Below are 115,343 nucleotides of genomic sequence, written 5' to 3'. Positions count from 1 at the left end.
GCGACGCGACGACGGCCCGCCGCACGGTCCAGCTCGGATCCGCGAGCATCTCGATGAGCTCAGGCGCCCCCGGAGGCCCCGAGGCGGCGAGCCGCTCGACCTGCTCGACGCGCTGCCGCTCCGCGTCCGAGACGGCGAGCGAGGGCGCGTGTCGACGAGCGATCATGCCGTCTCCGGCGTGGGGTGCGGCGTCCCGTTCGTCTTGATGTGGGCGACGGCGTGGGCGACCGTCGCGACGACGCCCGCGACCGCGTCCGCGTGCTCCGCGCTCGCCTGCCGGATCCTGCCGAGCTGCTCGAGCACCTGGCCTGCGTCGCTCGCGATCGCGCCGGTGTCCCTCGCGTGCCTGGACGTGGAGGCGAGCAGCTCCCGGACCGGGTCGCGCAGCCGCGAGAGCGAGGCGGCGTGCTGCTCGCTCCGGGTCGAGAGCTCACCGATCCCCTTCTCGGCGGCCTGGAGCGACGACGTGTGCCGGCTCGCGCCCGACGCGAGGGCCGCGATCGTCTCCGCCTGATCGGCCACGGCCCGCGCCGTCTGCCTGGCGATCCGGCGCACGGACTCCCCCTCCTTCGCGAGGGACGCCGTCGCCTTGCCCTGGTCCGCCGTGGCGGCGGTCACCGCCGCCGCGAGCCGCGCGACCTGGCGGGCGGACGCCTCCAGCTGCTTCGCCGCCCGCGCCTGCTCGCCGATGTTCCGCGCCGACTGGACCGACAGCCGCCGGATGTCGTCCATGGCGCGCGAGATCTCGGTCGCGCCGCCCGCCTGCTCCGCGAGGCCGGCGACCATGCGCTGCGACGCGCCCGAGACCTCCTGCGTGAGCGCGGTGATCCCGGCCAGGGCGCGGGTCTGCTCGACCACCGCGGCGCTGGTCTGCTGGGTCAGCGCGCGCATCTGCGCGGCGACCTTGGCGAGCTGCGACGCCGCTGTCGCCTGCTCGTCCATCGCCCGCGACACCCGCTCGGCGCTGGACGTGAGCAGGGCGTTGGCCTTCACGGCGTCCCGCAGCGCGCGCGCCTGCTCGGCGGTCGCGTCCTTCGTCTGCCGGGCCATGCGCCGCATCTCCGCGCTGCCCTGCGCGAGCGACTGGATCGCCTTGGTCTGCTCGGCCGCCGAGCGCGCGACCGCCTTGCCCTCCTCGCTCATGCGCGACGCCGTCTGGGTCAGGGAGGCCACCGCCTGCACCTGATCCGCGTTCGCCCGGTCGATGTCGCGGATCGAGCGGCCGAGCTCCTCGACCCCCTGAAGGATGGACGTGAGCGCCCGATCGGCGTCGCTCGCGAGCCGGGTCCCCTCGTCCGCGACCTTCACGCCCTCGCTCGAGGCGGCCACCGCCTCGCGGGCGCTCGCCTGGAGCGCGCGGACGATCTTGGCGATCTCGGCGCTCGAGACGGCGGCCCGATCGGCGAGGTTGCGGATCTCCTCGGCGACGACGGCGAAGCCGCGGCCGTGCTCCCCCGCGCGCGCGGCCTCGATGCTGGCGTTGAGCGAGAGGAGGTTCGTGCGGTCGGCGATCAGGTTGATCGTCTGGACGATGTCGCCGATCTCCTCCGCCCGCTTGCCCATCTCCTTCATGACCGACGCGGAGTCGGCCATCGCCTGCCGGATGCTCCCGAGCCCGGCGATGGACCTGCCGACCGTCGCGGCGCCCTGGCGCGCGGTCGCGACCCCCTGCTCGGCGGTCGCGCGCGCGGTCTCGACGATGGCGACGATCCGCCGCGTCGAGGCCTCGACCTGCGACGACGCGGTGGCGTTGCCGGCCGCGAGCCCGCTGATCTGCTCGGCGCTCTGCGCGACCTGCTGCGCGGTCCGCGCCAGCTCCTCGGCGGCGACGGCGTTCGCCTCGATGGTCGCGGCGTTCTTCTCGGCGGTGGCCGCGACCTCCTCGACCGAGCTCGCGATCTCCGTGATCGTGCTCGCCGTCGTCGACGCGCTCGTGTCGAGCGCCTTCGCGCCCTCGGCCACCCCGCGGATCGACCGCGCCATCTGCTCGGCGGTCGCCGCGGTCTCCTCGACCGCGCTCGCCATCTCGATCGCGTCCTTCGCGACGCGATCGAGGGAGCCGCTCACGCCCACGACGGTCCCCGTCATGGTCGAGATCTGCGCCCCGACCCCCTTGGCGTCGGTCGAGAGGCGCGCGACGCCCTTCGACATCTCCTCGATGGTGGCCCCGATCTCCTCGATGGCCGCGGCGTTGCTCTCGCCGCGGGCCGCCGCCTCGTCGGCGGATCCGCTCGTCACGGAGACCGACCCGAGGAGCTCCTCGCTGGAGGACGCGAGCTCCTCGGCGCTGGCGCTCACCGCCTTCACCGATCGGGCGATCTCCTCGAGCGCCGCCGCGGTCGTCTCTGCCGACGCGGCGAGCATCTCGGCGTCGCCCTTCACGCTGGCGAGCGCGGGGGCGAGCGCGCCGATGCCGCTCGCCATGCCCTCGGTCCCCCTCACGACCTCGATGACGGCGTCGCCCACCCGCTGCCCGGAGCGGGCGAGCGCCTGGGCGGCCGACCCGGCCTCCTCGAGCTCGCCCGCGAGCGCCCCCGCCATGGCCCCCTGCTCCCTGCCGGCCGCGGCCTGCTCGGCGCCGAGGGCGGCGAGCCGCGCGGCCGCCTGCTCGACGCCGGCGACGGTCGCGACCGCCTGACGGAGCGCGCGCTCGGTCTGCTCCGCCCGCGCGAGCGCGCCGTCGATGTCCGCGATTGCATCAGATGCCATGATCCTGCTCCTCACCGATGATCCTGCCGACGTCGACGAGCATGACGAGGCGCTCCCCGAGCTTCGCGACGGCCCTGACGAACCCGGCGCTCTCCTCCGCCATGACCTCGGGGGGCGGCCTCAGCTCGCCCTCGGCGATGTTGACGACCTCGCGCGCGCTGTCCACCAGGAGGCCCACGGTGCGGCCGCCGCGCTGAACGACGATGACGCGCGAGTCCAGCGTCGGCTCCGCGCTCGGGAGCCCGAAGCGGGCGCGCAGATCCACGACCGGGACCACGCGGCCCCGGATCTGCACCAGGCCGCCGACGTACGATCGCGCCCCCGGCACCCGGGTCGCCCCGGCGAACGACTCCATGTGGAGCACGTCCGCCGCCGAGATGACGTACTCGGTGTCCGCCACCTTCAGGACCACGTGCAGATCGCTCACGAGGCCACCCGGGCGAGCGCGCCGCGGCCGCCGCGGCCAGCGGAGAGCCTGCCGCTGAGGGTCACGAGGTCGAGGACGAGCGTGGGGCGCCCGTCGCCGAGATCCGTCGAGCCAGACACGCCCGGCACCCGGACGAGCGGGTCCTCGAGCGGCCGCACGACCACCTCCTGCTGGCCGATCACGCGGGTCACGCCGAACGCGAAGGGCGCGCCGTGGCGACGGACGACGAGCGCCCTGCGCGCCGGCGAGGCCCCGAGCTCGAAGAGGGCGCCGAGATCGACGAGGGGCACGACCTCGCCGCGGCGCTCGATCAACATGGTCCCGCCCCGGGCTTCGCCCGGCGCTGGCAGCTTGGTCCCGCCCCGCGCTTCGCCCGGCGCTGGCAACATGGTCCCGCCCCGCGCTTCGCCCGGCGCCGGGCCGCGAATGATGCGCGCGGCGTCGATCTCCACGACCTCCTCGACGCCCGCGACGGGCGTCACGAACAGCTGGTCACCACACAGGAAGGAGAAGGCGTCCACGATGGTCAACGTGAGCGGGATCCGGAGGGTGAAGGTGGTGCCGGCGCGGGGCGACGTGCTCACCGAGAGCTCCCCGCTGAGCTGCTCCACGGCGATGCGGCGCACGATGTCCATCCCGAGCCCGCGGCCGCTGGTCTTCGTCGCCTGGTCGAGCGTCGACAGCCCGGGGAGCGTGATGAGGTCGAGCAGCGCCGCGTCGCTCTCGGGCGCGGGGCGGCCGGCCCGCCTCGCGACCAGCGCGCGATCGATGCCGCGGCCGTCGTCGGCGACGCTGAGCTCGAGCTGGTTGCTGGAGCGCTCGAAGCAGGAGACCCGGACGACGCCCTCCTCGGGCTTGCCGAGGCGCCGCCGCTCGGCGGGCGGCTCGATCGCGTGATCGACGGCGTTGCGGAGCAGGTGCACGATCGCAGGGAAGACGCGCTCCGCGACCGCCTTGTCGAGCTCGGCCTTGCCGGCGTCGATCTCGAGCCGGACCTGCTTGCCGGTCGCGCGGCCGAGGCCGCGGACGACGAGCGGCACGCGCTCGAGGAGCTCCGTCACGGAGATCATGCGCGCGCGCATGATGGCGCCGCGGAGGTCGCGCAGCGTCCGGTCGTGCTCGCGCAGGATCTCCGACAGATCGCGCGTGTCGACCCCGCGGGCGCGCAGCTCGGCGGCCGCCCGAGCGAGCCGGAACCGCGTCACGACCAGCGCCGACAGCTTGTCGAGCGCGTCGTCGAGGCGCGCCACCTCGACGCGGACGACGCCTCGGAGCTGGGGCTCCCGGTCCGCCGGCTCGTCCGGCTCGCGCTCCGCCAGCGCCGCGACGGCCGCCGGGACGGGGGGCTCCACGGTGAGCGCGCGGACGCCATCCGCCGCCGCCGCGCGCGCGACCTCCTCGTCGGTCGCGCTCGTGAGGACGAGGAGCGCGAAGGCGATGCCGCCCGGCGCGCCCTCGCTGGCCGGCACCGAGAGCGGGATGACCTTGACGATCTCGGCGAGCTTGCCGACGCGCTCGCGGACGGTCGTGATGTTCACCCCCTCGGCGGTGCGCGCCGGCGAGGGGACGAAGTCGACCCGCAGCGCGCGCCGCCCGCCGGCCACGCCCTGCGCGAGCTGCACCCGCTCGCCGGGCCCGAGCTTCGCGAGGATCTCGGGATCGGCGCCGATGATCGGCACGGGCGGCGACGGCGCGGCGGCGAGATCGAGCGCGTTGAGCGCGGCGAGGAGCTCTGGCGCCGCCGGCAGCACCGGCTTGCCCTCGGCGAGGGCCCGCGCCCGCTCCTCGATGGACCGGAGCCCGCGGAGCAGCACCTCGATCGACGCGGCGGAGAGGCTCCCGGCCGCCCGGTCCGCCGCCCGGAGCACGGTCTCCATCGCGTGGGCGAGATCCACAATCGGCTCCACGCCGACCATGGCGGAGAGGCCCTTGATGGTGTGAAGAGCGCGGAAGAGCTCCCGGATCGCCTTGGGGCTCGACTCGCCGCCGCGGAGGGCCGCCTCGGCGGCGAGGAGGTTGGCCGTCGACGCCGAGAGGTGCTCTTCCACCTCGACGAGGTAGCCGGCCACGAACTCGTTTACATCGAGCGCGCCGCCCATCCGGTCATCCGGCGCTGGCGACGCTGTCCTGCAGGAGCGCGCGCACGCTGGCCAGGATGGCGTCGGGAGTGAAGGGCTTCGTCATGAACTCGGACGCCCCCGCGGCGAGCGCGCGGGCGCGGGACTCCTCATCACCCCGGGTCGTCACCACCAGGATCGGCAGGCTCCGCAGCCTGTCTTGACCCCGGATGAACTCGATCACCTCGAGTCCCCCGATGTCGGGCATATTCAGGTCGAGCACCACGAGATCGAACGGCCTGAGCGAGAGCGTCTCAATCGCCTCGAGCCCGCTCGCCGCGTGCGCGAACCCGTGCTGCTCTGCCCGGAGGCAGGCCACCACCATCTCGCGCATCACCCGGCTGTCATCGACGACGAGGATCTCTGCCACAGCGGTGCTCGGTCGAGGGAATAGCCTTTCCGAATGCGGGGTGTCAATCGCGCTTGTGCGTCCGTGCCAGAATCAGGGAAATCCCGTCGGACACGTCCCGAGCTTCGGATGCCACGCTCGGGCGGCCAGGCGCCGCCCGCGCGTCGAGGAACGCCAGTGTGCCAGCGAACGTCGGCGCACGCGAACGCCATCGCCATGACAGACGTCGATGGAACCCGGCGAGCGCTGGGCGATGCGTGGCGCGATGACCAGAAGCAACCTGACGCGACCAGACGCGACCGGCTGCAACCGGAAGCAACCGACGCAGACAGGCAGAAGAGGCAACAGGGCGCCTTTCATCGTATTAGGCTTGCATCGTCGGGGGCTCTCCCTCAGATGAGACTGGGCGGTAAAGATGCTTGCGGAACCAACACGTCTCCGCGCCCCGTCCCGCCCCGAGAGGCGCCGCACTGTGGCGATATGCCTCACGGCCCCTGCTGCTCCTGGAGAACCATGAATCGGCCAATGACGATGGACTTCGTGCTCGCCGACGGCGCGCGCGATGCGAACGGCCCGCCCCGGCGCCCGGCGCCGGCCGCGGGGCGAGGCGTCCGGGAGGGGGGCATGGAGCCTCCGCCGAGCGAGCACGCGCAGCGCGGGGTGGTGTGGATCCTCGACGATTCGTTGCTGGAGGCCGAGATGGCCTCGCGCGCCCTCGCGCCAGGGTACGAGGTTCATGTCTTCACGGACGCCGCCGCGATGCTCGAGCGCGTGGCGGGGGGCGATGGGCCGGATGTCCTCGTGCTCGACCAGGTGATGCCGGGCATGTCCGGCACCGAGATCTGTAGTCTCTTGCGGTCGCGCGCCGCCACGGTCGGGCTCCCGATCCTCATCCTGACCGTGGCCGGGCAGGAGGAGGACCTCGTCGAGGGGCTCACCGCGGGCGCCGACGACTACGTGGTCAAGCCCTGCCCGGCGGCCGCGCTGTCGGCGCGCGTCGGTGCGCTCCTTCGCTCGAAGCGGCTCCGCGAGCGGGCCGAGCGGGCCGAGCGGATCGCGGCGGTGGAGCGCGATCTGCTGCAGGCGCTCATCGAGCAGAGCGGCGACGGCATCATGGCCGCGGACGCGCGCGGGGCGCTCCGCATCTGCAACGGCGAGGCCCAGCGGCAGCACGGGGTGTACGCGAGCGACGCGCGCGACGCGCGCGACGCGCTCCGGACCCGCGGGCTGCTCGCGCTGGACGGCCGGCCGCTGCGCCCCGACGAGGACCCGCTCCACCGCGCGCTCCGGGGCGAGAAGGTCGAGAACGCGCGCTGGCTCGTCACGCGCCCGGACGGCTCGATCCGCGCCCTCGCCGGGACGGCGTCGCCGCTCAGGCACGCCGACGGCTCGCCCGCGGGCGCCGTGCTGATCACCCGCGACGAGACCGACGCGATCGAGGCGGAGCGGGCGCTCCGGGACAGCGAGGAGCGCTATCGCGTGATCATCAGCGCGCTCGAGGAGGGCATCACGCTCCAGGACGAGCGCGGCGTCATCCGCACCGCGAACGCGAGCGCCGAGCGAATCCTGGGCCTGCCCATGGCCCAGCTCGTCGGGTCCACGATGCTGGGCCCGTCGTGCCGGCTCGTCCGCGAGGACGGCTCGACGTTCCCTTTCGAGATGGTCCCCTCGCAGATCGCGCTGCGGACCGGCGCGCCCCAGTCGGGCGTCCTCCTCGGGCTGGAGCGGCAGGGCGGCTCGGTCGTGTGGCTCTCGGTGAACGCGCAGCCGCTCCGCGGCGCGGACGGCTCGGTCGCCGGCGTCGTCTCCTCGTTCTTCGACATCACGGCGCGAAAGCGCGCGGAGGAGGAGCGGCAAGACCTGCTCGCCGCGGCGCAGTCCGCCCGGCGGGAGGCCGAGGCCGCGAGCCACCTGAAGGACGAGTTCCTGGCGACGATGAGCCACGAGCTCCGCACGCCGCTCACGGCGGTCCTCGGCTGGGTCCGGATGCTGCGCACCGGCAAGCTCCCGGAGGAGCGCCGCGACAAGGCGCTGGAGACGGTGGAGCGCAACGCCCAGGCGCAGGCGCAGCTCATCGACGATCTGCTCGACATCTCGCGCATCATGGCCGGCAAGCTCCGGCTGGACGTCCATCCGATCGAGCTCGCGCCGGTGATCGACGCCGCCCTCGAGGTCGTGCGGCCGGCCGCCGACGCCAAGGGGGTGCGGCTCCAGTCGCACCTCGAGCCCGGCGTGGGCGCCGTCGCGGGCGACGCGGGCCGGCTGCAGCAGGTCGTCTGGAACCTGCTCAACAACGCGGTGAAGTTCACGCCGCGGGGCGGCGTGGTGCGCATCCGGCTCGATCGCGCCGACGGGTCCGCCGAGATCACCGTGTCCGACACCGGCCAGGGCATCGAGCCCGCGTTCTTGCCTTACGTGTTCGAGCAGTTCCGGCAGGCCGAGAGCGGCACGACCCGCAAGCACGGCGGCCTGGGCCTCGGGCTCACGATCGTGAAGAGCCTCGTGGAGATGCACGGCGGCACGGCCCACGCGCTGAGCGACGGGGAGGGTCGGGGCGCCACGTTCGTCGTCCAGCTGCCGCTCGCGGCGCCGCCGAGCCACGACCGGGGGCGCCGGCTGGCGCCGCTGCCGTCCGTCTCCTCCGGGAGCGACCGCCCGCCGGAGCTCGCGGCGCTGAACGTGCTCGTTGTCGAGGACGAGGACGACACGCGCGAGCTCCTCGTCACGATGCTCGAGCAGTGCGGCGCGCGCGTGACGGCCGTGTCGTCCGCGGCCGAGGCGCTGCTCGCGGTGAAGGCGCTGCAGCCCGACGTGCTCGTGTCCGACGTCGCGATGCCCGGCGAGGACGGCTACGTGCTGATCCGCAAGATCCGCGCGCTCCCGGCGGCGAGCGGGGGACGGACCCCGGCGATCGCGCTCACCGCCTATGCGCGCACGGAAGATCGCATGCGCGCATTGCGGGCAGGGTTCAACACCCATGTCCCGAAGCCCATCGAGCCGGCGGAGCTGCTCGCGGTGCTCACGACCATGTGTGGCACGAGGGCGGGCTCCTAGGCCGCCTGCGGCGCGCGATCGCGCCATCGCGCCGCTCGCACGATCGGCTCGGCGCGCCGCCGGCTCACCCCCTCCGGCAGCTCCGCTCGATGGTGTCCATCAGTTTCAGCACGTCGAACGGCTTGCTGAGGATCGCGTCCGCGTCGATGCCGGCGCGCTCCGTCGCGCCGCGCGCGGTCATCACCACGGTGGGCGTGGCGGCGAGCGTCGGGTCGCGCTTCTGCTCGGCGCGAAACTGGAACCCATCCATGACCGGCATCATCAGGTCGAGCAGGACGAGCGCGATGGACGAGGGGTCGTCCCGCAGGCATGCGAGGGCCTCGCGCCCGTTCGCGGCGCAGGCGACCGCATACCCCTCCTCTTCCAGGAGCTCGCTCAACGTCCGGCGGATCGCGGCGTCGTCATCGACGATCAGGATGCGCTTGCTGGGACGGCTCGTCGTCATGCGCACTCGCTCCCTTCGCAGGGTGACAGCGACCAGGGCGCCACGACCTCGGGCCGGCCCGCGGGGCCCCCTCGCGCCGGGCGCCTCAGGCGCCCTCGAATCCCGGCAGACCCTGCCGGCCCGAGGCCCGAGGGCCGGCGAGCGGCAGGGTCACCTTGAAGGTCGAGCCCTCTCCCAGGACCGAGCTCACCTCGATCGAACCCTCCAGCGCTTCGACCACCTGCATCGTGATGTAGAGCCCCATGCCCAGGCCGCCATAGTGCCGCGCCGACACGGCGCGCTCGAACCGCCCGAAGATCCGGCCGATGTGCTCCTGCGCGATCCCGATGCCGTGGTCCGCGATCGTCAGCGTGGCCATCGAGCCCGTCGAGGCGACGGTGATCTCTATCGGGTTTCCCTGACCATACTTGAGCGCGTTCGAGACGAGGTTCTCGACGACCTGCTCGAGCCGCACACGATCCCAGCTCCCTGCGGCGTCGTCCGCCGCGCTCACGGTGACCCGCGAGCCCGCCTCCGCGATCTCGCCGCCCTCCTGGAAGCGAGACACCACCTGCCGGACGATGTCCGACAGCCGGACCTGATCGAGCTCCAGGGCGAGGCGCCCCGCGGAGATGCGGGAGATGTCGAGGAGGTTCTCGACGAGCCGCCTGAGCCGCTCGCTCTGCCGGCGAACGAGCCCGAGCCTGTCCATGAGCCACGGGAGGCGCTCCCTGTCGGGGCACAGCTCGGGCGCGCGGCGCATCAGGGTCTGGATCTGCAGCGCGAGCGGGGTGAGCGGCGTCTTCAGCTCGTGGGAGGCGATCGAGAGGAACTCGTCCCGCAGCGCGATCGCGCTCTGCGCGTCCCTGTACAGGCGCGCGTTGTCCACCGCGAGCGCGCAGCGGCGCCCGAGCTCCTCCGCCGCCGCGAGGTCCGCCTGGCTGTACCGGCGCTCGGATCGCACGACCATGAAGGTCAGCGTCCCGAAGAGCCGCCCGCGCCGCGCCAGCGGGACGCACATGAACGAGTGCGCCCCGATGGCCCGTATCACCCGGAGGTGCTCCTCGTTCTGCGCGATGGCGCGCATCTGCTCGTCCGTGAAGTGCTCGACGAGCACCGACCTCTGCTCGAGGAGCACCTTGGTCGGCGGGTGCTCCGGGTTGCCGTCGAGCTTGGGCGCGAAGCGCTTCGCCTCCTCGGCCACGGAGGCGAGCGAAGGGTCCGAGTGCGCCACGCCGACCCGCCGGAAGGCGCCGTCCTCCTCGTCGAGCGCGTCGACGACGCAGAAGTCGGCGAGGACAGGCACCGCGAGCTGCGCCACCCGCGCGAGCGTCGTGGAATAGTCGAGAGACTCGGCCAGCACCACGCTCGCCGCGTCCAGGAAGCGGGGCAGCTCCTGCGCGCGCTCCCGCTCCGCGGCCTCGACCGCGCGCCGCCGCATCCGCGCCATCTCGATCTGCGTCCGGACGCGGGCGAGGAGCTCGCGCGGCGAGAACGGCTTCACCAGGTAATCGTCCGCCCCCGTGTCGAGGCCCTCGACGACGGCGTCCTCCCCCGCCCGGGCGGACACGAGCACCACGGGGACGCTGCTCGTCCTCGGATCCGCGCGGAGCTCCCGGAGGAGCGCGACGCCGTCGAGCTCGGGCATCATCACGTCGCTCACAACGAGGTCGGGCGGGCGCGCGAGCGCGGCCTCGAGGGCCGCCCGCCCGTCCGAGGCCGCCTCCACGCTCCACCTCGGCGTGAGCAGGTGGACGAGGTACTCGCGCATGTCCGCGTTGTCGTCGGCGACGAGGATCCGGCCCTCTCCGCCGCCCGGGGCGACCTGCGCGGGCGCGGCGTCGGCGCGCGGCTCCGGGCCCGAGGGCGCCGCTCCTTCGCGCCCGGGTGACTGGGGTGAAGACCACTGGGACGCCTCGAGCACGTGGAGGCTCGCGCTCGCCGCCGAGGGCGCCGGCTCCCCGGCGGCGACCACGCGCTCCGGCGAGAGGTGCGCGCGGCCCCTCGGGATCGCCACGGTGAACGCGCTCCCCTGCCCCACCGCGCTCGAGGCGCGCAGCGAGCCCCCGTGCGCCTTGACGAGCTCCTGGACGAGGGAGAGCCCGATCCCGGTGCCCTCGATGCTCCGGCTGCGCGCGCCGTGCACGCGGTGGAACCGCTCGAAGATGCGCGGGAGCTCCTCCGAGGGGATCCCGGTGCCTGTGTCGCGCACCGTCAGCTCGACGTGGTCCGGGTGAGCGCGCAGCGAGACCGCGATCTCCCCCTCGAACGTGAACTTGAAGGCGTTCGAGAGGAGGTTCATGACGACCTTCTCCCATTGCGCCGCGTCGACGTAGACGGGCTCGGGCAGCGGCGGGCAGTCCACGACGAGCGACAGCCCCGCGCCCTCGATCAGCGAGCGGAAGGAGCTCGCGAGCTCCGCCGTGAGCCGCGCGAGATCGGTGGGCGCGAACGACGTCTGGAGCCTCCCCGCCTCGATGCGGGAGAAATCGAGCAGCGTGTTCACGAGCCGGAGGAGCCGGAGCGTGCTCCGGTGGGCCGCGGCGAGGCCGTCGCCCCCGAGAGACCCCGCCGGGCTCGACAGCGCGTCCTCGACGCGCCCGAGGATAAGGGTGAGCGGGGTGCGGAACTCGTGGCTCACGTTGGCCACGAACTCCGTCTTGAGGCGGTCGAGCGTCGCGAGCTCGTCCCGGTGCTGCGCGACCTCGCGCTCGAGCCGCCGCTGCTCGGTGACGTCCCGCCCCTCGGCGATCATGAAGACGACCTTGCCCTGCCGATCCTTCACGGGGTTCAGGTTGAAATCGATCGTGATGCGCTTCTCACCTTCGTTCCCCCCGAGGACCTCCACGTCGTACCTGACGAACTCGCCGCGCGCCGCGCGCCGAACAGCGTCCTTCAGGCGCTCCTGGATCTCCGGCGAGCCCTGCCACCAGCGGCACTCCCAGAAGGGCACGCCGTGCACCTCCCTCCGCTCCACGCCGGCGCCGCTGGTCGAGGTGTGGTTCGACTCCCAGCTCGTGCCGTGGGCGTCGAGGAGGCCGAAGAACTGGAAAGAGCTGTTCATCGCGACCCGCGCCGCGAGGAGCCGCATCAGCCCCGACTCGCGGCCAGGGCTCGCGCGGGCGAGCTCCTGCTTCAGGAGCTCGGTGTCCCAGAGGAGATGTTCTTCGGAGTCGTCCACAGGTCGCACGATCGCGAGGTCTTCCAGGCATTCGATGAAGTCGCGCCCTTCTGCGCGCTCCTCGCTCGACCGCTGTTTCATCCCTTCTCGCATCACGCTCGCGGCTGCTCGAGGCAGAGAACAGCTCATCCTGAAGCGCTTAGTGGAGATCGCCGACCACGCAAGGGCCGAGCGGCAACCCCCCTTGAACTTCCACGGGGGGCCCGCGCGTGGATCCGGATCGCTCGAGCACACGACCCCCCTGCGTGCGCCGCAGCAGCCGATCACCACCCAGGGGGTGACGCAGGCGTCGGGCGCTGGCCGCGCCGCGCTGAGCGGGCGGCTGCGCGACGCGCTGGCGCTGTTCGTCGCGCTCATCGCCGGCGAGTTCCTGTTCAGCCGGATCGCCGGCCTCTGCCAGATCCTCGTCGGGCCGTGGCAGCGCCAGAACGTGACCCGCAATCTGTACGCGTACCTCCAGCACCACTCCCATCGTTACTTCAGCAACAACTTCGCCGGGGCGCTCGCCCACCGGATCAGCGAGACGTCGATGGGGGTCTCGCAGACCCTGTGGGCCATCCTCTTCGACTTCTGGCCCATCGCCATCGTCTTCTCGGTCTCGATCGGGCTGCTCTACAGCGCTCACCCGGCGCTCGCCGCGGTCGTCTCGGCCTGGGCGGCGCTGTTCGTCGGCGTCTCCTACTGGCTCGCGACCCGGTGTCAGCCCCACGCGGTGCGCGCCGCGTCCGCGCGGAGCGAGACAACAGGCAAGCTCGTCGACTCCGTCACGAACCTCACGAGCGCGCGGCTCTTCGCCCGGTTCGGCTTCGAGCGCGCGTACCTGGACGAGCAGCTCAAGCACGAGCTCCGCGCGGCGCGCAGATCGAACTGGTACTCCGAGCGGGTGCGCTGGTTCCAGTTCGCGTCCGCCGCGCTGCTCAAGGTGGGGACGCTCTACCAGTCGCTCAGGCTCTGGGAGCGCGGCGACATCGGCGTCGCCGAGTTCGTCATGGCGACGAGCCTGTCGCTCCTCATCATCAACGAGGCGCGCAACCTCAGCCGCCGCTTCCTCGAGTTCTTCGAGTTCGTCGGCAACGTCGCGAACGGGGTGAACACCATCGTCCGCTCCCACGAGCTCGTCGACCGCCCCGAGGCCGTCGCCCCGACGCTCGAGCGCGGCCGGATCGAGCTCCGGAGCGTGACCTTCGGGTACACGCCCGGTCACCCGATCTTCGGCGGCTCCAGCCGGCGGCTGACCGCGCCGACGAGCTCCCGCGGGGTGCTCCGCTGAAAGCGTGGGAGGCACCGCTCGCCTGAGCGGCCGCCAGGATCGAGCAGGCCGCGGGCGCTCGTGCCGAGCTCAGGCCCAGGCCGGCTCCTTGAGATGAGCTTCCCCCGACGCCGAGGCGCGCGGGACTGGAGCGCGCCGGCGCCGGAGAGGCGCGCTTACCGGAAGCTCCACGGCTGCGGCTGACCCATGCGGGCGCGGAGGCCCTCCTCCCAGCGGACGAGCCGCGGCGTGAGCCACGCCGTGCCCACGGCCAGGACGGCGCCGGCGACGACGTCGACCGCGTAGTGCCAGCGGAGGAGCATGGTCGAGACGATGATGTTCATGGAGAAGAACGCGGCCACCACGGCGAGCCAGAAGAGGCGCCGGTCGGTGCGGGCGCGGTGGAACGTGTACAGGGCGAACCAGAGCGGCGCGGCCGTGTGCAGGGAGGGAAAGACGTCCTTCATCGCGCCGCCGGCCTGCACGACGCTGCTCACGCAGCCCCAGAAGAAGCCGCCGTCCAGCGGCCCCTGATAGAGGTGGCTCAGCGCCTGGATGGGGCCGTACGCAGGGACGGCCATGTAACCGAGCTGGCCAACACAGTAGACGATCGTGGTGCCGACCGCGTACTCCGTCGTCCCCCGGCCTGGTCGGGCGACCCATACCGCCAGCACCATCGAGAGGAAACAGATCAAGAAGTAGCTGAAATAGAAGAAGGAGAACCACTCCACGATCGGGCGCGTGTTGAAGCGCTCCATCCAGAGCGCCGGCTCGACGCGGAAGAGGAGGAGATCGAGGTGGAGGAGCTCCGCGTCGACGCTATCGCTCCGGACCGCCGGCAAGAGGGTCCGGAGCGACAGGTAGTTGAGGAGGAAGGCGCCGACGAGCGAGAGTCGGTAAAGGACGCTCCGCAGCAAGGGCGCCAGAAACGTCGCGCGGCGCACGAGCACGCAGACGGACACCAGGGCGGCGATGCCCGCCAGATTGCGGTTCATGCACTGCGCTCGCAGCTCCGTCGGCGGCGCGCCAAGCAGGAAGATCGTCGTCAAGGCGAGATAGCCGATGAGGATCGCGTCGTGGAGAGCGAACACGCCGACCAGGCCGCGCAGAGCGTCCTTTAACAGCGCGCCTTCGGGCTCGACGTCGACCAGCCCGCCGGAGCCGGCGACCTCATCGCAGTCCGTTGTGAGCCTCTCTTGCATTCGGGGACGTTCCAGGGATGGGATGGTGCGCATGGGCTGATGACGCCGGGCCGCTCTGTATCACGTGTTCGCGCGTGGCGTCACCGTGACATCGGTGACGCTCCAGCGACCGGGAGGCAACAGGCGCAGCAACTCGGGGGCCACACGGACGTCGAGTTTTTGACGGGCCGGTTCGCGCCGCTTGACAGCGGTAGGGGGCCTCCACGCCCCCGGCATGGCGGCCCCGCGACAGCCCAACCGCCGCCTCGGCGGACCGCACGCGTGCGAACGCAGCGACGCAGCGGCGCAGGGTCTACGCGTCACGACGACACTATCGCGTCCCAGGTTGGGCTGCCGGGCTCCCGGAGGCGCAGAATCTGCGCGACGGCATCGCCCCTGGATCTGCGGGACGGATGCGCCCACAACGCCGGTCGGGGGATCCGCGATGGCGATCGACAACGCGCGCCGTCAAGCACGCTGGGCACTGGAGCACGATCGTCGCGGCGTCCCGGCGGCGGTGACGTCGGCGACGTCGCGAGCGCTGGAGTCGTCCACACGAGAGGACGCCGTGGATTTCGACCGCGCGGCGCGGACGAGGCGCGATGGCCCGCGCGCTCACGACCGGTGGGGCAGTCTGCCGCGCGGCGGGGCGTCCGCTGGAACGCCGCGCTCGCCGGGCTGAGCGGCGCTGGACGCAACGCGACACCATCGGCGCTGCGCACGTCGGCGCAGAAACCGCGCCTTCCCCGGGCGCGCCCGGAGGATCGCGCTCACCTCACCCTGCTGGAGCGCACCCTGGACGCTCCCGAGCGCTCACGAGAATCCACGGAAGTCCCGCTGGATCCGCGCCGGCGACGTCGCGTGTCCATGGATCCCTCTTCATGGCACTCACGTTGCAGTCCCCCGGAGGAGCCGACATCGTTCAGCGACGATCCCACAGGGCACCACGCCTGGGTCACCCCGTGAGGGCGCTGGAGCGATGCGCCCAGACACCAAGGAGACGACTCATGGCACAGCAACACGGTCAGAGCAGCAGTCGTGGGTTCGCCGCGATGGACCAGAAGCAGCAACGCGCGATCGCGAGCATGGGCGGCAAGGCCGCGCACGAGAAGGGCACGGCCCACGAGTTCAGCTCCGAGGAGGCCCGCGCGGCCGGCCGCAAGGGCGGCGCGAGCGTGAGCCAGAATCGCGAGCACATGGCCGCGATCGGCCGCAAGGGCGGCGCGGCCGTGAGCCAGAACCGCGGACACATGGCGCAGATCGGCCGCAAGGGCGGCGAGTCGCGCGGCGACGGACAGAGCGACGCGCCGGGGGAGAGCGCGCGCGAGGGCGAGCAGGGCGGCAGCGCCGCACGTGCCGACGCCGCCCAGCCGCGCCACGAGACGAACTGAGCAGCGCCGCGGCACATCGCCGCCGGTGATCGGGCGCGCGGGGGTGTCCGCGCGCCCGATCGTCCGTCACGGCGACAGGGTGACGAGGAAGACGTCGCCGTTGCTGCGATCGCCCACAGACGCGCTGTGCTCGATGGCGGGGAGGCCGCCGCCGAGCTCGAGCCGCTCGCCGTGGAAGAGGCCAGCGGCGACGGTGTTCCCGCTTCCGGTGACGGCCTGGGCCGTCGAGAAGCAGAAGACCCCATCGCGGTAGACGTCGGACCAGAGCTCCTCGGAGAAGTCCGGACTGAGCTTCGCGACGAACGCATCGCCCGACTCGGGCGGCACGGTCTCCACGGGCGCCCCGCCGAGCTCGAGCGCCTCCGTGAAGTAACCGCTCAGAACGTGGTTGCCCCAGGGGTCCTGCGAGAAGCCCCAGACGAACTCGTCGCCCGCGGACGGGAGCCCACGGGCGGCGAGCAGCTCACCGGTCTCTGCGTCGAGCCGGGCCAGGTAGAGGTCGTAATCCCCGACCGCGGCGCGCTCGATGGCCGTGGGCCCGACGCGGAACGGAGCGCTGTAGTTGCCGAGGACGACCGGGTGGCCATCGAGCCCGAGGCCGATGAACTTGGCGAACTGCTCGCCGGCGGCGCCCAGCGACCGGCCCCAGACGAGGCTGCCCGACGCGAGATCGAACCGCAGGACGAGCCCATCGATGCTGTAGATCGGCTCGTCGTCGCGCGAGCCGTCGACGGCGCTCTCCACGACGTGGCCGTCGATCTCGAGCCTTCCGCCGAACGCGCCGGCCGCGTAGAGGGCCGACTCGCCGACCGCGATGCTGCGGAAGCGCTGCCAGCTCTCCGCGGAGCCGAACCGCCGGCTCCAGAGGTGGCCGCCGCCGGCGTCGAGCTTCGCCACGACGACGTTGGGACCCCCGCTCCCCTCGAGCGCGGTCCCGGGCGCCTCGCTGAAATTGATGCTGCCGTCGACCATGCCGAGGACGACGATCTCGCCCGCCTCGGTGACGGCCACGGCCGTGGCGCCCTGATCGAGCTCGCCGCCAAAGCGCTTGCTGAAGAGGTGGTTGCCGCCGGCGTCGAGCTTGGCGACGAAGAGGTCCTTCCCGCCGGCGCTCACGAGCTCCGTGCTCGCGTCCGCGCCGAAGTTGAGGGTCCCCTCGAACTCCCCGGCGACGACGACGTTGCCGCTCGGATCCGTGGCCACCGCAAACGCGACCTGATCGGACTTGCCCCCGAAACGCCTGCTCCAGACGTGGCCTCCCGCCGCGTCGAGCTTCACGACGAAGAGGTCGAGACCACCGTCGCTCACGAGGGCGTCCGCCTCGCCACCGAAGTTGATCGCCGTCTCGAAGCCGCCGACCAGGACGACGTTATCGTGCAGATCTGCCGCGATCGCCTCGATTCGCTCGTTCTTCGCCTCGCCGGCGCCGAGCCCCCACAGGGCATCTCCGAGGAACGCCGGAGGCTCGCCGCCGCCGCTGCCGCCCGCGCCGCCGTCGCCGCCTGCGCCCCCCACTCCACCTGATGCACCGGCGCCCGTTTCGCCACCTTGCCCCCCGGCGCCTCCGACTCCATCGCTACCGCCGGCGCCTCCGACTCCACCGCTGCCGCCGGCGCCTCCGACCCCGCCTTGTCCCCCAGCCCCCCCTTCACCGCCTTGCCCGCCGCCGCCTCCGGCCCCGCCCTGCCCGGCGACGCCGCCGGCGCCGCCTTCGCCGCCATGCCCGCCGGCGCCTCCGACGCCGCTCGTAGACGAGGTGACGCCGTCCTCAGGCTCCGAGTCGCAGCCGTTGCAGCCCAGGGGGAGCCCCATGCTCGTCAGAAGAGCAATCCGAGCCACGTTCGTCACCAGGTGCGCTTTCATCCATCCTCCATGTCTCGACGAAGAGCCCGAGCCGCGGGCGCTCGGTGGAGCCAAGGCCGATCCGGCACCCCTCGCTGTGGGCTGTCGAACGTCCTCAATCTGCTGTGTCGTGGACGTCAAGTACGCGTGCGCGCGGATTGAATCAAGCAGCTGTCGCGGCGAATTCGTGGCAACGATCGGCTACCCCTGGATCCGCCGGAACGGCGTGTCCCGCCTGGACGGCGCGCCTCGCCTGAACGGCGCTCCCCGCTGACCAACCGTTCTCTTGCATGCGGCCCGCGATCGCCTCGGACGCGCGCCGCGCGCGTCGCAGGTTTGCCTCATCGTGGCAGAATGCCTCACCGTGAGCCCCGCGGCACGTCCAACATACAAGCCGCGCCGGGCGGCGGTGGGCGCGGTACGCGATCTGCATCGTCCCGCGAGTGATGTGGGTGGCTTGGCTCAGGAGCGCCACGACTCTCTCTACGCTCGTCACGCTCGCTCCCTTCGCGTGCAGCGGCGACAAGCGCCGCGCGGGCAAGCGTCGGGACGGCGCTCGGCCGCTCCCCCGCCTGTCGCCCGCTCGCTTCAACGACCTCTCCGCCAACCCGCGGGAGGGGTCTGACGACCTCGCCCGAGCGCGCATTCGCGCGCGAACGAAGAGCGCCGCCGGCGCGCGTCCCCCCGCGCGCGCCGGCGGCGCGGCGGCCATGGAGGCCGCATCCGGGGCGTCTGGCGCGGCGGATCATCACGCCTCCCGGGCGGCAGACCCCATGACCCATCACCGAGACGAAGCGCCGAGCCAAAGCGCTCGGCGCCCAGACGCGGAGCGCCTATGACGGAGCGAGCCTACGATAAGAACACCGCCTGGACCCACGCCGTCATCCCTCCGATGACCCCCCTCGCGACCGACCACGAGGCGGACGTGTGCGTCGTTGGCGCGGGGATCGCCGGCCTGACGACGGCGTATCTCCTCGCGAAGGCCGGAAAGCGCGTCGTCGTCCTCGACAACGGCGCCATCGGCGGAGGCGAGTCAGGGCTCACCACCGCGCACATCACGCACGCGCTCGACCGGCGCTGGGCCTCGCTCGCGAAGCTCCACAGCAAGAGCCGCCTGCGCCTCGCCGCAAGGAGCCACACGGCGGCCATCGAGACGATCGAGCGGATCGTCGCGGAAGAGAAGATCGACTGCGACTTCCGGCGCGTCCATGGCTATCTCTTCACAGCCCCGGGGTCGCCCCCGGCCACCCTCCGGGACGAGATCGAGGCCGCGCACCGCGCCGGGCTCGGCTCGACCCATTACGTCGACCGCGCGCCGCTGCTCGATTTCGATACGGGGCCCGCGGTCCGTTTCCCCGATCAGGCGCAGTTTCATATCCGCAGGTACCTCGCGGGGCTGGCGCGGGCGATCGAGCGCGACGGCGGCAGGCTCTACACGCTCGCGCACGTGGTCGACGTCGACGAGGACGCCGTGCCTCACGGGGTGGTCGTCAAGACGGCGCGCGGGCACCGGGTGATCGCCGGCGAGGCCGTGCTCGCCACGAACTCCCCGTTCATTCCGCGCTTCTCCGTGCACCTGAAGCAAGCCGGCTACCGGACCTACGTCGTCGGCCTGCGCATCCCGCGGGGCGCCATCCCACCGGGGCTCTACTGGGACACGGCCGAACCGTTCCATTACGTCCGCCTCGCCAACATCAACGGCGCAGACGGCCCGGACGAGGTGCTCCTCGTGGGAGGAGAGGACCACAAGACCGGACAGGCCAGCGACGCGGACCAGCGCCACGCGCGGCTCGAGGCATGGGCGAGAGAGCGCTTCACGCAGGCCGGCGAGGTGCTGCACCGCTGGTCCGGCGAGGTGATGGAGACGGTCGACGGCCTCGCGTACATCGGTCGCATCAAGAAGGGATCGAGGATCTTCATCTCCACGGGCGACTGTGGCAACGGCATGACGCACGGGACGATCGCAGGCCTCGTGATCTCGGACCTCGTGCAGGGCCGCGAGAGCCGGATGGCGTCGCTCTTCGATCCCACCCGCGTCAACCTGAGCCTGGCCGCCGTCTCCGAGTACGCGAAGGAGAACCTCAATGTCGCGTGCCAGTACGCCTCATGGCTCGGCAAGGGCGATGTTCCTGACGTGGCGCAGATCGCGCCCGGCGCAGGCGCCGTCGTGCGCAGGGGCCTGAAGAAGCTCGCCGTCTACCGCGATCCGCAAGGGCAGATCCACGAGATGTCGGCCATGTGTACCCACCTCGGCGGCGTGGTCTCGTGGAACTCCGCGGAGCGCAGCTGGGACTGCCGCTGTCACGGCGCCCGCTTCGACGCCATGGGCCGCGTCCTCCGAGGCCCGGCGACGGCCGATCTCACGCCGATCGCGCCGAGCGAGGCGCCTCTCAGCGCCGGAGGCTCGGTCTCGCCTCCGAGGGAGCGGGAGCGGGTCGCCGACCAGCCTGCGGTCGTGCCCCTGCCCCAGAGTCGCTCGGCCACGTGAACGGAGCGAGTCGCGAGCGCCAACAACCGATGAGCGCAATGGACGTGGATCGACGTGATCGACGTGATCGACGTGATCAACACGATCGACGCCCTACGCGATGCGCGCGCCATGGCCTCATGAGCACGATGCGCGCGCGCCGGCGTAGTTGACCCCCGCGCGAGCGGCGTGCGATCATGATCGAGTAGTCCGGGACAGTCCCGGGCGGCTTGGTGATGAGATGAAATTGTTGCGCCCCCGTGCCTCCCGCGCCGCAGGCATAGCCCTGGCTGTCCTCTCGGTCGCCGGGGCGCTTCCGGCGCGGGCCGAGCCCTCGGCGGCCGATCGTCAGACTGCGCGGACGCTCCTCATCGAGGGGCGCAAGAAGCGCGACGCGGGGGACGTCGCCGGCGCCCGCGAGGATTTCCAGGCGGCCCACGCGCTCGTGCGCGCCCCCACGACGGGGCTCGATCTCGCGCGCGCCGACGAGGCGCTCGGTCGCCTGATCGAGGCCCGGGAGACGGCCTACGAGGTCGTCCACCTGCCCCTCGGGAGCGACGAGCCGCCGGTGTTCACGCAGGCGCGGGCGGCCGCCGCGGCGATGGTCGAGCAGCTCGAGGCGCGCATCCCGTCGCTCCAGCTCCGGGTCGAGGGCGCGGCGCTGGACCAGATCGAGGCGCGCGTGGACGGCCAGCCGATCCCCCGAGCGGCGCTCCCCTACCCGCGCAAGCTCAACCCCGGTCGCCACGAGGTGGTGGTGACGGCGCCCGGCTTCCAGACGGCGCGGCGCGAGGTCACGCTGAAGCAGGCGGAGCGCGCGCCGGTGGAGGTCCGCATCCACCTCGTGCCGGGGCGCTCGACCGAGCCGCAAGCAAGCGCAGCCGCAGGTGGGAGCATGGGCGCAAACGTGGGCGGAGCGCAGCAGCCGCCCGCGGACGCGCCGGCGGAGCCCCGCGCGCCCGTTCCGCTGTGGGCGTGGACGGCGGGCGGCGTGGGGCTCGCGGCGATCGCGGGCAGCGCGGTGTTCGCTGCCGACCACCTGGCCGCGCGGGCTCGGGTCGAGGACGAGTGCCCCGGGTCCGTGTGCGATCGGGGCGTCCACGACTTCGAGAGCATGGAGGCGCTCCGGGCGCGGTGGAACCGCAGCCTGGGGCTGTCGGTGACGCTCGGCGCGGTCGGCCTCGCCGGCGTGGGCGCGGCGCTGGGCGGCATCCTCCTGCGGCCCAGGGCGGGCGGCGAGCAGGCGTCGTCGCTCGTGCCGATCGCAACGCCCACGGCGCAGGGCGTCATGTGGCAGGGGGTGTTCTGATGAGGGTGCGGCGGTTGTACTCGGCGACAGCCGGCGCGACGCTTGGCGTCGTGATGGTCGGCGCTGCGGCGCTCGGCGCTGCGGTGCTCGGCTGCGCTCCCGAACTCAGCCTGTCGACCCCTGTGGGGGCCGGCGGCGAAGGCGGCGGTGGCGCGCCGCGGTCGGGCGGCGAGGTGCAGTGGGCGCGCGCGCTCGGGGGCGACGGGGAGCGTGCAGGGACGAGCGTGGCCGTCTTCGACGACCGCACCGCGGCGCTCGTTGGCAGGCTCACGAAGGCGGAGGACGTGGCCCTCGACGACGAGAGCGTGACCCCGATCGGCGAGGAGAACGTCTTCTGGGCGCGGCTCGCGGCGAGCGACGGGTCGGGGCTCGGGCTGAAACGCTTCGGTGCGTTCGATCCGCAGACGGTGAACGCGCTCGCGCCGGACGGGAACGAGGGCCTCCTGGTCGCGGGGGAGTTCTCCGGCACGCTGGAGTTCGGCGGCGAGCCGCGGACGAGCGCCGGCGGGCGAGACGGCTACGTCGCGAGGCTCGACGCGGAGGGGAAGGAGCTGTGGCTGCAGCCGCTCGGGGGCATCGGCTTCCAGGCGGCGACGAGCGTGGCGGCGACGGCGGCGGGGCTCCTCGTCGTGGCCGGCCGCTTCTCGGGCGCGCTGCACGTCGGCAAGGACCGGCTCGAGAGCGCCGGGGGCAGCGACGTGTTCCTGGCGAGCTTCAACAACGACGGCGTGCTGCTCTGGAGCAAGCGCTTCGGCGACGGCTTCGATCAGCAGGCCCGCGCCGTGGCGATGGACGCGCGCAACAACGCGATCGTGATCGGAGATTTCGCCGGCACGCTCGATCTGGGCGGCGAGCCGCTGGAGAGCGCCGGGGATTTCGATGTGTTCGTGGCGAGCTTCAACGCGCTCGGCGAGCACCGCTGGAGCAAGCGCTTCGGCGACGCGGGGCCGCAGCGGGCCAAGGCGGTCGCGGTGGACGGGGCGGGCAACGTGATCGTGGGCGGGGAGTTCGGCGCGACGATCGATCTCGGCGGGGGCCCTCGGACGGCCGGAGAGCACCAGGCGGTGTTCGTGGCCAAGCTCGATCCGACGGGCGAGCACATCTATAGCCGGGTGATCGGCGAGGACGGCGCGTCGCTGGGACAGCTCCTCGTCGACGGCGCGGGGGACGTGGTCGTCGCGGGGGGGTTCCGCGGAGACACGACGCTGGCGGACGGGTCGGTGACGAGCGCGGGGGACGACGACGTGTTCGTGGCCAAGCTCGATCCGGAGGGCGGCTACCGGTGGAGCCACCGCTTCGGCAGCGCCGGCGCGGACCGGGCGACGGGCGTGGCCATCGACCGCGACAGGCAGGTCTACGTGACCGGCGCGTTCACCGGGAAGGTGACGTTCGGGGAAAAGCGGATCGAGGGAGGCGAGGGCACGGATGTGTTCGTGACCAAGCTGTCGCCATGAAGGCCATGAAGGACGGAGGCGCGATGAAACGTGCGGGGACGAGGGGCGTGCGGTCGCGCGGGCGACGGTTCTCGGTGGGGATCGTGGCGGGCCTGTTCGGGCTGATCCTGCCGGCCGCGGGGTGGGCGGAGGACCCCGATACCGATCTGGATGGGGTCGTGGATTCAGCGGACAACTGCGTGCAGACCCAGAATCCGGACCAAGCGGATGCCGACGGCGATGCGGTCGGCGATGCGTGCGACGACTGCCAGTCCGTTCTCAACCAGGATCAGCGGGATTCGGACTCCGACGGCGTCGGCGACGCGTGCGACAACTGTCCTGTCGGGATGAACCCGGACCAGTCGGATGCGGAGGCGGACGGCACCGGCGACGCCTGCGACGACGATGACGACAACGACGGTGTCCTGGATGCCGACGACAACTGTCCTTTCACGGCGAACGCCGATCAGCTGGACTCCGATGGAAACGGCACCGGCGACGTTTGCGAGGCCGGTGACGACGACGGCGACGGCATCGACAACGACGTCGACAACTGCCGCGACGTCCCGAACTCGCTCCAGCAGGACAGAGACGACGACAAGATCGGCGATCTCTGCGACAACTGCCCTGCCACGCGCAATCCGAACCAGGAGGACGGCGACGGCAACGGCATCGGCGACTTCTGCGAGCCCGACATCGACACCGACGGCGACGGGCTGCGCAACGCAGAGGACAACTGCCCTGTAGATCAGAACCCTGGCCAGGAGAACGCGGACGGGGACAGCCTCGGGGACGCCTGCGATCCCGACAGCGACGACGACGGCGTGGTCGACGTGGAGGACAACTGCGCTGTCGTGTCCAATCTGTTCCAGGAAGATACGGACGACGACGGCACCGGCGATGCCTGCGAGGACGACGACGACAACGACGGCGTCGTGGACGCAGAGGACGACTGCCCGCACGTGCCCAACCAGGATCAGGCCGACGGCGACGGCGACGGCCGCGGCGACGCCTGCGACCTCGGGGCCGACGTCGACGGCGACCGCGACGGCATACCGGACGAGACGGACAACTGCCCGCACGTGCCGAACCCCGATCAGACGGACGCCGACGACAACGGCGTGGGCAACGCTTGCGAGGACCTGGACGGAGATGGCCTGAGCGACGCGGCGGACAACTGCGACGAGGAGTACAACCCCGATCAGGCCGACAGCGACGGCGACGGTCAGGGCGACGCCTGCGAAGAAGACGACGACAACGACGGCGTCCCGGACGAGCAGGACAACTGCGCCTCCGTCCCCAACGCGGATCAGGCAGACAACGACGAGGACTATCAAGGCGACGCCTGCGACGTCGATGACGCGGACGACGACAACGACGGCGTCCCGGACGGCGACGACAACTGCCCGCTCGCGGCCAACGCGGATCAGGGGGATGGCGACGCCGACGGGGTCGGCGACGCCTGCGACGACAGCGGCGGTGCGGGCAGCAGCGGCGGCGGGTCCACGGAGCCGGAGGTCTCGTCCGGGCTGGTCTGCACGATGCAGCGAGGCGAGCGCGGCGGCGCGCTCGTCGGCCTCGTGGCGCTCCTCGCGGGCGCGCTGGGCCTGGGCGCCCGAAGGCGGCGCGATCACGCGGGGTGATCGCCGCTGCGCGCGGCGCTGACGCGCAGCGGCCACGCGACCTCATGAGATCGACGAGCGTGCCCGCTCGGTTGCCCCCCGGAAGAGAAGAGACAACTGCGAGCACAACGTGGGTTATCACCCCACGGCCACACGCAGGTGTCGCGATGGCTCCGCGTTTTTTTCGCGACGGGTCATTTTTCTGAGCCGTGACCTGACCGCGGCGGAACTGCTCCGGATGAACGCGCCGGTAGTCCCGCTCCGCAGCGCGCGCTGCGGACGGGAGCGCCTGAGCCACCTCTGGAGACACCATGCGCCTAGCTCTCTCTCTCTCTCTCTCGTTGGTGACCGCCCTGTCTGGACTCACCCTCAGCGCCGGCTGTAGCGACAGCACCGTTGACGGCGCCGCCCCGTCCGGCGGCGCGGGGGGAGGCGACACCGCGAGCGGCGGCGGCAGCGCGAGCGGCGGCGGCAGCGCGAGCGGCGGCGGCAGCGCGAGCGGCGGCGGCAGCGCGAGCGGCGGAGGGGCCGGCACCGGCGCTGCGGGCGGAGGCATGGCGACCCCGACGAGCATCGTGGAGTGCCAGGGCAAGACGTACGCGTGCGGGGATCTCGTCGACAACGACGACGATGGGCTCCTCGACGCCCAGGATCCGGACTGCCTCGGCCCGTGCGACAACACCGAGAGCAGCTACTACGGCGGGATCCCCGGCCAGGCGGGGCCGGCGTGCACCGTCGACTGCTATTTCGACCAAGACTCCGGCTCCGGCAACGACGATTGCCACTGGAACCACAAGTGCGATGAGCACGCGGTCGCGCCCGGGTTTCACCCGGAGTCCAACAACGGGACGATGTGCGCCTATGACAGCGGGGCCTCGACGCCGGGCGCCGATGGCAAGAGCTGCAGCGATCTCAACCGCGAGCAGTCCGAACTGTGCCATACGACCTGCGGTCCGCTCACGCCGAACGGCTGCGACTGCTTCGGCTGCTGCGAGCTGCCGGCGGGCGGCGGCAAGTACGTCTGGCTCGGCTCCGACGCCGATGGCACCGGTGAGGGCTCCTGCTCGCGCGGCCACGAGTCCGACCCGACCCGCTGCGAGCCGTGCACGCCCGTGGATGCTTGCCTGAACGAGTGCGGCCGCTGCGAGCTCTGCCTGGGCAAGGACACGCTGCCAGACGACTGCTTCGAGTCCGGCACCGGCGCAGGGGGCGGCGGCGGTGCTGGAGGCGGAGCCGCGACAGGCGGCGGCGGCGACGCCACCGGCAGCGGCGGCGGGCCCACCGGCGAGCCCCAAGGCCAGTGCGCGGCGGGGGTCCAGCCGTGCGGGCTCTCCGGCCAGGAGCCTTGTGCCGCAGGCTACTACTGCATCACCGGCTGCTGCCAGGTCATCTTGAACTAGCCCCTACGCTTGCCCGGGTTCTCCCTGGATTCGAGGGCAGGGATTGAACCACGAAAGACACAGAAGAACCGGAGGGATGTGTTCCCCCTGCTCGGTGCCCGCCGCGCCTGCGTGATTCACTGTCCCTGCTCGGAGCGGCGACAGGATCGCAGGCCGCGGCGCTGGCCGCTCACGAGCTGAGAAGCTGAGCCTGCAGCGACGAGACGTGATTTGAAAGGAGACGAATCGATGGTGATGCGCTCGATGTCTGTTGGGATGCTGTGCGCCTTGATGGGGATGGGGTGCGGCGGCGACGACGAGGGTCAGCCGCAGAGCTGCTCGGTGGCCGCGCAGACAGGGTGCGCCGCCCCGCAGGTGTGCGAGGAGGTGGAGGGCGCCGAGCCCGCTTGCTTCGAGCCGGTGACCCTGAGGGGGCGCGTCTACGACTCGCTCGACGACAAGGCCATCGCGGGCGCGCGCGTGCTCGCCCGGGACCCGAGCGACGCGGTGATCTCCCGGGTGGCGATCACGGGGGCCGACGGCACCTATGAGCTCGTCGTGCCCGCGCGGCGCGACGCGAGCGGCGCTCCGGTCGAGGCCAACATCACGCTGCGCGCCGACGCGCAGGCGTACGAGACGTTTCCGAAGGCGCCGCGGGTCGCGCTGCCCATCGACCTCTCGACCGCGGCGGGCAAACCGCCCGCGATCGAGTCGGCGGCGACGGAGATCTCGCTGTTGCCGCTCTCGGACAGCGAGGGGCTCGGTTCCATCTCCGGGGTCGTCCACGCCGACCAGCCCGGCGGGACGCTGCTGGTCGCGGGCGGCGCCACCGGCGCGGCCGATCTCGACGGCAGCTACACCATCTACAACGTGGCTGCGGGCGACGTCACGGTGAAAGGTTACGCCGCCGATCTCGCGCTCGACACGGCGAGCGCGACGGTCAGCGCCGGCAAGGAGACGACGGGCGTGGATCTTCACGCGACCGGAGACGCCACGGCGGTGGTGAGCGGCAAGGTCGAGATCGTGAATGCTCCAGGGGGGAGCGCGACCTCGGTCATCCTCGTCGTGGCCGATACCTTTGACGAGGCGACCGCGCGCGGCGAGACCCCGCGAGGGCTCCGGCAAGGCAACATCACCGGCGACTTCTCGATCGCCGGGGTGCCCGACGGCGATTACGTGGTCCTCGCCGCCTTCGAGGACGACGCGCTCGTGCGGGATCCTGACACGTCGATTGGCGGGACCGAGATCGTGCGCATCACGGTCTCCGGCCAGGATCTGCCCGTCGCGGAGTCGTTCAAGGTGACGGGCGCGCTCGCCGTGGTCTCGCCCGGCGCGAGCACGATGGAGGAGGTGAGCGGGACACCGACGTTCGTCTTCGAGGACGACTCCAGCGAAGATCTGTACGAGGTGCGGTTGTTCGACGCGCTCGGCGCCAAGATCTGGGAGGACCTGGAGGTGCCCAGGGTGTCGGGGAGCGAGAACGTCTCTGTCGAGTACGACGGTCCCGCGCTGATCCCGGGGATGATCTACCAGTTCAGGACCACCTCGAAGAAGGACGGCACGCCCATCTCGCAGACCGAGGATCTGAAGGGGGTCTTCGTCTACAGGTGATCGCAGGGCGCGCGGGCGCCGCCGTCAGCGGCGACGGCGGCGGGCGCGGCGCGCGCTGCCGAGCGCCACGAAGACGCCGCACAGCGCGAGCGCGCGGGCCGCTCCTGACGCGTGCCCGGTCTCGCCGCCGATGACGGCATACGCGCAGCTGATGCTCAAACAACAGCAGCAGTGGACCGGGGCCGCTCCTCCCTCGGATTGGCCCCCTCCCCCTTCCCCACCCCCACCCGCCGCATCTCGGCCACCGCCAACCCCTGTGCCGCCCGGCCCGCCGGCATCGGTGGAGCAATCGCCGCCGGCGCCGTCGCCCCTGCCTCCAGCGCCCTCGGCCGGTCCTCCGGCGTCGCCGCCGCCGCTCGCGCCGCTGCCGCCCGCGCCACCGCCGCCTGCGCCGCCGCCACCCACTGCGCCGCCGCTGCCCACGCCTACTGCAGTCCCTCCGTCGTCGCCGCCTCCGCCCCCTCCCGCGGCGGCGCTGTTCGGCGTGTTCCGGCAGCCAAAGAAGGGATGGCATTCGTCCGTGGTCGTCGGATCCCCGTCATCGCAGTAGAGCGGGATGTCGCTCAGACAGAGTCCCTGGAAGCAGACCTCGCTGCCATTGCAGACATCGAAATCATCGCAGCTGGCGCCGTCCGGCAGGCTCACGTCCGCGGGGCAGCTCCCTGCGCCGTCGCAGTACTCCCCGGGATCGCACAGCGAGGTCGCGATGCGGCAGATCGTGGTCGGCGGCTCGGCGGTGCACAGATCCGAGCAGCAATCGCCGTTGCGCAGGTTGCCGTCGTCGCACTGCTCGCCGAGCCCGAGCTCGCCGTCGCCGCAGACGGCGGGCCTCACCGTGAGCACCGTCGGATCGGCCGCGCCGGCGAACAGGGGTTCGTCCGTCATCGCGCTCGACTCGTTCACGCCATCGGAGTCCGCGTCGAAGAAGAGCGTGCCCTGGTTCGTGACGACGAGTCCATCGGTCAGGGGACGGAGGATCGCTTCCATCGTGAGCGCCACCCACTCCCCCGGCTCGACCTCGCCGTCCCAGCCCACCGTGTTGGTGGCGGGATCGGCCGAGACCGCGCCGCTGTCCGCGAACGCGCCTTCCAGGAGGAGCTCGGGCGGGAGCACGTCCACGAACTCGAAGCCTGCATTGTCGGGCTGCACGCGCCCACCGGTGTTGGTGATGAGCGCCGTATAGGCGAGATCCTCGCCGGCGATGCGCTCGCCGAGGACCGTGAGATAGCCGATCAGGCGCGCTGGCACGGAGACGTCGACGCGCACGCCGCTCTCGTTGTTTTCCGGCGCCGGATCGTGCTCGCTCGCGCTCACCTTCGCCGTGCTCTCGATCTCCTCGTCGACCGTGGACGGCGGGAGCGTGGGCGCGACCAGGGTGACCGCGATCGACGAGCTCTCCCGCGCGGCGAGCGAGGCGCGCCGGCACGCGAGCTCTCCGCCGGCCAGGTCGCACGTCCAGCCGGTCCCCGAGGCGCTGACGAGGCTCGCCCCGGCGGGCAGCACGGACGACACGCCGACGTCGCTCGCATCGCCCGGCCCCTCGTTGGCGACGTCGATCGTCATCGTGAGCTGGGCGCCCGGCGATACAGGATCCGGCGCGGCCGTCTGGGTGATGGCCAGATCCGCCCCGCAGGCCCTGGACACGACCGGCACCGCCGCGAACACGATGTTGTCGACCGCGACGCCGCACGGCCCGGGGCGCCCGATATCCGTGCAGACCCGGCTGTCGTCCTGCGTGTAGTCGAAGCGGAGCCTCACGGTCCGCCCGCGCAGCCCCGCGCCAGGGAAGCGGATCGACACGCGCTTGCTCCCGCCGGAGCTGCCGGACCATACCGCGTTGTCCGCCAGGTAGTCCGGGTCGTCGCGGGCTGGAAGGTGCTTTGGGAAGTGGTGGCTCCCGCCGGTGACGATCCGCTCGGCGAACGCCTCCGCGAGCACCGCCCGGGGCGCGGCGCCGGCCGTGAGATCCTCCACGCGCAGCGTCAGACCGTCGAACGCCTGGATGAGCTTCTGCGGATCGTCCTCCAGCTCGTAGGTGAGATCGAAGTCGAGCGTGACGTGGGAGTTCCCGGAGCTCTCCGGGATGGTCACGGCGGGCGACACGAGCGCGACGAGCGACGTCGCCGCCTCCTCGTCGTGAAATGCCGCGTTGTTTCCGGGCGTCAGCGTCTGCGCGACGGTCCACGGCGAGGCGGAGGCCGTCCCGCCGGCGCGCACCGACTGCCAGCCGGAGGGCAGCGCCGGCGCGCTCGCTGCGTCGAAGTCCTCGCGGAGGAGGACCTCCGCGGGGCCCGGCGAGCCCGTCTCGAGCTGGATCGGCAGCTCGACCGTGCCCTGAGCCGAGCTCACCGTGAGCGTCAGATCGATCGGCGCTCCAGGAACGAAGTCCCGGCCCGTCCTGAGGACGAACGGCGCGTCGCCCGCGACCGTGCGGAGGGGCTCGATATCCGGGTAGAGCGCGCTCGCCCTCACCAGGGTCACGGAGGGCGTCTCCGTGGACAGCGCGGCGGTGATCCGGGAGACGGTCGTCCTGCCGGAGATCGGGTTGGCGAGGTGGTTCTCGAGGTAGACGCCGACGTCGACGATCTCCCCGGGATCGACGCGCTCGTTCGCGAGGGCGCCGCACGCGGCGTCGGCGATCCGGGCGCCGGCCGCGCGCAGCGGCGGGACGCGGGCGAGCTCGTCGAGGACGTCGAGGTGCACGTTGGGCGCGATCAGGGAGGTCGACGACGGCTGCCCCTCGTCGAACCGCGGCGGGGTGGCCGTCATGCTGAAGACGCTGTAGAGCTCACCGGCGAGCGCGACGCCGCCGATGCGGTCGCCGAGGTTCTGTCGGGAGGCGTCGTTGCCGTGGCCCGCGTGAAAGGGGCGGTCGGAGATCGGCGCAGGCGGGCTGAAGGAGGCGCCTTGATCGCTCGACGCGGTGTGGACGATCTCGGTCAGGTCGCCCGAGCTGTCGACATCCTGGTCGTAGTAGACGACGTGCGCGGTGCCGGTCGTTCGGTCGACGGCCACGAAGGGGAAGAACTGGGCCCGATCGCGCCCTGGATTGCTGTTGAGGAGGACGGCGGGGCCTGCGGTGCACTGCTCCGTGAACGAGCGCAGGGCGATGTCCCCTGTGCCGTCCGCGCCGCTCCGCTGGTAGACGACGTAGACCTGCCGCGTGGCCTGGTCGACGTCGATCGACGGGGCGCTCCTTCCGTGGTCGACGCCGAGGATCTGGTCTTCCATGGGGTAGCTGGCCTCGTCGAGGAGGGTGAGCGGCTCCCAGGTGACGCCTCCGTCGATCGACCGGCGGCAACCGACGTTGCGCAGCGAGGTCCCCGGCTCGATGGCGCGAAAGACGGCATAGACGACGGAGTCCCTGTCGGTCGCCCCGGGGAGGATGCGCGCGCTCGGCCCGTCGAGATCGCCACCGGCGGGCGCCTGCGCGAGCGTGGCCGCGGGCGACCAGGTCTGGCCGAGATCGTCCGAGTGGCTGTAGAGGATCCTCGGAGACGCTCCGCCGCGCTGAACCCAGGTAACGGAGAGGCGCCCGGTCGCCGCGTTGACGTCGATGGAGGCCTGCTCGGCGCTCTCCCCCGCGACGAACGCGGGGGTCACCTCGACCGGCGCGGACCACGAGGAGCCGGCCGTGCGGCTACCGGGGTTCGAGGCATGGAGGCAGAGGCCCTGGAGGCCATCGGCAGGGCGAACGTAGGTGGAGGAGCTGACGAACACGTCGCGGGTCGGATCGTGGACGACGCGCGGGGCGCCGAGCACCTGGCCGCCGGCGACCGAGGGCAGCGCCCCCGCGCCGCTCGGGCCGAGGACCTCGGCGAAGGATCTCCCGCCGTCGGCGGAGCGCGCAACGCCGGACAGGCTGATCGGATCCGCGAGGGCGCCGCGCGGATCGGTGTAGGTCGCGATGAGGATGCTCGCGTCCGCGTTGGCGGCGATGGCGGCCTGGTGCTGAGCGCCGAGCGCGTCGACCGCGTGCACGGTGCGGTCGGCGCTCGCGACGGCCGCGAGCCGAGCTGCGCCGAGCGCCTCCGGTTCGTCGCTGCCACAACCGGCGCCGGCGGTGAGGAGCCCCCCGCTGAGCAACCAAGCGACCGTGCGTCGCGCGCGCATAACACCTCCGAAAGGAGATAGATGCCGCGAGCTCGCAGGACGTGCCGATTTCCCCGACATTGCGAGGCCGGTCCGGCGAACGGGCGCGATGTGCTGGGGTCGGTCTCGCGCAACGCCAGCGCAAGCCCCGCGCCGCGCGAGGGATGCGCCCGGCGCGAAGGCGCACGTCGACGCGATTTCCCTTTCTTCCTGGCCGGCGAGCCGTGTGCCAGAGGCCGGTGCGTCGCGCGCGGAGCGTCCTGGGGCCGGCAGGCGCCTGGGCGGACGGCTCAGGCGCGGCGCCCGGGGCCGCCGCGGTCGCGGCTCGCCTGGGAGGCGGGCGGCTCGGGTGGACGGTCGGGGAGCACGAGGTCCGCGAGACGGCGTGCCGCGGCGAAGGCCACCTCCGCACCTCCGACGGGGCCCTCACCCGGGTTGGCGGCGGACCCCTCACCCAGGTTGAGATCCTCACCGGGGGCGGGTCCCTCACCCAGGTTGGGATCCTCACCAGGGTTGAGTGGGGTACCAGCCCCATGCGGGTCTCCATCCAGGCTGGAAGAAATCAATGCGGATGCAATTTCCCCGGACGCGGACGAAACCTCACCCAGGTTGGCGTGCCCGACGTTGGCGCGCCCGCTCAGCGCGAGCATCGCGATGCCATGGAGGCCCGCGAAGAGCACGTAGGTATCCTCCTCGGGCCGCCTGCTGCCGTGATGGCGCAAGAGCTCGACGAATGAGCTCCAAAGAGGGCGCGCGAGCCGCAGGCGCCCCTGTTCGCGCAGGCGGGCACGGTCGAAGCGGCGCTCAGCCATCAGCCAGTACAGATCCGGATGGCACAGCGCAAACTCGACGTAACCGACGGCAAGCGCCCGCGCATCGGCGCCAGCGCGCGCTCGCGCATCGAGGCGCTCCGCGAGCCGCCGCCACCCGAGGCCATCGACGCGAATGAGGAATCCGTCGAGCGAGCCGAAGTGGTGATACAGCACCATCGTCGTCTGGCCCAGGAATGCGGCGATCTTGCGGGCCGTCAGCTCGTCCCGCGTCAGCCGTCCCTCGCAGAGCGCCATGAACACGCGCTCCACCGGCTCATCGGCATCCATCACACCCATGCCCACCATCCTGCCACGTCCGCGCCTCGCCCGTTGACGCCACCAGGATAACATTGTTATCCTGGGTCATGGGGTGGCTGCTTCGCAACGCAACGTCGGTCTCCGGGGCGCAGCGCGGGGGCCGCTGGCTGGTAGGGTTGGCGCTTGCGGGGGCGTGCACGTCGCGACCGCCGACGGCGGACGACGCGCCCGCAGGGCCGTACGCGGTGGTGGACGGGTGGCCGCGTGTCCCTGACGGGATGGTGTTCGGCCCAGCGCTTGATGTGGCGGTTGACACGCGAGGGCGCGTGCTGGTGAGCCATGCGGCCGGGCGTACGTCAGGGAACGACGCGCCGATCCGCGAACCCACGATCTTGGCGTTCGATCCAGAGACGGGCGAGCTGCTCGACGCGTGGGGAGAGGGGCTGTTCTTCTATCCACACGGGATCGAGGTGGATCGCAACGACTTCGTCTGGGTGACGGACTCCGAGCAGAACCGGGTGTTCAAGCTGACGGCGGAGGGGGATGTGGTCATGACCCTCGGCGAGGCGCCATGAAGGGCATCGGTGTGTGGATCCTCGTCCTGCTCGCGGATATCGGGTGCGCGACGAGCCCCGAGCAGCTCGACCGGCCCACCAACGTGGCCTTCGGCCTGGACGGCGACATCTACGTGGCGGACGGCTACAACCATGCGCGGATCGCGCGCTTCTCCGAGGACGGCGAGTTCGTCATGGAGTGGGGCGAGAAGGGCTTCGGGCCGGGACAACTCGACACGCCCCACGGCATCGTCACCGACGACGAGGGGCGCGTTTACGTGGCGGACCGGGAGAACGCGCGTGTTCAGGTCTTCAGCGCGAACGGCCACTACCTGGCGCAGTGGAAGAGCCCCGCGCTGGGGCGACCGTGGGCGATCGCCTTCGGATCCGACCGGCACATCTACGTTGTAGACGGAGGCGATCAGGATCCAGCGCGGCCGCGGGGGCATGTGCTGCGGATGAGCCTCGACGGGAATATCGTGGACCGGTGGAGCACATCGGGGGACGGTCCCGGGGAGATCGACTGGGGGCACGGGATCGCCGTGGGGCACGACGGCAGCGTCTACGTCACCAGCCTGAGGGGTCGCGGCGTGCAGAAGTTCCGGAGGACGAAGTGAGGAGGAGAGCGCGCGGGCTCGCGCTCACAGTCACCGTGGTTGCCTCGGTCGGCGGGGCGCCGAGCTGGGCACAGACGACGGGGGACATTCCGTCGCGACCTGGTGGCCGCGGCCACGTTGCGCTGTACGGCATTTTCACAGCCTCGCCGCAGGACCGGACGGTGGCTACGATTCATGTCGCGCCGCAGGTGGCGGCGGGCGTTCGCCTGAACAGCTGGCTGCTCGCGACCACGGACGTCACCTCGGCCTGGACCACGTTTCGAATCGAGGGCGAGGCGCGGCGCTCGTCGTTTCGCTTCGGGAATCCGTTCGTGACCGTGCAGGCGGCGCTTCTCGAGGAGCGAAACCGCTCGATCTATGCCGGGGTCGGGGTTGCACCGCCGGTGACGACGTTCCCTGGCACCATCCCGAAGAATACGGAGGTCGAATACAACTACGCGGTAGCTACGGCCGCGCGCGGGTTCGCGGATTACTGGATGTGGGCACCGAACGCGATTCCGATCGCGCTGTTGCTCCGCAGCCGGGCGGAGCTGTCCATGCCGGTGATCGTTGGCGCTGAGCTGGATCCAGCCGTGCTCGTTTCCGTGAACTCCAACCCGTCTCGGCTGGCGGTCGTGGCCGCCGCTCACGCGGGCTTGCGGATGGGTCCGCTGACACCCGGAGTGCGAGTGCAGATGCTCGCGCAGTCGGCGCCGCTCGCAGGGAGAGATTTCTCACAGTGGGCAGCGATCTTGTATGCGAATGTCGAATTCCAGCCGGTGTTCGTACGCTCCCAGGTTGCCGTCAACCTGGATGCGCCGTCCGGGCTGACCGGGCAGCGAGGGGCGACTACGTGGGGGGTATCGCTGGGAGGCGGGGTCCATCTGTAGAACTGTTGAGCTCTTTCTTTGGTTTTGCTACCGGCCCACGATGCATCGCCTTCGCAGCAGCCGCCCTCTACCGAGCCACGTTGCGACGTCGCGCTCGACTGACGTTGCGCTCTGCACACGCTCTGCTCTGCCCCCCGACCTGACCATTGGGTGGCGCAGGTGGCGAAGAGGATGGCGGCCGCCACCGGCTCGATCACCCCGATCCTCAAGAATCGGCGGATTTTGAGTCTGGCACGGCGCTTGACATACCCGTCAGGCATGAGCCAGCCTCGTGCGATCGTCCCCGGCGCTACGTATCTTCTCACCCGCCGTGTACTGCGAAGGCATTTTCTCTTCCGCCCCGATTCCGCGATCACACGGCTCGTGATCTATACCCTCGCGGTCTCGGCCCATCGCTATGGTATCCTCGTACACGCCCTCTGCGTGATGTCCACGCACATTCATATCGTTGTCACAGACACACACGGCGAACTACCACGATTTCTTCAGAGATTCCATCGACTTGTCGCTCTCGGGACCAAGATCTTGCGCGCGTGGGAGGGGTCGGTGTGGGACGATCGAGCAACGAGCGTGGTACGGCTAGCAACACGGGACGCCCTGGTGGAGAAGATCGCTTATACGCTCGCAAATCCGGTCGCTGCTGGTCTCGTACCGCATGCACATGAGTGGCCAGGAGCCAAGGTGCTCGTCGGCGACATCGGCCGCGGCGTGCTGCGCGCCCGACGCCCTGAAATATACTTCAATCCACAGAACCCCGAATGGCCAACCGACGTAGCACTTGCGATCACGCTTCCACCGTCGATCAGCGATTCGAACGCCGACAAATTTCGCCACGAGATCACAGGACGGATCGAGCTGCACGAGAGACAGGCTCACGCTGCGCTACAGCGACAAAGGCTTGGCTTCCTCGGGGCTGCGCGCGCGACGAATATTTCTCCTTACGAGCGAGCAACGAGCATCGAGCCACTTCGCGATCTCAATCCAACATTCGCAGTCGGTCGCCGGCAGACAGACGCAAAGAACGCCGCCATCGCGGCCGTACGAGCCTTTCGCATCGCATACCGACATTCGATCAATCAATGGCGCGCAGGTGTACGCAGCGTAACTTTCCCTGCGGGCACGTGGTGGATGCGCGTGTTCCACGGGGTCACCGTTAACGAGGGCAAGCCTGCGGCCGCATAGACGCAGGACCAGCGACGTCGACACCATTATTTTGAGATCGGAAACCAGGAGTATCAGAGAGGCGATTCGGGACCGGAACCGAGCTGGCGCGCGCGGCTCGTAGCGCCCCCGCTGCGACGTCCACGAAATACGCTCCCAGCACGGTGGGGTTGCGTCCCCGGCCGCGGCAGGGTGGGGTTGTGCCCCGCGCGCGGCGCGAACCACGGTCGGGTCGAGACCGCGGGTCGAATCGCGCCGCCTATGCTAGACCGCGCTGCGCCGATGCCCCCCGAGCGCTCCCTCACTTCCACCTCGAGCTCCCCGCTCAGCGCCACGATCGCCGAGCTCTCAGGCCATGTCGACGACAGCGCCTCGAACGATACCGCTGCCAGCGGCCCGCCCGCCTCCACGCCGGCCGACTTCGAGCCGCTCCCGTCGTTCGACCTCCCGGCGGACCGCAGGGTCGTCACGCCCCGTGAGCTCGCCGCAGAGCTCGCCGCGGCGCCGCCGGGCACCCGTCATGTCACAGGCTCGGCCGGCTCGGCCGGTGCCCTCGTCATCCGTCGCCTCGTCGCGGCCGCCGCCGGGCGCCGGATCATCGCCCTCACTCCCGACGTCGACAGCGCCCGCGCTCTGGCGGCCGATACCTCGTTCCTGCTCGTCGATCGGGACGCCGATGACGCCGAGGCCGCCGGCTCGACCACGTTCGGCCGCGTCCTTCTCTACCTGCCGAACGAGGCCAGCCCTTACGCGGATGTCAACCCGGACCGGCGGGGCGCCCAGACCCGCCTCGCCACGCTCTTCCATCTCGGCATGGACCTCCCCTGGTCGGTCCTCGTCTGCCCCATCGCCGCGCTCGCCCGCAAGGTCGTACCCAGGGACGAGATCACCGAACACGCCGAGCTCGTCATCGCCGAGCAGGAGATGGATCGCGACGCGCTCTCGGCCCGCCTCGGTGCATCGGGCTACGTCCGCAGCCCCCTCGTAGAAGACCCCGGCACCTTCGCCGTCCGCGGCGCCCTCCTCGATGTCTGGGCGCCTTCCGCCGAGCTGCCGGTGCGCATCGATTTTTACGGAGACATCGTCGCATCGATCAAGATCTTCAACCCCGACGACCAGCGCACGGTCGCCGACGTGAAGGAGGTCTGGCTCCCGCCGGCGCGTGAGGCGATCCTCACGCCTGCCAATGTCGAGCGGGCCCGCCAGCGGGTACGGGCCGCGTGTGACGTCATTGATTTCCCCTCAACCAAGGCGCGCGCCCTGGTCGACGACGTCGCGAGCGGCCGCGCCTTCTTCGGGGCCGAAGGCTACTTGCCTGCCTTCATCGACCTCGCCTCCTTCACGTCATACCTGCCCGACGACGCGCTCATCCTCCTTGAGGACCCATCCTCCGTCACCGCCGCCGTGCGCAACGAGCTCGGTCGCGCTGCGGCCGATCGGAGCCACAAAGACCGTGAGCCGCACTTCCCGCTGACCTCCTTCTACGAGGACGAGGCACACGTTGCCTCGTGGCTCGGCGCGCGTGTCGTGCTTGCCCTGCACCGCACCGGGGTTGAGGGTGCTGCGGAAAACCGGAACTCGCTGGAGCGCTTCGAGGTCGTCCCTGAGGACATCCCGTCGCTCGCAACGCGCGACCAGTCGGACCTTGAGCGCGCCATCAAGACCGCCCGTGCGTCACGCGGCAAGCACGGCGCTCTCGATCCGCTCGTTCGTCGCGTGGTCGCTTGGCAAGAAGCAGGCCTACGAGTGCTTATCGCTGCACGCGCGCAGACCCAGGTTGAGCGCCTCGTCGCCCTGCTCCGCCATCGCGACGTGCGGGTGAAGGCCAACCTCGGTCCGTTCGACCCCGCGTTCTTCGATGGCAGCAGCTCCGCGTCTCCGCGCGACACGGCCCTCGTCGTGACGGGCTCTCTTGCGCGCGGCGTCATCGCTCCTGCCGAGGGGCTCGCGCTGGTCACGGAGGAGGAAATCTTCGGTGCCCGCGCTCACCGCCGCGCCGCACGCGCCGCCGCCTCCTCCACGAAGCCGTCGCAGGCCTTCCTCGAGGACCTCCGCAACCTCGGCGTCGGCGACTACGTTGTCCACGTAGAGCACGGCATCGGGCGGTACCTTGGCCTCGTCCACAAGCAGGTCGGCTCAACCACGGTCGATCTCATCGCCGTCGAGTACGCCGGCGGCGACAAGCTCTACCTCCCGGTCTACCGCCTGAACCAGATCCAGAAATTCAGCGGCGGCGAAGGCACCCCCAAGCTCGACCGGCTCGGCGGGCAGACGTTCGCCAAGACAAAGGCGCGGGTCGAGAAGAGCGTCCGCAAGATGGCCGACGAGCTCCTCCGCCTCTACGCCGAGCGCCGCGCCGCCACGGCGGAGCCGGTTCCACCGCCGGACGATGATTACCGCGCCTTCGAAGCGACCTTCCCCTTCGACGAGACGCCCGACCAGGCCCGGGCGATCACCGAGGTTACGGCCGACCTCGAGTCCGGCCGTCCGATGGACCGCCTCGTCTGCGGCGATGTCGGGTTCGGAAAGACCGAGGTTGCCATCCGCGCCGCCTTCCGCGCCGCAAACGCCGGCAGACAGGTCGCCGTCCTCTGCCCAACCACGGTGCTCGCGCAGCAGCACTACCTCAGCTTCCGATCCCGGATGGCTTCCTACCCCATCGAGGTCCGCGTCATGTCCCGCTTCCAGACCAAGCAGGAGCAGGACGAGGTCTCTCGCGGCCTCCGCGACGGCAGCGTCGACGTCGTGATCGGCACCCACCGCCTCCTCTCCAAGGACGTCCACTTCAAGCGGCTCGGCCTCCTCGTCGTCGACGAGGAGCAGCGCTTCGGCGTCACCCACAAGGAGCGCATCAAGGCGCTCAAGACCAACGTCGACGTCCTCACGCTCTCGGCCACCCCCATCCCCCGCACCCTCCAGATGGCGGTCTCCGGCCTCCGCGACATGTCGATCATCACGACCCCCCCGGTCGATCGCCGCGCCATCCGCACCGTGGTGACCCGCCACGACGAGGCCGTCCTCCGCGACGCCGTCCTCCGCGAGCTCGGCCGCGGCGGCCAGGTGTTCTACGTCTACAACCGCGTCGAGGGCCTCTACGAGCGCGCCGCCCGCCTCGCCGAGCTCGTCCCGAGCGCCCGCATCTGCGTCGCCCACGGCCAGATGAGCGAGCAGAACCTCGAGCAGGCGATGCTCGACTTCGTCGAGGGGCGCTACGACGTCCTCTGCGCCACCGCCATCATCGAGAGCGGCCTCGACATCCCCCGCGCCAACACGATCCTCATCGACCGCGCCGACATGTTCGGCCTCTCGCAGCTCTACCAGCTGCGCGGCCGCGTCGGCCGCTCCAAGGAGCGCGCTTACTGCTACCTCATCGTCCCGCCCCCGAACGCCATGACCGACGAGGCCCGCGCCCGCATCGAGGCCCTCGAGCGCCACACCGAGCTCGGCTCCGGCTTCCAGATCGCCTCGCTCGACCTGGAGCTGCGCGGCTCCGGCGACCTCCTCGGCGCCGAGCAGAGCGGCACCGTCGCCCAGGTTGGCTTCGAGCTCTTCTGCCAGATGCTCGACGAGGCCGTCCACGAGCTGCGCGGCGAACCCGTGATCCACGACGTCGACACCGAGCTCTCCTTCGACGCCGACGCGCTTCTGCCAGAAGAGTACATTTCCGATGTAGGCGTACGCCTCTCCCTTTACAAGCGGCTCGCCGGTGCCGCTTCGACCGAGGACGTGCAGGACCTCGCGGTCGAGATGGAGGATCGCTTCGGCCCGCCTCCGCTCGAGGCGCGCCGGTTCGTGCATCTCATGCGGCTCAAGACCGAGCTGCGCCGGCTGAAGGCGCTGGCATGCGAGGCGAGCGCCAAGGGCGTGACGCTGCACTTGCGCGAGGACACCCCGCTCGATCATGCCAAGGTGCTCAAGCTGGTCCAGCCGAAGAGCTCACCTTACCGACTCTCGCCCGACATGCGGCTCACCCGCCGAGCCAAGGAGGGCGAGGCCTTCACGAGCGGTCTGGAGGCGACCGACAAGCTCCTCAGCGAGCTCGCCGGCTGCCTCAAGGAGGGCGGTGATCTCGCCTAGCGGGAGCGCCCACGACGTCGTCGCGCCCCGCGGAAGCGCGCGGGCGAGGCGGCGCGGCGCTCCGGCGGTGATAACCTCCCTTGAGCGGAGGGACGGATGATCGATCGCCCGGATCGCGAGCGGCTCGCGGCGCTCCAGCGGAGCGTCATGACCTGCTGGTACAGCCCCTTCCAGCTGGCCCGCTCCGCGCTCGACATGACCGTCTCCCGCCTGATGGGCGCACGCGGCGATTTCCGCCTCCTCGAGGCGATCGCGGGGCCGCAGCCGCCCTTCGACTACGCCGCCCGTAGCGGCGTCATGCGCGACGAGCTCTGGATCGATTACGTGGCGGACACGGGCGATGGCTTCAACCCCACCTACGCGATCGCCACCCTCCTCGCGCGGCCGGTCCTCTCGCTGGGCGGCCGGGAGACGAGGCGCGGAGAGGTGCTCATCATGGGCGGCGACCAGGTCTACCCCTCGGCCACGCGTCAGGCGTACTGGACGCGGCTCGTCGAGCCCTACGCGGCCGCGCTCCCGAAGGCCGATGTCACGGAGGCGCCGCACCTGTTCGCCATCCCTGGCAACCACGACTGGTACGACGGGCTGATGAGCTTCATGCGCCTCTTCGGCCAGAAACGCACGCTCGGCGCCTGGAAGACGTTCCAGTCGCGGAGCTACTTCGCGCTGAAGCTGCCCCACGGCTTCTGGCTGCTCGGCGTCGACATCCAGCTCGAGTCCGACATCGACCAGCCGCAGATCGAGTATTTCTGCAGGCTGGCGACGCACGACATGCGCGACGGCGATCGCGTGATCCTCTGCACCGCCGAGCCCGACTGGGTGAAGGGCGCCATCTACAACCCAGAGCTCCAGAGCAACCTCGCCTTCTTCGAGAAGCAGCTCGCCGACGCGCGGCCCGGGGTCGAGATCGTCGCGCGCATCGCCGGAGATCTGCACCACTATCGCCGCCACGAGTCCGCGGACGGCCGGCAAAACGTCATCGCCGGCGGCGGCGGCGCGTTCCTCCACCCGACCCACGGCGAGCCGGTCACCGTGGTCCGCTCCGGCGCGGGCGCCGACCAGCGCCCTTATATGTTGCGCGCCTCGTTTCCGTCAGAGTCGGAGTCGCGCCGGCTCGCCTGGCGCAACCTGTGGTTCGCTCGGCACAACCTCGGCTTCTGGCCTGCCGCCGCCTTCGTCTACATGCTCTCCTCCCTGACGCTGCCCCGTCCCGGGCCGGGGGCCGTGGGGTGGGTCCTTGTCGTCGTGCTCGTGTTCATCGTCTTCACCGACACCTACAAGACCTGGTATCGCCGGTTCGCGGGCTCGCTCCACGCGCTCGCGCACCTCGGGGCGGCGCTGGGGCTCGCGCACCTCGGCGGCGCGCTGCTCGGCGTCGACGTCCGGGACCTCCCGTCCATGTGGAGCCTGCTCGGCGTGACGCTCTTCGTCGGCGCCACCGGCGCCGTGGTCGGGTCGACGATCATGGGCGTGTATCTCCTGATCTCGCTCAACGTCGCGCGGCGGCACGGCAACGAAGCGTTCTCGGCGCTCCGGATCCAGGACTACAAGAACTTCTTGCGGATTCACGTCCACCGCGATGGCCTCACCCTCTATCCCGTCGGGCTGAGGCAGGTGCCGCGCGCGTGGAAGGTGGCCGACGACCGCAAGCCCGGCGAGCCGCGCTTCGTCCCCGCCCGCGGCGCCCTGGCGCCGGAGCTCATCGAGGAGCCCATCACCATCCCGACCGCGCGGCAGCCACGACGGACCGGCCAACTCACGGTCGACGCGGCAGGCGCCGGGCACCGCGAGTGCCCCGCGGGCGAGCGGCGGAGTCGCCCCCCCGCAGCGGGCGCCACGGCGGGAGCCGGCGCGCCCGAGCCGTAGAGGCAGACGGAGCCCTGGCGATCGTTCCTTCTGCATGAGGCAGTTCGCCTCGGCCGGGACATTCTGCCTTCGCGCTGGCAGGCACAACCACGTACGGGCGGTCGAATCGTGGAAGCGGTCGACCGCAGAAGGACCTCTTTCGTGCCGAGCTCGCCGCGCGCGCCTGCGCGCGCGAACGTGAGGTCAGAGGACGCAGCGAGGTTTTCTGGCGCGAGCCGGCTGCGCTCAGGGCGACGCGGCGGCGTTGGGCAGCCTCGGCGGAGCGGACTTGGGACAGATCTCGCGCAGCTCGCCGGGGGGCGAGAGCGGATCGGGCCCTTCCCTGGGGCAGGAGCCCGGGCCATTCGCGATGGCGTCCTGACCACGGTCGTCCGCGGTCCATTCGCGGTTGATGCTGGGCGCGTTCGCGAGCCCCTCGGCGCAAGCCGCGGAGGCGGCGAGGAGCAGCGCGAGCGCGGCGCGCATCGAGCGGCCAAGAGAGCGTTTCATAGGCACATCCCATCTCCCCGGGGCGCCGGCGCTGGCGGCGCCGGTCCACAGAAGCTGTCAGGGTCTCCCGTCTCTCGGCGTGTATCACGCTCCGTGCCAGGTCGAGGTTGCCGGGCCGTTCGGGATGCCGGACCGCCCGCCACGGCCGCCATCGGCAGCCTCGAGCGGCGGCCGAGCCGGGCGCGGCAACGGCGACCACAAGTTCCGGTGACGACGTGCGCATGGCTTGCGCCCCCACGCAAATGCCCCAGGTGGTGGGCGGTGGGGTCCGAGCGGAGCGGGATCCCGGAAGGAGTGTCGATCATGGCGAGAGACGTCATCGAGGTACTCAACGACCTCATCCAGCTCGATCGCGACGCGATCGCCGCTTACGACCGCGCCATCGAGGCGTGCGAGCACGCTCATACCAGGGAGAGGCTCGCGAGCTTCAGGGACGATCACGCGCGCCACGTGGTGGATCTGACCGCGCATGTGACGTCGCTCGGCGGCATCGCGGCACAGACCCGCGACCTCAAGGGCAAGCTCATCGAAGGGTTCACGGCGATCACGAGCCAGGGAGACCAGAGCGCGCTCCTCGCCATGCGCGGCAACGAGGAGCTCACGAACCGGCAATACCAGGCGGCGCTGGACGAGTCGCTCACGGCCGAAGCGCGCGCGATCGTCGAGCGCAACTACACTGATGAGCAGCGGCACCTCGCGTGGATCAAGGACGCGCTGTCAAGGAAGGTCTGGGAACAAGCCGCCTAGTGGGCGGTCGGCCCGCGGCGGTGGTGAGTACGATCGGAAGCAGATTCTACGGTTGGGGGTAATATGAAATCGAATCGGTCCATCCAGTTCGCGCTCGCCATGGGAGCGCTCGCGGTCGTGCCGGCGCTCGCGGCAGCACAGACGGGCGGCACGGGCTCGCAGCAGCAACGCGAATCGGGCTCGTCGCAGCAACGCGAATCGGGCTCGCCGGGAGCGGCGCAGGGCGGCGCGCTGCATCAGGGCGACAAGCCCAGCCCGAGCGGCGCACAGCGCACGCAGCAGCAGGGGCAGAGTCAGAAGAAACAGGCGATGAATCTCCAGGAGCGGATCTCGTTCCCTGTCGAGGAAGGGTGCACCTACACGGCCTCCGTGAACGGTCGGATCGATCCCGTCGCGGCGGGCAAGTCGCAGCAGCCGTCGGGCGGCCAGACCGGCAGCGGCAACCTGGGACGGGGCGGCGCGGGAGAGCAGGGCCATACCGACGGCAGCCAGGCCCAGGCTCATGCCGGCGGCGCTCAAGCCGGCAGCCAGCCCCACGAAGGCGCCCAGGCCGGCAGGGCGCAAGCGGGCGGCCAGGCCGGGCCAGGTGCTGACTACCGCGAAGGTCAGGAGAAGGTGAAGCCCAACCTCACCGTCGCCGCCAGCGTCAGCTGCCCGAACGCGGTCGATCTCAAGGTCTCGGACACGCTGAAGACGGACAAGGCCATCAGCCGCTCGGAGCTCGAGGAGATGATCTCGCGTCGAACGAGCATCGCGACCGAGAAGGGCGGCCGCTTCTGCATGTACGTGCCGCAGTTCGAGCTGACGCGCGAGAAGCTGAGCGGAAAGGGCATCGCCCAGCTCTGCCGCGTGCCCGCGGCGGCCGAGAAGGGCGGAACGCCGTAAACGCCGAAGGGGGGAGAGGGCGATCCTGAGGGCGCGTGCCCTCAGGATCGCCCGGTGAACGCGCCGCTGCGCCGCGGCCGCGCCGGCTCAGGGGGTCGGAGCGGGCAGCGGGCAGGAGTTCAGCCTGCCGATCACATAGGGCCGCGCCCCGTTCCCCGTCGTCCAGTACACCGTGGCGCCCGAGGTGACGCTCCACGAGTGGCCGATCGGGTTCCCCGTGGCAGCATCGGCATAGAGGCGCATGTAGCCCGTCCCCGGCCCCGCGGTGAAGTTGGTGCACGTGCCCGTCCACCGGCTGTCCTTGTAGATGGTGCTGCACCCGTGGACCGAGGTGGTAGAGTCAGCGATCGGCAACGCCCACTGCGTTGTGGTCGCGTGGATCGGGTTCATGGGGGTCGTGAGCTGCACCGCCGGGCCCGTGACGATCACGGTGTGCCCGCCGTACGACGCCGTCTTGTTGAGGACGAGCACGTCGCCCGCAGCGATGCTGCTGACGCTCGTGACCAGCGAGACGAGGCTCGGAGTCTTGGTGAACTCGGAGTAGTACTTCTCCGAGCTCGGGCTCGTCGAACCCCAGTAATAGGAGATGTTGGCCGTGTCGTTCGCCGCGTCCACCACGGGGTCCGGGTCGGACCAGAACTCCTCTTTCTGAACGCTCGTGAAGAAGACGGCCCCGGTCGCCGCCGGGGTACCGGCAGCGATGAAGTCGAGCGCTCCGGCGGAGAGCAGGGAGCACGCGTCGGCCGGGGCAGAGCCGAGCGCGACGATAGAAGCAGCAGATACCATCAGAAAGCGAGCCGCATTGCTGAGCATGAAGTACCTCGGTTGACGGTTACCACGTTGCAGTTCCGCAGGCCGAGCAGATTCGGTTGAGGAGGTCGATCGTGTACAGCCAGAGAATCGCACCTGGTCGCGTCGAGCCTAGCATCCAGTGTTTACTTCCAAAGCACGGCATTCGTCAACACACTTCGAGCACGTTATCCATCGATTCAATCACTTTTCTGTGTTCATGTAGGACACGAGAGTTCTTCAGACGGCACTGCCGGATACTGTCCACCGCGTGATGGCGACCTGAAGTCATCGAATCGGTCGTCGTTTGCCTCGCGCGCCTCGCGCGCGTCGAGCCCTTCGCGAACGCTGGCGCGCAGCGTCAGCGTCCGTGAAGGGAGACATCGTGACGCGTCGGTCTGGAAGCTGGCCTCGGCGGAATCCAGCAGCACGCCAATCGCTGAGCGCTGGAGCTCGATGGGCCGCAGTGGCGACCGCAGGAGGGGAATGTCGCCGATCGGGTGAGACGAGGCATGCTGGGGACGCGGCGAGGCGGCTCGAGACAAGCCGCCTCGCCCTCGCGCCCGTCCGGACGGACCGCCTCAGTACGGCAGTTCATCCAGCGCAGGCACCTCCGGGGGTCGCCCCCGTGCGCCGTTCTTCCCGAGCCGCGCCGTGGTCGGCACGCCCGCCCCGGGCTGCGTCGGCTCGCCGTCGTCATCCGGACCCGGCGCGGGCTCCGTCAACGCGGCCCGCCGCCCCGCGAAGCGGAGATCCCGCGCGATCACCTCCGTGCGGTAGCGCTTGATCCCGTCCTTCTCGTAGCTCGACGTGCGCAGCCCACCCTCGATGAGCACGCCGTCCCCCTTCGTCAGCACCTTGGCCAGCGCCTCGGCGCGCGGCCCCCAGAACACGATGCTGTGCCACTCGGTGCGCTCCTTGGGCTCCTTGTTCCTGTCCACGAACGACTCGTTCGTCGCCATGCGCAGGTGAAGCACCGGGGTGCCGTTGCCCGTGTAGCGCAGCTCCGGATCCGCGCCGAGATTGCCCATGAGGATCACCTTGTTCAGTCCTTCGTTCATGACATGCTCCAGTTCGCTTCTGTGTTGTCGTCTGCTGTCGTTCTCTTGTCCGTGTCGTCTCTGCCGTCGCTCGCCATCCGCCGGCGCCCGCCGCCCTGCGCCTCTCGCGAGGCGCGGCGTCGTCGCGCGGCGAGAGCGGCCGCGCCGGCGGCGGCGAGCCGCCGGGCGCGCCGGCCGCCCCGAGATCAGCAATCCATCGCCGCGCTGCCGTTGCTGCCGTTGGCGCGCGCCGGCGCCGCCGCGTCGACGGCGGCGCGGAGCGACGAGGCGAGCGTCGGCTTGCCGAGCAGCGCCTCGCGGGCGCGCTCCCTCCCCTGCCCGATGTGCTCGCCCGCGAACGACAGGTGCGCGCCGCTCTTCTCCACGACCCCGAGCTGGCAGGCGAAGTCGATGAGATCCGCCGCGCCGTCGATGCCCGCTCCCCACCGGATGTCGAACTCGGCCTCTCTGAACGGAGGAGCCATCTTGTTCTTGACCACCTTGACGCGCGTCCTGCTTCCGATGGCCTCGTCGCTCACCTTCACCGGCCCCACCCGGCGCACGTCGAGCCGCACGCTCGCGTAGAACTTGAGCGCATTGCCGCCGGTCGTCACCTCGGGATTGCCGAAGACGACGCCGATCTTCTGCCGGAGCTGGTTGATGAAGATGAGCGTGGTGTCGGTGCGGTGGCATATGCCCGTGAGCTTCCGCAGCGCCTGGCTCATCAGCCGCGCCTGGAGGCCCATGTGCGAATCGCCCATGTCCCCCTCGATCTCGGCCTTGGGCGTGAGCGCAGCCACCGAGTCGACGACGATCACGTCGACGGCGCTCGAGCGCGCGAGCATCTCGACGATCTCGAGCGCCTGCTCGCCGTTGTCCGGCTGCGAGACGAGCAGCCTGTCGATGTCGACGCCGAGCGAGCGCGCATACGTGACGTCGAACGCGTGCTCGGCGTCGATGAACGCGGCGACGCCGCCCGCGCGCTGCGCCTCCCGCATCGCGTGCAGCGTGAGCGTGGTCTTCCCCGACGACTCCGGGCCATAGATCTCCACGATGCGCCCGCGCGGGTATCCCCCGATCCCCAGCGCCGCGTCGAGCGACAGGGATCCGGTCCGGATCAGGCCGATGTCCCGGGTCTGGTTCTCGTCGTTCAATGACATGATCGCGCCCTTCCCGAACTGCTTCTCGATGGTGCCTACGACGGTCTTCACGGTGCGGAGCTTCTCAGCGATCTCGGTCATCATCTCGGTCTCTCCTTTTCGACGTGCGTTCGTTGCTTGTTGCGGTTCAACCGTTGCGTGCTGAACGTGCGCGCCCCCGAGCGCGCGGACAGACGATGCAGCGCGGCCGTCGGGGCGGCCGCGATCGCGCCCGCATCGCTGCGGGCGCGGTGATCCTTGGCCCTGCGGCGAGCTCAGGCGCCCGCGGCGGTGGTGGCGGGCGCCGGCCCGCAGGCGGCCTCGCGGTCGAACAGCCGCGCGCCGATCGCCTCGGCCACGTGCGCTGCCCGCACGGCAGAGCTCCTGTCCATGTCGGCGAGCGTGCGGGCGACCCGCAGCACCTTGGTATACGCCCGCGCCGAGAGGCCGAGCCGCTCCACGGCCGACGCGAGCACGCGGGCGCCGGTCGCGTCCGGCATGGCGACGCGCGCGAGATCGCGCGGGCCGAGCTCGGCGTTGTGCGTCGCCGCGACCTCCCCCGCCTCGAAGCGCGCGCGCTGCGCGGCCCGGGCCTCGACCACGCGCGCCCGCACCGCCGCGGAGCTCTCCGGCGCGTCGAGCGACGAGCGGCCATCGGCGAGCGGCGCGCACAGGTGAGCGACATCGACGGGCGGCAAGGAGATGTGGAGATCGATGCGATCGAGCAGCGGCCCGCTCAGCCGCGCGCGGTAGGCGCGGACGCGATCGAGGGAACAGGCGCAGCGATTGCCGCGGTCGCCATGGAAGCCGCACGGACAGGGGTTGATGGCGGCCACCAGGATCGGACGCGCCGGGAACACGACGCGGGCGCGGGCGCGGCAAAGGGCGATCGTGCCCTCTTCGAGCGGCTCGCGGAGCGACTCGAGGACGCCGCGGCGGAACTCGAGCAGCTCGTCGAGGAACAGGCACCCATGGTGGGCCAGGGAGACCTCGCCGGGGCGGATGGGATCCCCCCCGCCGACGAGGCCCGCGGCGCTCACGGTATGATGCGGGGCGCGGAACGGGCGAATCGCGACGAGGCCCCTGTCCGGGGAGAGCAGCCCGGCGACGGAGTGGATCGCGGTGATATCAAGCGCCTCGTCGTAGGACATCGGCGGCAAGACCGTTGGCAGGCGCCGAGCAAGCATGGTCTTTCCGCTGCCTGGCGGGCCGACCATGATCAGGTTGTGTCCCCCGGAAGCGGCAATCTCGAGGGCGCGGCGCGCCCCGTGCTGGCCGCGGACCTCCGCGAGATCTGCGGCTGCAGCGCTCGGCTCCGCGTGGATCGAGGCCAGGGTCCCTGCGCCCGGGAGGGGCTTGTTGCCGCGGAGGTGCGCGACGACCTGGCCCAGGTGCTCCGCGATGAGGACGTCGATACCAGCCACGCTCGCCGCTTCGCGCGCGTTGCCCTGGGGCACGATCGCGCGCGTGACCCCCTGCGCCGCCGCGCCGCGCAGCGCGGGCAGGACGCCGCGCACGGGGCGCACCGCGCCGCTCAACGACAGTTCGCCGAGCAGGCCAATCCGGTCGAGCCCCTCGGCGGGCACCTTGCCGAGCGCCGCGAGCGCGGCGATCGCGATGGCGAGGTCGTACGCGCCACCGCTCTTCTTGAGATCTGCCGGGGCGAGGTTCACGGTGATCACATATTCGTCAAGCTCGATGCCCAGTTGCTGGAGCGCGGCGCGGACCCGCACGCGGCTCTCGCGTACGCTCGCCTCGGCCAGGCCCACCATCTGGAAGAACGACGGACCGCGGCCCGAGTCGACCTCCACCCGGATGGGGTGCGCGTCGAGCCCGAGCAGAGAGAACGTGAGCGCCGTGGCCTGCATGCCGGAGCCCTTTCGCGAAAGGCGTGCCAGGCGGAGAAGGCGGCGAACGCAGGGAATTTCGCGGCGGGAGGGGTGGCGAACGCGGCGGATGGGGTGGCGGCCGCCAGAGGGAGTCGCCGGAATCGAGAGGATCACCGGCAGGTGCCCGGGGAGCGAGCGTTGCCACGTCGACAGGCAAGGCAGTTGTCCGCAGTCCCTGTGCGTGTGGCCCCTGGCGCCCGCCGCGTCTCATTACACGCGCTCTGGCTAATTCATCACGAGCAGCAAGAATTGGTCGCTTCCACGTCGTCGGTCCGAGCGACGGCCCTGTCCGGCGGAGGATCGGATTCGCGACATCGCGGCTCGCCAACCTCGCTCCCTTCGAGTAGAGACAGGCGGATGCCGGGGACTCCGCACGAGGTGCTCGTCGTCGCGCTTCGGGATCGTCCAGCGCTGCTCGCCGATCTCTTCCACCAGCTCACCGGCTGCTCGCTCGGCGTGCCGGCCGAGGTGATCGATGCGACCGTGCGCTTCACCAAAGCCATCGAGGTTCGTCCGGATCTGCTCCTGCGCTCGCGACAGCGGGGCTGGCTGATGGTCGAGGTCCAGAATTCCATCGATGAGCGCAAGCGGAGGAGTTGGCCGCTTGCGGTCAGCGTGCTTGTCCATCAGGAGAAGGCAATGGGCGAGGTCCTCGTGATCACGGCCAGCCGCCGCGTGGCTTCCTGGGCGAAGCGGGTCGCGCACCTCCAGGGCGAGCTCGGCACGCGCTTCGAGCTGACGCCGCGGGTGCTGCTCCTGGCAGGCCGACGCGTCGAGGCGCTGCTCGATCCGATGCACCCGGAACTCGCGCTCTTCGCCGCGTGGGCCGTACACCACCGCCGCGGGCCGGCCGCGCGCAGGATCGTGATGCGCGCCCTGGAGCTGACCGAAAAGCACCTCGCCGACGAGCCGTTGCGGAACGCGCAGGCGCGTGCGATCCTCGCGGTGCTGAGCGACGCCATGCTGGCCGCGCTCAGGGAGATGGCCATGGATCCGAGCAAAGTCCCTGAAACCCCGGCGTCTCGACGTTTCCGGCTCTTCTTCGAGAAGCGTGGTCGGGCCGAGGGAAAGATCGAGGGCAAGATCGAGGGCAAGCAGGAGGCGCTGCTCGCCGTGCTCGAAGCGCGCGGCCTGTCACCGACGGCGGATGAGCAGGCTCACATCGATGCCTGCACGGCTCCTGCGGAGCTCGACCGATGGATCGCCCGCGCAGCGACGGCGGCGTCCCTGAGCGAGGTGTTCGCGCCGAAGCCGGCCAGCGTGCGGCGCCGATCCCCCGCCAAGACGCGCTCGCGCGCGCCGGACCACCGTGGACCGCGGGCACAGAACGCGACAAGGCCCCAGAAACCAGGGCGCTCGCGGTAACTGCGCGCGGCCTTGTCCTTCGCCCTCTCGCCAGCAGAAGCACCGGCGGTGCCCCACGCAGCGAGGAGCTCCACCGGCGCGACGGGTCCACCACGCAGCACAGCCCGGCCAGAGCGAGCGCCGCCCCGCCGCAGCTACTCGGGCGCGCGATACCTCGCCACCACGATCGTGATGTCGTCGTCCGGGCTCGGGCACCACCCCTCGACCGCATCGAGGATCCGGTCGCGAATCACGCCGACAGGCTCCGCCTGGACAGCCTCGATGACGGCGCAGAGCCGCTCCAGCCCGAACTGCTCGTGATGGGCGTTCCGCGCCTCGGTCACGCCATCGCTATAGAGCACGAGCACATCCCCATCCCCAAGGTAGAGCTCGGCATCCGGCGTCAGCGCCCCAATCTCGGGCAGCGCGCCGATCCAGACGCCTGAGCTCGGAATGCACCCGCAGCGCCGCGTCCGCGCCGAGCACACGACCAGGTCGTCGTGCGCGCCCGCGAACGTCACGCGCCCGTTGCGCTCGTACCGGAGCAAGAGGAGCGTCGCGTGCTCGTCGCGCTCCAGACGATCGCGGACGTTCTTGTAGATTGCCTTGTTGAGCGCCGTGATGACCTTCGCCGGGCTCGCGGCCGGGTCGTTGCACGTGAGCGCCGATACCATGCTCTGGATCATCAGCATGATGAGACCCGCCGCGAGCCCGTGCCCCGCGACGTCGCCGATCCCCAACCACCCGCCCCCGTTCGCCGGGATCACATCGTAGTAATCACCGCCGACCTCGGCCGCAGGCTTCATGACCGCGCAGAGGTCGAGCCCCTCGATAGAGAGCTGCTTCGGCACCAGCGTTGTCTGGATGCGCGCCGCGACCTGGCTCTCCTGACGGACCCGCTCCTGCTCCAGCCGCTCGCGCAGCTCCACCTCCCGGACGACCTGCCGGTGCAGCGCCGCGGCCTTGACCGCGGAGCCGAGCTGGAGGCGCAGCACCTCGTAGATCATCCCGCTGGCGCGGTGGTCGAGCACCGCGACGCCGAACCTCTCCTCGTCGCCGAACGCGACCGGAAGCACGATCCTGCTGATGCGCTCGTCGGCGTCCAGGAAGCCCGGGGGCGCGAGGAGGTGCGCCGGGAAGCTCACGGCCGGCACCTCCACCTCGTGGCCGTCCTCCATCACGAACAGCGGCTTCATGGTGGCGTGCTGAGCGTCGTCGTACAGTGACACCGCGACGTCCGAGAACCGCATCCTCGGCAGCTCCGACGCCAGCAACCCCTTGAGCACGGGCAAGCTCAAGCACGCGGAGAACCCCCGCGCGCCGTAGGTGACGTCGATCGCGGCGAGCTCCACGTTCAGCCGCTGCTCCCCCTCGACGTGCACACACTCGCTCCCGATCAGGATGCGCGCTGCGTGCCAGAGATGCTCCAGCGCCGCGTCGCCGCTCACGGGCGACCCCTGTACCCGCGAGCGCAAGAGCGATATCACCGCCTGGAACTCCTCGAGGAGCACGCCCTCGCGCCTCGCCCCGTCAAGGAGCGCCTGGAGCGCGCGCAGGAAGCTCCCCTCGTCGCCCGCGAGCTCCTCCTCGATCGCGGCGAGCAGGTCGCCCGCCCAGCCGTCGAGGGCGCCGCTCGGGATCGCCACGGTGCTCGCGAGCGCGCGCTCCAGCGACGCCCGCTGATCCGCGATGGCGCGCGGAAAGCCGCGCACCGAGGGGACCGGCTGCAGGAACGTGTCGCCCGCGCGGTACCCGCAGCCGCAGGACTCGCGCTGCGTGAGCTCGACCGGCGCGAGCTGCAAAGGCTCGACGGCCTCGCCGTCGATCATGCGGAGGACCGTGCTCACGGCCATCCCCCCGAGCCGCTCGATCGGCTGGCGGACCGTCGTCAACGACGGCTTCGTGAAGCGCGCGATGCCGACGTCATCGAACCCGCACACGAGGACGTCTTCCGGGATGCGGCGTCCCTCGGCCTTGAGCACCTCGATCGCCCCGAGCGCCATCCTGTCGTTGGCCGCCACCACGGCGTCGAACGCCACCCCGCGAGCCAGGAGCTCGCGCATCGCCGCGCGCCCCGTCGAGATCGTGAACCCACCGAACACGAGGAGGCGCTCGTCGCAAGGGAGCGCCCGCGCCGCAAGCGCCCTCCGGTACCCGCCGGCGCGCAGCGCGGCCTCCTCGCTGCTGCTCGGGCCGCCGATGTACGCGATGCGCCGGCACCCGTGCTCGTCCGCCATGTGCCCGACCGATATCTCGCTCCCGAGGGCGTTGTCGACCATCAGGCTCGGCACACCGTCGATCGCGGTCCCGATGCTGCACACCGGCAGCGGCGCGAAGGACCGGCAGAACGATCGCATGACCTCCATGCCGCCGTAAGGGGAGAGCGTCGACGAGGCGACGATGACGCCGTCGGCGGTCTCAGGGCCGATGAGGTGATAGAAGGTGCCCCGGTCGGCCACCTCCGGCCGGCGAGCCATGGCCGGGTCGCTGAACGCCGTCAGCAGGTTGACGTCGTGCGCCGCGGCGCCGCGCTCGACCCCGGCGCGCAGCTCGGACTGGTAGTCGCCAACGACATTGTCGATCAGAAACGCGAGCGTCCGACGCTTCCTCGTCATGGCCTCGGGCTCTCGATCATGCATCCGCGATCGAGACCAGCTCCGGGCATATGCGATCCAGGGGCTTCAGGCTCCGACGCTGCCATGTCCGCTTCGCGTCCGTGACGAACCGTATCCTGCATTTGAGGCCATGGCCCATCAGGCCGCAGATGAAGCCGACGAACGCCTTGAGGCAGCTCGAGCTCATGAAGCGCAGGTCGCGCACGTCGAACTCGACGGTGCTCACCGAGAGGCGCATCACCTCGCCCTCCAGCGCCTTGACGTACCTGCTGAGCGGCAGAGATGCCGCCATGTCCCCCGTGCCGGTGAGCTTGACGCTGAGGGTGTCGTCCCTCAAGGCTGGCTCGATCCCGAAGCTGTCGGTGACGACAGGATCCACGCTCAAGCAGCTCATCTCTTCTCCATCTCTCGGCCACGCGCGCGACGACCGCCGGATCGTTCCTCTGGATGCTGCAGCCGACGGCCGGTGCGATGGTCGATGCGAGCTCTCCACACTACGACGTAGTCGCGCCGGATCCAATCCCTTCCCGCAGGCCGCGCGGGTCGATCTCGGCACGCGCCACGCGCCACGCGCCACGCGCCACGCGCCACGCGCCACGCGCCACGCGTGAGTGCGGGTAGCAGGTGGGAGGCGCACAGGATGCGGCGTCGCGCGGTGAGCACCGCAACATTTCGCGAACAGGCTCTCGATGCAGAGCGCGCCCGCTCGATCGCGGCATCCCGGCTCGGAGCGCGGGATGCCTCCGAATTCATGTGGATGTCGTCCGGGCGCGTGGCGCCTCGCAGGGCAGGCGCCGTGCAGCGCGTCGACGGTCGCGCCGGCGCGGTTTCAGAGCGCGCTGACGAGCGGCCCGGCGTCGCCTTCGAGCCATTGCTCGGAGATCATGACGCTCGTCGTGAGCCCGGTCTGGAAGCGGTATCCTTGCTCGATCGAGAGGATCTCGATGACCCTCCTGTCGCCGATCCGGACGGGGAAGATCACCGAGACGCTCGACGGAAAGGAGCCGTCCTCGTCGGCCCTGTGCTCGCCGACCGAGACAGACTCGCCTCCGGCGCCGGCGCCGAGCGACCTCACGGCGACCACCGACGGAACGCTGCAATCGATCCGCAGCCACTCGCGCTGCCGGCGCGCCTTGCACGCGCCGCCCCTCGCGACGCGCGCGAGCGACACCTGCTCCGCGGCGTCCCACTCGGCCGCTGCCGGCCGCGCCGTCCGCTCGGGCAGCGGCGGCGTCGCCTCGAGCGCGCGCCTCGGCGGCGCCTCCGCGCCTCCTCCCGCGTCCGCCGGGCCTGCCGCGGCTCCCGCCTGCGGCCCGGCCGTCGCGCCCTCCGCCGGGGCGAGCACCGACTCCGCCGCCTGCGCCGGCGCGAGCACCGACTCCGCCGCCTGCGCCGGCGCGAGCACCGACTCCGCCGCCTGCGCCGGCGCGAGCGCGCCGAGCAGGACCATCCCGATCACCGCTCTCTTCTTCATAACGTCCTCAGGAAGGCGGCGAGCGCCGCCTTGTCGTTCCTCGACATGTGGCTGGTGCGACCCATCCGGTCCTGGTTCTCGTCGATGAGCTCTTCGAGCGTCTTCGCGGATCCATCGTGGTAATAGGGCGCCGTCCCGCCGACGAAGCGCAGCGAGGGCGTCTTGAACACCTGGCCCGCCTTCTCCTCCGCGAACCCGGGCCGCGCAGCGAACCCGGGCATCGGGTAGCCCATGCGGTCGGTGTGCTCCGTCTCGGGCACGTGGCAGCGAGCGCACTGCGCCGTGTCGCTCATGAAGAGGGCGCGGCCATGCTCCTCCTGCGGCGTGAGCTTCCGCGCCTCCCTGGGCGGCGGCACGAGGCCCGCGCGCAGGAACGCCGCCAGGTGGCGCGCCCTCAGGGCGAGCTCGCCGTTGCCTAGACCGCCGGGCCCCCACCGGTGAAGGCCGAACCCCTCGCGGAGGCGCTCCGCCAGGTTCTCGCTCTGGCCGTTCCAGCCATAAGGCCCCTCGGCCGACACGCGGCCCGCGAGCATGGGAGTCTGCCGGGGCACGCCGCCGCGCGGCTCCACGTCGACCGGCTGGTTCTCGGCGGATCCGAGGAAATTGACGCTCTCGCCGCCGATGTCCATCACGTGGGCCTCGTGCCACACATGGCCGTCGTCGCGCCCGTCCGGGTGGCAGCCAGCGCACCCGAGGCCGCCGCTCGTGCCCCAGTCCACCGCGTTGTAGAAGAGCTTCCGGCCAAGGGCGGCCTGCTGCGGGACCGGCGCGTCGGCCAGCGCGATGTACGGCACGGGGCTCAGCTCGAACGGAGCGTCGTCGCGGTGCTCGTCGAGGCGGACGATCGCGAGGGCGTCCGTGGAACGGCAAACCACCCACGCCATGGACTCGTCCGCGGACAGCGCGACGCCGCTGGGCGCGCCGCACAGGGTCGCCACGTAGATGTCGGGGCCCGCATGGCGGCCGAGATCGTAGGTGCGGAGCGGCCGGAGCGCCGGATCGACCGCGAGCGCGTCGAGCTCCACCAAGGTGTCGGTGCCCTCGCTGGCGACGAGCAGCGTGCGGGTGCTCTTCCGGTACACGAGCGCGCGCGGCTGGACGAACGGGGCGAGCGAGGTGTTGGGGAGCTCCAGCTCCGCGTCGTCGAACGCGGCATCGTCGAGCGCGCTCGCCCGCCATAGCGGCGCGCCCTGGCGGCGCCGAGGCGCGAGGGGCGCCTCGTCGCTCGTCATGAGGACGTCGACCGTGGAGGCGCCGAACCACGCCTGTTCACCGAGCGCGCCGAGCGCGTGGCGCGCGACGAAGAGGCGGCGGCCATCCGGCGAGAGCGCTGCCGCGTAGCCGAGCGACGCGGAGAGCGACTTGCCATGAGGAGCCCGGAAAGGCGACGGAGAGAGGGCGACCGGCCGGGCCTCGGGAGCGCCACCCAGCGCGATCCGGGTGAGCGAGGCGGACGTGAGGTGCGTGACGTACGCGGCCGCGCCATCCTCGCGGATCACGACGCCGCGGGGCTCGCGCGGGACATCGATGGCCCATGTCGCCGTCGCGGTCGCGAGGTCCACCGCGGAGACCTTGCCCGCCCATGCGCTGGTGACGAGCGCCGTGCGCTCATCGGGCGTGATCGCGAGCCCCCAGGCGTCGGCCGGCAAGGGCACGCGCGCCGCTTCCACGAGCCCCACCGCCGGATCGGGCCGCAGGATAAGGAGGAGCCCGGGATCGCGGATCGTGACGAGCACGCGGTCCGCGAGCGCGAGCACCTGCGCCGGCCGCCCCGGCATGGCGATCTCGACAGGCGGCGTGCTCACGTCGACGGGAAGCGGGATGCGCCGGAGGACGGCGTGGTCCTCGTCGGCCAGATAGAGCGCGTCGTCTTGCGGCGCGCGCGCGAGCGCGCTGCCGACCCGCGTGACGGCCTTGAGCTTCTGCGGCGGCGGAGAGGCCGGCGGAGCCGGCGCCGCCGCCCCGGCGACTTCGGCGCTGCGCTCGACGGCCGGCGCCTCTCTGGAAGGGCGCGAGCAAGCCGCGGCGAGGAGCGCGGCCAGGAGGAGGGTTGATGGTCGGTGCTTCATCGGTCGCCCGAGCCAACGACGGCGCCTGGCATGCGTATTCCTCGGCACCGTCGGTCCCGGTCCTCCGCGCCTCGGCCCCCTGCGCGGGAAGCGTCGCGGCGCCTGCGACAGCCCTCCTCTCGCTTCTTGGCGACCTTGGCGCCATGGCGGTTTCTCTGCTGATCCGGGGCAACTTCCAGCAGTAAAGCAAGAGAACCTCTCCGCCTCGCTGCGACGGTATATCTGTGTGTGACGTTCGCTGTGGCACGGTCATCGCGCGCCCCGTTGCCTGGATACGGCGGCTCCCGTGGAGCCTTGGGGAGCGTTGGTGGGACCGAGGGTGGGGCGACTCGGCACATGGGAAGGTGCCGGCGCTGGCCGGCTGCGCGCGCGGCTACGCCCGCCTCGGCCGGCGCCCGGCGCCCCTCACCGCGCGATAATCGGTGAGGAGCGACCCCAGGATGGTGACCGCCCCCGCGGCGACGTGGATCACCGCGGCGAGCGGGTCGCGCTTCGCGTAGCCGAGCGCGAACGGCGCCGCGATCGCCGACACGCCGAAGGCATGGTCGATGACCTCGTGCGCCTCGATCGGGATCCGCTTTGACAGGCTCAGCCGGTAGTCGGTGAGCAGGGATACGAAAATGACCGACGCGCCGAGCGCGACGCCCGCGATCCTCGCGGCCTTCGTCCGCGCGGAGAGCCCGGCCAGAGCGACGATGAGCCCGTTCGAGTAATCGAGGGCGGAGTGCACGTCCTCGGGGACGATCCGCGCGAGGGGCGCGGCGCCGAGGAGCGGCCTCGAGGGGATCGTCGTCGTCCGCGGCGCCCCCCGCGCGCTCGGGGCGAGCGAGGCGAGCTCCGCAGTCGGTACGTCGTCCGGCGGCAGGTAGGTCGTCGGCAGCTCGGATGCGCCCAGCGAAACGTCGGATTGTGCCATGAGGTCCTCCCGCCCTGCGCAGAGGCAATCCACAGACCGGGGACAGGCCTCCTGCGCGGCGCGGGGCCCAGCTCTCTTGAGCTCGCCCCCCCCCGCGCCCCGCGCAGGTCGGTCCGCGCGCGCGGCGCGTCCCACGGAGGCCTCTGTTCGTTCGATCCGCGATGCTAGGCTGCGCCCATGGGAGTCCGGATTATTCCTCTCGGCGGCCTCGGCGAGGTCGGGATGAACGCGATGCTGCTCGAGGAGGAAGGCCGCCGCGTGCTCGTCGACTGCGGCGTCATGTTCCCCAACGATCAGGTGCTCGGCGTCGAGGTCGCGATCCCCGACCTCAGCTACGTCCGCGAGGCGGGCGGGGTCGACGCGGTGCTGCTCACGCACGGCCACGAGGATCACATCGGCGGGCTGCCGTCGCTGCTGCGCGAGTTCCCCGTCCCCGTGTACGGGACGCGCTTCACGCTCCGGCTGGTGCGCGAGCGCCTCGCCGAGCACGGCATCGACGTGCCGCTCCGCGAGGTCGAGCCGCAACAGCACTTCGCGGCGGGCCCGTTCCGCGCCGAGCCCCTCCGCGTGACCCACTCCATCCCCGACGCGGTCGGCTACGCCATCGAGACGGGCGAGGGGATCCTCATCCACACGGGCGATTACAAGATCGATCTCACCCCCGTGGCCGGCGAGCGGCTCGATCTCGGCCGCTTCGCCGAGTACGGCCGCGCCGGCGTGGCGGCGCTCCTCTCGGACTCCACCAACTCGGAGCGCGACGGCTGGTCGGTCAGCGAAACGGCGGTGGCCGAGGGGTTCACCCGGCGGTTTCGCGAGGCGAAGGGGCGCATCCTCGTCGCGCTGTTCGCCTCCAACGTCCACCGGGTCCAGAGCGTCCTCGACCTCGCCGCCCAGCTCGGCCGCAAGGTGGTGCTCGCCGGGCGCAGCCTCGCGACCAACACGCGGATCGCCCAGGAGATCGGCATCCTGAGCGTCCCGCCCGGCGTGCTCGTCGACGACGCCACGGCGGCCTCGCTCCCGCCCGAGCGCCTCGTCGTGCTCGCTTCGGGCGCGCAGGGCGAGCCGAACAGCGCCCTCGCGCGCATGGCCATGGGCGACCACCACCGGCTGCGGGTCGATCCGGGCGACACGGTGATCTTCTCTTCCCGCGCGATCCCCGGCAACGAGATCGCCGTCAGCCAGCTCGCCAACCGCCTGGCGAAGCGCGGCGCGGTGGTGCTCGATCGCGGCCTCGATCCCATCCACGCGAGCGGCCACGCGCAGGCCGAGGAGCAGAAGGTCCTCCTCGACGCCGTCCGGCCGGAGCACTTCGTCCCCATCCACGGCGAGTACCGGATGCTGCTCGCCCACGCGCGCACGGCGCTCCGGATGGGCGTGCCGGCGTCGGGGGTCTTCGTCGTCGAGGACGGCGACTCGCTGATCCTCGAGAACGGCCGGATGCGCCTCGGCGAGACGGTGAAGAGCGGGCGGGTGTGGCTCGACGCGCGCGGCGGGCTCGACGTCTCCGAGCTGGTGCTCCGCGAGCGCGAGCAGATCTCGGATCAGGGGCTCGTGATGGTCCTCGTGGTGGCCGACCGCAAGACGGGCGAGATCTTGCGCGGCCCCGATCTCCTCGGGCGCGGCGTGGCGCACTTCGAGGAGGGCGGCCCGCTGTACGCCGCCGCGCTCGACAGCGCGCGCGACGCGCTCGCGGCGCTGTCCCCCGCGGCGCGCACGCTGGCGCCGGCGCTGGAGGACGCGCTCAGCCGCGGCGTGCGGCGGGTGTTCCGGCGCGAGGCCTCGCGGCGCCCCGCCGTGCTCCCGCTGGCCGTGTTGCTGTGAGGTCCGGCGCCTCTCGGTCAGGCGGGCCAGGCGAACCGGACGGCCCGCGCGGCCCAGGCGCCTGGCCGCGGTGACAGGCGATCTGGAGTGAGCGCGGCTGTCGCCGGCGCTGGATCACGCGGACCGGCGGAGCCCCTTTGTTCTGTCGCCGCATGACCGGAGTCGCTTCATGGTCCATCCTGGGGGGTTGCCCTCAGGCCGCGTGTCCCGGCGAGCGCCCGAGCCGATCACCGCGCGACGCGGCATCATGGTGGAGCAGGCGAGATGAACGAGAGTCCCACGAGCTCGCGCCTTCTGGGCGAGGCGGAGACGACGATCATGGAGGGAAGGGACGCTGTCGCCGAGACGCGGGCCGAGGAGCCGATCGGCGCCGACACCCGCCCTCCCCCGTCGTCGCGGCGGGCGGCGCCCGCCAGCCGGCGGGCCGCGCCGTCGGCGCGGCCGAGCGAGGACGTCGCCGCGGTCTATCTCCAGGAGATCTCGGCAAGCGCGCCGCTGAGCCGCGAGCTCGAGGTGGAGCTCGGCCGTCGTATCGAGTCGGCGGAGCGCGCGATGATCGAGGCCTGGGTCGCGTCGCCCGTCGCGCTGCGGGCGCTCGCGGCGCTGGCGGACGATGTGCGGGCGGGGCGGGTGGACATGAGCGATCTGCTGCTGAACGCGGACGCCGAGGACGCGCCGAGCGACGCGACGTCCGTGAGGATGGCGCGGCTGCTCGGGCTCGCGCGGTCCCTGGCGGAGGCCGGGCGGACGGAGGCGAGCGGGCAGCGAGCGCGCGCCGCGCTCTCGGCCGGGCTCTCCGACGTGCGCCTGGGCCCCCTGGTGGAGGCGCGGATCGAGGGCGCGCTGAGCGCGGCGATCCCCGCGGTCGACAGGCTCGGGCGCCAGGCGATCGACGGTACCCTCTCGGCGATGCGCGCAGCTCGCCGGGCGGCGGCCGAGGCGAGGGCCGAGATGGTCCGCGCGAACCTGCGGCTCGTGGCGGCGGCGGCCCGGCAGCTCCGGCACCGGGGCGTGCCGCTGCTCGACCTCATCCAGGAGGGCAATCTCGGGCTGATCCGCGCGGCGGAGAAGTTCGATTACCGGCGCGGCTATCGGTTCAGCACGTACGCGATGTGGTGGATCAAGCAGGCGCTCTCTCGCGCGCTGCTCTATCAGGGCCAGGTCATCCGGGTGCCTGTCCACATCGCCGAGACCCGGCGCCGGGCGCTGCAGGCGCGGCGGGAGCTCGAGCAGGAGCACGCGCGCGAGGCGGCGCCGGAGGAGGTCGCCGAGCGGAGCGGGCTGTCGATGGAGAAGCTCCAGACGCTGCGGGAGATGGCGCTGCCGCCGGTGTACCTCGACGCTCCGGTGGGGGACGACGACGGCGCGCGCCAGGGTGACTTCTTCGCGAGCGAGGGCGCCGCGCCGGACGAGCTCCTGGTCCACCGCCGCCTGCACGCGCAGGTCTCTGCGCTGCTCGAGTCGCTGACGCCGCGCGAGCGCGACGTGCTGCGGCTCCGGTTCGGCCTCGACGGCGGGCAGCCGCACACGCTCGCCGAGATCGGGGGCATGTTCTCGGTGAGCCGCGAGCGCGTCCGGCAGATCGAGGAGAGCGCGCTGAGCAAGCTGCGCACGCTGTCGCGGAGGCAGGCGCTGGAGACGCCGCTCGGGGGTTGAGGGGCACGGCGAGGCGGCTGACCTGGGCAGCCGTCGCGCCGCGATGGGCGGACGCGGCGATGTCGCGGCGGCCCTCCGCCGCACGGGCCGCTTGCGCGACAGCGCACTTGCGGGCGATGGTAACGTCTCTTCACCCGAGGGACGCTCATGAAGGACATCCTCTCTGCCCGCCTGGAATCACCTGCCTTCTCCGCGGATGCCGTCGAGCTCCACGAGCTCACCGGGCGCGAGGTCGTCTCGCAACCCTTCGAGTTCCAGCTCCACGTCGTCTGCAAGACGCCCGAGGGCCTCGACGAGGAGGCGCTCCTCGCCGAGCCCGCCGCGCTCGTGTTCCTCCGCGGCGATCGCGAGGAGCGGCGCCTCTTCGGCGTGATCTCCGTCGTGCGCGACGCGCTCCACACCGAGACGCTGCACATGGCCTACACCCTCACCTTCGTCCCGCGCGCCTTCCGGATGACGCTCACCGAGACCTCGGAGATCTTCATGGATCTCACCGTCCCGGAGGTCATCAAGACCAAGCTCCAGCGCGCCGGACTCCAGGAGGGCGACGACTTCGAGCTCCGCCTCGTCTCCGACTATCCACCGCGCGAGTACATCGTGCAGTACAAGGAGACGGACCTCCACTTCGTCTCACGCCTCGCGGAGCACCTCGGCATCTCCTTCTTCTTCGAGCACCGCGACGGCCGTGACGTCATCGTCTTCTCCGACGCCAACAGCGGCTTTCAGCCCATCGCCGGCGGCGGCCGCGCCCACTTCTACCCGCGCGGCGATCAGCTCGGCGTCTACCGCCTCGAGGGCACGACACGCACCATCCCGAGCCGCTACGTCGTCAAGGACTACAATTACCGGACACCCCATGTGCCTTTGATGGCGGCAGCGACGGTCTCGGCCGCGTCCGGCGGCGACATCGTCGAGTACGGCGCCCACTTCAAGACCCCCGACGAGGCCGAGCGCATCGCCGCGATCCGCGCCGAGGAGCTGCGCGCGGGCCGCAAGGTCTTCGACGGCGCCAGCGACGTCCAGGCCCTCGCCGCCGGCGCTCGCCTCACCCTCGAGGGACACCCCCGCGGCGACGTCGAGCTCCTGCTCGTCGAGGTCCGCCACCGCCTCCAGCAGGCCACCCTCAACGCCGGCACCGGCAACGAGCGCGCTTATGCCAACGAGTTCAGGGCCATCCCCTTCTCCACCGCCTACCGCCCGCCGCGCCTCACCCCGAAGCCCAGGGTCCACGGCGTCATCACCGGCGTCATCGACGCCGCTGCCAAGGGCCAGTACGCCGAGGTCGACGAGACCGGCCGCTACCGCGTCCGCTTCCTCTTCGACACCAGCGCCGCCGACGACGGCAAGGCCTCGCGCCTCATCCGCATGGCACAGCCCCACGCCGGCGCCGGCTACGGCTTCCACTTCCCCCTGCGCAGCGGCGTCGAGGTCATCCTTACCTTCATCGACGGCGACCCCGACAGGCCCATCATCGCAGGCGCCGTCCCCAACCCCCACACGCCCAGCACCGTCGACGCAAAGAACGCCCGCAGGAACGTCATCCGCACCGGCGGCGGAAACGAGATCAACATCGACGACAACGAGGGCGAGGAGCGCATCAAGCTCTCGACACCCTACGGCGGCGCCACCTTTCAGCTCGGCTCTCCGAACACCCCCGAGGCTGGCGCTGCGATCACCACGAAGGAGGCCTACACGGCCGTCGCCAACGCAGGCGTGAGCACGCTCACATCCGTGAGCACGGTGATGTCCGACGTCGCCTCCGTCCTGGCTTCCGGAAATATCGTCAATCACGCTGGAGCGGCGAGCGTCATGGCGGCGCTCAAGGACGGGAAGGGGCAGAAGCTGCTGGACGGCGTGCTCGGCGTCGCCAAGGGCGTCGTGGACGCCAACACGAAATGGCACGGCCTTCAGCATGCAAAGCTCGACGAGGAAGCCGTGAAAGCGCAGGCGCGCGTCGACGCGCTCGAACGCTCGGTGATTAGCAGGATGCAAACCATCGACTTCATGACGCGCCCCGAGGGTGAAGACGCGAAGGGCGCGAGCCGGCCGACCACGCGCCAGGAGTGGGATGCCAGCCATCCCGAGGACGTCCAGAGGATCGCAAAGGCGACGGAAGACGCGAAGGCCGCGAAGGCCCTGGCCGACTCGTACAAGACGCTGAACGCGGAGAGCGACGACGCGGTGACCTGGCGAACCGCCGGGGATTCGCTCGAGAGGGCAAAGGCGGGAAGTGGGCTATTAAATGCCACGCGTGACCTCATCAGCTCCACCACGAAGATCGCCCAACGAAACACGGATCATGCCAGCGTCGCGGGCGCGAAAGGCATGGCTCTCCTGGCCAACGGCTTCGCATCGGCGGGCCGGATCCCATCTCCTGTCCCCGCACCTGGAACCCCGATCAACTTGAATTCTTCCATGGTGACATCCGCCATCACGGGGCTCACGAGCGCCTATGTGCTCGGCGGCGCCAACGCGACAATGTCAGCTAATGGGCAAGCTATCGTTGCAGGCGGGGCGGCCGCGGCACTGAAGTCCGGCGGCGCCGTCGAGATCGCAGGCAGGGCCAGAGCCCTGGTCACATCCGATGCGCTCGTGGACCTGATGTCGCTCGGTCTCTTAAAGCTCAAGAGCAGCCACGCGATCACAATCGACAGCGACAATGTCGTGCACATAGAGTCGGGCACAAGGCTCGACATGAAGACTGGTAGCTCGCTCGAGATGAGAGCCACAGGGCCGCTCGTCGCCGAGTCGAGCGGCGCCGTCAACATCAAGTCCAAAGGTGCGACGAGCATCAAGAGCGCAGGCAAACTCGAGATAGAAGGAAGCTCCGCGCTCGTCAAGGGGGGGCAATGGAGCCTGAGCGCAGATGACGCCACCGTCACCGTTGGGAACAAAGATTGCCGCTTGGCGGTCACAGGGAGCCAGGCGCGCCTCATCAAGGGAGGATCCATGTGCAGCGTAACGAGCAGCACTATCGAGCTGTTTGCCGGATCGGCGAAGGTCACCGTCGGAAAGGGCGCATTCAAGGTCAGAGCAGGCCGCATCGATCTTGGATAGAGCCAAACCGATTTTTCCGGCATTCAACTGCAATTCTCATACGCAAAGAACGCAAGAATCAGTAAAATCGTGAGCACCCATGAGATCTTGTTAATGAAGCTCTTGCTCGCCTTCTCCCGCCTCGTCAGCTCCCCGTGAACTCGCAGCAAATCCTCCTGGCAGGCATTGGCCCGCACGTTTGCCATCTCCATGACGTTCTCAACGTGCTGCTGGAAGACCTCGTCCATGCTCGGGTTCTTCGGCCTGGGCTCCTTCTCGCTGGCGAAGAGGAGCTTGCCCCTCGGGTCGAACTTCCAGGCGAGCCCCTCCTTGCCGAACAGCCAGAACGACCCGTCTGGACATACCGCGATGCTCATGTCCGCGCGCGGCAGGGCGTCGCGCTCCACGTGCAGAATCACGCTCTCGTTGCCCGTTGCGCCGACCCGCACGAGTCGATCGCCGCGGATGACATAAGCATTCCCGTCACGATCGGCGCCTAGCGCACCACGCTGCCGATCCGCGGAGCCGCCGCCGATCTCGACGCAGTATACCTTGCGCCCGCCTCGTTCGAAGCGAGCGAGCAGGTTCCCGTCGAGCAGGTAGAGCGAACCATCCGGACCGGAATGTATAGACGTGCTCGCCATGGACGAAAGCGTCACCGGATGATCGGCGAGCGACGTCAAGCTCCAGTAGGAATCCTCACCCGTGTCGCTCCGTGTGGCGCCGTTGGTCCACACGGGCATCGCCGCTCCGTCCGCCCCGATCCGCTGGAGCTTGCCATCCTTGTGGAGCAGCAGCGAGCCGTCGTGATCGCAGGTCAGGCAGCCCTGCTCGGCCAGACTCAGCTCGATGCTCGGCGCCACGGCGCCTGCGCTGTCGAGGGGTGCGCCCGTCGCCGACGAGAGCCGGAGCGGCACCCCTCCGGCGTCAATCACGAGGAGCGTGTCCTTCGCGCATCCCAGGAAGCGCACCTCCTCCGATCGATCGCGCTGGAGCCAACGGATGCCCAGCGAGGGATCCATGGACCACAGGACCCTGTCGATCTTGTGTTGCGTTCTGCCGGCTTGATCGAGGTACCAGCGCGACTGCGTGGCTGCGCAGTAGAGGTTCCCGTCCGCGTCGACGGCCGCCTCCGGCAGCCCTTCCCAGTCGAACAGCCCCGCGGCGACGGCCTGCGCGGCGGGGGTGCGCACGACGACGGACGGCGCGAAGCAGAGATACCAGTGCGCCACCACCCGCCTTCGCCCCCGGTACACGAACTCATCCGGGACGTGGACGCTCGCGCTGCAGAAGCGGCACACACACGCTCGGCTCACCCCGTCGAAGGCGACCGGCGAGCCGCACTGCGGGCACGGAAACGTCGCCGGCTCCGCCTGGGGCGCAGGGGCTCCTGCGAGCCGGTCCGGCTCCTCGCCGACCAGGTGCGTGATGTCAGGGAGCGCTCCGGCCAGCTCCGGCGGCACCCGCCGGACCCAGGTCTGCACCGCACAGCGATCGCAACGGAGCATCGCTTGATCCACCACCGCCTGGATGCTCGATACGGGGATCGCCTTCTCGCATCCCTGGCACGCGGGCGCGCGCCGGATGTAGGCGGCCGACAGCTTGCCAGCCGCGCTGCGACGCACCTCGTTCGGGAGCAATCTTGGGCCGTTGTAGAGCGGATCACGGAGCAACGCTTGCCAGAGATCGACACCGAGCGCCGCCGGCCTCCCGCAGCTCGGGCAGCCCACCTCGCGAGCCAGCGTGTTGACCGGCATCGGCATCCTGCACGTGCCGCACACCATCTCGCTCTTGACCGCCACGCTGATCATCCCTCTCCGCTCCTCTCCCCTCCCCCGCTCCCAGCCAACGCCCCCGGCACCCCCGGCGAGCTCACGCCCAGCCCGCACGCTACCTCAGCGACACAGGCCGCGCGATGGCCTAGCCTCGCCGCGACCATGTCCGCCGAGCGCAACGACGGCTCCGCCGCGGCCGCAGCCGAGCTCCGGCAAAAGAGCCAGCGCGGCGAGCTCGCCGGCAGCCACATCGCGGACGCAGCCGCGCCCGGCATCAATCTCCGCGGCGCCTATCTCTCGCAGGCCCTCCGGCGCGACATCGATCTCCGCGGCGCGAACCCCTCCGGCGCCGTCTTCCGCGACGTGAACCTCTATGCCATCCAGAGGGGTTCTGGCGCGCCGCGCACCCCGACCGGGGGTGTCGGGACGGCCTCGGGCCTCCTGGCGGGAGCCCGCCAGCCCCCGCTCAGCGCGGCGAGTCCCCGCGGCGGTACTCCGCGGTCGCCTCATCGAGCCGGGCCTTGAGGGCTGGATCGAGCGCCAGCTCGGCCGCGGCGATCGTCGCGTCCAGCTGCTCCGGCCGGCTGGCGCCGAGGATCGCCGACGTGATCGCCGGGTTGGCGAGCACCCACGCGACCGCGACGCTCGTCAGCGATAGCCCTGCTTCGGCGACGATGCCCTGCAGCTTCTCGACGGTCGCGAACGCGCGCTCGTTCCAGTAGCGCTGCTGGTAGTTGGACGCCGCCGTGCCGAGCGTGAAGCGGGTGCCCGGCGTGGGCTCGCCGCGGCGGTGCTTGCCCGTGAGAAGCCCGCCGGCGAGCGGGTTGTACGGGATGACGCCGAGCCCCTCCTCCTGCGCGAGCGGGAGCAGCTCGCGCTCGATCTCCCGGAACAACAGCGCATAACGTGGCTGCACGGACACGAACCGCGCGAGCCCGCGCACGTCGGCGCGGCCGAGCGCGCGCGCCAGGCGATATGCCAGGTAGTTGGAGACGCCGACGTACCGCGCCTTGCCCGAGCGAACGACGATGTCGAGCGCCTCCAGCGTCTCGTCGATCGGGGTGTCGCGATCGTCGGAGTGGAGCTGATAGAGATCCACGTAATCGGTGCCGAGCCGGCGAAGGGACGCGTCGATCGCGTCCAGGATGTGCTTGCGGGAGGCGCCCTGATCCCACGGGTTCGGGCCGACCCGGCCGACGCACTTGGTGGCGAGGATGAAGCGGTCTCTCTTGCCCTTGAGCCAGCGGCCGACGATCTCCTCGGTGCGCCCGGCCGTCGGCAAACCGCCGCCGAGCGGATACACGTCGGCCGTGTCGAGGAAGTTGACGCCGGCCGCAGCGGCCTTGTCGAGGATGGCGCGGGAGGTCTCCTCGTCCGTCTGGAAGCCGAACGTCATCGTGCCCAGGCACAGGCGAGAAACGGTGAGGCCGGTACGGCCGAGTCGGGTCGTCGGGATGCTCATGATTTTCCGTGGTGCTTTGGCTAGGTTGGCGTGAGGCCTCGAGCTGGCGCCCTCGTCTTCAGCTCCCGAGCGCGGCGCGGGCCCGTCGGTTCAGGCCTCAATAATAGATCGGCCCGACGCTGCCGCCGCCGGCGACGACGGCGTCGCCGTTGATCGCGACGCTCCTCGGCGAGGCGAGGAACGCCACGACCCACGCGACCTCGCGGGAGTCGACGATCCGGCCGATGCTCACCGACGCGGCGAGGTCCTTCTCGGGCTCGGGCCGGGTGCGCTCGGTGCGGGTCGCGCCGGGGTGCACGACCGTGACGTTGATCCCCTTCGGGCCCAGCTCGTCCGCGAGGTTCTTCGTGATCGCCGCCACGCCGACGTTGCGCAGGGTGGCGACCGGGCGGCCGGCCTTGCGCACGGCGAGCCCGCCGATGTTGATGATGCGGCCCCAGCCGTTCGCGATGAGGTGCGGCGCGACGGCGCGCGCGGTCCGCAGGTAGCCCACGACCTTGATGTTGATGTCCTCGATCACCTGCGCGTCGACGATCTGGTCGAGGCGCGTCGCGGTCGAGATCCCGCCTGGCACGGCCGCGTTGTTGACGAGGATATCCACGCCGCCCAGCGCGGCGACCGCGCGCTCGACGAGCGCGTCGACCGAGGTCTCGTTGCCGGTATCGACAACCAGCGGGACGACGCGGCGGCCCGTCTCCGCCGAGAGCTCCGCGGCGGTCGCCTCCAGCTTGTCCTTGCCGCGCGCGGCGATCACGACGTCGGCGCCTTCCCGCGCCAGCTCCCGCGCGATCGCCTTGCCGATACCGCGGCTGCCGCCGGTGACGATGGCCCGCTTGCCGGTGAGTTCGAGATCCACGATCAGCTCCTTCCATCGGCAGACACGAGGTCGTGTGTCTTCTCGCGCCGAGGGAGCCGCGCCTGAGCACGTTTCATTCCACCCTGCGCTTGCCCCGTGTTCGCAGAGGAGATGGCGCTCACCGGCGTCCGCGTCGCCCTGCCCGCGCCCGCCGGGCGCTGCTGGCTGCGCCGGGCACGCCGGCACGCCGGGCGGCGTGTCTGCTTCGCAGGCAGCAGCCTGCTGGCGACGTGCTGCGGGCGGAGCAGCTCGCCCGTCGCCGAGGCGCGCGGAGCGAGCGCCTGGCGCGCGGAGCGAGCGCCAGGCGCTCGCTCCGTGCGCCTGGCGCTCGAGGGCGCCCTGCGCAAGCCCGCCGAGGCGGCGCGGGCAGCGGCTCAGCGCGGCAGCGAGCCGCCCGAGAGGGCGCGGGTCACCGCGACCGGAGCCTGTCGACGACCGCGAACACGCCCGCCGCGATCGCGAGGATGGGCGCGAAGATCACGCCGCCGAACCACGCCAGCGCGTAGGTGACGCCGAGCAACGGGTCGCCCCCACCGGCGGGCGGTGGCGTGCCGCTCAACACGGACACATGCTCGCGCAGGCCGAGCATGTGACAGGCAATGAAGGCCGCGATGAGCATCGCGGCGCCCAGGGCCAGCTGTCGGCTCACGGGGCACCTCCCGCGCCGGCGATCCGCTCCCAGAGCGGGCCGAAGCTCAGCGCGTAGAGCAGCGCCGCGTCGCCGACCTGGTTGCTCGCGGCGTACCGCAGCCGGTCGCCCTCGCGGATCGGGAACGCGGCGAGGTCGAGCGACGTGAGCAGCCCCCCGAGGTACGGCGCGTCGCCGAAGGCCGCGGCGCCGAGCAGCGCGAGGCCGCTCGATCCGGCGCTCGCCCCCACGAGCGGCACGATCGGGCCCGAGTCCACGTCCTCCGGGCCGGCCCACGAGCGGGGCCACTCGCGCGCCCAGCCGAAGCCGAGGAGCTCCGCCCCGAGCTCGCGGCGCGCCCGCGCGTACTGATCGCGCGCGAAATCAGGGTCGATCAGGAGCAGCCCGTGCGCGACCAGCCAGAGGGACGACCCCTCCGGGCCGTCCAGGATCCTGCCGTCGTGGGTGTAGCTCGACACGAGCAGCCCCGTCTTCGGGTCCAGGAGCCGGGCGCGCGCCCCCGCGAGCCAGCGGCGGCCGAGATCGAGGCCGCGGCGCTCGCCGTGCAGCGCGTCGGCCATGCGCATCGCGGAGAGGGCGAGCGTGTTGCAGAAGGTCCAGCACTCGTCGGGGTAGCTCTCGGCCGACAGCACGGGGCTCCGTTCCATGCGGGATCGCATCTCGGCGACGCGCGCGTCGAGCTCGGCCTCGTGATCGGCGCGGCGCGCCACCAGGGCGCGCGCGCCCAGCATGAGGGCGATCTCGCCGTCCACGAAGAGGCTGCGCGCAGGCTGCTGCACGAACGGCCGCCGCGTGGCGTACGGCATCATGAAGTGCAGCATCCCCCGCTCGCGCTCGATCGCGAGGGTCTCGTCGACGATGCGGTCGATGACGGCGAGGTGGCGCGCCTGGGCGCCCGGATCCCGCAGCGCGGCGTTGGCCAGGCCGAGGACGAGGAAGGTCCGTCCCATGAAGTCCCACTCGGCGTTCGCGGCCCGCATCCGCGCGAGCGCCGCGTCCTGCGCGGCGCTGTCCTTCTCCCAGAGCGAGAGCTGATGCGCGAGCAGCGCCTGGCCACGCGGCGAGAGCGCGCCCGAGGCGCGGTGCTCGCCCGGCTCGCTCCGGAAGAAGAGGTGGAGGCACGGAAGCCATACGGCCGTGGCGACCAGCAGCGACAGCGCGGCGGCGCCGAGCCGGCGCAGGCGGCCCGCCGCCGCAGGGCAAACCACGACGCCGGCGGTGGAGGAGAGGTCGGTCATGAGACGGAGCGTGGCGCGGCGCCGTGGCCGGGCTGCGCGCGAGATGTGGCGGATCGAAGGAGGCTCCGGGGATTCTCTCACCGGATGGCCAATCTCGTACATGAGCGCGAAGATCGGGTCGACGAAGCTTCGGACCACTCTTGCGACGACACCGACGTCTACCTCGCCTCCCGTTCGCGGTGCGACAAGGACGCCACGTCATCCCATCCGACCTTCACCTACGCGAACATGCCGTGGGGTCGACGGTTGTCCTACCGCGTGACCGGATCACGCAAACGAGGAGCCGATCGCCAAAGCGCCGCACACAGGCGCTTGAGCGTCTGATATTCCAAGCGTGAGGGAGCATACATGACGAATCACGCTGGGTTCACGATCAACTTCAGGGCCACGGCGGGATCGCTGGCCCTTGGTATCGCGCTGCTCGCGGGAGGCTGCGCGGAGGAGGCCGCGACCGGCGAGGCGACGAGGGCGTCGAATGACCGCCTCGCCGCGGGCACGAGCAGGGCGCACGCGCATGTGGAGAAGCACGGGTCCTGGAGCGCGCGCCGCCGTTGGCAATCACGGGGTGTGGGCGGCGGGGGCGCGCTCTATTCGCCGTCCATCAACCCGCACGACGGCCGCGAAATCTTCATGGCCAGCGACATGAAGGGCGTCTATCGCACGAGGGATTTCGGCAGGAGCTGGACGACCCTGCACTTTCAGAAGCTCCAGGGCGGCGTCCTCTCACAATTTCGCTTCACCGCCGATCCTGACGTCCTCTATGGGGTGAGCTACAGGCTGTCCACGAACGGCATCCAGGACGTGGCCACGCTGGCCAAGAGCACCGACGGGGGGGCCACCTGGGACGCCGAGATCACGACGCCCGGGCGGCCTGGAGACGGCCACTACCTGTTCGTCGACCGGCGGGGCACGCGGCGGCTGCTCTTCTCGGATTCCACGGAGCTCTACTTCTCGCGCGACGGCGGCCGCACCTTCCGCTCGGTTCATGCGACGACCTGGCCGGGCGGCCTCCTGGTCGGCGGCGTTTACTGGGATGGGCGCGACATCTATGTTGGTACGAGCGACGGACTGCTCGTCTCGCGCGACAACGGAGGCACCTTCGCCGTCGACACGTCGATCGGCGGCATACCGGCGGGCGAGAAGATCGTCTCGTTCGCCGGCTCCGGGCACGGCAAGAGGACGACCTTCCTCGCGGTCACGTTCTCCGCGATGGACAGCGAAGGCAACGCCCTCGTCACCGCGAACACGACCGGCGGGGAGGTGGACGCGTACGCCGGCCTCTACCGGCTGAAGCTCGGCGGGACGCGCTGGGAAGCCGCGACGTCCGGGCTCGGACCGAGCGACAAGCTCGCCTTCGTGGCGATGCCCGACGACGACGCCCGGGTCGCGTACGTCGCCGGCGGCGATCGCGACAAGCTCTCCCCCATCGTCCTCCGCACGGTGAACGGCGGAGAGACCTGGCAACACGCGTTCCGCACCGAGCACAACGCCAACATCGACACCGGATGGAGCGGGTTCGAAGGAGACATGGACTGGGAGTTCGGCGAGTACGCGCTCGGCCTCTCGGTGTCGCCCACGAACCCCGACCGCGTGGCCCTCACGGATCTCGGCTTCGTCCACGTCAGCGAGGATGGGGGCAGGACCTTTCAGCAGGCCTACGTGAAACCAGCCGATGAGAACCCGAGGGGAGCAGACACGCCTCAATCCGGCGTCTACCGCACGAGCGGCATCGAGCAGACGTCGGGCTGGTGGCTGACGTTCTACGACGAGGACACGATGTTCGCGTCGCTCACGGACATCCGCAGCGCCTTCAGCGAGGATGGCGGCGAGTCCTGGTCTCGCGACGGCGCGAACGGCCTGTCCCTGAACACCACCTATCACGTGGTCCGGCATCCGTACACGGGGGCGCTCTACGCCGCGACCGGGAGCGTTCATGACATCTACCAGAGCCCCTACCTGCGCGACGCGCGCCTCGACGGCACGCCGAGCCGCCCGGCCAGAGGGGGGATCATGGTGTCCACCGACAAGGGCGCCACATGGTCGCTCTTCGCCGATCTCGGCCGTCCCGTCGTCTGGCTGGCGCTCGATCCGAGCGATCCGGACCAGCTCTACGCGAGCGCGGTCAACAGCCTGACGGGGGGGATCCATCACCTCGATCTGAGCGCGCCGGAGGCGGCGCCCGCCGCGCTCCCCGCCCCGCCGCGCACGCAGGGTCACCCCTACAACGTCCATGTGCTGAGGGACGGAAGCATCGTGGCCACCTACTCTGGTCATCAGCCCGGCAACACCCGGACGTTCACCGATCGGTCCGGCGTGTTCCTCCTCCAGCCTGGAGCCTCGGCGTGGGAGGACCGTTCCTCGCCCGAGATGCACTACTGGACCAAGGACATCGTCATCGATCCGAACGACACGACCCAGAGCACCTGGTACACCGCGGTCTTCAGCCATGACGAGCGCTTCTACGGGGGGCTGTACCGGACCAGGGATCGCGGCGCGACATGGCAGCGCATCAGCGACCGATACCGCGTCGAGTCGTGCGCCATCGACCCGAGAAACCCGGACCGTATGTACATGACGACGCAGCGGGACGGGCTCTGGCTCACCGAAAACCTCAACGACGAGACGCCGACCTTCGTGCTGGACGAGGGCTACCCATTCCACCAGCCGGTGCGGGTGTTCTGGAACCCATACCGCTCCGAGGAGGCGTGGACGGTCAGCTTCGGCGGGGGCATGCGCTCCAAGCTCGACCGCTGATCGCGCTCGAGCACCGAGGTCGCCGCCCGGCTGACGTCATCCCGGCGCTCGACAAGGCGCCCACGAGATCGTTCGCCGAAGGCCCCCCGTTGCTCAACGCTTGGCGTCCCGGCGGAAGAGCCTCCGCATGACGGCGCGGGTCATGGCCAGGAGGTTCTCGTTGGTGAAGCGGAACCAGAAGCCGGCGTAGCACCCGTTCGTGCGGAAGCCGGGGTTGGCCGCGGCGTAGCGCCGCGCGGCAGGGCGCTCGAAGTAGCGCGGCGGATACCGGCTCACCGTCTCCTCGGTCATGAAGATGTTGACGCGGAAGAGCCCGGTCTCGTCGTCGACATGGTAGTTGCTCTCCCTGGCGAGCTTCAGGAACGCCTCGCGCACGGCCTCGTCCTCCGCGGCGCCCCGGCGCTTCGGATCGAAGAGCTCGTAGCGCGCGAGCGCCTCGGTGATGGAGACGAACCCGAAGAGGCTGGCGATCGAGAGCCGGTAGAGGCGGGTCCGCGGGGCGCGGCGCTTCGTCTCGGTCAAGAACAGGAGGCCGGAGACGAGGTGCAGCCCGCGGGTCCGGAAGTCCGGCGAGATCCTGAGCTTCCCGCCGACGATGGCCCGGCTGCGGGGCAAGGCGAGCGGCGCGGTCTTCCAGAACTGGAAGCCGACGATCGCCCCGGTGTCGGCGCGGCGGAAGACGTGCACGACATCGTTGGTCCTCGCGTGGACGCAGAAGTGCCCGAAGTCCTCGGCCATGAGCGCGTTCGAGAGGGCGTGGAGCTCGCGCAGGCGCGGCTCGGTGAAGTCGCGCCGCTCGACGGTCTCGAGGCGGACGGCGGGGCGCAGCGGGGAGAGGCGGAGAAGGACGTTCAACATGGAGGGCTCCGATGGCTCCGGGATGACCCGACTCCGCGGCGGGTGAACGCCGCTCTCAGGGAGCGCGCCCCTCGGCGCGGTAACCCATGTACTTCAGGAAGCCGCGCGTCCCCTGGGTCCAGTTCTTCGGACGGCCGGCGTAGAGGTGCTCGATGCCGTGGCGGGCCATGCGGTCGCCGAAGTCGAGCCACGAGGTGTCGCCCGAGACCAGGTAAGCGGCGCCGAAGACGTGGGAGATGAGCAGGTTGAGCGTCGCCCACGCGCTGCTCTGGTATGCCACGTCCTTGCAGCCCCAGAGGTACTGGAAGGCGACGCCGTCGCGGTTGATCGCGTGATCGCGGTACCACGCCGCGGCCCTGACCACGATCTCGGGGATACGCGGGTCGCGGAGGAGCAGCCATGCGTCCATCAGGCCGTCGACGACAAGCGACGTCATGAACGGCGAGCCCCCGTGAGGGCCGTCCCCGCACTCGCCGGGATCTGGAGCATGGATGTCGTGCTCGAAGGCGCCGCTCCGGCTCGCGCGCTGCCAGTCGAGCGCCGTGCCGATCAGCGCGACGAGCGCCTCGCGCACGTCGGGGCGCGGCTCGGCGGCGTAGTAGCTGGTGAGTCCCATCAAGGTCCACGCGAGGTTGCGCTCCGTGGCCCGGATGTGGGGTGTGTCCCCCGCCATCAGGGCGGGCAGGTTCCGAAGGTACGCCTCGCCCAGCCCGCGGAGCGCGCGGAGCGCCGCTGGATCGCCCGTGAGCAGGTAGTCGTCGAGCATCCCCTGGCCGAGCATGTTGCGCAGGTGCTGCCAGGCCATCGGCGTCGCCGGGTCCCATCGATCGGCGCACGCGTAGAGGGCGACCTCGCCGCCCGCGAACCAGCGGAGCTCGTTCCCGCGGTACCAGGTCGACTCCTCGCGCGCGCGCCGGTACGCGCCGGCGGTGCCGTGGTGGATGAAGCGCTGGAACAGCGCGTGCGGCGCGTCGTAATAGGTGCGCTCCAGGGCCGTCGCGCCGCAGCCGATGCCATAGGCCTGCCAGGCGGGCGTCATCTCGGCGAGGTAGCGCTCTGACTTTTCTTCCCAGACCTTGAACGCCGTGTTCTCGGTCGCGGGCAGCTGGTAGCCGATCACGCGGCTCCGGGAGTACCAGGACGGCGGCAGCCGGGCGACCGCGGGGCCGTCCGGGGTGGGCGCGAGCGCGCCGGGCTCCTCGCGGCCCTGCGCGCCGTACTCCAGCGTGAAGGTCGCCGACGCGCCGTCGTCCAGGGAGGCGCGCCAGGCCACCAGCACGGCGCGCTGCGAGCCGTCCGCCGGCCAGGTCGCGAGCGACACGGCGCGGCGGCTCACCTCGGCCCCGGCGGCGTCGAAGACGCGGAGATGGGCGGCGTCGAGGAGCGCGCCGGGCGGGAACGGCACGCCGAGCGAGACCGTGCCGCCGCGCAGCGCGCCGCGGTCGGCCGTGACGGTGACGGGCACGTGGCCTCGCTGCGCGGCGGGCTTGCTCCGGAAGATCGCCGTGCGGTCCGGCCCGCGAGGGGTGCTGGTCGGGCTCGCGGCGCACCCCGCGAGGAGAAGGACGGCCAGGCCGCGGAGGAGGAGCGCCTGCGCGAAGGGACCGTGGCGCGTTCGCTTGCGGTCGTGTTGGATCGACATCGGCCGGGCGTCGCCTACGATAGCCGGGATGCCGCGAGAGCGTACGGAATTCGCTTATCTCTGGTCCTTCGCCGGGCTCGCGGTCATCGGTCTCGTGGGCTGCGCCCCGACCCGGCCCCCCGCGGCGCCGCTCGTGGATTCGCCGGGGATCAGCACGGCAGAGCGACCGCCGTTCCAGACGAGGGTCGGCGAGTTCTTCTGCCGGCTCCACCACGGTGAGCGCGAGGAGCCGCGGCTCCCGTGCCGGATCACGGATCTGGGCGACGGCGGGCGGCGGCTCGCGAGCCACGAGGAGCCGCGGCGCATCGAGGGGGTGCTGACCCCGATCGATCACCGCAGCTTCCGGTTCGAGGGCGTGTTCGCCCCGGAGCCGGGCGCCGCGGCCGAGGCCGTCACGGCCACGTTCGAGGCCGTGGATTACCACCTCTACCGCGGGGCGATACGCGCCGCGGGGAGCGAGACCTGGGTGACGCTGGAATACCTGCCCACGCCGCAGGACCTCGCGGGCCAAGGGGCGGCAGCGAGGCCCGGCGGACGGCCGGGGAGCGCAGGGCAGCGCTAACGCGCTCGCCTCACCGGCGACGCCAACAACGATTGGTTGCAATGGCAGCGAGAGTCTTCTCTTGGATCAGCGCCAGCCCCGGAGCGGTTGGACATCGTCTTACGCCTTATGCCCCGTACAGGGCGTGCAGCGCCCGCGTGACCTCGTCCGCGGCGACGTTCACCGGGTCGACCAGCGCCGCGTCCGCGCCGAACGTCGTGCGCAGCGGCCGCTGGCCGTGCGGCATCTCCAGTAGCCTCAGCAGCACGTCCGCGAGCTCTTCCGGGGACGGTCCCTTCATGGTCCTGACCATCTCGAGCGTGGCGCGCGCGACGCCGCCGAGCGCCCCGTACTCGGCTGCGCGCGCCGTGTCGTCATCAAGCCACATGTTGTCGAAGATCTTCGTCTGGACCATTCCCGGCTCCAAGATCACGACGTCGATCCCGAAGGACGCGAGTTCGCGCTTGTAGCCCTCGGCCATCATCTCCATCGCGGCCTTGGCCGCCGAGTAGAGCACCGTGGTCGGTAGGACGACGCGCCCGGCGACGCTGGACGTGAAGGCGAGCACCCCGGTCTTTCGACGGCGCATGTGCGGCAGCACGGCGCGACAGACGCGCTGCGTCCCGAAGACGTGCGTCTCGAAGAGCCGCCGCAGCTGATCGACGCTGCTGCACTCGGCCAGCCCCATCACACAGCCGCCCGCGTTGTTCAGGAGCACATCGATCTTCCCCGTCTTCTCCACCACCGTCGCGACCGCCGCGGCCACGGAGGCGTCGTCCGTCACGTCGAGCGCGACCGCCTCGATGGGGATCCCCGCGGCCGTCAGGCCGGCCACCTCGTCGCGCGCCGCTCGGTTCCTGCCGTTGGGATCGCGCATGCCCGCGAAGGCCACATACCCGTTCCTCGCGAGCGTCTCCGCCACGCTCCGGCCGATCCCCGTGCTCGCGCCCGTCACCAGCGCCACCCGCTTCGCCGTCATCGGTCCTTCCCTCCTCGGGCGCCGAGGCCTCACCCGGCGCTCGTTGCCCCATCGACGGTGATACACGACCCGGAGAAAATTGAAATTCTGGATGGATGTGTACAATACATTTCAGTAAGGATTGAAATTCGAGCCGGAGCCGCCGGCGGTCGCCGCCGACACGCCCTACGCCACCATCGGCGGCATGGTCTCGGTGAGTCGCGAGCGGTCCGGCAGATCGAGGAGGACGACCTGAGCAAGCTCCGGATGCTGTCGCGAAGGCAGGCGCGCGAGGTGCTGCTGGAGGCCTGAGGGGCTGCCGAGAGCTGTGTCGCGCGGCGACGCAGCGGTGCTCCGCTGCACGAGCAGCTTGAAAGAGAGCTCGCCGACGGGCGATGGTAGCGTCTCTTCACCCGAGGGACGCTCATGAAGGACATCCTCTCTGCTCGCCTGGAATCGCGCGCTTTCTCGGCCGACGCGGTCGAGCTCCACGACCTCACCGGGCGCGAGGTCATCTCGCAGCCGTTCGAGTTCCAGCTCCACGTCGTGTGCAAGAGCCCCGAGGGGCTCGACGAGGAGGCGCTCCTCGCCGAGCCCGCCGCGCTCGTGTTCCTGAGGGGCGACCGCGAGGAGCGGCGGCTCTTCGGCGTCATCTCCGTCGTGCGCGACGCGCTCCACACGGAGACATTGCACATGGCGTACACGCTCACGTTCGTGCCGCGCGCGTTCCGGTTGACGCTCACGGAGACGTCGGAGATCTTCATGGATCTCTCGGTCCCGGAGATCATCAAGAAGAAGCTCGAGCGGGCCGGTCTCCACGAGGGCGACGACTTCGAGCTCCGCCTGGTCTCGACGTACCCGCCGCGCGAGTACGTCGTGCAGTACAAGGAGACCGACCTCCAGTTCGTCTCGCGCCTCGCCGAGCACCTCGGCATCTCGTTCTTTTTCGAGCACCGCGACGGCCGTGACGTCGTGGTCTTCTCCGACACGAACAGCGGCTTTCAGCCGGTCGCCGGCGACGGGCGCGCGCACTTCTACCCGCGGGGCGACCGCATCGGCGTTTACCGGCTGGAGGGCACGACGCGCACGGTCCCGAACCGGTACGTGGTGAAGGACTACAATTACCGCACACCGCACGTGCCCCTGATGGCCGCGGCGACCGTCTCGGAGGCGTCCGGCGGCGATATCGTCGAATACGGCGCGCACTTCAAGACGCCCGACGAGGGCGAGCGCATCGCGGTCCTCCGCGCGGAGGAGCTGCGCGCGGGCCGACGGGTGTTCGAGGGCGCCAGCGACGTGCAGCCCCTCGGCGCCGGGGCGAAGCTCACGCTCGAGGGACACCCGCGCGGCGACATCGAGCTGCTGCTCGTCGAGGTGCGCCACCGGCTCCAGCAGGCCACGCTCAACGCGGGCACGGGCGAGGAGCGCGCTTACGCCAACGAGTTCAGGGCCATCCCCTATGCGACCACGTACCGCCCGCCGCGCGTGACGCCGAAGCCGAAGGTGCACGGCGTCATCACCGGCGTCATCGACGCCGCGGAGAAAGGCCAGTACGCCGAGGTCGACGAGAGCGGCCGCTACCGCGTCCGCTTCCTGTTCGACACCAGCAGCGCCGAGGACGGCAAGGCATCGAGGCTCATCCGCATGGCCCAGCCCCACACCGGCGCGGGCTACGGGTTCCACTTCCCGCTGCGGAGCGGGGTGGAGGTGATCCTGACGTTCATCGACGGCGACCCGGACCGGCCGATCATCGCCGGCGCGGTGCCGAACCCGCAGACGCCGAGCACCGTCGACGCGAAGAACGCGCGCAGGAACGTCATCCGGACCGGCGGCGGCAACGAGATCAACATCGACGACAACGAGGGGGAAGAGCGCATCAAGCTCTCGACGCCGTACGGCGGGGCGACGTTCCAGCTTGGAGCGCCGAACACGCCGGAATCGGGCGCTGCACTGACCACCAAGGAGGCGTTCACTGCCGTCGGCGCGGCCGGCGTCAGCACCTTGACGTCGGTTGCCACGACGCTCACGGACATCGCGTCCGTCGTCGCCTCGTCGAGCATCACGCAATACGCGACTGCCGCTCAGGCGTTCTCGAAGGCCCTCACCGAAGAAAAATACCAAAAGATCGTCGATGACATTCTAGGTGCCGCGAAATCCGCCATCGACATACCAAAAAAGCTGAATGCCGTACAGCAGGCAAAGGCGAACCAGGAAGTCGTCGTCGCAGAGGAGCACATGAAGCGGGTGCTCGCGGCGGCCCAGGCCAAGGCTCCTTATCCAGAGAATAACCCGCCGCCGAAGAAGGATCATTACGGCGTTGTCAGAGCCATGACGAAGGAGGAATGGGAGAAGGAGACCCCCGAATACGCAGCAGCGGCCACAGCCACCAAGGCGCACGCTGATGCAAAGAAGAGATCCGAGGACCTGGCGAAGCAGTTCGCCGAAGACGAGCAGAAGTGGAAAGCAGCTGGGCTTATAGTTGATATCGAAACGGGAGTCAGCGGAGGCGTCAAAGCAATTCGCGAGAGCGCAAAAGCGGGAAGAGAGCTCCTGAGCAAAGCGACAAAGAGAGCAGCCAAGGCCATGGAAGCCGCACAAGTCTCGGTTGCGAACACCATGATCGGAGCGGCTAGCGGATTCGCCGCGGTTCCACGAGTCTCGGCGGCGGTGCCAGGCATGGGCGCGCCCTTCTTCCTTGGTGGCGGGGACAACTCAGCCGTGCTGATGGGCAAAGTCGATGCCTTCGTTGGTGGCGCCGCATCCGCAACGGTCTCCTCCCAGGGGCAAGCGATCGTTGCTGGGGGCGCGGTCGCGATGCTCAAGTCACCCGGCAGAGCGTCGGTTGGCGCTGGCGGGGCCACGCTCATCACGGCCGGGTCGAAAGTCGACATCAAGTCAGGCGCCTTCATATCCAAATCGGGCAGTTCTACCAAGATCCAGAGCGGGGGACCTATGCGGTTCAAAACGGCTTCGTCGCTCAACATCAGCGCAGCCGGAGACACCGCCGTCGCATCGAATGGCTCTCTCAAGATCCAAGCCGCAAACAATACCACGATCAAAACAGCAACAAATCTCGAACAGAAGGGAGCTAACATCCGCCTAGATGCCAACACTGATGCCAAGATCAATGGTGGGAGCTCCGTGGAGATCAAGGGAGGCGGCTCGGGGATGACCGCAAGCTCGAGCAACGTCAAGGTTGGAAAAGGTGCAGACGGCCTCGACGTCACGAGCGGTGTGGTCAAGATCGTAAAAGGAGGATCCAATTGCGTACTCACCACTGGATCTGCCACGCTGGGGCAAGGAGGGACCAGCGTTCGAGTCTCCTCGTCGAAGATCGCGATCATCGGCGGTCGTATCGATCTTGGCTAGCGATCTGGTATGATTGTCACCTGATGCGAGAAGCCGATCGACGCTCCTGATAGCTATTTCCGAGCCTCGCGAGCAGCCCAACAGAATCGTGGCCGCGGTGTGGACATATCACCGCATCGCGACGACCCACAGCACGAAGATTGCAATCAGAACAGCGGCACCAACGACCGCTATCGTACTCGTCCTTTTATCCTCCGCCACTTTCCGCTGCCGTGTGAGCCTCAGCTGCTCCTGAAGCTCGGTTTCAGCTTTCGCAGCGCTCGTCGCTCGTTGCTGCTGAAGCAGCTCGTCTCGTGTCACCTTTCGAGGCCTGTTCTCCTTGCCGCTCGCAAAAAGCAATGTACCACTGGGACCGAACTTCCAGGCGCGTCCCTTCTTGCCGAAGAGCCAGTGCGATCCATCGGGGCACACGGCGATGCTCATCTCTGGTCGCGGCAGATCGTCGCGTTTTGCGTCCAAAACGATCCTGCGCTCGCCTGCCGCGTCGATCCGCAGGAGCTGCCCACCGCAAATGACATACGCGCATCCCTCGAGGTCGACACCAAGAACGCGGTACCTTGCGTTGGTACCTTCGGTGGGAATATCCACACGATAGAGAATACGCCCGGTAGCGTCGACACGAACAATCTCGGCACCATACATGCAGTAGATCGAACCATCAGCACCGCAATGAAAACGCAAGAGCCCGCCCATGTCGGCGACGGGACGCGCGCTTAGCGCAGTGCCTCCAGGCCACAGCGACATCTCGGCGCCGCTCGGTGCGATCCGGCGAAGAAGGTCGTCCTTGAGGATCAGGAGGGAGCCATCGCGATCGCAGGCTAGATCCATGCAGTCGAGCAGATCGCCATCGAGCCTTTGTACCGTGCCGTCCTCGCCTTCGATAGGCATACCGGTCCTGGAAGAGAGCCAGGGGCGCGACAGCTTCCTCTGACTTGATACGAGGAGCGTCCCCTTCGGCGAGAGCGCGAGTCGTGCAGCCTGCGGGTTGCCGCGCAGAAGCCAGCGAACATTCAACGACGGATCGATGGACCAGAGCACATCGTCGCGCTCTTCTTTCGCAGAGACGCCCTCGCCGGGGACCCAGTGCGACTGGACGGCCGCGCAATAAAGGTTGCCGTCCGCGTCCACGGCCGCGTCGGGCGGGTCAACCCAATCGAATAGCCCGGCGTCGATGGCCTGGGCAGCGGGTGCGTCATCCGTGATAGACGCGTGATAGCAAAGGAACCAGTTGGCTGCTATCCCCCTTCGTCCCCTGTAGACGAAGTCGTCCGGCACGTGCGCGCTCGCACTGCAGAACCGGCACGTATACGCGCGATTCACGCCGTCGAAGGGCACCGGCGAGCCGCACTGCGGGCATGGAAACGTCGCGGCCTCGGCCGCAGTCGCCTGCGTCACAACCAGCGGATCTGGCTCTTCACCTACCAGGTGCGTGATGTTCGGGAGCGCCCCCGCGAGCTCCGCTGGCACGGTTCGTACCCACGTCTGCTTGGCGCAGCGATCGCAGCGGAGCATCGCCTGGTCTCCCACCTCCACGATGCTTGCGAACGGGATCTCCTTCTCGCATCCCCGGCAGCAAGGGTTGATGCGCGTGTATGTAGCCGAAAATTTGCGGACCCAGGCCTGCCGCCCCTCATTCTGGAGCATCTTGGGTCCTTCATAAACCGCGTCGCGGAGCAGCGCCTGCCACAGGTCGCCGCTCACCCCCATCGGCCTACCGCAGCTCGGACAACCGACCTCGTGCGCCAGCGTATTGACCGGCATCGGCATCCGGCACGTGCCGCACTCCGTCTCGACCTTCACCGCAACGCTGATCATCGCTCTCCTCACCTCCCCCGCTGTCGCGCCGTCACAGCGGCATGTCCCGACGCCCCGGCGAGAGCACGCCACCGCGCACGCTACCTCAGTGACACCCCCCGCGCGATGGCCTAGCCTCGCCCGAACCATGCCCGCGGAGCGCAACCACGGCCCAGCCCCGACGCCTGCCGAGCTCTTGCAGCAGAGCGAGCGCGGCGAGCTCGCCGGCAGCCGCATCTCGGGCGCCGTCGCCCCCGGCATCGATCTCCGCGGCGCCGATCTCTCGCAGGCCCTCTGGCAGGACGTCGACCTGCGCGGCGCGAACCTCGCCGGCGCCACGCTCTCCGGCGCCATCTTCCGCAACGTGAACCTCGAGGGCGCCGACCTCACCGACGCCGACCTCACCGGCGCCCTCCTCGGCGGCCCTCCCGGCGAGGCCTGCCGCCTCGCAGGCGCCGATCTCCGCGATGCCGTCCTCTCCAACACCTCCCTCCACCAGGTCGACCTCACCGGCGCCAAGCTCTCCGGCGCGCTCCTCGAGAGAGCCGATCTCCGCGCCGCGCGCCTCCACAAGGCCGAGCTCCTCGACGCCGTCCTCTCCGGCGCGCGCCTCCAGCGCTGCGACGCCCAGGGCGCCCGCCTCGACCGCGCCGCCGTCGACGGCGCCGACCTCTCCTCCGCCGACCTCACGGGCGGCTCGCTCCGCGACGTCGATCTCCGCGCCGCCGTCACGACAGGCCTCCTCCTCGGCGGCGCCGATCTCCTGCGCGCCGCCGCCGCCGGACTCGACTTCTCCGCCTCGGGCCCCCCGGCGTCCCTCGCGGGCGCCGAGCTCCACGCCTCCCGGCTCACCGCGATCGATCTCCGCCGCACCGCCCTCGAGGGCGCGCGCCTCGTCCAGTGCGACCTCGCCCGGGCCGACCTCTCCGGCGTGAGCTGCGACGGGCTCGTCCTCGACGGCTCCTCGCTCCGGGGCGCCCAACTACAGCGCTGGCGGGCCCGCGGCGCCTCGCTCGCCGGGGCGGACCTCACCGGCGCCTCCCTCGACGGCGCCGATCTCCGCAACGCCAACCTCGCCGGCGCCACCCTCGACGAGGCGTCTCTCGCCGGCGCGAAGCTCGAGGGCTGCTCGCTCGAGGGCGTCCGCCTCGCGGGCGTCGACCTGCGCGGCCTCGACCTCGCCGGCGTGTCCCTCGGCAAGGCGGCTCTCCGCGGCCTCTCGTGGGCCGGCGTGAACCTCTCCGGCGCCGATCTCGCCGCGGCCGACCTGCGCGGCGCCGACCTCGCGGGCGCCGACCTCTCGGACGCCGACCTCTCCGGCGCCTGCCTCGCCGGCGCGAAGCTCGGCGGCGCCACCTTCCGCGGGGCGCAGCTCGCCGACGTCGACCTCACCGAGGCCGATCTCTCCGACGCGGATCTCTCGGAAGCCGCCCTGTCCACCGCCTCGATCACCGGAGCCGACCTCCGCCGGACACGGCTCTTCGCGGCCGACCTCTCCGGCGCCGATCTCCGCACCATGCAGCTCGCCGGCGCGGTGATCGAACAATCGCTGCTCTGCGACGCGAACGGCGAGGGCGCCGATCTCCGCGGCTGCGTCCTGACGAATGCCACGCTGTCGGGCGCGAACCTCCGCGGCGCCAACCTCACCTCGGTGGAGGCCTCTCAGGTCAACCTCGAAGGCGCCGATCTGAAGGGCGCGAAGCTCGCGGGCCTACAGGCCCCCTCCGCGAACCTCAGGAGGGCGATCCTCGACGGCGCCGATCTCTCCCGCGCCGACCTCTCCGACGCCGCGCTCAACGACGCCGTGCTGCGCCGCGCCCACCTGCGCGAGGCCAGCCTCGGCGCCGCGAGGCTCCCGGGCGCGGACCTGCGCGACGCGGTGATGGCGAACGCCGATCTCTCGCTTGCCGATCTCTCGCACGCGCGCCTCGAGCGCGCTCACCTCGTGAACGCCAACCTCGAGGGCGCCGACCTGCACCGGGCCAGGCTCGAGGACGCCGAGCTGCTCGGGGCGCGCACCCGCGACATGAAGAACACCGACCCTGACCGCGCGCGCGCGGAAGACTTCCGGACGGAGACCCGATGAACGCGAACGACGCTGTCGCCCTGGAACACGAGCCCTCCCCGGGCGGCGTGCTCGAGGCCACCCTCGTCGACCTGGAAGACGCCGCGCGCGCCGTCGTGCGCCTCGTCCGGCCCGGCGCCCCCGGCGTCGAGGGCGCCACGGCGCGCGCGCGGCTCGCCGTGCCCGGCTACCAGGCCACCCCCGGCGACCGGGTGCTCGTCTCGAAACACGCAACCACATCAGATTTTTACATCGTAGGCATCCTCCTCGCCGCCCGAGGGCCGGTGATCCACACGGCCGAGGGGGCCACGGCGTCGGCCGAGGGGAGCACGATCGCGATCCGGGACGCGTCGGGCGCTGTCGCCGTGACGTACGACGCCGCGACGGGCGCGGCGCGCGTCGCCGCCCCCGCGGGGGACCTGACGCTCGCGGCGCCGCGGGGGAAGGTCGTCGTGGAGGCGGCCACGGACGTGGAGCTCCGCGCGCGGCGCGACGTCCGGCACAGGGCGGGTCGGCGCGTGGCGAGCGAGGTCGGCGAGGGCGGCGAGCCGGCGCTCGTGGTCGAGCGGGCGGCCGTGCGCGTGTCCACGGCGGCGGTCGACGTCACCTCGGAGAGGGCGTCGCTCCACGCGACCGAGGCGACCGTGCTCGCCGAGCGGATCGCCACGACCGCCGCGCAGATCGCCGCCACCGCCGGCCGGATGGAGATCCAGGCCGAGCGGCTGATCGAGCGGGCAAAGGACGCTTACCGCGACGTCGATGGGCTGCTCCAGACCCGGGCGAGGCGCGCGCGCTCGCTCATCCGCGAGGCGTATCAGCTCGTCAGCGAGCGGACATCGATGGTCTCGAAGAAGGAGACATCGATCGACGGCGAGCGCGTGCTGCTCGGATGAGCCAGCGTGGAAGTGGAGGGATCCCGAGATGAAGATGCCCGCAGCGACGAAGGCCGGAGGCATGTGCTTCGCCATGCCGGACGTGTGCAAGGTGCCAGCGCCGCCGGCGCCCCCCGTGCCGACGCCGTTCCCGAACATCGGGACGCTGAACGGCTGCGAGTCGACCGTCTCCAAGGTGCTCGTCCAGAAGAAGGAGACCGTGACCGAGGCGTCGAAGATGCCGAGCAGCAAGGGCGATGAGGCCGGCACGCTCGGCGGGATGGTCTCGAACGTGAACCGCGGGCAGGTGACCTTCAAGCGCGCGAGCTCGAAGGTCTACGCGAAGGGGAAGAAGATCGTCTATCACACCGCGATGTCGGCCCATAACGGCTCGAACGCGAACATGCCCGCCGGCGCCCACGTCGCGCCCTCGCAGCTGAAGGTTTTCGTGGCGGTGTGATCCGTGCCGCTCATCGCTCCTCCAGCTTGGTCCCTGCCGTGAAGGCCTCCGCGATGTGGAGTTCGGCCGTGCGCGCCTTCCAGGTCTCCGCCTGATACAGGTTGGCGCCGCGCAGGTCGGCCCCCTCGAGATCGGCGCTGTCGAAGGCGGCGCGCATCAGGTTCGCCTGGCGCAGGCGCGCGCCGCGGAGCCGCGCCTTGCGGAAGCGGGCGTCGACAAGGTCGGCGCCCTCGAAGGTGGCCCGGTCGAGCGTCGCCCGGGTGAAGCTCGCCTCCGGGAGCGCCGCGCCCGCGAAGACCCCCTCGGTGAGGTCGGCGCCCTCCCACACGGAGCCCGGGCCCCGCACGCGACGGAACGACCCGTTCCGGAGGACCACGTCGTCGGCACGGAGGTCGGCGAGCGAGGCCCCGTCCAGGGTGACGCGCGCCCCGGTAGCACCATAGATCTTCACATCATCGAGCGTCGCGTCGCAGAAGCTCGCCTCGTCGAGGGCGGCCTGCATCATCTCGACGCCGGTGAGGTCCGCGCGATCGAAGCAGGCCCTCGTGAGCGTGGCCCCCGCGAAGCTGGCGCCGGGCGCCCGGGCCCCCTCGAAGACGGCGCCCTCGCAGCGCGCCTCGGCCGCGGCCGCGAGCTCCAGGACGGCGCCGGCGAAGCGCGCGGCCTTGAGGCTCGCGCCGGTGAGGTCGGCCCGGGTGAGGTCGGCTCCCTCGAAGCGCGCGCCCTCGGCGTCGGCCTCCGCGAGCACGGCCTCGACGAGCCGCGCGCCGTCCATGCGGGCGCCCCGGAGGTTCGCCCGCTTCAGGATGACGCCGCCCAGGTCGGCCCCGGCGAGGTCTGCGCCGGAGAGGTCGATGCCGGTCAGGTCCATGCCGGCGAGCGGCTCGCCGAGGCGAAGAAGCTCGATGATGGCGTCGCGGCCGGCGGTCGGCGGCGCCGCCACGGGATCGCTGGGAGCAGCGTCTTCTCGCGGGGGCACGTCGCCTTCCTCCGCCTGCGCCGGCGCTGCGGCAGCCTCCGCCGCGGCAGCCCCCACCGCCGCCGCGCCGCTCCCGGCCGCCGTGCGCCGCCGCGCGCGCGCCTGGGCGAGCGCCTCGGCGATGCGCGCCTCGAGGGCCGATTCACCCTCCTCGGCCGTGGCGTCGTTCGCCGCCCCCTCCTCGCCTGCCGCCGGCGCCTCGGCCGCCTCGCGCGCCGCGAGCTCCGCGAAGAAGCGCGCCCGCGCGTCGCGCCTCGCCGTCGGCTCGCTCTTCGCCCCGCCCTGCGCCATCGGCTCGCTCAGGACGAACAGCGACGCGATCTCGGAAGCGTCCTCGTCGGCCACGTCGAGCAGGCCCCGCCAGACCAGCACGAGACGGAGCGCGTCGGCGTCGAACCACACGGTGTCGAGCCGCATCGGGACCTCGGAGAACCCGCCGCCGGCCTTCTCCGTCGCCTGCTTGAACACGCGGACCCGCAGCTCGGGCAGCCGCCCCCGGACGACCTCGCCCTCCGGGCGCACGGACCAGAGCTCGAACGGCTCGTCCCCCCGGGGATAGGCGATCTGCTGCTCCGCGGGCGCGGCGTTGAAGAAGGTCCAGTCGAAGTCGTCGGGGAAGAACGGCCAGCGCGTCTTCCTCCAGCGCTCGCCGTAGGACCCGATCTTCTCGAGGCGATCGCTCCACGTCGCCGCGATCGGCGCGAAGCACGCCGGAGAGGGCCTGTCGCCCGCCGAGCGGATCACCCGATCCGGCAGCTCGAGCGACGGGAGCGCGCCGCCTGCTTGCGCGCCGTACCCGGTCCCGACGGGGTTCGGGCCGAACCCGGCGCCGCCGAAGGCGCTCTCGAAGCGGAGCGGGATGCGGTCCCACGGCCCGGGCGCGGTGGGCGCGCCGAGCGCGTCCCAGCGACGCGGGCCGACGGCCGCGACGGAGCGGTCGAGCGCGTCGCCCAGGCGCAGCCGGACGAGCGCCGTGGCGTCGCCGTCGCCGGCGCGGTGCGCGTGCCCAACCAGCAGGACGTCGGCTCTCGGCTTGAAGATCGCGAAATCGGACGGGTAGCGGAGGCTCTTCGCGGGGTCGTCGTCGACGTGGACGTCGCCGCCGGGGAGATCCTGATCGGCCGCGATCGCCGCCGGCGCCCCGGGCACGAGGTCGAAGGTGCCCTTGACCACGACGGTGAGCGAGTCCCTCGGCGGCCGGGCCTGCCAGGGGATGGTGAAGGCGGCGAACGGGGTAGTGTTCAGGATCGGGACGTGCTCGGTCGTCCTCGCGGGCGGCGGCAGGTCGGGCGAGCCGACGAGATCTTCGCTGGTCGGCTTCGACGGCTCCGGCTCGGGCAGCGGCAGCGTGGCCGTGGGCAGCGGCGCGCCGGCGTGCGCCGCGATGTGCGCGGCCATGGCGGGGAAGGCCTGCCGGAGGGCCTCCAGCGAGACCTCGGCGGGGGCCCGCGCGGGCTCGGCCTGCTCCGCGGGCCGGGGCGGCGCGATCGGGAACGGCGCGTCCTGCTGGCGCGCGCCGCGCAGCACGTCCTGGAGATTGAACTCGCGCGTGTCCACGAGCACCGGCGGCTGCACGGACACCGGCGGCTGGACGGACACCAGCGGCTGCCCCGACACCGGCGGCGCCGGCGCGCCCGCGCCTCCGGCCGCCTCCCCGGCGCCGGGACCCGCCTGTGAGGCCTCCCCGGCGACGGCGCCGGGCGGCGCCGGGTCGAACGCGCGGAGGGCCTCGGCGAAGGCGGCGGGGTCGAGGGGGCGCGTCTGCGTCAGGTCGAGCGACGGGCGCGCCGCCTCCGCGCCCGCGCCGCGCGCGGCCCACTCCTCGGCGCTCATGCCGCGGGCGACCGACGGATCCGGCTCGGGAATCGGGAGCGACAGCCGCGCGGCCGCGGGCGGCCTCACGCCCTCCGGCAGCGGCGCCGTCGTCGCGCCGACCGGCGGCGCGGCCGCGGCGGCGGGCTCGGGCGCAGGCCACGCCGCGCGCTCGTCGAGGGGCGCCAGCGTCACCAGGATCCTGCCGCGCTCGACGGCCTCCAGGGCGCGCTCGGCGACGGCCAGGGACGCGCGCCATGTCAGCGTGCACCGGAGCGCGTCGGCGTCGATCCAGAGCGTGTCGCAGCGCACGGTGAGCTCGACGCCGGCGGGGTCGGCGAGCCGCGGCGCGCGGAGGAGCACGCGCGCCGTCACGCCGGGCAGGCGAGAGCGCACCTGGGCGGCCGTGGGGTGGAGTCCTTCGAGCAGGATCCACTCGTCCCCGCGCAGGTAGCGTATCTGCTGGTCGCGCGGGGCCGCGTTGAAGTAGCCCCAGTCCATGGCGATCGGGAGCTCCGGGACAGGCAGCTGGAGCTTCGCCGGATCCCACGCGGCGAGCGCCCGCCGCCGCTGCGGCCACGCGCTCGAGATGGGCCCGAAGCCGTCGGGGGCGTCGGGCGCAGCGGGGTTGACGATGCTCGGCAGCCGGAGGTCGGCGGGGTCGGCCCCCCTTCCGACAGGGTTCTCGGGGCAGCGCGCGCCGCCGAAGGCGAGCTCGTAGCGCACGGGCAGCCTGGAGAATGGGGCCGGCGCCGTCGCCTGGCCGGTCGCGGGATCGCGCTGCCGCTCGCCCACGACCTGGAGCCGCTTGTCGATCACGGGCGCGTGCCCGTGCGCGTGCGCTTCGAAGACGGCGAGGCGCACCCACCGGTGGCTCACGCGCTGGCCGGGCGGGGCGTACGCGCTGCCGCTGAGCAGGACGTCGGCGCGGGGCTTGTGGGGCACGGCATCCGAGGCGACATAGAGGCTCCGGCCCGCGTTCTGCTCGTGGAAGACGTCGTCGAAGAGCGGCAGCGGCGCGGCCAGCGCGGCGACGCCGTCGGGCGAGAGCTGGAAGGTCGCCTTCACGGCGACGGTCACACAGGGTCCGTTCGCCGTTCGCCAGAGCAACGCCGACGCGGCCAGGGGGGACAGGGAGATGGGCTGCATGAACGGCCCGGCACACTAGCCGAGAGCGCCGGCGGATGCGCCCCCCTCGGCGACGCGGGGCTGCTCCGCGCTTCGACCCGCGCGGGGTGAGCAGCAGTGAGCCTCAGAAGCGATGTTGAGAGACGAACCTGGTCGACCCGGCGCGAGATCCCTGGAGCTCCTCGCGCCCTGGCGGTCCTCTTCTCCCGTGTCTCTGCCGTCGCGTCACGCCACGGCGAAGCCGGCGCCGAGCAGGTCCTGCGGCCGGGACGACGAGCCGATATGGACACGGAAATCCCCCGGCTCCACCACGCGGCGCCCCTCCGCGTCGACCAGGGACAGCTCCGCCACGGACAGGTCGAAGCGCACCTTGCGCGCCTCCCCCGCGGCCAGGCTCACGCGGCGGAAGGCCTTCAGCTCCTTCTGCGCCCACGTGGACGACGTCACCAGATCTTCGATGTACAGCTGGGCGATCTCCACGCCATCGCGCCCGCCTGCGTTGGTGATCGTCACCTCGAACGACGCCGTGCCGCCTCGCTCCACGCTCGGCGTCAGGACCTTCAGATCGCCGTAGGTGAAGCGCGTGTAGCTCAGGCCGAAGCCGAAGGCGAACGCCGGCTCCTGCGTGAGGTCGGCGTAGCGATTCCCGTGCTGACCGCGGGCCTGGTTGTAGAATATCGGCTGCTGGCCCACGTGGTAGGGGAACGAGATCGTCAGTTTGCCAGAGGGGTTGATCGTTCCGAACACGGCCTCGGCCACGGCCCGCCCGCCCATCATCCCCGGGTTGAACGCCTCGAGGATCGCCGCCGCGCCGAGCGCCGAGCGCGGCAGGACCAGCGGCTTGCTGTTGACGAGGACAACGACCGTGGGCACATAGGTACTGGCGATCGCGTCCGAGAGGGCCCTCTGTCCGCCCATGAGCTCGAGGGTCGCCGTGCTCTTCGTCTCGCCGATGAGCTCGATCCTGTCCCCCAGGACAAGCACCACCGCGTCTGCGCCCCGGGCCAGCTCGACCGCCGCGGGAATGCCGGACTCGTCCTCGCTGAGAACCGAGCAGCCCGCGGCATAGACCACCTCACACCCCGGGGGCGCGAGCTCCCGTATCCCATCCACGATCGTGACGATGCTCGAGCGGGGGTGCTGCGGCCCGTTGCCGCCGCTCATCTGGCCCGAGCCGAGCGACCAGTCGCCCAGCTGGGCGATCGTGTCGTCCGCGTTGGGGCCGATCACCGCGATCCGCCGCAAGGGCCTCGACGCCGCGGCCTCCGCGAGCGGCAGGAGGCCGTCGTTCTTGAGCAGCACGAGAGACGCCCGCGCGACCTCCAGGTTCAGATCCCGGTGGGCCGCACACCCGATGATCTCCTGGATGCGCTGCTCGCTGCTGTACCCCGGGTCCTCGAAGAGCCCCAGGGAGAACTTGAGCGACAGGACGCGCCGCACGACCGCGTCGATCTCGGCCTCGGCGAGGAGCCCGCGGCGCACCGCCTCCTGAGCACCCTCGTAGAACTGCGGTGTCGCCATCATCAGGTCGTTTCCGCTCCGGACCGCCACCGCGGCCGCCTCGGCCATGTCCTTGCAGACCTTCTGATCGAGCACGAGATTGCCCACGTTGTTCCAGTCGGTCACGACGATCCCCTCGAACCCCCACTCCTCCTTGAGGACCTCCGTCAGGAGCCAGCGGTTTGCGGTGGCCGGGATCCCGTCCATGGACTGATATCCAGTCATGAAGGCCATGCAGCCGCTCCTCGCGGCCCGCTCGAAGGGCGGCAGGAAATACGAGCGCAGGTAGCGTCGCGAGATGTTCGCCTCCGAGGCGTCACGGCCGCCCAGCGTCTCCGAGTACCCCGCGTAGTGCTTGGCGGTCGCCAGCACCGCGTCCGGATCGTCCAGGCCCTTGCCCTGATAGCCCTTGATCATCGCGCAGGCGAGCTCGCCGATCAGATAGGGATCCTCGCCGAAGGTCTCCCCCACCCTGCCCCAGCGGAGATCGCGTGTGAGGCACAGGACGGGAGAGAACGTCCACTTGAGGCCCGTGGCCCGCATCTCGGCGGCGGTCACCCGCGCGACCTGCTCCAGGAGCCCCGTATCCCAGCTGCAGGCCATGGCGAGCTGCGTGGGGAAGATCGTGGCGCCCGCCCAGAAGGAATGGCCATGGATCCCGTCGTCGGCCATCAGCACCGGAATGCCAAGGCGGGTGTCCAGCGCACGCCGGATCGCGGTGTCAGCGTCCTTCCCGTTGCAGTGCAGGAGGCTGCCGACCTTCATCCGCCCGATCGCGTCCTCCAGATCTCCCTGGGCGTCGAGCTGCATGAGCTGCCCCACCTTCTCGTCCAGGGTCATCCGACGCAGGAGGTCTTCCACCCGCTTTCCCACGGGCTGCTTGGCATCTTTGTAGAGAGGAGCGTCGTTCATGGGTTCTCCTGCACGATGGGGAGCGCACGGCGACAAGTCCACCGTCGCGCTCGTCGCTCGGTGGCGCGGGGAATCCCCCCACTACCACCGAGCGCAGCGCGCGGGCTCCCTCGAGGGCCGTGTGCCGGCCGGGCCGCGCGCCGCCAGAGACCGCGGCCCTCGTCGACTCAGACGCGGAGCACGGCGCTGCCCCACGTGAGGCCGCCGCCGAGCGCACACAGCAGCACGTGATTTCCGGGCAGGATCCGGCCATCGCGGAGCGCCTCGTCGAGCGCCATGGCCACCGAGCCCGCGCAGGTCCCGGCCGCGCTGGCGCCGTCGACCGCGCCGAGGACGCGCTCGGGCGGGCACCCGAGGCGCTCGGCGAGGAGGGCGACGAGGTGCGGGTCGGCGTGGTGCGGGATCACCCAGTCGACGTCCGCGGGCGCAAGCCCGGCGGCCGTGATCGCCGAGAGGGCGTGGGCCCCGAGGTGCTCCTCCGCGGCCTGCCGCAGCTCGGGCTGCTTCACGCGCAGGTACTGCCGCCGGTCGGCCAGCCGCTCCACCGTGAGCGGCTCCGCGGATCCTCCGCCGGGCACCTGGAGCACATCGGCCCTCTTCCCGTCGGCGCGCAAGCCGACGCTCAGGATCCCGCGCCCGTCGCCGGTCGCCGGCCCGATCACCACCGCGCCGGCGCCGTCGCCGAACAGCTGGGCCGAGGCCCTGTCCCGCGGATCCAGGCGGCGGGAGAGCAGGTCCGCGCCGATGACGAGCACGTGCTTCATCGTCCCCGCCGTCACGAACTGGTTCGCCACCGACAGCCCGTAGAGGAAGCCCGTCAGCGACGCGGAGAGGTCGAACGACGGGATGTGCTCGGCGCCGAGCTTCTGCTGCACGTACACCGCGGTCGCCGGCATCGGCGCGTCGCCGCTCGAGGTGGCGAGGATGATCATCTCGAGATCCCGCGGCCCGACGCCGGCCGCCTCGAGGGCCGCCTTCGCCGCCCGCGCCGCCAGGTCGCTCGTCCGCTCGCCGGGCGCGACGCGGCGCCGCTCGTCGCTCGCGCCCGGGTCGCCCGCCGCGCCGTCCGCCGGCGGCGCGCCCGCCTGCGCCTCGCTCGTCGGGACGGCGAGCGGCAGGGAGCGGCCTGTGCCGAGGATGCGCGCGCGTGGATTTCTGGCATCGAACGTCATCGCGGCCGCAGCCTACATCAAGGGCTGCTCGTTGGAACGGGCGATCGTGCCCTGCCGTTCGGTCCACGGAATGCTTGAGTCGCGGGCGCGCTCCGGTACATAAAGCGCCTCGATGGCTACGAGCTCCGAAGACAGAGACCGCCCCGACACGGACGAAGCGCCTCCCGGCGAGGCCGACGCGCAGGACACCCGCAGCGAGGAGGACGGCGAGAGCCGCGCCGACGCCGCGGCGCCCGCCAGAGCCTCGCGTCCTGCAAAGCAGGCTGGCGCAGCGCGGCGCCCGGCCGGCAAGAAGCCCGGCGCGCGGCCTCGCGCCGCCGCCCAACCGCAGGGCGGCTCGCTCGGCAAGAGCATGATCCTGTTCCTCATCATCATCGGCGGCCTCGCCGCGGCCTTCGCCTATTTCGGGCGTGAGCCTGCGGCCGGCACGGCCGGCCCCAAGTGGAAACCCGGGGACAAGTCCCAGGTCGAGGTCACCCTCGTGTCCACCGACATCAAGGATCTCGCCTGCTGGTCGGCCGAGGAGATCAGCGGCCGGCACTGCGCGTTCGAGTCGCCCACCCAGGGTTGGTCCAAGGGGGATGCGGACGACAAAAAGCTGCTCCGTCCTTACACGACCACGGACCGCGTCCAGTTCCTCGCCGCCGGCCTCTGGAGCGAGCCCGCGCTCACCTCAGGCAAGCTGCCGTCCGCGCGGTTCGCGTTGAAGTGCACCTACACCGTCGAAGGCAGGATGAAGCGGCCCGGCATCCGTTGGTCCAGCGAGGGCGCATGGCTCGACAGGACCGATGACTGGTACACGGGGCTCCTGTCGGACTGCAAGCTCATCACCCCCTGATGTCGCAGGCGCCGCTGCGTTCATCGTCGTGACGCGCGTGAAGCGGCGCACGACGCAGTGCATACAGCCGGCGCTGCGCCGTGTGCCATGCCCCCCTCGTGTGGCCGCGCCCCTCCGTGGTAGTGTGATTTTCGGCTTGGAGGTGCTCATGCCCTGTCATCGGGTGATCGCGTTGCTGTCGTGGGCCGCATTGTTCGCCGTCGCTGGATGTGAAGCTGACCCGGGCACCGTCGACCTTTGGCCGACCTATGTCACCGCATCGAGCTCCTCCAGCGCGGGCGCGGGCGCGGGCGGGGAAGGCGGAGCGACCTCCACCGTCGCGACGACGAGCTCGGGGGGCGAAGGCGGCATGGGCGGCGAGGGCGGCACGATGTGCACGTGCGAGCCCGGGCTCTCGTGCTGTGGATCGGAGTGCGTCAACCTGGCCGGCGATCCGAGCAATTGCGGGTCGTGCGGCACGACCTGCACCGAGGCTCAGGTCTGCATCCAGGGCGAGTGCGCGAATGCGTGCGCCCCCGGCTTCGGCTGCGAAGAAGGCCTCTGCTGCGGCGTGCGATGCTGCGACGCTGGCGAGATCTGCTGCGACTACGGCGACAGCGCCGGCGCGCCCGACCTTCACTGTCAGGCGACGGTGAACGGCACCTGCCCCCTCGCCTGCAGCGGCTGCGAGAACTGACGGACGTCGATAGCGGCGCGCGTGCGAGGCGCGCCGCGCGCGGCGCGCCTCGCACGCCACGTCGGCTCACGCCTTCTCGAAGATCTTGCCCGGGTACTTTCGCTCGAAGTGCCCCACCACGCCCCGGCCGATCGCCTCGATGGTGAGCGCCGCGATGCCCATCTTGATGGCCGGCCCGATCAGGGGGACGAAGCCGACCGCCCGGGTGGCCAGGAATTTCAGGCCTTGCCCGAGGATCGCGAAGCTCCCGCCGGCGGCGGTCGTCACCACGGATCCCATGTTCTCGCCGTAGATCTCGCCGACCATCGCCATCATGTGCGTCTCGATCGCGACGAGCCCGGTGGAGGTCGAGATCGGGAGCGGAAGCGCGGCGAACGCCGCCCCGCCGATCGCGTAGCGGTGAACCCAGCGGAGAGCTTCATCCCTGCACGTCGTCATATCCCGAGGTTGCCGCAAGTCGCGCCGTCCGTCCATCGAGCACCGCGCTGACGGCGCGGGCGCGTCGGAGGCCCGGCCACGCTCGGGCCTTCTGTGCGCTGCCTTCCCGCGCCGCGGGAACCGCGCGTGCATGGTCCTCGCTCGGCTCGACCTCCGCGATCGCGCCGGAGGGCGGCGCCCGAGGCAAAGCGACCCCGCGAGGGGATGTTGGACCGTCGGAACCCGTGGCGATCCGGGCTCCAGGGAGGTTGCCCATGACAGCTCGACGCGCGCTCTTCAGCCTGCCCCTGCTCTGCGCCTCCGCCGTCTTCGCGGCGTGCGGCGCGGAGCCGCGCCCCGCCTCGCCCGGAGCGGAGCCGCCGACCGACCCGGCGCCTACGGAGGCGCCCGACGCCGAGCGCGTCCCTCTGTTCGAGGACATCGGCGCTCTCCATCACCCGGTGACGACGTCATCGCAGCTCGCGCAACGCTATTTCGATCAGGGATTGCGGCTCGTCTACGCGTTCAACCACGACGAGGCGAGGAAGGCATTCCGGGAGGCCGCCCGCCTCGATCCCGGCCTCGCCATGGCCCGCTGGGGCATCGCGCTCACGCTCGGCCCCAACATCAACCAGCCGACCGACGCGGCGCGGGAGCGGGCCGCCCTCGAGGCCGTGGAGGAGGCGCGCGCGCTCGCCGCGTCCGCCAGCGAGCGCGAGCGCGCGTACATCGACGCGCTGGCGGAGCGCCACGCTTCAACGTCGGGCCGCGACCGCGCGGACCTCGACCGCGCCTACGCGAGCGCGATGCGCGAGCTCGCCCGTCGCTTCCCCGACGACCTCGACGCGGGTGTCCTCTTCGCCGAGGCGCTCATGGATCTGCGCCCGTGGGATCTCTGGACGCAGGATGGCCGGCCGCAGCCCGGGACCGAGGAGATCGTCTCCACGCTGGAGGGCGTCCTCCTGCGAGATCCCGAGCACCTCGGCGCGAATCACTACTACATCCACGCGGTCGAAGCGTCGCGCGCGCCGGAGCGGGCGTTGCCGAGCGCCGAGCGGCTCGGCGGTCTGGCCCCTGGCGCTGGGCACCTCGTGCACATGGCGTCGCACATCTTCATGCGCGTCGGTCGCTACGCCGACGCCTCTGACGCGAACGAGCAGGCGGTGCTGGCCGATCGCCGGTACATCCGCGAGCGGCGGCCGGAGGGCATCTATCCGATGATGTACTTCCCGCACAACCTCCATTTCCTCTCGGTCTCGGCGAGCATGGAGGGGCGCAGCGCCGTCGCCGTGCGCGCCGCGCGAGAGCTGGCCGAGGCGGTGCCCGACCACAACGTCCGACACATGCCGATGCTCGAGATGTTCCGCCCTGCGCTGCTGTTCGCGCTCGTCCGGTTCGGACGGTGGGACGACGTCCTCGCGGAGCCGGCGCCGCCGCCCGAGCTGCGGTACACGACGGGGATATGGCGCTATGCGCGCGGCCGCGCCCTCGCCGCGACGGGGCGCCATGACGATGCCGCGCGCGAGGCGGCGGTGCTCCGGGCGATAGCGTCCGAGAGCCGGGAGGACGCGACGATCGGCAGGAACCGCGCGAAGGATCTGCTCGAGATCGCCTCGCTCGTGCTCGAGGGCCAGATCGCGTCCGAGCGCGGCGACACCGGCGCCGCTGCTCGCGTGCTCGAGGACGCCGCGCGCATCGAGGACGAGCTGCGCTATTTCGAGCCGCCTGACTGGCCCGAGCCGGTCCGCCACACGCTCGGCGCGGTGCTCCTCACGGCGGGCCGCGCGCGCGACGCTGAGGCGACGTACCGGGAGGACCTGCGCCAGAACCCGCAGAATGGCTGGTCGCTGTGCGGGCTCGAGCGCAGCCTCCGCGCACAGGGCAAGGAAGAGGAAGCGGACGCCGCACACGCGCGCTTCAAGCGCGCCTGGGCGCGAGCCGACGTGCGGCTGTCCGGGTCACGCCCGTGAATGTCCGGTCTCGAGCGGCTGGAGACGGCGAGGTAGGCGCGCATTGCCGGCGTGCGCATCGGAGCATCTGCTAGGTTGGTGGGGTGTTGCGCACGAAGCTTGGACACTCGGCGCTCTGGTGTCTTTTCTCTCTCGCTTCCAGCCTGTGCGCGGTCTCGCTCTTCGGCTGCGAGAGCACCGACCTGCCGCCGTATACCCACCTCCCGGGGGAGGGCGCCGGTGGCTCGGGGTGTGCGCCGGGGCAGATCAGCGGCGCCAGCGGATGTGCGCAGGTGGGCATTCAGGGCTGCGCCGACGCCTTCGTCGACGAGGACGGCTTCTGTCGTCCCGCGCTCGCGAAGTGCTCGCCCGGGACGATCCCGAAGCACGACGAGGGCTGCATCGAAGTCGGGATCCCCGGCTGTGCGGCGGAGTTCGTGGAGGGCGGTGCCTGCCATCCCACCATGGCCAGGTGCCCGGAGGGAACATTCGCGGTCCCGCAGAAGGGCTGTGTTTCCATCGACGGCCCGGACGGCTGCGGCTCGGCGCCGTGGGGCGAGATCGTCGAGACGCCCGGCGATCTCCACGTCGATCCTGGCTACGAGGGCGGAGACGGCGACGGGTCGCGGGAGCGGCCGTTCACGACGCTGGCGGAGGCGCTGGCGGGCGTCCAGCCGGACGGGCGCGTCGTCGTGGCCGAGGGCGAGTACGACGAGCCGATCGAGATCACGAAGCCCATCGAGATCGTCGGGAGGTGCGCCTCGCGGGTGGTGCTCCGGGGCGAGCAGAGCGATCCCAGCGGCAACGTCAGCGCGGTCTGGATCCACGACGTCGACCGCGCCGGCGTGCGCGGCGTGAGCGTGCTCAGCGCCTCGATCGGGGTGCTGATCCAGGCAGCGGCGGTCTCGGTGCGCGACATCCGGGTGACGGGCGAGAGCGGCAATGGTCTCGTGGTCGCGCTCCCTGGCGCGAGCCTCGATCTGTCGCGCAGCCTCGTCCAGTCGTCGTGGGCGGACGATGGAGCGGGCGAGGTCTGGACCAGCGTGCTCGTCGTCTCCGGGGCCGAGGCGCGGCTCACCGAGAACGCGCTGGTCGGCGGCACGGTCAACCTGCGGATCAGCTCCGAGGCGGCGGAGGTGGTCGCGGAGGGCAACCTGCTGGAGGCCGCGGCGCTGCGGTCGGCGGCGAGCGACGGCGTCGGCGTGCACCTCGAGAACGGCACGCTCCGGCTCGACGCGAACGCGCTCGTCCACCATCACCTGGGCGCGCTGGTGACGGGCGCCGGCGCGGAGCTCGTGGCGGCGCGCACCCTCATCGCCGCCCCGGCGGACGCGGCGCCCGAAGCCGGCGGCCTGGCCGTGGAGCAGGGCGCGCGCGCGTCGCTCGCGTCCAGCGTGCTGTCCGGCGCGTGCGACGCGTTGCTCGCCGTCGCGGACGCCGGCACCGAGGTCGAGGCCTCTGGCAACCTCTTCGACGGCGCGTCCGCCTCGGAGAGCGGTCACCTCGGCGTGGCCGTCGAGCTGCGCGGCGGAGCGCTCTCGCTGTCGTCGAGCCTCGTGCGCCAGGCCGGCGACGCCGGGCTGTTCGTCTCGGGCGGGACGCTCACGGCGAGCGGCGTTGTCATCGAGGGCACGCGCGCGAACCCGCTGCACCGGGATCGCGCCGCCGGCGTGCTCGTGCAGGGTGGCCGCGCCGCGCTTGCGTCGACGTATGTCCTGGAGCCCCACGTCGCGGGCGTGTCCGCGTCCCGGGGCGCGACCCTCGAGATCTCGGACAGCCTCATCGAGCGCTCTCTGCCGGAGGAGCGCGACGGCACGGGCGGCGTCGGCCTGCTGAGCGCCGGGGCGGAGCAGGTCCTCGTCCAGAGGTCGGCCGTTCTGGAGAGCCGCGTGGCGGGCCTGCTGCTGGCCTCGCCGAGCACGGTGGAGGACACGGTCATCCTCGGGGTCGAGGGCGGCACGTTCTCGGCCCTGAGCTCCGGTGGGCAGACGGAATCGGTGCCGGACCTGGGCGATGGCCTCGTGGTCCTGGGCTCGACGGCGCAGGTGAGCTCGGTGCAGGTGCAGCGCTGCGCGCGCGCCGGTTTGCTGTTCAGCGACAGCCACGGCGCGCTCGCGAGCTCGGAGTCCACCGGCAACCGGTTTGGCCTCGTCGTGCAGGGCGCGCAGGCGCCGTCGGTGTCGGAGGACAACAGCTTCGAGGGCAACCAGGAGAGCGATCACCTCGCCGAAGGCGCGCTCCCCGTCCCGAGCAGCGCCACGCCCGCCCCGTGACGATCGCGGTTTGCGTCGCCGAGAGCTTGCGTCGATGTCGCGAGAACGACGTCGGTCAGGGCTCACGATCGCGTCGATGACGACGATCGCGCACCTCACGGACTTCCATCTCCTCGAGGCGGATCACGACCGGCGCCGCGGCGCCGAGCGGTGGCGGCTTCGTTACCTGAGCTTCGGCCGCCCCATCGACGCAGCGCAACGCCGCCGTCGCACGCTGGCCGCGCTCATCGAGGCGGGGCGGAGCGGGGCGGACCACCTGGTGCTCACCGGCGACCTCACGGAAGACGGGACTCCTGCCCAGTTCGAGGTGCTCGCCGCCGTCCTGGCGGAGAGCGGCTGGGACCCGGCCCGCGTCACGTTGGTGCCTGGCAACCACGATGCGTATACCGAAGGCGCGTGGGAGCGCGCGCTGGAGGGCTGCCTCCGCCCCTTCGCGGCGACGAGCAGGCAGGGGACGGCCGTCGCTCTGCCTGGGGCTGTCGTGGCCGGGGTCTCGACGGCCATGATGCAGCCGGTGACCCGCTCGGCAGGCGCGATCGCGGCCCGCGAGCTCTCGTGGATCGCCTCGCTCGCCGTCGAGGCGCGCCGCTCGGGCGACGCGCTCGTGCTCGCCCAGCACCACCCGCCGCTCCGCCATCCGATCGGCGCGATGCAGTGGCTGGACGGCCTCATCAACAGCGCTGAGCTCATGGCATTGCTCCACGAGCACGATCACCTTCACGTGATCCACGGCCATACGCACCGAGCGCACGACGCGCCGGTGCGCTCAGGCGCGCCGCCTCGCATCTTCTGCGCTCAGGCGCTCGTGGACGGACCTTCACCGCTACGCCTCTACCGTGTGCGTTGCGGACGCCTCCTGTCCGAGCGGGCGCGGGTTCGGAGCGGCGCGTCGGCGTTCGCGCTGGCGTAGAATCTCTCACACGCACTGCAGCGCGCGTTCCCCTCATCGCGCTCTTTTCGCCCAAGACGCGGCTCGTATAGAGTCCTCGTTCGATCATGAAATTCACGCGCTTACTCAGGGGTACCATCACTGTCGTTGCTCTCTCGACGTTCGCGGCCCAGCTGGGCTGCGGCGGCGCCGCGCCCACGTCCGTGGCGCCGGTGATGGTCGACGCCGAGCCTGTCGAGACGTCGGGCCCGAAGATGAGCTCGGGTTCCGAGATCGGCGGCATGAACGAGGAGAAGGTGCAAGCGGCGTTCGAGCGCGTGTCGCCTCGGCTCTCGCGCTGCTACCAGAAAGGCGTCCAGCGGATCCCCTATCTCGGGGGCGAGATCCGCTTCAAGGTCCGGGTGACCGAGGAGGGCACGGCGCGCTGGGCGTTCGTGAAGGACTCCAACCTGGGCGATCGCGAGACCGAGGCGTGCATGCTGAGCGTCCTGAAGGCGACGAGGTGGCCGAAGCCGGTCGGCGGAGAGGGCCTGGCGGAGAACAGCTTCACCTTCGAGCCGAGCAGCGACGAGCGCCTGCCCGTGCCGTGGACGCCCGACCAACTCGGGACGCCGTACAAGAAGGCGAGGCCGGCGCTCGCGTCGTGCCGGAGCCAGGCGGGCGCCAGCCAGATCAAGGCCACGCTCTACATCGACACCGACGGCAAGCCGCTCAGCGTGGGCGTGTCCAGCAACGACGAACGGGGCGAGGAGGCGGCCGAGTGTGTCGCCGGCGCGCTGCGCGAGATCACCTTTCCCTCTCCTGGCAGCTATGCATCGAAGGTGAGCGTCGACATCGATTGACGTGACGCCGCGCACCGCACGCAGCGATCGCCCGCACGCCGGGCTGGCCGCTGGCGGAGGTGCCCGGCAGGCGCGGCGCGCTGCGTCCCGGCCTGTCCGAGGCGGCGAGGGCCGCAAGGCTCGTCCATTGGCCGCGAATTCTACCGCCCTTGCTGGCAGCGCGCGCCGCGGGACTGCGCTACGCTCTCGTCGTGGGCAAGGTCCTCCGGCAGATCCTGGTGCTCTTGTGGAAGGTGGCTCGCCTCGTCCTGTGGAAGTGGCTGAAGCCGCGCCTCATGAGGTTCGCGATGATCACGGCGGCGCTCGTCGGGATCATCCTGCTCGTGGTGGCCGTGCTCGGCAGGCTTTAGCGGCGAGCGCGGCTCCCCGGATGGCAGCCGCGGGCGGCGCGGCTGTCGTTCGCTTGTCCGCGGTCGCAACCGGCAACTAGTCTCTCCCGCTTGCATGGCTAGCTCACCGCCTTCCTTCCTCCTCGCGGCCCTGACGTGCGCGATCGCGTCGGGGGGCGCCGCAGCTTGCTCCGAAGAGAGCCCCGCCGATGCGGCGCCTGCCTCGCTCGAGACGGACGCCCTGCGGACACCCCCCGAGGCGGACGCGCCACGCGTGTCCTCGGGAGCGGCCGCGCCGCGCGCCGCGCTCGTCGAGGCGGCGCACGTCACGAAGGCGCCGGCCCAGGCGGAGGCCGACGCGCCGCCCGCGGCGAGCGCGTCGGCAACGGCGCCGCCCGCCAGCGCGGCGGCGGAGGGCGCGCGCATCTACTCCAAGGCGCGCTTTGCGTGGATCAGCCCTGGCCCTTACCCGACGCGGGGCTGGAGCGGCTACCTGGGGCTCGGCGGCTCCGTCGCGCTGCGCGGCGGCAGCGTCGAGGCCGCGCGGACGCCTGGCGAGGGGTGCAACGCATGGTACGCCATCGAGCCGCGGGGCTACGTCTGCGCTGGCGCCAGCGCCGCGGTCGACCCGAACGACCCGGTCGTGGCCGCGCTGCGGCCGCACGCGCCCAGGGTCGACTCCCCGTGGCCCTATGACTACGCGGAGTCGACCGGCGCGCCGCGCTACCCGCAGCTCCCGAGCGCGAAGGAGCAGCGGCGCTCCGAGTGGGACCTCGAGGAGCACCTCGCGAACATCGCGAAGGTGCGCGCCGCCGAGGGCGCCGGCGAGGAAGCCATCCGCGAGATCGACGAGGCCCTCGTGGGAGTCGACCTGAAGCCCGCGGGGGTCGCCGCCCCGGCGCTGTTTCCATTCGGCGGCCTCGTGCGCGAGGGGCGCGACCGGATCGTGAACGGCTCGACGGTGGCGTTCACCCGCGCGTTCGACGCGCAGGATCGGACCTGGGTGGTGACCTCGGACCAGGCGTACATGCCGAAGGATCGCCTGAAGCCCTACCCGCGCTCGAGCTTCCAGGGCGTCTGGCTGAAGGACGGGCGTTCGCTCCCGCTCGCGTTCTTCCGCAAGACCGATCGGCCGAAGTACCAGCGGGGCGCCGGCGGCCGCTTCGAGCCGACCGGCGCGTCGTTCGCGCGGCTCGCCTCGGTCGGGCTCACCGGTCGCGCCGAGGTCGAGGACGGCGAGCGGCTCCTCGAGACGCAGGAGCCGGGGGTCTACGTGCGCGCGGACGACGCCGTCGTGATCGAGGCGGCGAAGCGCTCGCCGCTCGAGGGCGACGGCGATCCGTCGTCGCCGCGCAAGTGGATCGAGGTGAGCGTGCTCGGCGGCTGGTTCGTCGCCTACGAAGAGCTCACCCCGGTCTTCGCGACGCTCATCTCACCGGGGCGCGGCGGCGTCCCGAGGCAGGGCATCCCCGCCATCGAGACCGCGGCGACGCCGACCGGGCGCTTCCGCATCGACGGGAAGTTCGTGACGGCGACGATGGTCTCGAGCACGAACGACAAGATCGTCCACTCCGAGGTGCAGTTCGTGCAGAACTTCAGCGGACCTCACGCGCTGCACGGCGCGTACTGGCACGACGCCTGGGGCGAGCCGAAGAGCGGCGGCTGCGTCAACCTCTCCCCCATCGACGCCAAGCAGATGTTCGCCTGGACCGACCCGCCGGTGCCGGAGGGTTGGCACGGCCTGCGGGCCTCCCGCGACGCCGGCCGCTCCACGGTGGTCCTCATTCACCGCTGATCGCGCGCGCGATCCGGCCGATGAGCCGCAGCGCGGCTTCCGCGAACACGTCCGGATCGAGCAGCAGGCCGACCACGAGGAAGCCGTCGCGCGGCATATCGAAGAAGTAGCCGGGGTGGACGATGATCCCCTCGTCGCGCACGAGCAGCTCGACCCAGCCGTCCTCGTCGTGCACGCGCGGGACCTCCAGCGTCGCGTACCAGCCGCCGTCGATCGGGAGCCGCCGGACCGCGCCCCCGGCGCGCGCGGCGATCGCCGCGTCGAGCGCGGCCAGGTTGGCCTGCACGCGCGACAGGATCGCGCGCTGGACGGGCGCCCGCGAGGCGAGGATCTCCGGCAGCGCGAGCTGCACCGGGGTGCCGACCGAGAGGTAGGTGTCCGCGATGACCTCGAGCCGATCCAGCGCCGCGGCGGCGAGCTCCGGCGGCCCTGAGACCGCGATCCAGCCGAGCTTGAGCTGCGGCAGCGCCATCACCTTGGAGAGCCCGCTCAGCACGAACGTCAGCGCCTGCCGCGAGCCGGCGAAGCTCAGCAAGCGGTCCGGGGCGAGGTCTCCGTGGGCGTAGTCCCCGAAGACCTCGTCGACGATCAGCGCGAGCCCGCGCTCCCTGGCGCACGCCTCGAGCGCGGCGGCGTCGTCGCGACGCACGAAGGAGCCGGTCGGGTTGTTCGGATGGACGAGCACCACCGCGCGCGTCCGCTCGCCGGCAGCGCGCTCTAGCGCGCCGAGGTCGATGCGCCATCCTTCCTCCCTGAGGAGCGGGTAGGGCGTGAGCGCGACGTCCTCGAGGCAGGCGAGGTACTCGAGGAGCGGGTACGACGGCACGGGGACGAGCACGTCGTCGCCGCGCTCGGCGAGCAGCTTGAGCAGCCAGCCGTACGCTTCGCTGGTGCTGGCCGTCAGCACGACGCTCGACGGATCCACGTCGAGCCCGCGCTCCTGGTAGTAGCGCGACACCGCGGCGCGCGCGGCCGGATCGCCGAGCGGCAGCGGCGCGTACCGCGCGCCGCGCGGCTCGCCGAGCGGCGCGATGAGGTGAGCCGTCTCGACGATCCCGCAACGCGTCGGGTTCGACTCGGTGAAATCGACGAGCGCGCGCCCCACCCCGCGCGCCTCGGCGAGCACGGAGGCGAGGCTGTTGCCCGAGAGATCCCAGCCTGTGCGCGCCGCGAACCGCAGCGGCCTGGGGGCGCGCGCGTGTCCCGCGTGCGCCTCTGCCGCGGGAGGTCGATCCACGATCACCGGTTTCTCCATGCGTCCATGCTCCATCGCCGTCGTGCTCTACCCCGCCCCGCCGCTCGGCCACGGTGACACGGACGGCGGCGGACGGCAGCCGCGCGCGCCCGGGCGACGCAAGGGCGCGCGGGCAGCGGGGGTGCTCAGCCGCGGCGCCGACGGCGCGCCGCGGACGCCGCCACGAGGAGGCTCGCGAGGCCCCAGGCGGCGCGGCTCGACGGCGGCGTGCCGTCCGGGCGAGCCGCGGCCCAGGTGCACGCGCCGCTGGTCGCCTCGATCTCTCCGTTCGCCATCCAGACGTCGCTCCCCACCGGGAGCTCGCGCGCGCCGAGCGAGGCGCCGTCGTAGAGCACGTCGACGGCCAGCGTCGCCCCTCCGGAGCCGCGCGGCGCGGCGACCGCGAACTGCCACAGCCCGCGGCGCACCTCCCGGAGCGCCGTGTGCATCACCCCGCCGCGGACGGCGACCGTGAGCTTCCCATCGACGCCCCTCACCGGGGCGCCGTCAGGGCGTCGCAGCTCGATCGTCCCCCAGACCGGCCACGACGGGTCGGGCCTCGCGTAGGAGCTCGACAGGACGTACCAGCTCTTGTCGAGCGCCGGCTCGTTCCCGCCGGTCTCGGCGGCCTCGAGCGCGAGGCGCGCGCCTTCGAGATCGAGCACGCCGGGACCGAGCTGCGCGTCGAGCGGCACCGCGCCCCTCGGATACCGCGCGCCTGCCTGGAGCGCCTCCGTGACCTCCGCCTGGCTCAGGTTCGGGTTGACCTGGAAGAGGAGCGCGATCGCCCCTGCGACCTGCGGCGCCGCCATGGACGACCCTGACGCGATCGCGTGGTGGTCGTCGACGACGAAGCAAGGCTCGTCACCGGGGCACCCGGGCGTATCGAACAGCCCTCCGGGATCGTCGCGCGGGTCGACGCCGCTGGCCATGGCGGCCGCGACCAGGCCGCCGGGCGCGCTGATCTCCGGCTTGGCCACGCCGAACGGCGTGGGACCAGCCGCGCTGAAGTAGCAGGCGCTGTCCTCTTCGATGTCCACGCCGTCGAGGCTCGTGAGGCGCACGCTCGTGGAGCTCCCCTGCGGCTGCCAGCGGACGCGGTTGATGGTGCACCCCACGGCGAGCAGCCCGGGGTGGCTCGCGGGCACGTTGATCGTCCCTTGCTTGATGGCGCGCGGGAACAGGAGCCCGAGATCGTGCGACGGCGAGACGTCGCCGAGCCCCGTCACCCAGAGCTGCGCGTCCCCTCGGCCTCGCAGGCGGATCGCGAACTCGCCCGCCTTCCACGCCCCGCTGAAGGCCACGACGGCGCTGTTCGTCGCCGCGGTGATGGGCGACTTCCCGTTCGCGAGCCGGTTGATGACCGCGCCGGTCGTCTCGCCGTCGTCACCTGTGTAGCCGGCGTCATCTCCGGGCTCGATCAGGCCGATCCACGCCTCGCCGCCTGGCCCGTCGAGGCCGACCGACACCTCGTCCCCGGGCCGGAAGGTGATCCAGACGTATCCTTCGCCGCGCTTCGCGCTCGGCGTGCGGATGGGCACCCGCGTCTCGGCGTGCGCCGACACGTGGGCCTCGGTGTGGATCCCGAGCGGTCCTTCGCCGTCGATCTCGTACGTCGCGCCGCTGTTGCCGGCGGCGACGACGATCGCCCGCCCCGGATGAGCGCTGCCGACCATCGCGGCGAGCCCCGCCTCGAGCGGGCTCGTCCCGTCGTGGGGCCCGAAATCGCTCCCGACGCTCAGGTTGACGACCGCCGGCATGTTCAGCTCCTCGGCGCGGTCGAAGATGAACTGCACCGCCTTGAGGATGTCCGGATCGTCGAAGCCCTCGCCGGGCCGCGCCGGCGCGGCGATGATCAACGTCGCGGCGGGCGCCACGCCGACGTACCGCGGCCGCTCCGAGACCATCGGCCCGCCGTTGCCCGCGGCGATGGATGCCACGTGCGTGCCGTGCCCCGCGATATCGCGGAGGATGCCGGGCTTGCTCTTCGCGAGCATGGCGTCGATGTCGGCGTCGGAGAAGATCGCGCACGCCGACTGGTCCGGATCGTCGCACCCGTACGTGTGCTCGAGCGCCGCGTGCAACCCCTTCGGGCTTCCGGCCTGCAGCATCCATCGGATCCGTGTCTTGCCGTCCTTGTCTCGAAAGTCCGGGTGGGTCACGTCGAGACCGGTATCGACGACGCCGACGACCACCCCCGCGCCGTCCGCGCCGGTCGCCTTCCTGTACGGCTCGACGCGGATCCACCCCTTGGAGCGATCCAGCAGGGGCCGCCGCGGCGGTCCTGTGAGCAGCCTGAGCTCCGGGTGCGCGGCGGAGAAGGCGCCGACGTCGCCGGGCGCGAGCCGGATGGTCCCGAAGCCTGGCGCGACCGGGAGGAGCCCGAGCGCTCGCGCGTCGGCGCCGGCGGGCAGCGGCACCGTCACGGGGATGCGCCCCCGCGGATCGGCGAGCGGGTGCCGACCCAGGCGCGAGCCGAGCAGGCGCGCCACCGCCGGGGCCGAGACGTCGGCGCGCGCTTCACCCGCCGCGAGGGTGAGGCCGAGCAGCGCGATGGAGAGCGGAAACCTGCGGGCGAGCACGCCGCGAGTCTACACCACGTCCGCGCGCGGCCGAGGTCTCGAAGGGCACTGCCGTCGCCCCGCGCTCTCCGGAGCGCGCCGCGGGCCGCTTCACACCGGCGGCACGAGGTGCTTCTTTCGCGGCCTCTCCTCGACCTTGCCGGCGTACCGCTCGAAGCGGCGCGCCACCTCGCGGCGGAGGTTCGCCGTCGGGACGATCGCGTCGATCACGAGCTCGCTGGCGAGCTTCTCCAGATCGACGTCGGCCCGGTACTCGTCACGCAGCTTCTGGACGAGCGCATCGCGCTCGGGCCCCGCCGGGATCGCCTGGATCTTGTTGAAGTAGACGGCGTTCACCGCGGCGCTCGGCCCCATCACGGCGATCGAGGCCGAGGGCAGGGCGATGCACTCGTCGGGCGCGAACGCCGGCCCGCACATCGCGTAGAGCCCGGCGCCGTACGCCTTGCGCACGACGACGGACAGCTTCGGCACGCTCGCCTCGCTCACGGCGGCGATCATCTTCGCCCCGGCCCGGATGATCCCCTGCCTCTCGACGACGGTCCCGATCATGAAGCCGGGCACGTCGGCGAGGTATAGGAGCGGGATATTGAACGCGTCGCACAGCCAGATGAACCGGGCCGCCTTGTCGGCCGAGTCCACGAACAGCACGCCGCCCTTGTATTTCGGCTGGTTCGCGACGATGCCGACCGCGCGTCCCTCCACGCGCGCGAGCCCCGTGACGATCTCTCGGGCGTAGAGCTTCTTGATCTCGACGAAGCTGCCCTCGTCGATGATCGCGTCGATCACGGCCATGATGTCGAACGGCTTGTTCTCGTCGGCGGGGATCACGTCCTCGAGCGATCGCTGCCCTGGCTTCTCCGACCTCGGCTCGACGCGGGGCGCGGTCTCGGCGGAGCTCTGCGGCATCAGCGCGAGGTAGCGCTTCGCGAAGGCGATCGCCTCTTCCTCGGTCTTCACGAGCACGTCGCCGCACCCCGAGACCGAGCAGTGCATGCGCGCTCCGCCGAGCTCTTCGAGCGTGACCTTCTCGCCGATCACCATCTCCGCCATGCGCGGGGAGCCCAGGTACATGCTCGCGTTGCTCTCGACCATGCACACGACGTCGCAGAACGCCGGGATGTAGGCGCCCCCCGCCGCCGACGGGCCGAACAGCAGGCAGATCTGCGGGACGAGGCCGCTCAGCTCGACCTGGTTGTAGAAGATCCGGCCCGCGCCGCGCCGCCCGGGGAACATCTCGATCTGGTCGGTGATGCGCGCCCCCGCGGAGTCGACGAGGTACAGCAGCGGGCACCGGAGGCGCCGCGCGGTCTCCTGCACGCGCAGGATCTTCTCGACGGTGCGGCGCCCCCACGACCCGGCCTTCACGGTCGAGTCGTTCGCCATCACGCACACGGGGCGCCCGCCCACCGTCCCGGTGCCCGTGATGACGCCGTCGGCCGGCAGCTCGGGATCCAGCGCGTTGGCGAGCGCCGCGTCCTCGATGAAGCTGCCTTCGTCGACGAGCAGCGCAACGCGTTGCCGCGCGAACAGCTTGCCCTGTTCCGCGTTCTTGTCGTGGTACTTCTGCGCGCCTCCCTTCTCGATGCGCGCCGTGAGATCCCGCAGCTTCTGATCGAGCGACATGGCGCGACCCATAGCCCTAAGCGCGCCGGGCGACCACCTCCCGCGCCGCCGATTCGAGCTCCCGCGCGGTCCGGGCGACCAGCACCTTCGTCGCCGCCGCGGCGTAGCGCGGCATCGCGCTGTCTCCCGTCCCCCAGGCGCCCGGCCCCTCGGGGCACAGCCACAGGAGCGCCCGCGCCCGGTCACGGAGCCTCCTCACGACCTCCGCCTCGTCGGCGAAGTAGTTCGTGCGGCCGTCGCCCAGGATCACCAGGGTCACCCGCCGGTCCACGTCGCGCCCGTATCGCTCCTCGAAGGCGAGCAGGGCGCGCCCGTAATTCGAGTTGTGCGCCCGGCTCACCACCTCGCCGCGCTGGATCCGCTCGAGCGCCGAGCTCGCCGGCAACGCCTCGAAGAGCTCGGTCGTCTCGGCGAGCTCGCTCACGAAGACGAACGATCGCGTCCGGTCGAAGAGCTCCTGCGCCGCGCAGACGAACTCGAGCATGAACCGCGCGGCGACGCGGACCGAGTCCGACACGTCGCACAGGATCATCAGGCGCGGCTTGTCGCGCCGCCGCGCTCGACGCGCCGGCTGGAACGGCACGCCGCCGGTCTGGAGGCTGCGCCGCAGCGTCCGGTGGGGATCGATCCTCCCGCGCCGTGCGCGGCGCCTCCGGAGCCGCTCCGCGCCCCGGAGCCGCACGGACAGCTCCTTCACGGCGCGGCGCACCTCCTCCATCTCGCCGTCGCCGAGCGAAGCGAACGGGACATCCATGCGGCCCTGCGCAGCTGGCTCCTCGCCCTCGACGCGCCGGAGCGACAGCGTCACGTGCTCGCGCACGCGGTGCCGCATCCGCTCCAGCTCGGCGGCGAGCGCCTCCGCGAGGGCCCTCCCCCGCTCCTCGCCGAGCGCCTCCTCGAGCGCGCTCCGGATCCGCCGCAGCGCGCTGGCGACGGCCGGCACCCCGAGCTGATCCATCACCCGCTGCGCGAAGAACCCGACCTGGAGCGAGCTCGTCATCGGCGCGAGCACGCGCGCGATCCCGGCCGCTTGGAGCGCGCGGTCGAGCTCCCCCGCGGTCCCTGCGAGCGCCTGGAACGCGATCGCGTCCCCCGAGGCGCCGCTCCGCTCCGCCGCCGCGCTCAGCAGATCGCGAAGCGCGGAGAGCTCCCCATCGGAGAACCCTCGCTCCCGCAGGCGCCCCCACAAATCGCCGACGTGCGCGCCCGCGGGAGAGAAGAAGCGATCGAAGCAGGCGCGGTACCGGCCGAGCTCGGCGGCGCGCTCGACGACCACCGCGCCGATGGCGTCGCGCAGCGTCCCTCGGTCGCCGAACCCGACGAGGGCGCACGCGCGCGTGACATCAATGGCCTGCGCCGTCGAGACGGCGAAGCCGTCGCGGCGCAGCGCCCAGAGGAACTCGTCGATGGAGAGGAGCATGGCGAGCGTACCGGTCCAGCCCGCGCGGCCCCGCGCCGGTTACGGCGCCGGCGCGGCCTCCGCGAGCAGCGCCTTGAGGAGCTTCTCGACCTCGGCGTGCCGGGTCGGATCGTACCCGACCACCACGTCCCGGATGACGCCCTTCTTGTCGATCACGAACATCGTGGGGAGCGCCTTGACGCCGTAGGCCGCGGAGGTCGACTCCGACACGTCCGCCGCGACCGCGTAGCGCATCGAGAGGGCCTGCGCTGTCTTCGTCGCGACGCCCACGTCGTCGGTCGTCACGCCCACGACCCGCAGCCCCTGCGCGGCGTACGCCGCGTGCCACGCCGAGAGCTGCGGGGCCATCAAGCGGCACGGCCCGCACCAGGTCGCCCAGAAATCGAGCAGCACCACGTTTCCGCGCAGGGTCCCGATGTTCGCCGGGACGGTCCCTCCGACGGTGGTGAGCGACTTCCAGGCTGGCGCGAACGTGCCGATCTTGTCGAGGCGAAGGATCTGATCGTGCCCGGGGAACGGCACCAGCGTCGGCGCGACGTCTCGCTCTCGTCCGCCGCGCCGGATCCGGAGGTTCACCACGTTCCCAGGCCCCGCGAGCGCGACACGCGCGACGAGCTGCTTTGGCTCGTCGATCTGGACGCCATCCGCCGCGATGACCTGATCCCCGTCCACGATGCCCGCCTTGGCCGCCGGCGAGCTGGTGACGACGTGCTTCGCGACCACCCCCCCGGCCGGCCCTGGCTCCAGCTCCACGCCCAGCCAGGCGCGGCGGGACGCCTCCTCGGCGGCTGCGTGCGGGGCGCCTCCCAGCAGCGCGGCGCCCGGCAGCGACACCAGCGTGGCGGCCCAGAGGGCGCGCCATGCGCGGCCTCGCCTGGAAGAGGCCAGGTACATCCGGGCAGTGTAGCATCTCGACCGGTGCGGTCCCGAACCCGCCTCTCTGCGTGGTGCGCGCTCGCTGCGGCGTCGCTCGCCTCGATGACGCTCTCGACGGAGGCGCGGGTCCGCTCCGGGTGGGCCCCCCTGCCGCTCGGCTGTGCGCCGCCCCCGCCGTCCCCGTCCCCCGTTCGCGTCGCGGAGACCACGGAGTGGATCGGACGCGGCTCCAGCTCCGTCCCCGAGGGGCGTGCCTCCGCCCCGGCGCCCGCTGCACCTCCGGCCGCGGCGCCCTCGGCGTGGGAGCTCGCCGGGCAGCTCGCGAGCTTCCAGCCTGTCACGGGTCGGGCTCGCTCCCAGCACTTCACCGGCGAGATGGAGGCGGAGGTGAGGGTCAACGCGGTGGCTGCGCCCTACCCGCAGCTCGGTCCGGATCGCGTCCTCCCCTCTGGCGCGGCCGTTGTCGAGTTCCACTACCGGGCGGGCGCATCGGAGCCGGACACGCTCCTGGCCATGGTGAAGCGACCGGCTGGCTATGACCCCGACGGCGGCAACTGGGAGTACCTCGTCCTCACGCCCCAGGGCACCTCCACCCACCGCGGCGCCCTGCCCCTCTGCAAGCGCTGTCATGCCGACGCGCCGCACGACCACCTCTTCGGCGGCCCCCGATAGGCGCTCGCGTGGCCCTCGACAGCGCGACGCGTCACAGCGTCCGTTGGCCGGGCTCTTGGTCCGCAAAGATTGCGAAACACGGCATGGCACGCGACACCGCTGCCCGAGCACCTCGTCGGACACGGATCCATGACAGCCCAAGAAACCGCGGCGAAACGTGAGTATTCCGCTGGACGTACGCGCGCGCGAGGACGCGCCGAGGAGGAGGCTGCGAGATGGCACAGAGGCTGCTCCAGGCGGAATTGGCCGTGTTCTGCGCTGTGGGCTGCAGCGTGTCTCGGTCCTCCTCCCCTCGTAACGGGCCTCACTAGCTTGTGCTTGGTCGTTCAGCGGGCGCCATCCCGCCTCTTCATGGCGCCGCTGCTGCTTGGCTTACGGCTTCTTTCCGTTTCGTCAGCTTGGCCTGCTCGTCTCGTGGTGCGCTTTCAGAGCTTCGCTTGCCCTTCGAGAGCGTGTGAAAGCGCGCGGCCATTCCGTGACGGAGTCGCCGCGCGCCCTGTTTTTGTCCTGCGCTCCGAGCAGGCGCCCTCAGGCCTCGATCACTTTTCCTTTGACAGCTCGCTCAGGGGCGTATAAACGCCGGCACTCACTTCGCGCAACCGAGCGCGACGCGGGAGTGCGGTGGCGTAGCCACGCCTTGCACTTGCCTTCACCAGAGCGCCCATAGCTCAGCTGGATAGAGCATCGGCCTACGAAGCCGGGGGTCGGAAGTTCGAATCTTCCTGGGCGCGCCTGATCGGTCGTGTAAAAGGTCCTGAGCCTCTCATGGATGTCATGGATGATGGAGCGGATTTGCTCCTCTCCCCTGTGGCACAGCCGGAGGAACCAGCGAGCGTCGACGCGCTGTGGATGCGTGAGGCGCTCGCGGAGGCCGAGGCTGCGGCAGGTGCCGGTGACGTCCCCGTGGGGGCGCTCATCGTCGATGCGTCGGGGACGGTGCTGGCGCGCGGTCGAAATCGTCGCGAGATCGATCAGGATCCGACCGGTCACGCCGAGGTGGACGCGCTGCGGGCGGCGGCCAGGCGGCTTGGTCATTGGCGGCTCGAAGGGGCGACGGTCTACGCGACGCTGGAGCCGTGTCCCATGTGCGCCGGCGCCCTCGTCAATGCCAGGATTGCGCGGCTCGTCTACGGCTGCCCGGACCCGAAGGCGGGAGCGGTCGACACGCTCTTCGCGATCGGGCGCGACAACCGGCTCAACCATCGCTTCGCGGTCACGTCGGGCGTGCTGGCAGACGAGTGCGCCGGCGTGCTTCGCGCGTTCTTCGCGAAGCTCCGGACCGCCGCGTCGAAGCGCTGACGGCCCGGCCCGCGCGTGCGGGCGTCAAGGCGCCGCCCAGGCGCCCCCCTCGTCCTCTCCCGCTCTACCCTCGCCGGCCTCACCGCCGTCCTCGGAGGGCTGACGGGGCGCCAGATGAGGCGCAGGGGAGCCTCGCACCACGACCTCCTGGAGCCCCTTCTCCAACTCCTCGTCGGAGATCCGATGGCGCCTGTGCGCGATCTGCATGAGCTTGCGCAGGTACCCGCTCCACGCAGCGGTGACCTCGCCGTTCGCATCGAAGTGCTGCACGCTCGGGTTTGGAAGGATCGAGGCGATGTACAGCGCCTGCCCGAGCGAGAGCTGCGCCGCCGACGCGTTGAAGTAGTGCCGCGCGGCGGCGCCGATGCCGTAGACCAGCGGCCCGAACTCCACCGCGTTCAGGTAGAGCTCCATGATCTGCTCCTTGGTGAGCTCCTGCTCCAGGTACATGGTGAGCAAGGTTTCCTGGAGCTTGCGCGCCACGCTCTTGGTCCGCTCGAGGTAGAGGTTCTTGGCGAGCTGCATGCTGACGGTGCTCGCCCCCCGCACGAACCTCCTCTTCCGGAGGTTCTCGCGGATCGAGTTCTTGATGGCTTCCTCGTCGAACCCGTGATGCCGGTGGAAGGCGCCGTCCTCCGTGGTCAGCACGGCGACCTCCATGAAGCGGGAAATGTCCTCGTAGGGGACCCAATCGGCGGTCCCTGGCCCGGACTCGATGTCGACGCGCTTGCCCCCGGGCCCGTAAACCAGGCGCCGGAACGCGCGCTTGAAGCGATCGACGCTGAGCTCCGGCGGCATCTCCGTCACGCGGCAGGTGTTGGAGACGCTCCAGTCAAGCAAAAAATTCCGGTCGAGGTTCGCGGTATCGAACCGGAGCTTCCCTTCGATCCCGAACGAGCCGGCGAGCCTCATTCCGTGGAGCTTCGCCACGATCCCTTTGGGCACCGAATCCAGCATCGACTGGCAAGCCGTGAGGGGCACCTCGAAGGTGCCGCGGACCCGGTGTGAGTTCCCGGCGTGCTCGTACTCGCCGCGCGCGATCAGCCTCAGCGCACCGAGGTCGACCTCGGCGTCCTCGGCGACGAGCTTGGACCCGTCGAGCTTGCCGTTCGCCTTCGCTCGCCATGCCAGGTCGAGGCCTGCGATGGGCTCGTCTGCCAGGGCCGCGCTCCGCAGAGAGAGGTTCTTCAGCCTTCCTTCGCCGTCGACCCCAAGCGTCTGGCCGTCGGCCGAGAGGACGACCCGCGCGCGGCTGACGATCGACGTCCGCGCCACATCAAACAGGCCCATGTCCCCTTCATGGACGCCGAGGGTGGAGAGCCAGATGGGTCCGCCCTGCACGTCGGCGACGATCTCCTGCGGGGTCTCCTTCGCGTCGCTGAGCGGCACGCGAAGGCGAAAGGTGAGCGCTTGCTGGGCGTCGGCGCCAGCGGCCGCGATCGCGGCCTCTCCAGGTGACAGCTCGACCACGAGCGAGCCTGCTTCGCGCCGCACGGCGAGGTGCCCCGGTCCCAGGTTGAGGTGATCGGCGTCGCGCCGGAGGCGCGCGGTGACACCTGCGACGTCGACCTTGGCGTCCTTGCCGAGCGCCAGATCGATGCCCTGCGCCGCCCGCAGAAGGGCTTCTCGAACCGCAGCCCCTCGATTCCGCCCCGCATCGGCCCCGTCGCCGCGCTCGGCCGTCCTCGTCAGCTGTGCCGGATGGGTGCGCCCGCTCTGCTCAGGCACGACCTGAGGTTCAGGGGTCCCCTCCGGGAGCGCCACGTTGGCGTCGATGGAGTCGGCCGAGAGCTCGCTCACCTGGTATCGCCCCTGCTCCAGGGCGAGCACCAGCCGGCCGTGCCGGACCGAGAAGGCCGCCCGTCCCAGGGACAGGATCGCTTCGCGCGCAGCGATGGCTGTCCGCCCTCCCGCGCGCGACAGGTGCACGTTATCGGCCGACAGGCTCTCCGCGGGTGAGTCGGCCCGATCGGTCCAGACGAGCCGCAAGCCCTCCAGCTCGGTGCTACCGCCCCCCTCGCTCGTCGCGGTGCCGGTACGTCCAGCCGGTTGCCCCGCCCGCCAGGTCTCCAGCTCGTGGAGGATCGCCTCGCGCGGGCCGACGGCGGAGACCGTCCCCCCGCGCATCGTCACGCGCCGTCCCGAGACGCCCAGCGCGACGGCGACCTCCTCCAGGCGGATGGAGATGCTCGGCGCCCCGCGCAGCTGGACGTCCACACCCTTGAGGGAAACGCCGCTCCAGGTGGGCCGAACCTGGTCGATCGACAGCGATGCCCCGTACCGATCAGCCGCCTGCTCGGCCTGGTAGCGCACAAAAGGGGCGAATCCGACGACGAGCCCGCCGCAGAGGGCCCCCCCGGCGACCGCAGCGATTCTCCTGCGCTTGAATCCCAAGGTTCCCCTAGGGTAGCAACGCCTGGCGGCCGGAAGAAACTCGCAGCGTCATCTTGATCTCGCGCTGCCGGCCCCTTCGCCGCCGCCTGGGCTGGCACTTCTTCTCACGCGGCGAACGGCGCCACACGCAGCGCGAACGCCCAGAGCTGCGACCAGCGAAAATTCAAGCCAGACAACAAAAACGAAAGCCTTCAACAGGCTCCTGGCGCACATTGGGACCAACGATCGCGGAGGTCGTAACCGCACCGCGTTGACCAGAAGCACCGCCAATGAAACCCCGAGACGTCCTCGGCGCCGCGATGATGCCGCAGAGCGCGTCCCGAGCTCCAAGCAAAATGACAAAAAAAAACCTGCGCACGGCTTTCACCGTGCGCAGGTTCGAAGAAAATCCCGGCGGCGTCCTACTCTCCCACTAGGTTGCCCTAGCAGTACCATCGGCTCCAAGAAGCTTAACTTCCGAGTTCGGTATGGGATCGGGT

Annotated in this window: 77 protein-coding genes, 1 tRNA gene and 1 rRNA gene (2 of these 79 cut by a window edge); 38 read left to right on the top strand and 41 right to left on the bottom strand. The window is 71.2% G+C overall.

From position 1 onward, the window contains the following. The 5 genes in view from WME95_RS14885 to WME95_RS14865 are tightly spaced (at most 4 nt apart) and all read right to left on the bottom strand, a layout consistent with a single transcriptional unit that may run on beyond the window. A protein-coding gene (locus tag WME95_RS14885) for a HEAT repeat domain-containing protein (RefSeq protein WP_437909036.1) crosses the window boundary here: on the bottom strand, nucleotides 1–166 show its start. 2,198 nt of this gene lie to the left of the window's left edge; the window shows 166 of its 2,364 coding nt (coding positions 1–166); it begins with the start codon at nucleotides 164–166; its stop codon lies beyond the left edge, outside the window. After that, nucleotides 163–2,709: a methyl-accepting chemotaxis protein gene (locus WME95_RS14880; protein WP_437909035.1), complete on the bottom strand. Its 2,547-nt coding sequence runs from the start codon at nucleotides 2,707–2,709 to the stop codon at nucleotides 163–165. The genes WME95_RS14885 and WME95_RS14880 overlap by 4 nt, the downstream gene beginning before the upstream one ends. Then, the gene (locus WME95_RS14875; RefSeq protein ID WP_437909034.1) at nucleotides 2,699–3,136 is read right to left on the bottom strand and encodes a chemotaxis protein CheW; all 438 of its coding nucleotides are present in this window, start codon (nucleotides 3,134–3,136) and stop codon (nucleotides 2,699–2,701) included. Before WME95_RS14875 ends, WME95_RS14880 begins: the two co-directional genes overlap by 11 nt. Beyond that, entirely contained in the window at nucleotides 3,133–5,235 is a 2,103-nt protein-coding gene (locus WME95_RS14870; RefSeq protein ID WP_437909033.1) for a chemotaxis protein CheA, read from the bottom strand. Before WME95_RS14870 ends, WME95_RS14875 begins: the two co-directional genes overlap by 4 nt. 4 nt (nucleotides 5,236–5,239) lie before the next feature. Further along, nucleotides 5,240–5,623 (bottom strand): response regulator transcription factor, encoded by a 384-nt coding sequence (locus WME95_RS14865; protein WP_437299695.1) that lies wholly within the window; start codon nucleotides 5,621–5,623, stop codon nucleotides 5,240–5,242. Between the two features lie 504 nt (nucleotides 5,624–6,127). Between WME95_RS14865 and WME95_RS14860 the strand changes: the two genes are divergently transcribed. Then, nucleotides 6,128–8,656, top strand: coding sequence for a hybrid sensor histidine kinase/response regulator (locus tag WME95_RS14860; protein WP_437909032.1), 2,529 nt, complete (start codon nucleotides 6,128–6,130; stop codon nucleotides 8,654–8,656). A 64-nt stretch (nucleotides 8,657–8,720) separates the two neighbouring features. On the opposite strand, the gene WME95_RS14855 is transcribed toward WME95_RS14860, so the two are convergent. Further along, on the bottom strand, nucleotides 8,721–9,101 hold the full coding sequence (locus WME95_RS14855) for a response regulator (RefSeq protein WP_437552478.1): 381 nt from the start codon (nucleotides 9,099–9,101) through the stop codon (nucleotides 8,721–8,723). 85 nt (nucleotides 9,102–9,186) lie between these two features. After that, a complete protein-coding gene (locus WME95_RS14850) occupies nucleotides 9,187–12,342 on the bottom strand; it encodes an ATP-binding protein (protein WP_437909031.1) in 3,156 nt (1,051 codons plus the stop codon). Between the two features lie 103 nt (nucleotides 12,343–12,445). On the opposite strand from WME95_RS14850, the gene WME95_RS14845 reads away from it, so the two are divergent. Beyond that, nucleotides 12,446–13,531 (top strand): ABC transporter transmembrane domain-containing protein, encoded by a 1,086-nt coding sequence (locus tag WME95_RS14845; RefSeq protein WP_437909030.1) that lies wholly within the window; start codon nucleotides 12,446–12,448, stop codon nucleotides 13,529–13,531. A gap of 155 nt (nucleotides 13,532–13,686) precedes the next feature. Here the strand turns inward: WME95_RS14845 and WME95_RS14840 are convergent, their stop codons facing one another. Next, entirely contained in the window at nucleotides 13,687–14,601 is a 915-nt protein-coding gene (locus WME95_RS14840; RefSeq protein ID WP_437909029.1) for a phosphatase PAP2 family protein, read from the bottom strand. A gap of 1,097 nt (nucleotides 14,602–15,698) precedes the next feature. Between WME95_RS14840 and WME95_RS14835 the strand changes: the two genes are divergently transcribed. Beyond that, nucleotides 15,699–16,082 (top strand): KGG domain-containing protein, encoded by a 384-nt coding sequence (locus WME95_RS14835; protein ID WP_437909028.1) that lies wholly within the window; start codon nucleotides 15,699–15,701, stop codon nucleotides 16,080–16,082. Nucleotides 16,083–16,148: 66 nt separating this feature from the next. Here the strand turns inward: WME95_RS14835 and WME95_RS14830 are convergent, their stop codons facing one another. Next, on the bottom strand, nucleotides 16,149–17,945 hold the full coding sequence (locus tag WME95_RS14830; protein ID WP_437909027.1) for a PE-PGRS family protein: 1,797 nt from the start codon (nucleotides 17,943–17,945) through the stop codon (nucleotides 16,149–16,151). Between the two features lie 814 nt (nucleotides 17,946–18,759). On the opposite strand from WME95_RS14830, the gene WME95_RS14825 reads away from it, so the two are divergent. The 6 genes from WME95_RS14825 to WME95_RS14800 all read left to right on the top strand — a co-directional run bounded on the left by WME95_RS14825 (nucleotide 18,760) and on the right by WME95_RS14800 (nucleotide 27,745). Next, nucleotides 18,760–20,412, top strand: a complete 1,653-nt coding sequence (locus WME95_RS14825) for an FAD-dependent oxidoreductase (protein WP_437909026.1) — start codon at nucleotides 18,760–18,762, stop codon at nucleotides 20,410–20,412. Nucleotides 20,413–20,632: 220 nt separating this feature from the next. Then, on the top strand, nucleotides 20,633–21,700 hold the full coding sequence (locus WME95_RS14820; protein WP_437909025.1) for a hypothetical protein: 1,068 nt from the start codon (nucleotides 20,633–20,635) through the stop codon (nucleotides 21,698–21,700). Nucleotides 21,701–21,705: 5 nt separating this feature from the next. After that, complete coding sequence (locus WME95_RS14815) at nucleotides 21,706–23,154, top strand: hypothetical protein (RefSeq protein WP_437910987.1); 1,449 nt, start codon at nucleotides 21,706–21,708, stop codon at nucleotides 23,152–23,154. Beyond that, nucleotides 23,151–24,776, top strand: a complete 1,626-nt coding sequence (locus WME95_RS14810; protein ID WP_437909024.1) for a thrombospondin type 3 repeat-containing protein — start codon at nucleotides 23,151–23,153, stop codon at nucleotides 24,774–24,776. The genes WME95_RS14815 and WME95_RS14810 overlap by 4 nt, the downstream gene beginning before the upstream one ends. Nucleotides 24,777–25,066: 290 nt before the next feature. Next, a complete protein-coding gene (locus WME95_RS14805; protein ID WP_437909023.1) occupies nucleotides 25,067–26,155 on the top strand; it encodes a hypothetical protein in 1,089 nt (362 codons plus the stop codon). A 228-nt stretch (nucleotides 26,156–26,383) separates the two neighbouring features. After that, the gene (locus tag WME95_RS14800; protein WP_437909022.1) at nucleotides 26,384–27,745 is read left to right on the top strand and encodes a hypothetical protein; all 1,362 of its coding nucleotides are present in this window, start codon (nucleotides 26,384–26,386) and stop codon (nucleotides 27,743–27,745) included. 24 nt (nucleotides 27,746–27,769) lie between these two features. Here the strand turns inward: WME95_RS14800 and WME95_RS14795 are convergent, their stop codons facing one another. Further along, a complete protein-coding gene (locus WME95_RS14795) occupies nucleotides 27,770–31,858 on the bottom strand; it encodes a hypothetical protein (protein WP_437909021.1) in 4,089 nt (1,362 codons plus the stop codon). Nucleotides 31,859–32,127: 269 nt separating this feature from the next. Further along, nucleotides 32,128–32,946, bottom strand: a complete 819-nt coding sequence (locus WME95_RS14790; RefSeq protein WP_437909020.1) for a TetR/AcrR family transcriptional regulator — start codon at nucleotides 32,944–32,946, stop codon at nucleotides 32,128–32,130. Between the two features lie 353 nt (nucleotides 32,947–33,299). On the opposite strand from WME95_RS14790, the gene WME95_RS14785 reads away from it, so the two are divergent. The 6 genes from WME95_RS14785 to WME95_RS14760 all read left to right on the top strand — a co-directional run bounded on the left by WME95_RS14785 (nucleotide 33,300) and on the right by WME95_RS14760 (nucleotide 42,051). Next, the gene (locus WME95_RS14785; protein WP_437552463.1) at nucleotides 33,300–33,482 is read left to right on the top strand and encodes a hypothetical protein; all 183 of its coding nucleotides are present in this window, start codon (nucleotides 33,300–33,302) and stop codon (nucleotides 33,480–33,482) included. Continuing rightward, a complete protein-coding gene (locus WME95_RS14780; RefSeq protein ID WP_437909019.1) occupies nucleotides 33,479–34,078 on the top strand; it encodes an SMP-30/gluconolactonase/LRE family protein in 600 nt (199 codons plus the stop codon). Before WME95_RS14785 ends, WME95_RS14780 begins: the two co-directional genes overlap by 4 nt. A gap of 161 nt (nucleotides 34,079–34,239) precedes the next feature. After that, nucleotides 34,240–34,947, top strand: coding sequence for a hypothetical protein (locus tag WME95_RS14775; RefSeq protein ID WP_437909018.1), 708 nt, complete (start codon nucleotides 34,240–34,242; stop codon nucleotides 34,945–34,947). Between the two features lie 258 nt (nucleotides 34,948–35,205). Next, nucleotides 35,206–36,129, top strand: coding sequence for a transposase (locus WME95_RS14770; RefSeq protein ID WP_437910986.1), 924 nt, complete (start codon nucleotides 35,206–35,208; stop codon nucleotides 36,127–36,129). Between the two features lie 240 nt (nucleotides 36,130–36,369). Continuing rightward, nucleotides 36,370–40,185, top strand: a complete 3,816-nt coding sequence (gene mfd, locus WME95_RS14765) for a transcription-repair coupling factor (protein WP_437909017.1) — start codon at nucleotides 36,370–36,372, stop codon at nucleotides 40,183–40,185. A gap of 96 nt (nucleotides 40,186–40,281) precedes the next feature. Beyond that, nucleotides 40,282–42,051, top strand: a complete 1,770-nt coding sequence (locus tag WME95_RS14760) for a metallophosphoesterase (RefSeq protein ID WP_437909016.1) — start codon at nucleotides 40,282–40,284, stop codon at nucleotides 42,049–42,051. 225 nt (nucleotides 42,052–42,276) lie between these two features. Here WME95_RS14760 and WME95_RS14755 read toward each other — a convergent pair whose 3' ends face one another. After that, the gene (locus WME95_RS14755) at nucleotides 42,277–42,540 is read right to left on the bottom strand and encodes a hypothetical protein (protein WP_437552458.1); all 264 of its coding nucleotides are present in this window, start codon (nucleotides 42,538–42,540) and stop codon (nucleotides 42,277–42,279) included. A gap of 303 nt (nucleotides 42,541–42,843) precedes the next feature. Between WME95_RS14755 and WME95_RS14750 the strand changes: the two genes are divergently transcribed. Then, nucleotides 42,844–43,287 (top strand): ferritin-like domain-containing protein, encoded by a 444-nt coding sequence (locus tag WME95_RS14750; RefSeq protein ID WP_437552457.1) that lies wholly within the window; start codon nucleotides 42,844–42,846, stop codon nucleotides 43,285–43,287. A 63-nt stretch (nucleotides 43,288–43,350) separates the two neighbouring features. Further along, entirely contained in the window at nucleotides 43,351–44,172 is an 822-nt protein-coding gene (locus WME95_RS14745) for a hypothetical protein (protein WP_437909015.1), read from the top strand. Between the two features lie 87 nt (nucleotides 44,173–44,259). Here WME95_RS14745 and WME95_RS14740 read toward each other — a convergent pair whose 3' ends face one another. The 4 genes from WME95_RS14740 to WME95_RS14725 form a co-directional block, all read right to left on the bottom strand. After that, complete coding sequence (locus WME95_RS14740; RefSeq protein ID WP_437909014.1) at nucleotides 44,260–44,958, bottom strand: hypothetical protein; 699 nt, start codon at nucleotides 44,956–44,958, stop codon at nucleotides 44,260–44,262. A gap of 584 nt (nucleotides 44,959–45,542) precedes the next feature. Continuing rightward, nucleotides 45,543–46,022, bottom strand: a complete 480-nt coding sequence (locus tag WME95_RS14735) for a single-stranded DNA-binding protein (RefSeq protein WP_437552454.1) — start codon at nucleotides 46,020–46,022, stop codon at nucleotides 45,543–45,545. A gap of 185 nt (nucleotides 46,023–46,207) precedes the next feature. After that, nucleotides 46,208–47,245 (bottom strand): recombinase RecA, encoded by a 1,038-nt coding sequence (gene recA, locus WME95_RS14730; protein WP_437552452.1) that lies wholly within the window; start codon nucleotides 47,243–47,245, stop codon nucleotides 46,208–46,210. 170 nt (nucleotides 47,246–47,415) lie between these two features. Beyond that, the gene (locus tag WME95_RS14725) at nucleotides 47,416–49,008 is read right to left on the bottom strand and encodes a YifB family Mg chelatase-like AAA ATPase (RefSeq protein WP_437909013.1); all 1,593 of its coding nucleotides are present in this window, start codon (nucleotides 49,006–49,008) and stop codon (nucleotides 47,416–47,418) included. Nucleotides 49,009–49,212: 204 nt separating this feature from the next. Here WME95_RS14725 and WME95_RS14720 point away from each other — a divergent pair, with 204 nt between their 5' ends. Further along, complete coding sequence (locus WME95_RS14720) at nucleotides 49,213–50,394, top strand: hypothetical protein (protein ID WP_437909012.1); 1,182 nt, start codon at nucleotides 49,213–49,215, stop codon at nucleotides 50,392–50,394. Nucleotides 50,395–50,528: 134 nt separating this feature from the next. Here the strand turns inward: WME95_RS14720 and WME95_RS14715 are convergent, their stop codons facing one another. From WME95_RS14715 to WME95_RS14695, 5 genes are all read right to left on the bottom strand, one after another. Further along, nucleotides 50,529–52,988: a SpoIIE family protein phosphatase gene (locus WME95_RS14715; RefSeq protein ID WP_437909011.1), complete on the bottom strand. Its 2,460-nt coding sequence runs from the start codon at nucleotides 52,986–52,988 to the stop codon at nucleotides 50,529–50,531. A 16-nt stretch (nucleotides 52,989–53,004) separates the two neighbouring features. Then, on the bottom strand, nucleotides 53,005–53,382 hold the full coding sequence (locus tag WME95_RS14710) for a hypothetical protein (protein WP_437909010.1): 378 nt from the start codon (nucleotides 53,380–53,382) through the stop codon (nucleotides 53,005–53,007). Nucleotides 53,383–53,817: 435 nt separating this feature from the next. Next, nucleotides 53,818–54,462, bottom strand: coding sequence for a hypothetical protein (locus WME95_RS14705; RefSeq protein ID WP_437909009.1), 645 nt, complete (start codon nucleotides 54,460–54,462; stop codon nucleotides 53,818–53,820). Continuing rightward, a complete protein-coding gene (locus tag WME95_RS14700) occupies nucleotides 54,459–56,531 on the bottom strand; it encodes a hypothetical protein (protein WP_437909008.1) in 2,073 nt (690 codons plus the stop codon). Before WME95_RS14700 ends, WME95_RS14705 begins: the two co-directional genes overlap by 4 nt. A 373-nt stretch (nucleotides 56,532–56,904) precedes the next feature. Then, nucleotides 56,905–57,447 carry an SPW repeat domain-containing protein gene (locus WME95_RS14695; protein ID WP_437909007.1) on the bottom strand — a complete coding sequence of 181 codons (543 nt, stop codon included), beginning with the start codon at nucleotides 57,445–57,447 and terminating at the stop codon, nucleotides 56,905–56,907. A 177-nt stretch (nucleotides 57,448–57,624) separates the two neighbouring features. Here WME95_RS14695 and WME95_RS14690 point away from each other — a divergent pair, with 177 nt between their 5' ends. From WME95_RS14690 to WME95_RS14680, 3 genes are all read left to right on the top strand, one after another. Next, on the top strand, nucleotides 57,625–59,268 hold the full coding sequence (locus WME95_RS14690; RefSeq protein ID WP_437909006.1) for a ribonuclease J: 1,644 nt from the start codon (nucleotides 57,625–57,627) through the stop codon (nucleotides 59,266–59,268). Nucleotides 59,269–59,532: 264 nt separating this feature from the next. Beyond that, nucleotides 59,533–60,924: a sigma-70 family RNA polymerase sigma factor gene (locus WME95_RS14685; RefSeq protein ID WP_437909005.1), complete on the top strand. Its 1,392-nt coding sequence runs from the start codon at nucleotides 59,533–59,535 to the stop codon at nucleotides 60,922–60,924. Between the two features lie 147 nt (nucleotides 60,925–61,071). Beyond that, nucleotides 61,072–63,981 (top strand): type VI secretion system Vgr family protein, encoded by a 2,910-nt coding sequence (locus WME95_RS14680; protein WP_437909004.1) that lies wholly within the window; start codon nucleotides 61,072–61,074, stop codon nucleotides 63,979–63,981. A 23-nt stretch (nucleotides 63,982–64,004) separates the two neighbouring features. On the opposite strand, the gene WME95_RS14675 is transcribed toward WME95_RS14680, so the two are convergent. The 5 genes from WME95_RS14675 to WME95_RS14655 all read right to left on the bottom strand — a co-directional run bounded on the left by WME95_RS14675 (nucleotide 64,005) and on the right by WME95_RS14655 (nucleotide 69,940). Next, nucleotides 64,005–65,771: a hypothetical protein gene (locus WME95_RS14675; protein ID WP_437909003.1), complete on the bottom strand. Its 1,767-nt coding sequence runs from the start codon at nucleotides 65,769–65,771 to the stop codon at nucleotides 64,005–64,007. Nucleotides 65,772–66,201: 430 nt separating this feature from the next. Beyond that, complete coding sequence (locus WME95_RS14670) at nucleotides 66,202–67,197, bottom strand: aldo/keto reductase (RefSeq protein WP_437909002.1); 996 nt, start codon at nucleotides 67,195–67,197, stop codon at nucleotides 66,202–66,204. 97 nt (nucleotides 67,198–67,294) lie between these two features. Beyond that, nucleotides 67,295–68,053 carry an SDR family NAD(P)-dependent oxidoreductase gene (locus WME95_RS14665; RefSeq protein WP_437909001.1) on the bottom strand — a complete coding sequence of 253 codons (759 nt, stop codon included), beginning with the start codon at nucleotides 68,051–68,053 and terminating at the stop codon, nucleotides 67,295–67,297. A 409-nt stretch (nucleotides 68,054–68,462) separates the two neighbouring features. Next, nucleotides 68,463–68,702 carry a hypothetical protein gene (locus WME95_RS14660; RefSeq protein ID WP_437909000.1) on the bottom strand — a complete coding sequence of 80 codons (240 nt, stop codon included), beginning with the start codon at nucleotides 68,700–68,702 and terminating at the stop codon, nucleotides 68,463–68,465. Beyond that, a complete protein-coding gene (locus WME95_RS14655; RefSeq protein ID WP_437908999.1) occupies nucleotides 68,699–69,940 on the bottom strand; it encodes a hypothetical protein in 1,242 nt (413 codons plus the stop codon). The genes WME95_RS14660 and WME95_RS14655 overlap by 4 nt, the downstream gene beginning before the upstream one ends. Before the next feature lie 348 nt (nucleotides 69,941–70,288). Between WME95_RS14655 and WME95_RS14650 the strand changes: the two genes are divergently transcribed. Beyond that, nucleotides 70,289–72,694 carry a hypothetical protein gene (locus tag WME95_RS14650; RefSeq protein ID WP_437908998.1) on the top strand — a complete coding sequence of 802 codons (2,406 nt, stop codon included), beginning with the start codon at nucleotides 70,289–70,291 and terminating at the stop codon, nucleotides 72,692–72,694. 93 nt (nucleotides 72,695–72,787) lie between these two features. On the opposite strand, the gene WME95_RS14645 is transcribed toward WME95_RS14650, so the two are convergent. Both WME95_RS14645 and WME95_RS14640 read right to left on the bottom strand, forming a co-directional pair. Next, nucleotides 72,788–73,552: a hypothetical protein gene (locus tag WME95_RS14645; protein ID WP_437908997.1), complete on the bottom strand. Its 765-nt coding sequence runs from the start codon at nucleotides 73,550–73,552 to the stop codon at nucleotides 72,788–72,790. A gap of 55 nt (nucleotides 73,553–73,607) precedes the next feature. Next, nucleotides 73,608–75,194 (bottom strand): hypothetical protein, encoded by a 1,587-nt coding sequence (locus WME95_RS14640; protein WP_437908996.1) that lies wholly within the window; start codon nucleotides 75,192–75,194, stop codon nucleotides 73,608–73,610. A gap of 28 nt (nucleotides 75,195–75,222) precedes the next feature. Between WME95_RS14640 and WME95_RS14635 the strand changes: the two genes are divergently transcribed. Then, nucleotides 75,223–75,756, top strand: coding sequence for a hypothetical protein (locus WME95_RS14635; protein ID WP_437908995.1), 534 nt, complete (start codon nucleotides 75,223–75,225; stop codon nucleotides 75,754–75,756). Nucleotides 75,757–75,862: 106 nt separating this feature from the next. On the opposite strand, the gene WME95_RS14630 is transcribed toward WME95_RS14635, so the two are convergent. Then, a complete protein-coding gene (locus WME95_RS14630; RefSeq protein ID WP_437908994.1) occupies nucleotides 75,863–76,714 on the bottom strand; it encodes an SDR family NAD(P)-dependent oxidoreductase in 852 nt (283 codons plus the stop codon). A 405-nt stretch (nucleotides 76,715–77,119) separates the two neighbouring features. Between WME95_RS14630 and WME95_RS14625 the strand changes: the two genes are divergently transcribed. After that, entirely contained in the window at nucleotides 77,120–80,062 is a 2,943-nt protein-coding gene (locus tag WME95_RS14625; protein WP_437908993.1) for a type VI secretion system Vgr family protein, read from the top strand. Nucleotides 80,063–80,170: 108 nt separating this feature from the next. On the opposite strand, the gene WME95_RS14620 is transcribed toward WME95_RS14625, so the two are convergent. Further along, complete coding sequence (locus tag WME95_RS14620; RefSeq protein ID WP_437908992.1) at nucleotides 80,171–81,877, bottom strand: hypothetical protein; 1,707 nt, start codon at nucleotides 81,875–81,877, stop codon at nucleotides 80,171–80,173. A 127-nt stretch (nucleotides 81,878–82,004) separates the two neighbouring features. Between WME95_RS14620 and WME95_RS14615 the strand changes: the two genes are divergently transcribed. Genes WME95_RS14615 through WME95_RS14605 form a run of 3 tightly spaced genes read left to right on the top strand, consistent with a single transcriptional unit; the run spans nucleotide 82,005 to nucleotide 85,253 of the window. Continuing rightward, nucleotides 82,005–83,942 carry a pentapeptide repeat-containing protein gene (locus WME95_RS14615; RefSeq protein ID WP_437908991.1) on the top strand — a complete coding sequence of 646 codons (1,938 nt, stop codon included), beginning with the start codon at nucleotides 82,005–82,007 and terminating at the stop codon, nucleotides 83,940–83,942. Further along, nucleotides 83,939–84,814, top strand: coding sequence for a DUF3540 domain-containing protein (locus tag WME95_RS14610; protein WP_437908990.1), 876 nt, complete (start codon nucleotides 83,939–83,941; stop codon nucleotides 84,812–84,814). Before WME95_RS14615 ends, WME95_RS14610 begins: the two co-directional genes overlap by 4 nt. A 28-nt stretch (nucleotides 84,815–84,842) precedes the next feature. Beyond that, the gene (locus WME95_RS14605; RefSeq protein ID WP_437908989.1) at nucleotides 84,843–85,253 is read left to right on the top strand and encodes a PAAR-like domain-containing protein; all 411 of its coding nucleotides are present in this window, start codon (nucleotides 84,843–84,845) and stop codon (nucleotides 85,251–85,253) included. A gap of 10 nt (nucleotides 85,254–85,263) precedes the next feature. On the opposite strand, the gene WME95_RS14600 is transcribed toward WME95_RS14605, so the two are convergent. The 3 genes from WME95_RS14600 to WME95_RS14590 form a co-directional block, all read right to left on the bottom strand. Then, complete coding sequence (locus WME95_RS14600) at nucleotides 85,264–89,124, bottom strand: DUF2169 domain-containing protein (protein WP_437908988.1); 3,861 nt, start codon at nucleotides 89,122–89,124, stop codon at nucleotides 85,264–85,266. Nucleotides 89,125–89,397: 273 nt separating this feature from the next. Continuing rightward, on the bottom strand, nucleotides 89,398–91,584 hold the full coding sequence (locus WME95_RS14595; RefSeq protein WP_437908987.1) for a glycoside hydrolase family 3 N-terminal domain-containing protein: 2,187 nt from the start codon (nucleotides 91,582–91,584) through the stop codon (nucleotides 89,398–89,400). A gap of 167 nt (nucleotides 91,585–91,751) precedes the next feature. Continuing rightward, complete coding sequence (locus WME95_RS14590; protein WP_437908986.1) at nucleotides 91,752–92,756, bottom strand: beta-ketoacyl-ACP synthase 3; 1,005 nt, start codon at nucleotides 92,754–92,756, stop codon at nucleotides 91,752–91,754. Between the two features lie 112 nt (nucleotides 92,757–92,868). Between WME95_RS14590 and WME95_RS14585 the strand changes: the two genes are divergently transcribed. Continuing rightward, on the top strand, nucleotides 92,869–93,594 hold the full coding sequence (locus WME95_RS14585) for a hypothetical protein (RefSeq protein ID WP_437908985.1): 726 nt from the start codon (nucleotides 92,869–92,871) through the stop codon (nucleotides 93,592–93,594). 148 nt (nucleotides 93,595–93,742) lie between these two features. Next, nucleotides 93,743–94,270 carry a hypothetical protein gene (locus WME95_RS14580; protein ID WP_437908984.1) on the top strand — a complete coding sequence of 176 codons (528 nt, stop codon included), beginning with the start codon at nucleotides 93,743–93,745 and terminating at the stop codon, nucleotides 94,268–94,270. Between the two features lie 66 nt (nucleotides 94,271–94,336). Here WME95_RS14580 and WME95_RS14575 read toward each other — a convergent pair whose 3' ends face one another. Beyond that, a complete protein-coding gene (locus tag WME95_RS14575; RefSeq protein ID WP_437908983.1) occupies nucleotides 94,337–94,708 on the bottom strand; it encodes a hypothetical protein in 372 nt (123 codons plus the stop codon). Between the two features lie 254 nt (nucleotides 94,709–94,962). Here WME95_RS14575 and WME95_RS14570 point away from each other — a divergent pair, with 254 nt between their 5' ends. From WME95_RS14570 to WME95_RS14545, 6 genes are all read left to right on the top strand, one after another. Beyond that, nucleotides 94,963–96,657 carry a hypothetical protein gene (locus WME95_RS14570; protein WP_437908982.1) on the top strand — a complete coding sequence of 565 codons (1,695 nt, stop codon included), beginning with the start codon at nucleotides 94,963–94,965 and terminating at the stop codon, nucleotides 96,655–96,657. Between the two features lie 83 nt (nucleotides 96,658–96,740). After that, a complete protein-coding gene (locus WME95_RS14565; RefSeq protein WP_437908981.1) occupies nucleotides 96,741–98,909 on the top strand; it encodes a DUF1565 domain-containing protein in 2,169 nt (722 codons plus the stop codon). Nucleotides 98,910–98,985: 76 nt separating this feature from the next. Then, complete coding sequence (locus WME95_RS14560) at nucleotides 98,986–99,819, top strand: metallophosphoesterase family protein (protein ID WP_437908980.1); 834 nt, start codon at nucleotides 98,986–98,988, stop codon at nucleotides 99,817–99,819. A gap of 86 nt (nucleotides 99,820–99,905) precedes the next feature. Further along, complete coding sequence (locus tag WME95_RS14555; protein ID WP_437908979.1) at nucleotides 99,906–100,640, top strand: AgmX/PglI C-terminal domain-containing protein; 735 nt, start codon at nucleotides 99,906–99,908, stop codon at nucleotides 100,638–100,640. A 191-nt stretch (nucleotides 100,641–100,831) separates the two neighbouring features. Next, complete coding sequence (locus WME95_RS14550) at nucleotides 100,832–100,990, top strand: hypothetical protein (RefSeq protein ID WP_437908978.1); 159 nt, start codon at nucleotides 100,832–100,834, stop codon at nucleotides 100,988–100,990. A 94-nt stretch (nucleotides 100,991–101,084) separates the two neighbouring features. Further along, complete coding sequence (locus tag WME95_RS14545; protein ID WP_437908977.1) at nucleotides 101,085–102,764, top strand: L,D-transpeptidase; 1,680 nt, start codon at nucleotides 101,085–101,087, stop codon at nucleotides 102,762–102,764. On the opposite strand, the gene WME95_RS14540 is transcribed toward WME95_RS14545, so the two are convergent. The 5 genes from WME95_RS14540 to WME95_RS14520 form a co-directional block, all read right to left on the bottom strand. Further along, nucleotides 102,751–104,019 (bottom strand): pyridoxal phosphate-dependent aminotransferase, encoded by a 1,269-nt coding sequence (locus WME95_RS14540; protein ID WP_437908976.1) that lies wholly within the window; start codon nucleotides 104,017–104,019, stop codon nucleotides 102,751–102,753. The genes WME95_RS14545 and WME95_RS14540 overlap by 14 nt on opposite strands. Before the next feature lie 125 nt (nucleotides 104,020–104,144). Then, nucleotides 104,145–106,580: a S8 family serine peptidase gene (locus WME95_RS14535; protein WP_437908975.1), complete on the bottom strand. Its 2,436-nt coding sequence runs from the start codon at nucleotides 106,578–106,580 to the stop codon at nucleotides 104,145–104,147. 90 nt (nucleotides 106,581–106,670) lie between these two features. Continuing rightward, on the bottom strand, nucleotides 106,671–108,203 hold the full coding sequence (locus WME95_RS14530) for an acyl-CoA carboxylase subunit beta (RefSeq protein WP_437908974.1): 1,533 nt from the start codon (nucleotides 108,201–108,203) through the stop codon (nucleotides 106,671–106,673). 16 nt (nucleotides 108,204–108,219) lie between these two features. Further along, a complete protein-coding gene (locus tag WME95_RS14525) occupies nucleotides 108,220–109,623 on the bottom strand; it encodes a VWA domain-containing protein (protein ID WP_437908973.1) in 1,404 nt (467 codons plus the stop codon). Nucleotides 109,624–109,662: 39 nt separating this feature from the next. Continuing rightward, on the bottom strand, nucleotides 109,663–110,517 hold the full coding sequence (locus WME95_RS14520; protein WP_437908972.1) for a redoxin domain-containing protein: 855 nt from the start codon (nucleotides 110,515–110,517) through the stop codon (nucleotides 109,663–109,665). Between the two features lie 24 nt (nucleotides 110,518–110,541). Between WME95_RS14520 and WME95_RS14515 the strand changes: the two genes are divergently transcribed. From WME95_RS14515 to tadA, 3 genes are all read left to right on the top strand, one after another. Next, nucleotides 110,542–111,171, top strand: coding sequence for a hypothetical protein (locus tag WME95_RS14515; protein ID WP_437908971.1), 630 nt, complete (start codon nucleotides 110,542–110,544; stop codon nucleotides 111,169–111,171). A 657-nt stretch (nucleotides 111,172–111,828) separates the two neighbouring features. Continuing rightward, nucleotides 111,829–111,902 (top strand) — tRNA-Arg (locus tag WME95_RS14510). A 43-nt stretch (nucleotides 111,903–111,945) separates the two neighbouring features. After that, nucleotides 111,946–112,470, top strand: a complete 525-nt coding sequence (gene tadA / locus WME95_RS14505; protein ID WP_437717563.1) for a tRNA adenosine(34) deaminase TadA — start codon at nucleotides 111,946–111,948, stop codon at nucleotides 112,468–112,470. A 24-nt stretch (nucleotides 112,471–112,494) separates the two neighbouring features. On the opposite strand, the gene WME95_RS14500 is transcribed toward tadA, so the two are convergent. Both WME95_RS14500 and rrf read right to left on the bottom strand, forming a co-directional pair. Continuing rightward, nucleotides 112,495–114,864, bottom strand: a complete 2,370-nt coding sequence (locus tag WME95_RS14500) for a transglycosylase domain-containing protein (RefSeq protein ID WP_437908970.1) — start codon at nucleotides 114,862–114,864, stop codon at nucleotides 112,495–112,497. A gap of 388 nt (nucleotides 114,865–115,252) precedes the next feature. After that, nucleotides 115,253–115,343: ribosomal RNA gene (gene rrf, locus WME95_RS14495) — 5S ribosomal RNA — on the bottom strand (it continues 26 nt past the right edge of the window).

The organism is Sorangium sp. So ce327 (assembly GCF_051530205.1).
In the GTDB taxonomy this organism is placed as follows: Bacteria; Myxococcota_A; Polyangia; order Polyangiales; family Polyangiaceae; genus Sorangium; species Sorangium cellulosum_B.
This window is presented reverse-complemented; position numbering and strand designations above follow the sequence as displayed.

Excerpts from the sequence above, each read along its gene's own strand:
- WME95_RS14650 (WP_437908998.1), top strand. The coding sequence starts at position 70,289 with ATGACGAATCACGCTGGGTTCACGATCAACTTCAGGGCCACGGCGGGA.
- WME95_RS14790 (WP_437909020.1), bottom strand. The coding sequence starts at position 32,946 with ATGGGTGTGATGGATGCCGATGAGCCGGTGGAGCGCGTGTTCATGGCG.
- WME95_RS14525 (WP_437908973.1), bottom strand. The coding sequence starts at position 109,623 with ATGCTCCTCTCCATCGACGAGTTCCTCTGGGCGCTGCGCCGCGACGGC.
- WME95_RS14715 (WP_437909011.1), bottom strand. The coding sequence starts at position 52,988 with ATGACGAGGAAGCGTCGGACGCTCGCGTTTCTGATCGACAATGTCGTT.
- WME95_RS14800 (WP_437909022.1), top strand. The coding sequence starts at position 26,384 with ATGGTGATGCGCTCGATGTCTGTTGGGATGCTGTGCGCCTTGATGGGG.
- WME95_RS14770 (WP_437910986.1), top strand. The coding sequence starts at position 35,206 with ATGAGCCAGCCTCGTGCGATCGTCCCCGGCGCTACGTATCTTCTCACC.
- WME95_RS14595 (WP_437908987.1), bottom strand. The coding sequence starts at position 91,584 with ATGAACGACGCTCCTCTCTACAAAGATGCCAAGCAGCCCGTGGGAAAG.
- WME95_RS14605 (WP_437908989.1), top strand. The coding sequence starts at position 84,843 with ATGAAGATGCCCGCAGCGACGAAGGCCGGAGGCATGTGCTTCGCCATG.
- WME95_RS14560 (WP_437908980.1), top strand. The coding sequence starts at position 98,986 with ATGACGACGATCGCGCACCTCACGGACTTCCATCTCCTCGAGGCGGAT.
- WME95_RS14580 (WP_437908984.1), top strand. The coding sequence starts at position 93,743 with ATGCCCTGTCATCGGGTGATCGCGTTGCTGTCGTGGGCCGCATTGTTC.
- WME95_RS14855 (WP_437552478.1), bottom strand. The coding sequence starts at position 9,101 with ATGACGACGAGCCGTCCCAGCAAGCGCATCCTGATCGTCGATGACGAC.
- WME95_RS14530 (WP_437908974.1), bottom strand. The coding sequence starts at position 108,203 with ATGTCGCTCGATCAGAAGCTGCGGGATCTCACGGCGCGCATCGAGAAG.
- recA (WP_437552452.1), bottom strand. The coding sequence starts at position 47,245 with ATGATGACCGAGATCGCTGAGAAGCTCCGCACCGTGAAGACCGTCGTA.
- WME95_RS14825 (WP_437909026.1), top strand. The coding sequence starts at position 18,760 with ATGACGGAGCGAGCCTACGATAAGAACACCGCCTGGACCCACGCCGTC.
- WME95_RS14640 (WP_437908996.1), bottom strand. The coding sequence starts at position 75,194 with ATGTCGATCCAACACGACCGCAAGCGAACGCGCCACGGTCCCTTCGCG.
- WME95_RS14835 (WP_437909028.1), top strand. The coding sequence starts at position 15,699 with ATGGCACAGCAACACGGTCAGAGCAGCAGTCGTGGGTTCGCCGCGATG.
- WME95_RS14575 (WP_437908983.1), bottom strand. The coding sequence starts at position 94,708 with ATGACGACGTGCAGGGATGAAGCTCTCCGCTGGGTTCACCGCTACGCG.
- WME95_RS14795 (WP_437909021.1), bottom strand. The coding sequence starts at position 31,858 with ATGCGCGCGCGACGCACGGTCGCTTGGTTGCTCAGCGGGGGGCTCCTC.
- WME95_RS14735 (WP_437552454.1), bottom strand. The coding sequence starts at position 46,022 with ATGAACGAAGGACTGAACAAGGTGATCCTCATGGGCAATCTCGGCGCG.
- WME95_RS14830 (WP_437909027.1), bottom strand. The coding sequence starts at position 17,945 with ATGAAAGCGCACCTGGTGACGAACGTGGCTCGGATTGCTCTTCTGACG.
- mfd (WP_437909017.1), top strand. The coding sequence starts at position 36,370 with ATGCTAGACCGCGCTGCGCCGATGCCCCCCGAGCGCTCCCTCACTTCC.
- WME95_RS14655 (WP_437908999.1), bottom strand. The coding sequence starts at position 69,940 with ATGACCGACCTCTCCTCCACCGCCGGCGTCGTGGTTTGCCCTGCGGCG.
- WME95_RS14645 (WP_437908997.1), bottom strand. The coding sequence starts at position 73,552 with ATGTTGAACGTCCTTCTCCGCCTCTCCCCGCTGCGCCCCGCCGTCCGC.
- WME95_RS14570 (WP_437908982.1), top strand. The coding sequence starts at position 94,963 with ATGACAGCTCGACGCGCGCTCTTCAGCCTGCCCCTGCTCTGCGCCTCC.
- WME95_RS14695 (WP_437909007.1), bottom strand. The coding sequence starts at position 57,447 with ATGGCACAATCCGACGTTTCGCTGGGCGCATCCGAGCTGCCGACGACC.
- WME95_RS14545 (WP_437908977.1), top strand. The coding sequence starts at position 101,085 with ATGGCTAGCTCACCGCCTTCCTTCCTCCTCGCGGCCCTGACGTGCGCG.
- WME95_RS14540 (WP_437908976.1), bottom strand. The coding sequence starts at position 104,019 with ATGGAGAAACCGGTGATCGTGGATCGACCTCCCGCGGCAGAGGCGCAC.
- WME95_RS14705 (WP_437909009.1), bottom strand. The coding sequence starts at position 54,462 with ATGAAGAAGAGAGCGGTGATCGGGATGGTCCTGCTCGGCGCGCTCGCG.
- WME95_RS14710 (WP_437909010.1), bottom strand. The coding sequence starts at position 53,382 with ATGAGCTGCTTGAGCGTGGATCCTGTCGTCACCGACAGCTTCGGGATC.
- WME95_RS14675 (WP_437909003.1), bottom strand. The coding sequence starts at position 65,771 with ATGATCAGCGTGGCGGTCAAGAGCGAGATGGTGTGCGGCACGTGCAGG.
- WME95_RS14700 (WP_437909008.1), bottom strand. The coding sequence starts at position 56,531 with ATGAAGCACCGACCATCAACCCTCCTCCTGGCCGCGCTCCTCGCCGCG.
- WME95_RS14685 (WP_437909005.1), top strand. The coding sequence starts at position 59,533 with ATGAACGAGAGTCCCACGAGCTCGCGCCTTCTGGGCGAGGCGGAGACG.
- WME95_RS14555 (WP_437908979.1), top strand. The coding sequence starts at position 99,906 with ATGAAATTCACGCGCTTACTCAGGGGTACCATCACTGTCGTTGCTCTC.
- WME95_RS14745 (WP_437909015.1), top strand. The coding sequence starts at position 43,351 with ATGAAATCGAATCGGTCCATCCAGTTCGCGCTCGCCATGGGAGCGCTC.
- WME95_RS14680 (WP_437909004.1), top strand. The coding sequence starts at position 61,072 with ATGAAGGACATCCTCTCTGCCCGCCTGGAATCACCTGCCTTCTCCGCG.
- WME95_RS14725 (WP_437909013.1), bottom strand. The coding sequence starts at position 49,008 with ATGCAGGCCACGGCGCTCACGTTCTCTCTGCTCGGGCTCGACGCGCAC.
- WME95_RS14880 (WP_437909035.1), bottom strand. The coding sequence starts at position 2,709 with ATGGCATCTGATGCAATCGCGGACATCGACGGCGCGCTCGCGCGGGCG.
- WME95_RS14760 (WP_437909016.1), top strand. The coding sequence starts at position 40,282 with ATGATCGATCGCCCGGATCGCGAGCGGCTCGCGGCGCTCCAGCGGAGC.
- WME95_RS14740 (WP_437909014.1), bottom strand. The coding sequence starts at position 44,958 with ATGGTATCTGCTGCTTCTATCGTCGCGCTCGGCTCTGCCCCGGCCGAC.
- WME95_RS14780 (WP_437909019.1), top strand. The coding sequence starts at position 33,479 with ATGAAGGGCATCGGTGTGTGGATCCTCGTCCTGCTCGCGGATATCGGG.
- WME95_RS14625 (WP_437908993.1), top strand. The coding sequence starts at position 77,120 with ATGAAGGACATCCTCTCTGCTCGCCTGGAATCGCGCGCTTTCTCGGCC.
- WME95_RS14870 (WP_437909033.1), bottom strand. The coding sequence starts at position 5,235 with ATGGGCGGCGCGCTCGATGTAAACGAGTTCGTGGCCGGCTACCTCGTC.
- WME95_RS14630 (WP_437908994.1), bottom strand. The coding sequence starts at position 76,714 with ATGACGGCGAAGCGGGTGGCGCTGGTGACGGGCGCGAGCACGGGGATC.
- WME95_RS14690 (WP_437909006.1), top strand. The coding sequence starts at position 57,625 with ATGGGAGTCCGGATTATTCCTCTCGGCGGCCTCGGCGAGGTCGGGATG.
- WME95_RS14635 (WP_437908995.1), top strand. The coding sequence starts at position 75,223 with ATGCCGCGAGAGCGTACGGAATTCGCTTATCTCTGGTCCTTCGCCGGG.
- WME95_RS14670 (WP_437909002.1), bottom strand. The coding sequence starts at position 67,197 with ATGAGCATCCCGACGACCCGACTCGGCCGTACCGGCCTCACCGTTTCT.
- WME95_RS14615 (WP_437908991.1), top strand. The coding sequence starts at position 82,005 with ATGCCCGCGGAGCGCAACCACGGCCCAGCCCCGACGCCTGCCGAGCTC.
- WME95_RS14820 (WP_437909025.1), top strand. The coding sequence starts at position 20,633 with ATGAAATTGTTGCGCCCCCGTGCCTCCCGCGCCGCAGGCATAGCCCTG.
- WME95_RS14610 (WP_437908990.1), top strand. The coding sequence starts at position 83,939 with ATGAACGCGAACGACGCTGTCGCCCTGGAACACGAGCCCTCCCCGGGC.
- tadA (WP_437717563.1), top strand. The coding sequence starts at position 111,946 with ATGGATGATGGAGCGGATTTGCTCCTCTCCCCTGTGGCACAGCCGGAG.
- WME95_RS14850 (WP_437909031.1), bottom strand. The coding sequence starts at position 12,342 with ATGAAACAGCGGTCGAGCGAGGAGCGCGCAGAAGGGCGCGACTTCATC.
- WME95_RS14860 (WP_437909032.1), top strand. The coding sequence starts at position 6,128 with ATGACGATGGACTTCGTGCTCGCCGACGGCGCGCGCGATGCGAACGGC.
- WME95_RS14810 (WP_437909024.1), top strand. The coding sequence starts at position 23,151 with ATGAAGGCCATGAAGGACGGAGGCGCGATGAAACGTGCGGGGACGAGG.
- WME95_RS14620 (WP_437908992.1), bottom strand. The coding sequence starts at position 81,877 with ATGATCAGCGTTGCGGTGAAGGTCGAGACGGAGTGCGGCACGTGCCGG.
- WME95_RS14750 (WP_437552457.1), top strand. The coding sequence starts at position 42,844 with ATGGCGAGAGACGTCATCGAGGTACTCAACGACCTCATCCAGCTCGAT.
- WME95_RS14520 (WP_437908972.1), bottom strand. The coding sequence starts at position 110,517 with ATGTACCTGGCCTCTTCCAGGCGAGGCCGCGCATGGCGCGCCCTCTGG.
- WME95_RS14590 (WP_437908986.1), bottom strand. The coding sequence starts at position 92,756 with ATGACGTTCGATGCCAGAAATCCACGCGCGCGCATCCTCGGCACAGGC.
- WME95_RS14755 (WP_437552458.1), bottom strand. The coding sequence starts at position 42,540 with ATGAAACGCTCTCTTGGCCGCTCGATGCGCGCCGCGCTCGCGCTGCTC.
- WME95_RS14585 (WP_437908985.1), top strand. The coding sequence starts at position 92,869 with ATGGCTACGAGCTCCGAAGACAGAGACCGCCCCGACACGGACGAAGCG.
- WME95_RS14805 (WP_437909023.1), top strand. The coding sequence starts at position 25,067 with ATGCGCCTAGCTCTCTCTCTCTCTCTCTCGTTGGTGACCGCCCTGTCT.